Source organism: Pseudomonas sp. PvP027, assembly GCF_017833005.1.
In the GTDB taxonomy this organism is placed as follows: Bacteria; Pseudomonadota; Gammaproteobacteria; order Pseudomonadales; family Pseudomonadaceae; genus Aquipseudomonas; species Aquipseudomonas congelans.
In genome coordinates, this window is sequence record NZ_JAFIBK010000001.1 from 4,039,249 (window position 1) to 4,153,675 (window position 114,427).

Here is a 114,427-nt window from a genome sequence, read left to right on the forward strand (position 1 = left end):
GATCATCACGGGCTTGTGCAAGTGGTGGTTGGTCTTGTCCATGGTCAGGGTAAAGCCCGACGGCGCTGCGAACGTTTGTCCGGCCATGGCTTCACGGACCTTGTCCACATCGGTGGATTTGGCTTTCTCGACCGCCTGCGCCCACATGTGAATGCCGACGTACGTGGCTTCCATCGGGTCGTTGGTCACGGCCTTGTCAGCGCCTGGCAGGTTTTTCTTTTTGGCGTAGGCCGTCCAGTCAGCCACGAACTTCTTGTTGACCGGGTTTTCCACCGACTGGAAGTAGTTCCAAGCGGCCAGATGGCCGACCAGTGGCTTGGTGTCGATGCCGCGCAATTCTTCTTCGCCTACCGAGAAGGCCACAACCGGTACGTCGGTAGCGTTCAGGCCCTGGTTGGCCAGTTCCTTGTAGAACGGCACGTTGGAATCGCCGTTGACGGTGGAGATAACGGCCGTTTTGCCACCGGCGGAGAACTTCTTGATGTTGGCCACGATGGTTTGATAATCGGAGTGACCGAACGGGGTGTAGACCTCTTCGATATCGGTATCTTTCACGCCTTTGGAATGCAGGAACGCGCGCAGAATCTTGTTGGTGGTGCGCGGGTAGACATAGTCGGTGCCGAGCAGGAAGAAGCGTTTGGCCGAACCGCCATCTTCACTCATGACATATTCGACGGCAGGGATGGCCTGCTGGTTAGGCGCGGCGCCGGTGTAGAAAACATTGGGCGACATCTCTTCGCCTTCGTACTGCACCGGATAGAACAGCAGGCCGTTGAGTTCTTCGAAGACCGGCAGAACCGATTTGCGCGACACCGATGTCCAGCAGCCGAACACCACGGCGACCTTGTCCTGGGTCAGCAACTGGCGGCCTTTTTCCGCGAACAGCGGCCAGTTGGACGCAGGGTCGACGACGACCGGCTCCAGCATCTTGCCGTTGACGCCGCCTTTGGCGTTGATCTCGTCAATGGTCATCAAAGCCATATCCTTGAGCGACGTCTCGGAGATGGCCATGGTGCCGGACAACGAATGCAGAATGCCGACCTTGATGGTCTCGGCAGCCTGAACGGTCCAGGTCAGTCCCATGGCGGCGATCGATGCGGACAGGGTAAAGGCTTTGATCAGGCTGCGACGCTTCATTGACTGGCTCCCTTAGTACATTGTTTGAGGTTTGGCGGCGGTACATTTCGTTGCGCTCTCAAGCTTTAGCAAGGTCTGGGCCAATATAGGAACGTCGCAAAATGGAACGAATGTGTCGCGGTTCGGGGGCGGTGTGCACCAAGGTGGAACCCGGCTTTGCCCCGCGTGCGCTCCGGGCTCTGCAATGGTGCAAGGCTGCTTTGCAGGAGCGCCGGCCAGGAATGGCCGGCTTTCCGGATCAGCCGCGTGCGGGTTTCAGACCCAGAGTTCCTGTTCTCCGGTATAGAGATCGTAGGTCTGATCGACCAGTTGTTCGGGCGCATCGAACCAGGCAAACAGCTGTCCGTTGATCCGTTTGGTCGCACCCAGTTGCACGCACGTGCCCGGTGGGATTGCCACGTGATCGCCAAGAAAGCCGGTGAACATGTTCTTTTTGGGCACCGCCGGCGCAAAGATAAAGAACACCGGGTGGTTTTCGGCATTGGCGTTGCGACTCACGAACCCGTCCTGGCTCCATCTGGAGGCGTTGGCTCGCGACACCGATGCAGACTGCACGCCATTGTCGGTAAATACCGAACCCACTTCGCGCTCAAGGCACGCCACCCCGTCGCTGGATACATAGGTGGCGCGAAATGCGGTGCCTTCCCACGCATTAAGCTTATGGAACTGACGCAGGAACTTGCGTGTCGTGGCATTGCGCACGCCGCTTCGCAGCAGCGGATTGATCTCCGTTGAACCGCCTTCCACGTAGGCGGTGATTTCGGAAAATTTTTCTGCGTTGGACGTCTCGGCCAGCACCAGGTAGTCGGTCTCGAAACTCAATCGTTCGGTGCTACTGGCTTCCTCCAGAGAGGCTGGCCAGAGAGTGGTCAGGCTGGTCAGCCGGGATTGGGCATTGTGGATTGCCTTCTGGCTAATGCGCGGTATCTGTTTACCGACGACTTTCCAGGCTCCACTCGTGCTGCGCAGGGCAAACTCCTGCTCGTGCACCAGTTGCGTTGTATCCATCGGGTTCACCCGATAAAGGCGTGAGTGACCGAACATGTTGGCCCGCCGGCTTATGAAGCAGGTCTGGCCCTCCGCCTCGATGGCGACAAAGCGCTTGGGGTCCATGGCGACGATCACTTTCGAGTCAGCGAAACGCGGGGCCCTGGAGTGCGACAGGAGGTAGCCGATCTGTACCTGTCCGTCACGGCCTATTCTGCGTATCAGGTGCGGACGTCTTGCCGTTTTTGCCGCATGGACTGTAGGTTTCAGGGCCAGCGCCAAGTGGCCGACCAAGGCGATGGCAAGATAGCTGATGGCGCTCAGAAACTCCTCGGCGGCGCCTTCCAGGTCGTTTTCATCGATTTTCGAAAAAGCGCTCCAGGTTTTGTAAAGTCCAGCGCCCAGCGAGACAGGCATCATGATCGGGCCAGGCAGAAACAGAATCGCAATGCTCGCGATCAGATCGAATCCCCGACCCGATTGCCCTGTACCGGTGGTCAGGCTCATCTGCCGTTTGGCTTCGTTGATCAGATGGTTGATCTTGGTCTCATGATTTTCCTCGTAAATGTCTTTGCTCTGGCTGACAAACACGACCGGGCGCAGCAGCCTTGACGGGATCGGTAGCAGCGTCAGTTGGGTGAATACTTCGGGCAGACGCCAATGCTTCGCTTCCTTTTCGTACTGCATGGCATGCAGCGTCTCAAGACGCCTGGAAACCGGTATTTGCTGAATCAGATACTGCTGGAAGGGTGCCTCTTCCAGAAAGCTGGTGGTCAGGTGATACATGCTGTTGAACCAGCGGAAAACGACACCGTCGGCAGCATCCAGCGTGCACAGCACCAGCGGCCCCTTCTCGAATGTTCCGGCTGGAGCAATCAGCATCACGTTGGTCATCTTGAATTGGTTGACGCTGAAAAAACGGACTTCAATGGCTTGCTCGTTTATGGTTCGCCGTCCTTGAAGTCCTGGCGAATCCAGCACAGCCTTGATCCACTCGCGGCCGGGGTGTGCAAAAGCCTGTTGTTCGATCTCCAGCAGCGCCATCTTCATCTGAGCTCGCAACATGGCTTTTTCTGACCGCTTGAGCTGCTGTGCATACGCCGAGGTTTTCAGGTGCAGGTCAAGGTAATCACTGAGGTATCGGGGATCTTCCAGCGTGGCAATCAGCTCCGTTACGGCCTGCTTGTCCAAGTGCGCAAGGGAGACGCCTTCAGCGTCGACAGCGCGTAGAAGCACGGCATCCTTGGCCTTGGTGTGCAGGGCTTGGGTATGTGCCAGTTGCCTGAGCGAAACGTTCTCGGTCCTGGTTTCTGGCAATACAGGCGCGCCGGGAATATCGAGCACTTCGATGCCCGTCCTGTAGGTCAGTGAAATATTGATCTGTTGCGCTGTTGCAGCGATGGATAGCCGGTTCAGCAGTTGAGCCAGTTGCTGGTCGATAAAGCGCGTCGGATAGGTGCGGCTGTCATTTTCCGCCTGGCCGAAGTGCTCCTTGCTGGCTTTGCGCATGTTCACCACCTGCTCGCCAAACCGCTGTGCCTGGCGATGCCATGCCTGACGCTGCGTCAGCGTCATGGTTTTCCACCAATCGGGCATCTGGTTTTGCACCAGATCGCTGTCGAACCCGTCGAGTCGCCAGTGGTTGTCGAAGTAGATCCTGGGTTTCAGCAAATTCGCTATCGTTTTCTCGAAACAGACCGCGTCCATCTTCTGAGAGCGGGCCAGCTGTACAGTCTTAGCGAAGACCGACTGCTGCGCGACAACCTGCCGGGCAAGCAGCAGGCTGAGAAAATTGCCGTCCATCAGGGTGTATTGCCATTGCAAGACAGGGGTGGGGTTGGTGGGGCTTGCCTGCCCGGCGGTGACGCCGTCGCCCAAACGTCCTCGGTACTCGGGTTCAGTCACTCGCTGAACAAGCGCGTCGTTCAACTGTTGCAATGAGGCAAATGCTTCCAGCCCGTCATGGGGCGTAAACAGCAGGACATCTTCCAGCTCTTCCAGCTCTGGCTGGACCGGCGCATCACGAAGACGCCGGGCAATGGCAAACGCGCCGTAAAGTGACAGCGGGGGGCCGTCGCCGTCTTGTGCCGACAGGCTGTAAACACTGTGCGCCTGTAAGTCTGCGAGACCCTCGGTCGCATTTGTGGCACAGGGCTCAAGGGCGGCCGAAAGCAGGCTGTAGTGCCCGGTCGTCATCTTTCCCAAGGCGATCAGCACTGCACATTCGGATGTCAGGCACTCGATCTGCTCTGCGACAAACCGGCTGCTCCGGGTTTCGCCATCAAGCGTCGCAGTGCTCCAGTAGTCTGCAAGATTTCGTATGTAGCACTGCTCCAGTTGCTCGCTGACCTGGGTAAAGAACGTTACGGTCGCTGCCCGCCCCAGCGGCTGAATGGCTGGTGGCTTGACGTCAGGTTGTTGTGTGTCAGGCGTTGGGGAGGGCGTGTCAAGAGGCGGGTGTAGAGCGACTACATCATTGTCGATCCATTGCAAATGGCCGGTGAAGTATTCGATCAGGCCAGGGATCAGTGGAACCCTGTGTATGTTGCTCCCGTGATCGAATTCGACCTCGCCGTCTCGGTAGGTCAGCCAGGTCGTTTCGACATCCAGCTTGGGTTTGAGGGGGTGAAGCAGTGTACGGGCCAGTTCTTGGGTCGTCTTGCTGAAGTCGGGTGGATAGGTATCGCTGGTGAGCGAGGCGTTTAGAGCCTGGGTTGATGCGGTGAGCGGTAAGGTCATGGTGCCGATTCGTCTGCATGATGGATGATCCGCTCGAGGCGTATGCCGGGCGGTTCATTTCATATAGTCAGGCTTGAAGGCACGCGGGTATCAGCCAGCGCAGTTCGAGGACTGCAGCATCGGCTGCCTGACCGGTAGGAAGTATCGGAAACGCGCGAGATTGAGCTAAGGGCGAGGCCTGAAACCGGGTATGAGGAGGAATTCATCACAACGCCACTCAGTGGTTTCAGGCCCCGCAGGGAGCAATCTAAGCTGTTGCCGCTGTTTTGGCAAAGCGCGAAAGCACTATTCGATCAAGCGCCCGGATAATCAGCATCGGACCTAGGTGCCAGGCGTGTCGCCGCGACAGTATCGCTCAAGGCATCAGCTCCCGGTTCTGCCCGTGAAAACTACTCAGTGCTGATGTTCCGGAGCCTGTTTTTGCACCACGACCTGCACCTCGACATCCCCCGCCTTTTCGAAATGCAGAGTCATTGGAAAGCGCTGGCCGACGACCAGCTTGGAACGGTCCTTGATGTCCAGCAGCATCACGTGCCAGGCCATTGGGGCAAAAGCCACCTTCGCGCCAGCCGGTATGTCGACCGCCTGAACGTGCTGCATCTTCATCAGCCCGTCGGCATGTACATGCTCATGCAACTGCGCCTGCCCGGCGATGGGCGTGTCGACGCTAATCAGGAGGTCGGCGCTGTCACCCTTGTTCTCGATGGTGAAATATGCAGCCACTGCCGGTGCGTTGGGCGGTAGCTCCATCGACCACGGATGGCCAATCAGCAATGCCCCTGCCTTGTACTCATGGGCGTTGACGAAGCAGGCTGGCAGCAGCAATGCGGCCAGTAGCAATGCTTTTTTGAGCATGGTGAGATTCTCCGGGGGATTCGATGTAAGGAGTGAAAGGTAGCTCAACTGGAAGTCCGAAACACTTGGGCAAACTTGTGAGTGCAGATGAGTGAGCCCGTTTCGTACAGTCGTTCTCCTCATGCAGTCATAAGGTGATCGTGATGAATGAAAGGGCACAGTCACATCGTTTGCGCCTTGGGCGATTCTCCGGTGCTGGTCAGATTTATTTGGTCACCGCAAAAACATTCCAGAGAAATCCTGTTTTTTCCGATTGGCGCATGGGACGTCTGCTGGTTGATGAACTTCGACACGTTCAGGAGCAGCAACTGGCCGATTCATTAGCCTGGGTCGTAATGCCCGACCATATTCACTGGCTGCTGCAGTTGAACAGCCACTCACTATCCAGCGTGGTACAGCGCGTTAAATCGAAAAGCGCGATCGCCATAAACAGAGCCAGAGGTTGCAGCGGACCTTTTTGGCAAAGCGGATTCCATGACGCCAGCATCCGCACTGAGGAAAGCCTTTTGGATTTCGCCCGTTATATTGTTGCCAATCCTGTTCGAGCCAACCTGGTCAAAAGCGTGCGTGATTATCCCTTATGGGACGCAATTTGGCTTTGAAAAACCGGCCTCTTCGTGAGCAAGCTCACTCCCACAGGTTCGAGGTGTTTCAGGCTATGTGGATAACTCCCTCAGGGCTGGGGTATTTCAAGCCATACAGATGTTCTGCAGCATCGATGACCTTGTGGGAGCGAGCTTGCTCGCGAAGGCGTATTAACGGATCAACAGATTTTCAGCGGCTGCGCGGGCCTCTTCGTGAGCAAGCTCACTCCCACGGGGCGGGGGTGTTTCAGGCCATGTGAAACACTCCCACAGGGCTGGGGTGTTTCAAGCCATGTGGACGGGGCCGGGGTGTTTTAAGGAGGACTAAAGACGGCTCATTCACTCTAGCCCCAACGCCTCCAGCACTTCCTCCACTGCCCAGAACAGCCGGTCCACGTCAGGCAACTGCGGGCGTTTGAGGATCAGGACGGGCAGGCTGCGCTCGCGGGCGACGTCGAGTTTGGGTTCGGTGGAGCTGCTGCCGCTGTTTTTGCTGATCAGCACATCGATGCGGCGCTGTTCGAACAACTGGCGTTCGTCTTCCAGCATGAACGGGCCGCGTGCGCCGATCACTTCGCAGCGTTCGTTGCCGGGGTAGTCGTCCAGTGCCCGGAGTGTCCAGAACTGGTGCGGCGGAATTTCGTCCAGATGCTGCAAGGGCTCGCGACCCAGCGTGAACAGCGGGCGCTTGAAGGGGCGCAGGGCAGTGGCCAGTTCTGACCAGTCAGCCACTTCGCGCCAGTCATCACCCGGACCTGCCTGCCACGCGGTGCGGCGCAAGGCCCAGCAGGGAATACCCGCCAGCCTGGCTGCATGCGCTGCGTTGTGGCTGATCTGCGCGGCATAGGGATGGGTGGCATCCAGCAGCAAGTCGACGCCCTGTTCGCCCATGTACTGCGCCATCCCTTCGGCGCCGCCATATCCGCCGACCTTCAATTGGCAGGCCAGATCCGACGGCACCCTGCCCACGCCCGCCAGGCTGTAGATGTGCTCAGGCCCGAGCCTGCGCGCAATGGCCAGTGCCTCGGTAATGCCGCCCAGCAGCAGGATGCGTTTCATGTCGCTTCTCTCTGTGAGTCAACGCCGGCCTGACCCACCAGCCCGCCCTGACGATCGATTGCGAAAACCTCCACCTGAACGCTTGCAGGTACGATGCTGCGCGCGAAATTCAGCGCGTGGCGGCACACTTCGTCGCCCAGTGGCACACCTGCCGCCGCGCTCATCGCCAGCGCTTGCTGACTGGTGTTGGCTTCAAGGATCCGTTGTTGCAGGCCTGCATCCGCGCCGACATCCGCAGCCCAGTGCGCCAGTTGCGGCAAGTCGATGCTGGAATGGCGGCTGTGCAGGTCCATGTGGCCGGCGGCCAGCTTGCTGATCTTGCCGAAGCCGCCGCACACGCTCAACTTATCCACAGGCACCTTGCGCAAATGCTTGAGCACGGCACCGACGAAGTCGCCCATCTCGATCAGGGCGATATCGGGGATTTTATAGACGCGGCGCATGGTATCTTCGCTGGCGTTGCCGGTGCAGGCGGCGATATGCCGATAACCGTTGGTGGTAGCGACATCGATACCCTGATGAATCGAGGCGATATAGGCCGCACAGGAGAACGGCCGGACAATCCCGCTGGTGCCGAGAATCGACAGGCCGCCGAGAATGCCCAGGCGCGGGTTCATGGTCTTGAGCGCCAGCGCCTCGCCGCCCTCGACGCCGATCGTGACTTCAAATCCGCCGCTGTAGCCTTGCTCTTCGGCCAGTTGCAGCAAATGCTCGGTCATCATGCGCCTTGGCACCGGGTTGATGGCCGGCTCACCGACTGCCAGCACCAGCCCGGGGCGTGTCACGGTGCCGACACCGGAGCCCGCCACGAAGCGCACGCCCGCTGCCGCCTGCAGCCTGACGCGGGCAAACACCAGCGCGCCGTGGGTGACATCCGGATCGTCGCCGGCATCCTTGAGCGTTGCCGCTTCCGCGAAGTTATCCACAAGCCGGCAGAATTCCAGACGCATCTGCACCTGTTTACCCTTGGGCAAGACAATGTCCACCGCATCGCTGACCTGCCCGCAGAGCAACAGCCGCGCCGCCGCGAGGCTGGTCGCGGTCGCACAGCTGCCAGTGGTCAGGCCACTGCGCAATGGCGCAGGCTGTTCGGCGGTTTCTTCGCGCATCAGGGTTTGACTACGTCCAGCAGGGTGATCGGCAGAGCCTGACGCCACGTGTCGAATTCGCCAAGGGGCTGCGCGTGGGCGACGTGGATACGGGTCAGCTCGCCGCCGTGTCGTTCGCGCCAGGCCATCAAGGCGGCTTCGCTTTGCAGGGTTACCGCATTGGCGACCAGTCGGCCGCCCGGGCGCAGTTGTTCCCAGCAGGTTTCCAGCACGCCGACACGCGTCACGCCACCGCCGATGAAAATCGCATCAGGGCGTTCCAGACCGCTCAATGCCTGAGGCGCGCTGCCCCGCACCAGTTGCATGCCGGGCACGCCGAGTGCGTCGCGGTTGAATTCGATCAGTTGCTGGCGGCCTTCGTCGGCTTCGATGGCCATCGCCCGGCAGGTCGGGTGCGCGCGCATCCATTCGATGCCGATGGAGCCGCAGCCCGCGCCGACATCCCACAACAGTTCACCGGGCAGCGGCGCAAGGCGGGCGAGGGTGATGGCGCGCACGTCGCGCTTGGTGAGCTGGCCGTCATGTTCGAACGCGCTGTCCGGCAGACCTGAGATGGGGCTCAGACGGATGGCGCTGGCGTCGGCGCGACAATCGATGGCAACCAGGTTCAGCGCGGCAATCTCGGGGTTGCCCCATTCGCTGGCCAGGCCTTCTACGCGCCGCTCGGCTTCGCCACCCAGATGTTCCAGGACGGTCATGCGGCTTGGACCAAAGCCGCGCTCGCGCAACAAACCGGCAATCACGGCGGGGCTGCTGCCGTCGTTGCTCAACACCAGCAGGCGCATGCCAGGGTGGAAGTGCGCGTTCAGCGCGGCCACCGGCCGGGCAACCACCGACAGGGTGACCACATCCTGCAGTGGCCAGCCGAGACGGGCTGCGGCCAGAGAGTAAGAGGAGGGCGCGGGCAGAATGCGCATTTCGTCAATGCTGACCACGCGTGCAAGGCTGGCGCCGACGCCGAACATCATCGGATCGCCGCTGGCCAGCACGCAGATCTCGGCACCCCGCTGCTCGAGCACAGGGTTCAACGAGAAAGGACTCGGCCACGCACGTCGCTCGGCGCGAATGCACGGTGGCAGCAACGCCAGCTGGCGCGGGCCGCCGAACACCTGATCAGCGTGCAGCAGAGCGTGTCTGGCGTTCTTGCCGAGCCCCTTGTAACCGTCTTCTCCGATTCCCACGACTGTCAGCCACGGCGACATGTACCTACCTCAATCCGAACTTCCGACAGAGCGCCTTTTCATGCCTGCGGACAAAGCAGGCATAATACCGCGCCCGACGGGGTACAAGTGCTCTAATCAACGTCCGTTTCCAGCCAGTTCACACCGGGTGACCCATTGAACGAGCCGCAGTCCGCTCGCACATCCTCTGCAACGCTACGCCCCTCGGCCTGCCCGGGGTTGCTGCGTATCGTCCCGGCACTGGACGGCGGGATTTGCCGGATCAAGCTGGCGGGCGGGGTGATCACCAGCGTGCAGGCCATGGCCGTCGCCAAGGCTGCGCGGACCTATGCACAGGGCGTTATCGAAGCCACCAACCGCGGCAATCTGCAGATTCGCGGCATTGGTGCCGATCATGACGGGCTGATTGGCACCTTGATGGCGGCAGGGCTCGGCCCCGCCAACCCGGCCAGCGACGATGTGCGCAACCTGATGCTCAGCCCGACGGCCGGGCTGGATCCGCAGATGCTCTTCGATGCCCGGCCGCTGGCGGCGCAGATCCTCGACGCGCTGGAACATCACCCGCGTTTTCACGAGCTGTCCCCCAAGTTCGCCTTGTCGCTGGATGCTGGCGAAGCGCTGGTCATGCTCGAACACCCGCACGACGTGTGGCTGTCGGCGCTGAAACTCGATGACGAAGTGCTGCTGGCGTTCGGGCTGGCCGGCTGCCCGGCCAATGATCGACCGCTGGGCGCTGTCCCTGTGGCCGAGGGGAGGATGCTGGTTATCGCCCTGCTGGAGCTGTTTCTCGACCTGGCCCGTCCCGAGCAGACCCGGATGCGGCACCTGCTGGCCGAGGTATCCACCGCCGATATGCTGCGCGAGCTGTCGACGCGATCCGGCTGCACAGTGCGGACCGACAAGGCGATCACCGATTGGCAGCGTCCGGCCATTCAGGGCACTCGGCATATCGGTGTTTATCCACAGGCCCAGCCTGAGCAGGTGGCGGTGGGCGCGGCAGTACCCTTGGGGCGTCTCGATGCGGCGATGCTTTCCAGCGTGGCGCAACTGGCGGCAGATCAGGGCGACGGCACGCTGCGTCTGACGCCCTGGCAAAGCCTGTTGCTGCCCAACGTGCCGGTCGAGCGCGCGGCAGCCGTGCTGGACTCGTTACAGGCATCGGGCTTCGTGTGTTCGATCGAGCGACCTCTGGCGCAGATGCTCGCCTGTACCGGTTCTGCCGGGTGCGCCAAGGGGCTGGCCGATACCAAGGCCGACGCCCTGCAACTGGCTGCCGGATTGGCTAACAGCCAGGCGGTTCACTTGAGCGGCTGCACGCGTTCCTGCGCCGCCGCCCACGTAGCGCCAGTGACCTTGCTGGCGGTCGCGCCGGGCCGTTACGATCTTTATTTTCGCGATGCAGCGCATGCCGGTTTCGGCGTGCTGCGCGCGCGCAACCTTACTATTGAAGCAGTCGGCGCGCAGTTGAACGCCGGCTCACGGAGCAACATGCATGATTGATTACATCCGCGATGGTCAGGAGATATATCGCAACTCTTTCTCGATCATTCGCGCTGAAGCGCGTCTTGACACGATCCCTGCCGACCTGGAAAAACTCGCCGTGCGCGTGATCCATGCCTGCGGGATGGTCGAAGTCATCGAAGACCTGCGCTTCTCGCCGGGTGCCGGCACCGCCGGGCGCAATGCTCTGGCCGCCGGAGCGCCGATCCTGTGTGATGCGCGCATGGTTTCCGAAGGCATCACCCGCACCCGGCTGCCCGCCAATAACCCGATCATCTGCACCTTGCATGATGAAGGCGTGCGGGAAATGGCCCTGGAGCTGGGCAATACGCGCTCCGCGGTGGCGCTTGAACTGTGGCGTCCGCACCTGGAAGGCAGCGTGGTGGTCATCGGCAACGCGCCGACCGCGCTGTTCTATCTGTTGGAAATGCTTGATGCCGGTGCACCGAAGCCTGCACTGATTCTCGGCTTTCCGGTCGGCTTTGTCGGGGCCGCCGAGTCCAAGGCGATGCTTGCCGCCGATAGCCGCGGCGTGCCGTTCGTGATCATGCAGGGCCGTCGTGGCGGCAGCGCCATGGCCGTGGCCGCTGTCAATGCACTGGCCACGGAGATCGAATGATGCAGGCACGCGGTCGATTGATTGGCCTGGGCGTCGGTCCCGGCGACCCGGAGCTGATCACTGTCAAGGCCTTGCGCCTGCTGCGCGAGTCGCCGGTGGTGGCGTATTTCGTGGCCAAGGGCAAAAAGGGCAACGCATTCGGCATCATCGAAGCGCATCTGCAGGACGTTCAGACCTTGATGCCGCTGGTCTACCCGGTCACCACCGAGGCATTGCCGGCAACACTGTCCTACGAAAAGCTCATCAGCGACTTTTACGACGAATCCAGCCGGCACATTGCCGCGCACCTGGACGCCGGACGCGATGTGGCGGTGATCTGCGAAGGCGATCCGTTTTTCTATGGCTCCTACATGTACCTTCACGATCGTCTGGCCGAGCACTACGACGCTGAAGTGATTCCGGGCGTGTGTTCGATGCTCGGCGGTGCTTCGGTGCTGGGCGCGCCGCTGGTGTATCGCAATCAGAGCCTGTCGGTGCTGTCCGGTGTGCTGTCCCACGATGACCTGAAACGCAAGCTGGCCGACGCCGACGCGGCGGTGATCATGAAACTGGGGCGCAATTTCCACAAAGTCCGCGAGGTGCTGACCGAACTGGGTATGGCCGGGCGCGCGCTGTATGTCGAGCGCGCCACGATGAGCAATCAGAAAATTGTCCCGCTGGACCAGGTCGACCCGATGTCGTCGCCCTATTTTTCGCTGATTATCGTGCCTGGCGACAGGTGGCAAGGCTGATGACCTCCATGACTCCGGCCATCGTCATCCTCGGCAATGGCAGCCTTGCTACCGCGCGACGTATTCAACAGCTGTTTCCCGGTGCGCTGATTCATGGCCTGGCCGAGCGTGTGCAGGGTGCCGACCGCACTTACAGCGAGTTTGGCGCGACGCTGCGCCAGTTGTATCAACAGAACACGCCGATCATCGCCCTTTGTGCAGCAGGTATCGTGATCCGCACGCTGGCCGCCGTACTGCTGGAGAAGGGCGCCGAACCGCCGGTACTCGCCGTGGCCGAAGACGGCAGCGCCGTAGTGCCGCTGCTCGGCGGTCTTGGCGGGGTGAATGTTCTGGCGCGCAGCATCGCCAGCGGGCTTGGCGTTGCGCCGGCGATCACCACCAGCGGCGAGCTGCGTTTCGGCACCTGCCTGCTCAACCCGCCAAGCGGCTATGCGCTGGGCGATCTGGAGCTGGGCAAGCGTTTCGTTTCCGACCTGCTGTCCGGCGAGCCCGTGCGCATCGAGGGCGAAGCCCCGTGGCTGGCTCAGGCGCAACTGCCCGAAGACCCACAGGCGGCGCTGGCCATTCATGTCGGCAGTACCCTGCGCGAGCCGTCGCCCCATGAATTGCTGATTTACCCGCGTAACGTGCTGGTGGCGGTGACTGACCTCAGCGACGAACTGGCCGAGCGCGTGCGCTCGGCCCTGCGCGAGGCACGTATCGCCGGGCAGTCCCTGGCGTGCCTGTTGGCTGCCGAGGAGCAGATGGCCAATCCGCACCTGCACAAGGCGGCGGCGGAACTGGACGTTGCGCTGCGATTTGCCAGTGCCGCTGCGGCCAGCGAGATGGCCATGAAAGCTGTGCCGCAGTTGTTGCCACCGCTCTGCGTCGACGCCCACACAGCGATTGCTGTCGCGCTGCAGCCGCTGGATGTGCAGAGCATCGGCCGCGGGCGTGGCCGACTTGCAGTCATTGGCCTGGGCCCTGGCGCAGCAGACTTGATGGTGCCTGCGGTCAAGGCCGAACTGGCACGTGCCAATGATGTGCTGGGCTATGAAACCTATGTGCGCATGGCGGGGCCGTTTCGTGCCGATCAGGTACTGCACTGCACCGATAATCGTGAAGAAATGCAGCGTGCGCGGCATGCCTTCGAACTCGCAGCTCAAGGCCGCTCGGTAGTCGTGGTTTCATCCGGTGATCCGGGAGTCTTCGCCATGGCTTCAGCGGTGCTTGAAGCGTTGCATGAGTCGGATAACCCACACTGGCATGCGGTCGAGCTGGAGATTCTGCCCGGTGTCTCGGCCTCTCTGGCCACCGCGGCCCAGGCAGGTGCGCCGCTGGGGCATGATTTCTGTGTGCTGTCGCTGTCCGACAACCTCAAGCCCTGGGACATCATCGAAAAGCGCCTGGATCTCGCCTGTCAGGCCGATCTGGCGCTAGCTTTCTACAACCCCATCTCCCGCTCCCGACCCTGGCAACTGGGGCGCGCGCTGGAGATCGTGCGCCAGCATCGCATCCCCGCAACCCCTGTGACGCTGGGGCGTGATATCGGCCGCCCCGGTCAGACATTGCGGGTTATCACGCTGGGCGAATTGACACCGGAGCAGGTGGACATGCGCACCATGGTGTTGATCGGCTCTTCCCTGACGTGCACCTTTCCCCGCAACGAAGGTGGCCGTTGGGTGTACACGCCGCGTTGGTATGGCAACAAGCCTACAGCGTAAACACAAACGCTCGTCATATCGGTTGCTAACAATCGTGGGAAAGCACTGATGTGGGGCTGAAACTTCAAGTAGGTGAGCCCGTATTTCGGCTCACATGCTTGAGCGAATCGGCTCTCATCAATCTACGTAGCCTGTAGTCCGATTGCAGAAACCTCCCGGGAATGTTCGCTCACCCGCGGTAAACCGGGAGGCAGATGGCGGGCGCGAATTTCGCGCTGCGTATCGAGTTCGGCAGCCAGGCGCCCGAAAGCCATCAGAGAGCAAACGGGAAGCACCGAAAAACTGCCTGATTTATTTCGCTAGTCTCGATTCAGTCCATCAGGACTCATGAATTAAAGGACTAATGAAATGACACAGGAAATTACGATGAACACCACTGACAACCTCGATTACATTGCTTCTTGCGAGCTGGCCGAATGCCCCGAGTCGCTTCAGGCAGCTGACGAGACTGACGCAGGCTCCGGCAATGAAGGTGCTGTGGTCGCAGGCAGTCTGTTGGCCTTTGCTGCCGGTATGTCGGCGCAGAGCAAGCAGGACGTGATGAATTCCTTTCTGTTTGCCACCCTTGTGGCCAACAAGGCATTCAGCTCTGAAACCCAGGGCGATCAGTGGTATGACAAATTCAACGAAGTGCTTTCGAAGCTGGGCTGGCTTTCCACCCAATGGAACTACGCTCGTTATCGTGCTGCCAATCAGCGTTTCACCATGGACGAAGTGGGTCTGGAAATCCTCGGTTCGGCCATCGCAGCTGCCGCGTTACCTGGGCCTGCATCGCTGCTGATGCTCAAGGTGGCTGGAGATGCAATCGCCGCGTTGAAAGCCAAAAAAGAACCCCTGCGCCTGTTCGAGAACCAGACCAAGTCACACCGTGGCGGTAGCTTCCGTATCGCATCCTGTATCGAATCCGAGGACAGCATCGTCAGTCTGGCCATGGCAGCGGTCAGTTTTCAGGCTGACAGTGACGTCACCAACGTACTGTTCTGGGAGTGGCAGGACACCAGTGTCCAGACCTGGAAGGGCGAGGACAGCCTGTTGCTCAATACGGCTCTGTATGCGCGCCATCGCGACATGATCCAGCAACGTCTGGACGACAACGCCAGGCGTGCGATTGCAGAATTCGAAATCTGACCGCAGTGATGGCGGAGGCAGGGATTGCCTCCGCTTTCGGGATAAAAGGAATTTCCCCATGAAGCAGGAAATGGATGCCGCAGTCGTCAATGCGGGCTGTTTAATGTTTTTCCCCGAGCCGCAGCGGGTCTCCCTGAAAAACGATGTGCTGGACTCGATGCTGTATGTGCAGTTGGCGGCATCGAAGCAACATTCGAAGTTTGCCGAACCCGAAAAATGGAATGAAACCCGTCTCGCCGCAGCACAGCGTTTCGGCTGGTTGCCGAGTGCCAACGAACATGTCAGTCAGCCCTTGCCGCCAGAGTCTGTTGAAACGGTATGGAGTTGCATGGCGCGCGCGCTTGCACCGTTGGTATCAGCCGAGACGCTAGTGCGTGCAGAGACGTTCATGCGCAAGGTGAGCACTCGGTCTACCGCGAACGATGCGCTTGATCTGCTTCGCAGTCAGGCCATACAGAGCGGTTTGAATCACGCGGGAAAGTTGCAGGTCAGCGTGCTTCTGCAACTGGCGTTCGTCGACACTCGGCAGAACCTGAAACTGGCGCAGTTTCAGTTCGCCACACGTCAGCCGCTGTCAGCCGGGTTTCTTTTCGAGGTCATCGAGCCAAAGAGTATCTACGGCAACATCGCTGTGAATGTCTACGCAATGCAACTGTTCGAGCAGGTCTATGCGCAGTTTCGTGATGGCATCGACACCGCGCTGTCGAGCAAGCGCGCGGGCCTGATCATGCCGCTTGGGGGCAGTCCTGATGTCTGATCCGGATAAAGCTCTGCTGACGGAAGCCAGCCTGCTGTCCTTCGCCCGCAATGTCGAACCTGATGTGCGCCAGGACATAATCGATTGTCTGCACCATGCGCGACTGGTCGCTGATGATCACCATTCGTCCAGGACCAACTGGCGTGCATGGCTGGATGCTTACCAGCGTTCGATTACCGCCACCGGCGGTTCGCGGAGCGCCGGGATCAACGATGCCCGATTGAGAATCCACAGTTTCAGGGACATCGGAAAACTGCAGCTCCCCGTGGTCGATAACGCTGCCGAGCTTCGCCAGCTATACCGCAGCTCGCTCGACAGGTTACTGAGCAGTGAGCATGCGGCGAATTTTTTCGGCAGCTGGTTCACGTCCGGACGTTCTGAAAGCTTCCAGCTCATGCCCTGTGCAATGCGCAACAAGGACGAAGTGTCGATCCTTCTGTGCAGCCTGCAGATGACGACCCTGGCGCTGCGCCCCGCGCAGTATTTCTGGCAAATATTGGGCGGCGAAATGCAGGTGCATGCCGTCAGTACGGTATTCCGATTCAGTCGCCAGAGCTTCGAGCCGTTTCGCCAGACTGTGCAGGACGCCCTGGCTGATCGTGCCGCAGCCGAAATCATCAGTCTTTAGCAATCTGGAAAAGCCCATGGAAGGGAGTAACGCAAATGAATGCAGACACAGACAACGCAGCGTATTTAGGCAACATCCCCAGTATGGTCGCGTTTCTGCCCGGGCTTGCGAGCGAGGAGCGCACGGATATTCAGAACCTGCTTCTGGATGCGCAGCTGTTCGCCGGCAGGCAGTTTGATTTCAAGACCCAGTGGGGCAGCTGGATGCATTACTACCGCAGCCGTCTCGAGACGCGCGGCATACAGCAAAAGGGCGTGGTTCTGGGCGACTCGCTGGTGGTAAGCAGTGTCGACGATTTGTTGCAGGCAACGTTCAAGGTCAGTCATCCGGCAGATCGCAAGCTTCTTGGCGGCCTGGTGCAGCGCGCCGTCGCTGCAATGGGCGTGAACCAGGCAGCAGAAGCCTACTTTCAGAACGGCTTCGATGAGGGACGTCTGGGCAGTTTTCAGGTCGTGCCCTGCGAAAACTATGAGCCTGGCCGCATGCTCCTGTTGCTTTGCAGCCTGCACCTGAGCGTTGACGACCATGCGCCAGGAACACGAAGGCTGCTGTTTCACTTCAAGGGCGGCAGTTACATCTTTGACAGCACGACGTATGCAACCCACCGTGACGAGGTGATGCGTTATCTGGACGGCAGGGCGCAGGGGCTGGTGCGCTCTGCAAGTATCTGAACCCTGTCAGGGCAGCAGGTAGCCCCTGATGCCGGTGAAGATGATTTGCGCGGCCAGCGCACAGACGAACAACCCCATCAAACGGCTGACAATCTGCAAACCCTGATCGCCGAGGATTCTTTCGATACGGTTGGAGAGGTAAAGCACGACGCCGACGGTCAGGCTGGCCAGCGCAATACTCAGAATGGCGGTGAGTTTGTCGTCCCAGTGGGGCTGACTGACGCCCATGACCAGCAGTGCCCCTATCGTGCCGGGGCCGACGGTAAGCGGAATGGTCAGAGGAACAATGGTCACATCCTGCTGGATATTATCGGTCTGCACTGCCGACTTGCCTTGGGCCATGCCCAGCGCCGATATGAACAGCACACTGCCGGCACCAATCCTGAATGCATCCACCGTGATGCCGAACACATCGAAAATCACGCGTCCGAACAGATAGAGCAACACGCTGGAAACCAGAGTCGCCAGAGCCACCTTCCAGGCCAGGCGCCGTTGTTCCTTGCGCGAGTAACCGCGTGTCAGGCTGATGAAACAGGAAAGAACGAAAAACGGGCTGTAAAGCACCAGCATTTTCAGATAGACGCTGAACAACACGTGAAGCATGGCTTCGACTCACAACGGCAGGTGAATGGCATCGCCAGTCTATCAGGCCACAGGCCTTTCCCGTCGCTGTCAGTTTTGCCGATAGTGCTCGCCGTCCGACGTCAGCCCGCGGGCCTTGTCACGGTGCGCTACCCAGTGCTCCACCAGTTCGCGCAACTGGGACAGTTCGATGGGCTTGGCCATGTGGCCGTCCATGCCGGCCTGGCGCGCGCGGTCCTTGTGCTCGGTGAGAATATGCGCGGTCAGTGCAACGACCGGTGTACGCACGCGCTGGTTACCGACTTCCCAGGCGCGCAATTGCTCGGTGGCCGAGAAGCCGTCGAGTATCGGCATCTCGCAATCCATCAGCACCAGGTCATAGCGCTGCGCCTTCATGGCGCGTAACGCTTCTTCGCCATTGCTCGCGGTATCGGGGTTGAGGTTGAGCTTGCCGAGCATGCCGCGGATGACCTTGGTCGAAATGCTGTTGTCTTCGGCCACCAGAATCCGGAAGTCGCCGGGGACGCTGACCGGCGGAGTCACGACCGGGCCGGTCTTGTTCGACACGACACCCTTGTTCAACTGGGTCAGTTCATCTGCCAGCGTGGTCTTGAGCGTGTAGCCTGCTACCGGTTTGGCCAGAATGCGCTTGATACCGGAATTGCGCGCGATGATCTTGCTGGGCGCATTGCTGATGCCCGTCAGCATGATCAACAGAATGTCGTGATTCAGGCTAGGGTCTTCCTTGATCTTGGCCGCGAGCTGCATGCCGGTCATGCCCGGCATGTTCTGATCGAGCAGGACCACATCGAAATAGTCGCGCAGATGCGCCTTGGTCCTGAGCAGGGCCAGTGCCTCCTTGCCGGACGCCACTGCGCTGACATTCAGGCCCCAGGCGCTGCATTGCTGGACCAGCACTTTGCGGCACGTGTCGTTGTCGTCGACCACCAGTACCCTGGCATCTTTCAGCGGGCTGTCCAGATCGATGGTCGGCTGTTCAAGCAGCTTTGCGTCCAGCGGCAGGTTCAGCCACAGCGTATTGCCTTGCGCGCCGGTGTTCTGAATGCCGAATTCGCCATCCATCAGTACGATCAACTGACGAGCGATCACCAGCCCGAGGTGGCCGCCGAGCCGGCTGCTGGCCAGAAAGTTACGGCTGTGCAGTTCGGCGTGCAGCAGCTCTTCACGCTCTTCGTCGGAAAGCGATTCGCCGCTGTCCTGAACCGAAATGCGCAACCGCGTGTTGCCGCTTTTCGAGGACTCAAGGGCGACGGCCAGAAGAATTTCACCTTCGTCGGTCTTCTTCAGGGCATTTTCCAGCAGGCTCAGCAGTGTCTGGCGCAGACGGGTCGGGTCACCGTTGATGACACGTGGCACCTGAGGCTGGATCTGGCTGATCAGCTCGACCTGTTGCTGCTCGGCCTTGGCGCGGAAGATATTCAGGCAGTCCTCGACCAGCGCGCCGATGTCGAACTGCACGTCGTCGAGTTCGATCTGTCCTGACTCGAGCTTGGTGATGTCGAGAATTTCGTTGATCAGCGTCAGCAGTTCGTTACCGGCACTGTGAATGGTCTGCACGTAGTCGCGCTGTTTGACCGACAGCGGGGTGCCGAGCAGCAGTTCGGTCATGCCCAGCACGCCGTTCATCGGCGTGCGAATCTCGTGGCTGATCTTGGCCAGGAACTCGGCCTTGGCGTTGATTTCGGCGGTGCTGGCCGCCTGATCGCGGCTGATGCTGAAACGGTCTTCGGTGATGCTGCGATGCCGCTCGCTGAGCGCCAGGCTCATCAGCAGACCGCTGATGCAGAACACGCTGAGCAGCGCCAGTATCAGCCATTGTGGCGGCACCAGGCTCAGCCACAGCAGGCCAGGCAGAACCACCATATAGCCGATATTGAAGGTAATCATCCCGAGGACAAACAGGCGCGCCGAACGATAGCCCTTCTGCCAGTGCCACATCGACACCGCCAGAATGCTCAATGTCGTCAACGAAACCAGGCCGAAGGTCAGGATATTGATTGGCAGCTTTTCGTCGAACAGCACCAGCAAGGCGCCGATCCCCATGAGCACCGCGTTGCCGAGCAACAGACGATCGAGCTTGCGGGCATTGCGATGCACGAAGAAACAGTAGGTGTAGATCAGGCCTGCGACAGCGGCCAGCAGCAGTGCCAGGTGCGCACTGGGTGTCTGAGCGATATTCCACGGGTCGATCGGGCGCAGCAGGTTGAGGAGCAACAGGGCACTGAGCCCGAGTAACGATTCGCAGGCGGCCAGCCACAGATTGCTGCGCGAACGTGTGTGTCCGTAACGCGTCAGGTTCTGCACGATCAGCATGGACAGCGCGCCAAACAGCAGCCCGAACAACAACGGCTGAGTCTCGTTGGCGGCGCTTTCGATGGCCGGTTCAAGGGTGATGCTGGGGCGCATTTTCTGCGCGGAGACCAGCCTCAGATAGATATCCAGCGACGCCGAGCTTTGCGGAACCGGCAGCAGGAAATCGTTGGACGGCAGTCGCTGATCTTCAATCGGCACGTCATTGCCCGTGCGTACATGATCGATCTGTCGATCGCCGTCCATGACATACATGTCGGCGCTGGAAAGGTCCGGGGCGAAGACACGCAGCAGTTGTTCGTGCTGAGTCGGTTGCATATGGTAATGCAGCCACACGGCACCGTCGCGATCCGCCGCTGTGACACGTTCCAGTTCAATGGGACTGAATTGGTTCTGGTAGCGCGCCGAGCGGATTTCATCCAGCGTCAGATGGGCCTTTTCATCGAGCAGCGTCGACCAGCCTGCACCATGCTCGGCCTGCGCTGAAAGCATGAACAGCAGAGTCAGCAGTCCGACGGTTGAGGCTATGGCAATCCTGAGCCCGCGCACAATGAAATCCCTTCGTGAGTGAATGCCTGGTAAAACCGCGAATACCGGACCAACCGGCCAGCCTCTGGTTGAAGAGGCTGGTCCGATCGATTACTCCTGGTCTTCGCCACGCTCACGGGCAATGGCACGGTAGCCAATGTCCTTGCGGTAGAAACACCCTTGCCAGTCGACTTTTGCGGCCAGCGCGTAGGCATTTTCCTGCGCTTTGCCTACGGTGTCACCCAGCGCTGTGGCACACAGTACACGACCACCGCTGGTCACCACACGCTCATCCTGCAAGGCCGTGCCTGCATGGAATATCTTGCCTTCGAGCTGTGCAGCGGCGTCCAGACCCTCGATGACTGCGCCTTTGGCGTAGTCGCCAGGATAGCCTCCGGCGGCCATCACGATACCCAGGCTCGGGCGCGGGTCCCACTGTGCTTCAATCTTGTCCAGCGCTTGCGCCAGTGCAGCTTCGACCAGCAGTACCAGGCTCGATTGCAGACGCAGCATGACCGGCTGGGTTTCCGGGTCGCCGAAGCGGCAATTGAACTCGATGACTTTCGGGTTGCCCGCTTTATCGATCATCAGACCAGCATAGAGGAAGCCGGTGTAAACGTTGCCTTCATCGGCCATGCCCCTGACGGTCGGCCAGATAACCAGGTCCATGACCCGTTGATGAACCTCGGCGGTAACCACCGGGGCAGGGGAGTAGGCCCCCATGCCGCCGGTGTTCGGACCGCTGTCGCCGTCGCCGACGCGCTTGTGGTCCTGGCTGGTGGCCATGGGCAATACATTCTTGCCGTCGACCATGACAATGAAACTGGCTTCTTCGCCATCGAGGAACTCTTCGATGACTACGCGTGAACCGGCATCGCCAAAGGCGTTGCCAGCCAGCATGTCACGTACCGCGTCTTCGGCTTCTGCCAGGGTCATGGCGACGATCACGCCCTTGCCTGCGGCCAGGCCGTCTGCCTTGATGACAATCGGCGCGCCTTTTTCACGCAGATAGGCCAGGGCAGGCTCGATCTCGGTGAAGTTCTGGTAGTCGGCAGTAGGGATCTTGTGACGCGCCAGGAAGTCCTTGGTAAACGCCTTGGAGCCTTCGAGCTGCGCAGCGCCGGCGGTCGGGCCGAAGCAGTCCAGGCCACGGCTGCGAAACAGGTCGACGACACCTGCAACCAACGGTACTTCAGGGCCGACGATGGTCAGCGCAACGTTCTTTTCAGCGAAATCCGCCAGTTGCTCCAGTGCCAGAACGTCGATGGCCACGTTTTCGCATTTGGCCTCGATCGCCGTGCCCGCATTGCCCGGTGCGACAAACACCTTCTGCACGCGTGGGTCCTGAGCGACTTTCCATGCCAGAGCGTGTTCACGACCGCCGCTGCCAATGATCAAAACATTCATTTCAAAAACCTCGATGACGCTGATTCTGGAGTACGCGGTGTGCCTGAGGCGACCCGACCCGCAGTACGAGGTCGCACTGGCGCAGCAGACACCTGCGACAGTGCGGCCGACTTTCTGATTAGTGCCGGAAGTGACGCATGCCGGTAAACACCATCGCGATGCCGGCTTCGTCTGCCGCGGCAATCACTTCGTTGTCACGCATCGAACCGCCAGGCTGGATGACGGCAGTGATGCCGACCTTGGCTGCGTTGTCGATGCCGTCACGGAACGGGAAGAAGGCATCGGAGGCCATGACCGCGCCCTGAACCTGCAGTCCGGCATGCTCAGCCTTGATGGCGGCGATACGCGCCGAGTTCACGCGGCTCATCTGGCCTGCACCGACGCCGACGGTCTGGCGGTTGCGGGCGTAGACGATGGCGTTGGACTTGACGTACTTGGCGACTTTCCAGGCGAAGATCAGGTCATGCATTTCCTGTTCGGTCGGCGCACGCTGAGTGACGACCTTGAGGTCGGCTTCGGTGATCATGCCGATGTCACGGCTCTGGACCAGCAGGCCGCCATTGACGCGTTTGTAGTCCCAGGCAGGCAGGCGCTCGCTCCACTGACCGCTGGTCAGCAGGCGCACGTTGGCTTTGCTCGCGACGATGGCGCGGGCCTCGGCGCTGACGCTCGGGGCGATGATCACTTCGACGAACTGGCGCTCGACGATGGCCTTGGCGGTTGCAGCGTCCAGCTCGCGGTTGAAGGCGATGATGCCGCCAAATGCCGACTCGGAGTCGGTGGCGTAGGCCAGTTCGTAAGCCTGGCGAATGCCGCCTTCATCGTCCGGGCAGACCGCGACACCGCACGGGTTGGCGTGCTTGACGATCACGCAGGCCGGTTTGACGAAGCTCTTGACGCATTCCAGCGCGGCATCGGTATCGGCCACGTTGTTGAACGACAATTCCTTGCCTTGCAACTGGGTGGCGGTGGCGATGCCAACCTCGTCAGGTTTTGCTTCGACGTAGAACGCCGCACTCTGGTGCGGGTTCTCGCCGTAGCGCATTTCCTGAGCCTTGACGAACTGGGTGTTGAAGGTGCGCGGGAACTGGCTGCGGCCTTCGGTGCTCAGGGTTTCGGCGGTCTGGTCGACGCCGCCCAGGTAGTTGGCGATCATGCCGTCGTAGGCGGCGGTGTGCTCGAACGCCTTGAGCATCAGGTCGAAACGCTGGGCATAGGTCAGGCCGCCTGCCTTGAGGCTTTCCAGTACCTGGCCGTAGTCGCCGGCATTGACCACGATGGCGACGTCCTTGTGGTTCTTCGCCGCAGACCGGACCATGGTCGGGCCGCCGATATCGATGTTTTCGATGGCGGTGGGCAGGTCGCAGCCCGGCTTGGAAACAGTGGCCTCAAACGGGTACAGATTGACCGCAACCAGGTCGATCGGCTTGATGCCGTGCTCGGTCATGATGGCGTCGTCTATGCCGCGACGACCCAGAATCCCGCCATGGATCATGGGGTGCAGGGTTTTGACCCGGCCATCCATCATTTCAGCGAAGCCGGTGTAGTCGGCCACTTCGACTGCCGCGACGCCGTTGTCCTTGAGCAGCTTGAACGTACCGCCAGTGGAAAGAATCTCGACGCCCAGCGCTTCAAGCTCGCGGGCAAACTCAAGGATTCCTGTCTTGTCGGATACGCTGATCAGGGCGCGGCGGATCGGCAGGCGGGTAGTCTGGTCGGTCATCTCGATTTCCATCAAAAGCAAAAGAAGTCAGCAAAAAAAAGCGACCGCGGTGCAAGGTCGCCTTTTCTGTTTTGAATGCTTTAAAGCAGATCGTACTGTTTGAGTTTCTTGCGCAGCGTGCCGCGATTCAGTCCCAGCAGCTCGGAGGCCTTCGTCTGGTTACCCTTGACGTAGTTCATCACGCTTTCCAGAAGCGGAGCCTCGACTTCCGACAACACCAGGTTGTAGACGTCAGTGACGGATGCGCCTTCGAGGTGGGCGAAATAATTGTGCAGCGCCTTCTCGACACTTCCGCGCAGGGTCTGACCCTCTTCGCTCGGCGTGTTGAGGTGCTGTTTCAAATTGACGTTGTCGCTCACGGGTGTTGTTCCACTCACTAAAGTCTCGGTCATCATCGTCATGCGGCCACCTCTTTATCATTCTCGTTATCCGGGCCCTTGCAGCCTTGGCTGAAGAACTCCCGAACGTTGGCGCACTGTGCTTCCGTATCTTCCAAACGATTGAAGTGGGCGCGAAACTCTCTGGCGCCCGGCAGGGTTGCGAGATACCAACTGACGTGTTTGCGTGCAATGCGCACGCCCATCACGTCTCCATAGAAAACGTGGAGCGCTGCCAGATGCTCAAGCAGAATGCGTTCCACTTCACTCGACTGCGGTGCCGGGAGTGTCTCTCCGGTACGCAGGAAGTGTTCTATCTCGCGAAAAATCCAGGGACGCCCCTGTGCGGCCCTGCCAATCAGTAATCCGTCTGCACCGGTGGCCTTCAGCACATGCCGGGCCTTTTCCGGTGAATCGATGTCGCCATTGGCAAAGACCGGGATCGACACGGCCTGTTTGATCTGGGCAATGGTGTCGTACTCGGCCTCGCCGGTGTACAGGTCGGCACGGGTTCGCCCGTGCACCGCCAGTGCCTGAATGCCTGCCTGCTCGGCGATTTTCGCCACTGTCAGGCCATTTCGGTTGTCGCGATCCCATCCGGTGCGGATCTTCAGCGTGACCGGTACATCGACTGCAGCCACGACAGCCTGCAGGATGTCGTTGACCAGTTGCTCATCCTTCAACAGCGCCGAGCCTGCTGCCTTGTTACAGACTTTCTTGGCCGGGCAACCCATGTTGATGTCGATGATCTGGGCGCCCAGTTCGACATTGGCACGTGCCGCGTCTGCCAGCATCTGCGGATCTCCACCGGCGATCTGTACCGAGCGGGGCTCGGGATCACCTTCGTGGATCATGCGCAGACGCGATTTGCGGCTGTTCCACAGGCTCATGTCACTGGTGACCATCTCCGAAACCACCAGACCGGCACCGAGTCTTCGGCACAGCTGACGGAAAGGCTGGTCGGTGACGCCCGCCATCGGGGCGAGGATCAAGCCGTTGTGCACTGTATATGGGCCGATGCGTACTGCCGACATAGCCTTACCTGTTGTGGAGGCCAAATCATCCGCAGGCCGTGTAAAAACCGTTTCACCCGGTCTGCAACGGCTCATTCCGCCAGCCGCATGCGCCACCGCCAGATCGAACCGAGAGTTTGAAAAAGGGTTGGCATGATACCCGCTCTCGATGACTGGATAAAGGCTGAATTGGATAAAATCTGAACAGCTCTTGCCGATGCTCGACAAGGCCGGTCAGAGGGTATTTTGTCGCAAAATTTCTGCGATCATGCAGCGTTCTTTGATGAGAAAAGGGTGTAAAGAAGCAGTCTCGGCATATGCAAGAGCCGCGGACGAGTCATTCCGGCGAGCGGAAGTTGAGGCTGTAGTTCACGGCCTTCGCGCCTGGATCAAGGATATCCAGCGCGATGTGGATCGGCGTCTGGGGTGGCATCTCTTCCTTGCCGGCCATTTCACCGCTCAGGTATTCACTGGGCTTGAACCGACGGCTGGCGATCAACTGACCGCCGGTATCGGAAAAACGCAGCTCCAGCAGGGGAAACGGCTGGGAAAACGAGGCGCGGTTGTAGATGATCGCATCTACCACCAGAGCCCCTTGAAACTCGGGGTGGCTGCGCACAACCAGATTGCTGCTCTTGAGCTGGGAAATGTCGACCTTGCTCGGCACCTTGCAGCCAACCTGCGGGCAAATCTGCTGAAACAACGGGCGGTACTGGTCCTGGCGTGCCAGCTGATCGAAGTGGTACCAGACGTACTGTCCTGCCAGACCCGCCAGCGCCAGCACGATCAACAGGCCCCAGGCGAGGCGTCGGCCCCAGCGTGGTTTGGGCCGTTGCCAGTCGAGCTGCAGAGGGTCGTCAGTCAGGTCGAGAAGTGTCTGGTCACGCACTGCCGGTTCGTTGCGGCTGCGCTTGCCCCGCGGTTCAGGCTCCGGCTCATGGTCGTTGTCTTCATCATCATCGTCATCCACCGCAGACCAGCGCTCGACCTTCTCGGCAGACGGGGCTTTGCGCTGGATGATGACCGGCATTGGAGGCTCGTCATCGTCCAGATCCTTGTCCAGTGACAGCGACGGCTCGGTGCGTTTGTGGTCCTCCAGCGGTTCCGGAGATTCTGGAGAGTCGGTATCCGGGATAACCTCGGCATGCAGTTCCGGCAGTCGCTCGACATCGTCGTTGTGCAACGTATCGACCCATGCCGCTTCGTCGCTCTGCCGACTGTCACGCTTCGCTGTCAGGCTCACACCGTCGTTGCCGATATCGCTGACAGGGCGGGCAAAGGTGTCAGGCCTGCGGGTCTCGCGTTGTTCGAGGCGAGCCAGTTCTTCGTCCAGATTGAGATTATCCAGATCCAGCTCGCTGACTTGCCAGGGGTCGTCTTCTTCGGGCGCCTTTTCCGGCTCCGGCCTCAGCTCAGGCTCGGGCGTCGGCAGGGCCTCCGGTTCGGGCAGGGCTGCGAGCACCGGCGAGGCGGGCAGGGCCTCTTTTGCGGAGTCATCACTGGCGCGTTGCTCGAGCAACTGCCGCGCTGCGTTGAACACCTGCAGGCAGGCACCGCATCGCACCACCCCACGGGCCACGCTCAGTTGAGCGTGACTGACTCTGAAACTGGTCTGGCAGTGCGGGCACTGGGTGACGAAACTGTCGGTCATGCGGCTGTCCGGTTGAAGCGGCGGTTAACGGCGGCGACCCGTGATGCGTACCCAGCCATCTCGGTTTACGATCGGGTCCAGATCAAAACTGTCAGCGTAAGCTGCCGCGACTTCTTCACCCTGTTCGGCCAGGATGCCTGACAGTGCCAGGCGTCCGCCGGTCCTGATCAGGGAAGCCAGTTGCGGCGCCAGGGAAACCAGCGGGCCAGCCAGAATGTTGGCGACCAGCACGTCGGCCTGCTGGTGTGGCAGATCCTCGGGCAGGTACAGCGGGAAGCGTTCGGCGGCGATATTGTTGCGTCCGGCATTGTCACGAGAGGCTTCCAGTGCCTGCACGTCGATATCGGTACCAACGGCCTGTTCGGCACCCAGCAGCAGTGCGGCGATGGCCAGAATGCCCGAGCCGCAGCCGAAATCAAGCACGTTGCAGCCTTCGAGGTCCTGGCCATCCAGCCACTCGAGGCACAGCGCGGTGGTCGGGTGGGTCCCGGTGCCGAACGCCAGGCCCGGGTCGAGCAACAGGTTCACGGCGTCCGGTTGCGGCGCAGCATGCCAGCTCGGAACGATCCACAGGCGCTTGCCGAAACACATCGGCTGGAAGTTATCCATCCAGCTGCGTTCCCAGTCCTGATCTTCGATGACTTCGGCGCTGTGCTCGGGCAATTCTTCGCCGGTCAGCAGGCTCAGGTGCGCCAGGGCCATCTCGGCATTGGTGTCGGCTTCGAACAACGCCAGCAGGTGGGTGTGTGCCCACAGCGGGGTGGTATTGAGTTCGGGCTCGAAAATCGGCTGGTCTTCGGCGTCCATGAATGTCACGGACACGGCGCCGACTTCAAGAAGGGCGTCTTCGTAGGTTTCGGCTTGTTCCGGGCTGATGGCGAGACGGACTTGCAGCCAAGGCATGGCGGATTACCTTCGATTTGGAAATAAGTGCGGCTAGTAAGGCCAGTGCGGCCGCAGGAAGCGGGCAAGTTTACTGCTATGCGCTGCAAACAACAAAGCCGCATCACTGCGGCTTTGTCGTTGTGAAGCAGACTGGCTTATTGATTGGCCAGTTTGTGCTCCAGATAGTGGATGTTGACTCCGCCTTCGCAGAAGCCTTCATCACGGGTCAGATCGCGGTGCAGCGGGATATTGGTCTTGATCCCGTCGACCACGATTTCGTCCAGGGCATTGCGCATGCGTGCCATGGCTTCTTCGCGGGTCGCGCCCCAGGTGATCACTTTACCGATCAGCGAGTCATAGTTGGACGGAACCTTGTAGCCGCTGTACAGGTGCGAATCGACCCGTACACCGTTGCCGCCCGGTGCGTGGAAGTGCTTGACCAGGCCAGGGCTTGGCACGAAGGTCTTAGGGTCTTCGGCGTTGATCCGACATTCCAGCGCATGGCCCTTGATGACCACGTCATCCTGGGTGTACGACAGTTTGTTGCCGGCGGCGATGCTGAGCATCTCCTTGACGATGTCGATGCCAGTGACCATTTCCGAAACCGGATGCTCCACCTGAACACGGGTGTTCATTTCGATGAAGTAGAAACGACCGTTCTCGTACAGGAACTCGAAAGTACCCGCACCGCGGTAGCCGATATCGATACATGCCTTGACGCAGGCAGCCAGAACATCCTCGCGCGCCTTTTCGTCGATGAACGGTGCCGGCGCTTCTTCCAGAACCTTCTGGTGACGGCGCTGCAGCGAGCAGTCACGATCGCCCAGATGGATGGCCTGGCCCTGGCCGTCGGAAATGACCTGCACTTCCACGTGACGTGGGTTGGTCAGGTATTTTTCCAGGTAGACCATCGGGTTGCTGAACCAGGCAGCTGCTTCGGCGCGGGTCTGGGACGCGGCTTCGATCAGGTCTTCTTCGCGATGAACCACACGCATGCCGCGACCACCACCGCCACCGGCGGCCTTGATGATCACCGGGTAACCGACTTCACGACCAATGCGCAGAGCGATGGCTTCGTCTTCCGGCAGCGGACCGTCGGAACCGGGAACGGTCGGCACGTTGGCCAGCTTCATGGCGTCCTTGGCGGAAACCTTGTCACCCATCAGGCGAATGGTGTCTGCCTTGGGACCGATGAAAGCGAAGCCCGATTTTTCGACCTGTTCGGCGAAGTCGGCGTTCTCGGCGAGAAACCCGTAGCCCGGGTGAATCGCCGTCGCGCCGGTCACTTCGGCAGCCGAAATGATCGCCGGAATGTTCAGGTAGGACAGATTGGCCGGTGCCGGACCGATGCAGACGGTTTCGTCTGCCAGGCCCAGGTGCATCAGCTCGCGATCTGCAGTGGAGTGTACAGCGACGGTCTTGATGCCCAGTTCTTTACAGGCACGCAAGATGCGCAAGGCAATTTCGCCGCGGTTGGCGATCAGAACTTTTTCCAACATCGCAGGCTCTCCCCGGGTCAAACGATTGTGAACAGCGGCTGGTCAAACTCAACCGGCTGACCGTTTTCTACCAGGATGGATTCGATCACACCGCTGGCTTCTGCCTGGATGTGGTTCATCATTTTCATCGCTTCGACGATGCAGATGGTGTCGCCTTTCTTGACGGTCTGGCCGACTTCGACGAATGCAGGCGAAGTAGGCGCCGGGGTACGGTAGAACGTACCGACCATTGGCGACTTGACCACAAAGCCGTTCAGTTTCGGAGCCGATGGCACTTCTGCTGCGGCCGCAACAGGTGCTGCTGCCTGAGCCGGAGCGGCTGCAGGCGCAGCAACCGGAGCAGGTGCGTAGTAAGGCTGTGCCGGAGTCTTGCTGTGACGGCTGATCCGTACGGATTCTTCGCCTTCACGGATTTCCAGTTCGTCAATACCGGACTCTTCCAGCAATTCGATCAGTTTCTTGACTTTGCGAATATCCATCAATCATCAACTCCCAAGGTTCTGTAAGGGCAATTTGTCGACCGGCTCAAGCCATATGGTCAGCTTCAGGCTGGACTCGTCATGGCTTGGCACTGGCGGCCAGTTGTTCCAGGGCGGCCTCCAGGGCCAGTCGGTAACCGCTGGCGCCAAGGCCGTAGATCACTCCTACAGCGACATCTGAAAAGTAGGAGTGATGGCGGAAAGGTTCGCGTTTGTGCACGTTTGATAAATGCACTTCGATGAATGGGATGCTCACTCCCATCAGCGCGTCACGTATTGCAACGCTGGTGTGCGTAAAAGCGGCCGGATTGATCAAGATAAAGTCCACACCCTCACCGCGAGCGGCGTGAATGCGGTCGATCAGTTCGTACTCGGCGTTGCTTTGCAGATACATCAGATGGTGACCGGCATCGCGGGCCCGCTGCTCCAGATCCTGATTGATCTGAGGCAGAGTAATCGTGCCGTAGACCCCGGGTTCCCGAGTGCCCAGCAGGTTCAGGTTGGGTCCGTGGAGGACCAGGATAGTCGCCATTGCGTGTTCCTTTTATTGTCTGCGAGCGGTTTACGCCCGGCGACTATGCCGGAAGGGCAATGGACTGTCCAGTTAACAACAGTAGCCAGCACAATGAGCGATATTCGCGCAAAGTTTATGACTCAGGTCTCAGTTCTGGTCACTTGAGCTGTTCAGACGCTCGATCAGGCCTGCTGCGTCGATTTCGCCGACGACCCTGGCAGTTTGCAGTTCTTCGCCGTTTTTATCGAAGAAAAGTAGCGCTGGTGGACCAAACAGCTTGTACCGGTCGAGCAGGGCGCGCTGCTCTGCGTTGCTGTCGGTGATGTCGAAACGTACCCGTTGGTAACCCGACAGGCGGGCAACCACAGCCGGGTCAGGCAAGACTTCGTGTTCGATGACCTTGCAACTGATGCACCAGTCGGCATACCAGTCGAGTACCAGCGGTTTGCCCTCGCTCCGGGCTTCCTGCATCAAACGGTCCAGTTCGGCGGAGCTGGTGATCGTCTGCCACTGTGACTCCGACGTTGCCTGTGCTCCGTTATTCGCCGTGGCGTACTCGCGACCCAGCGGGCGCATTGGGTCGGTCTGTCCGGACAGCGCGCCGTACCAGCACGCCAGTGCATAGACCAGCAGTGCCAGCCCCAGCAACTGGGCGAGTTTCTGCCGTGTGGTTTTGACGTTGAATTCCAGTGCGCCGAGAAACAGTGCGACACCAGCCGATAACAGACCCACCAGCAACAGCGTGACCTGACCTGGCAGCACGCGGCTCAGCAGGCCGATTGCCAGTCCCAGTAGCAGCACGCCGATGGCGTTTTTGACCGTCACCAGCCAAGGGCCGCTTTTCGGCAGCCATGTCGCACCACCGGTGGCGATCAGCAACAGCGGCGCGCCCATGCCCAGCCCCAGCGCAAACAGTTTCAGAGCGCCGCCGAGCGCATCGCCGCTGGCGCTGATATACAACAGCGCGCCGGCCAGAGGCGCTGATACACAAGGTGATACCAGCAGGCTGGAGACCACGCCCAGCACTGCTGCACCCCACAAGGAACCACCTTCGGTCTTGCCGGCGACACGGTCCAGGCGAGAGCTGATCGATTGCGGCAGGCGCAGTTCGAAAGCGCCGAACATGGCTATGGCGAAGATCACGAAGAATGCCGAGAACGGCACCAGCACCCAGGCCGATTGCAATCGCGCCTGCAGGTTAAGGCCTGCACCGAACATCCCCATCAGCGCGCCCAGCAGGGCAAAGCACGCCGCCATTGGCAGTACGTAAGCGAGGGACAGGCTCAGCCCGCGCAACCCGCCAACCTGACCGCGCAGTACCACGCCGGACAGAATCGGCAGCATCGGCAGTACACAAGGGGTGAAGGTCAGGCCTACGCCGGCGAGAAAAAACAGCGCCAGCTCTTTCCAGCTCCAGGCTGCTGTGGCAGGTGCGCCGGCAGAGGCCTGGTCAGCGGGGCTGGCAGACACATCACCAATGCTCAAACGCTCGGTTTCAGGTGGATAGCACAAGCCCTTGTCGGCGCAGCCCTGATACGTCACAGCGAGGGTGAAGGGACGCTGTTCACCGGGTTTGCGTGGCAGGTCGATATCGAGAATGCCGTGATAGACCTCGACATCGCCAAAGTACTCGTCGTGTTTCTGCTCGCCCTTGGGCAGTTGCGCTTCGCCAAGGCCGATGTCGGCAGGCTCAGTACGGAACTGGAAGCGGTGGCGATACAGGTAGTAGCCGTCGGTGGCGACCAGCCTCAGCTTGATCGACTCCGGTGTCGTCTCGATCAGGCTCAACTGAAAGGCCTGACGTACAGGCAGGAAGTCCTTGCTGTTATCCAGCGAGCCACCGCCCAGGGTGGATGAAGGACGGCTATCCAGCAAACCTGCACCGGAGGCGGGCAGGGCCAGGATCAACAACAAAAGGCATAAAAAACGGCGCATGGCAGTCTCGAATATCGAAAGTCCGCGCATGATAACGGAGTGCCCGACGGCGTGCCGAGCGCAGGTTGTAAGAGTGGGTTTCAGCAGGCCCGCGGTCGTGCCGAAATTATTTTCTGCCCGAGGAAAAGCTGCCACCAGCCTCCTGTTCGTAGAAATCCGGGATCTTGTATTTATACGTGTCCAGCCAGCGTTGCAGACTGAGGTCGCGCTCTGCTGCGGTATTGACCTGCGGTGTCGGCGATGCCGCCTTGCCGCTGGCCTGAAGCTGCAGCCAGGTCTCGGTCTGTCCGGTTTCAGAAGACGAAGTTTCGCCCTTGTCTGCCCAGGCATCTCCTGCGCTCAATAGCAGTACACACCCGGTAAGTATGATGCGCTTCATGGCTGTACCTCTTGGGACTGACGTTCATTTTGCCCTGTCAGGCTCGCGATAGGCCGTGCAGATGCTCGCGGAGCGGCAAGGGGCTTTCTCAATTGCTCGGCACGTGCCTGTGCATCGGTCACCTGTTCAGGCGTCAGCCCGGCCCGCGATGCCAGTTCTGCGGCCTGGGTCCAGTTGTTCTGATAGATCAGCAGCGTGGCCAGGTTCAGCGCCGCCAGCGAGTCTGATTGTTTGAGCTCCATGGCCGTCAGGAACTGAAAGCGTGCCTGCTCCAGTTTCAGTTGGTTGAGGTAGACGACGCCCAGGTCGTTGCGGATCTTTTCATCCGTCGGTTGCAGCTTGCTGGCCATAAGCAGGTGTTGCTGTGCCAGCGCGTTGTCACCACGTGCTGCGGCCAGTTGCCCGAGGCCATGTTCGCCCTCGGCTGCCCGGCAGGTACCCAGCAGGCTGCGGTACAGCGGTTCTGCCTCGTTGCTGCCCAGAAGTCGCAACACCCGGGCCTTGCGCAGGCGAACCTCGCCCAGGCTGTCGGGCAAGCTTTCCAGGTTGGCAAGGCTGGCATGCAGGCGGCCTTCATCGGCCATGTTCTGAGCCAGATTCAGGGAGAACTCCTGATCCGAGGTCAGCTTGGGACACTGCCCCGGCTGAGCCGTAGCCTGCGTCCAGAGGGAGCGACCATCACTGGCGCATCCGCCCAGCAACAGCAGCCCGAGTAGTACGATCACTGGTTTCATTGCAATGCGTCCTTTCGTGCACAAGTAACACCGGGTCAACTGCCCAGTGCGCGGCTTATTGCCATAAATCCTGGCCCCGCCAGCACAATCAGCAGGGCGGGGAACAGAAACACCATCATGACCACCGACATCTTTGCCGACAGTTTGGAAATGTATTCCTGCAAGCGAGTCAGGCGTCGGTCATCGATCAGTTGCTTGAGGGTGAGCAGGGACTTCAATGCGCCGCCGCCCTGATGAATCAGTTGATTGAGGATCACACAGGTGTCGCTCAGCTCGTCGACGTCCAGCAGAGCAGCGGTTTTTCTCAGTTCTTCACCCAGCTCCAGGCCGGAATCGACGCGCATCAGCACCACGCGGATTTCCTCGGACAGCACCGGCAGCAGGTCTTTACCTTCGTTGCTGAGCACCCGAAGCGCCTGCTCGACCGCCATGCCGGACTCGAACAGGATGCGCAGCAATGGGATAAAGGTGGAGATTTCCACCACCACTTGTTTCTGACGGCGCCGAGCCACGGCCGCCAGAATCCGCTTGGGCAGCAGATAGCCGGCGCCCAGGGCAAAGATCGGTGCAATGAGCGGTTGCTGGATACCTTTGAAAAACAACAGTTGGCCCAGGATAACCATGGCCATCAGACCGACCGGAACGCCGACCTGGCAGGCCGCGAACAACGAACGTTTGCTGGCGCGCCGCCAGCCGATGCGGTTGAGCAGCATCTGGGTTTCCGAGTCCAGGCTGATGCTGCGTTGACCGATGCGGGTGTCGCCGAGCAAGCGCAACAGGCTGCCGATGCGACTTTCGCGGATTACCTGGCCCCTCAAGCGTCTGGCCACCAGACGTTCATTGCGACGCTGACGCGCTATGCCTGACAACAGCAGAAATGCGGCAGCGGCAAGCATCATGGCGGCGAATAACAGTTCCATCTCAAATGCTCCTCAACATGCGCCACAACACCACGCACCCCGTGACCTGCAGGGCGAAGGCCACGCTCAGCATGATCTTGCCGCTTTCGTCGTCCCACATATGCAGCAGATAGCTGGGGTTCACCGCCAGAAAGTAACCGGCCATGCTGATCGGCAGCAGGGCCAGCACTACTGCAGTCATACGGGTTTCGCCGGTCATTGCGCGCAATTGGCGACCGGCCTGTTCCCGATCACGAATCAGCTTGATCAGGTTTTCCATCAGTTCGCTGGCATTGCCGCCATAGCGGTGATTGACCCGCAAGCCGATGGCGAACAGGTGAAACTCGTCGCGCTCATACAGTTCGGCAAAGTCCCTCGCCGCATCCGGCAGGCTGACGCCCAGTTGTACGTTACGCTCGATCCGGCTCATGCCGTCCTTGAGCGGCTGGTCGGTGGCGTCGATGCCATGCAGTACCGCGTCGGCCAGGGTTCTGCCGGACTTGAGGCTGCGCACGGTATGGTCGAGCAATTGCGGCAGTTGCTGGATCATGCGGCGCACGCGCACCTCATAGCGCCACGACACGAACACACGCAGTGTCAGAGGCACCGCCAGCAGCACGCTGAGCGCACCGACGACTCCGGCCGTTGCGTAGCCGATCAGTATCAGCAGCGCATACAGCGACAAGGCCAGGCCCATGCGTTTGGTCGGCTGTCCCAGCCCGGCGCGCAAAAAGGCCCTGTCCAGGTAGCTCCAACCGGTCTTTTCGGCCACGGGCTGCACTTGCCCGGCCATCAGCCGCTGCCGGACCCGTTCACTGGCCCCCTGATTGAGCGCCAGGTAGAACATGCGAATGGACGCAATAAACAGCAGCAAGGAGATCAGGCCCAGTACCAGAGACGCACTCATGCCGACTCCTTGAGCATGTCAGTAGCCGGGCCGCAGCTTGTCGCCAGCGGCGTGGGCCGCTTCGCGCATGAAGCCGACCCCGGTGCGACGATCAACGCGAAACAGGGTATTGGTGACATAGATGTCATCGCGAATGCCGACCACTTCCACCACTTCACTGACACAGCGGCGCCCGTCAGGCAGGCGCGTCAGCTGGATAATCACATCCAGTGCCGCGCAGACCATCTGGCGCAGGGTCTTTTCCGGGATCAGCCGCCCGGTCAGGCCCACCAGCGTTTCCAGGCGCAGCAGGGCATCCTGTGCATTGTTGGCGTGCACGGTGCTCATCGAGCCGTCATGGCCGGTGTTCATTGCGGTCAATACGTCCAGCACTTCGACGCCCCGAATCTCGCCGAGGATAATGCGGTCCGGGCGCATCCGCAGCGAGTTGCGGATCAGGTCGCTGGCGCGCACCTCGCCATGCCCTTCGGCGTTGGGCGGGCGGGTTTCCAGGCGCACCACATGCGGGTGACTGAGCTGCAGCTCGGCTACGTCCTCGATGGTCACCAGACGCTGATTACTGTCGATCAACTGGCTCAGCACGTTGAGCATGGTGGTCTTGCCCGTGCCGGTGCCGCCACTGACCAGAATGTTGCAGCGTTTGCCGACGGCTTCCTGAAAGAACTCGAAAATCGACTGGTCGATGGTCTGCATCGCCACCAGGTCCGCGCTCTTGAGCATGTCCTTGCGAAATTTCCGGATCGACAGGCAAGGGCCGTCCAGCGCGATGGGCGGAATGATCGCGTTGACCCGGCTGCCATCGGGCAGACGCGCGTCGACCATGGGTGAGGACTCGTCCAGGCGGCGCCCGAGTGGTGCCAGGATGCGTTGCATCACGCGCTCGACATGGTGCGAGTCGATAAAGCGCAGGTCAGTGTGATGCAGCACGCCATCGCGCTCGACAAATACCTTGCCTGGCCCGTTGACCAGAATTTCCGTCACCGAGGTGTCGCGCAGCAGCACTTCCAGCGGACCGAAGCCGGTCAGTTCGTCGACCAGTTCTTCAGCCAGGCGCTCCATTTCGTAACGCGAAATGGCCAGCCGCAGCCGTGCGACGTATTCGGCCACCTTGTCGATGACGAATTGCGCCAGGGCCGGTCGTGAGCCTTCCAGCAGGCTTTTGCCGCTTTCTTCCATGCCGTCGATGATGTAACGGTGCAGCACCAGTTTCAGGCCTTGCCCGTCGTCAGGCTTGCCTTGTGTACGCGATGAGACGCCAAACAGTTTCTCCGCCATTACCGGTTCCCCCTCAGTCGAGCGAGCCAGCCCTGATCGGGCTTCTCGCGAGCCTCGGTATGCCGTGCCAGGTGCTCGCCAAGCCGCCGCAGCCCGGAGCACAGTGCATCGCGTGACGCCAGTTCGAACAGCGTCACGCCCTGATTCTTGGCGTTGAGGCGCAGCTCCGGTGCAAGCGGCAGTACTGCCAGCACCGGCAGACCGAAGGTTTTGCTTACGGTTTCGGAATTGGGCGCGACCGAGCGCTGGTAGCGATCGACCAGCAGGCCGGCGTGCTGCATTTTCATGCCTTTTTCGCGCCAGTTGTTGAGCACTGTCAGGTTGCGTCTACAGCCCAATACGCTCTGGTCGGTGTACCAGAGCAACTGATCGCAATGGCTGACCAGCGAGCGCAAGGCTTCGCTGTCTGGCTGACCCACCAGGTTCACGACCACATGCTGAAAATGCTGGCGCAGTGCGCTGAGCAGCATATAAAGCTCGGCGGCACTGGACTGTTCCAGATGATCGTCGGCTTCGCTGTAGGCCAGAATGCGCAGGCCGCTTTCGCTGGTGGTGAATGCGCTGTCGATCAGCGTTGCATCGAGCCTGCGCAAGTGGCGCAGGGCGTCACCGAAGCTGAACGTTGATTCAAGACCGAGCATCAACAGGCTGTCGCCGCGTGGCAGGCCGAGGTCCAGTAGCAGCGTGCGCTGCCCGCTCTTGTGCACGACCATCGCCAGGTGCGTCGCGATCAAGGCCCCGTCGTCATCACTTTGTACGCCGTACAGCACCGACAGGCCGCTCATGTTCGGGTTGGGCGTCACGGCGGGCAGGCGCTTGCTCAGGCGTCTGACCAGACCGGCGACCTCACTGGAACGAGACCCGTAGGCAACGAAGTCCCTGGCCCCGGCGCGCATGGCGTTGAGCACCAGCTGGTTATCCATGCCATCGCCGAGCGCAACGATGGCCAGCATCGGCTTGGCTTCCAGCGCACTTTCGATCAGGGCGCTCTGGGTCATCAAATGCTCACGGTCCAGGCCGACGAACACCACGCTGGCGAACGTCACGTCCACCAGCGCCAGTAGGTCGTCGAGGCTGCCCGTACCGGCACTGACCACTTGGCCCAGCGAGCCCAGAGCACTTTGCAGCCACTCCAGGTCGGTGTTGTTACGGGTGATTGCCAGGAAGGTCTGGCTCAGGCTCTGGCTCATTTGGATAACCCGTCGCGGCGGTCGAAATCGCCGTTTTCCAGAAAATATAGGCGCGGGAAACTCGGGTCATAGGTGCGCAGTGCCTCACCGGGCAGCGACGGCAGTCGGGCGTTGGCGGCCAGTGGCTGGACGAGGTGCGGTGTGACGATCATCAGCAGTTCGCGCTCGTCGCGCTGGATCTGCGAGCTGCGGAAAAATGCACCGAGAATCGGGATGTCGCCCAGGCCAGGAAACTTGTCCACCGAGCCGCTGTTGCTGGAACTGATCAGGCCGCTGACCACGAAGCTCTCGCCGTCGGCAAGCGCAATGCTGGTATCGGTACGGCGAATGTTGAGTGCTGGCACGGTGGTCCCGGCGATGGTGATACCGGCCGAGAAATCCAGCTCGCTGACTTCCGGTGCGACCTTCAGCAGAATCCGGTCGCGGCCCACGACAGTCGGGGTCAGGGTCAGGCGCACGCCGAACTCCTTGTACTCGATGGAGATACCGTTGCCCTCACCATTGGGCACCGGCACCGGGAATTCGCCGCCGGCCAGAAAGCTCGCGCTTTGCCCGTTGAGGGCGACCAGGCTGGGGCGTGCCAGGGTGTAGGCGTAGCCACTGTTTTCCATGGCATTGATCATGCCCAGCACCTTGCTGCTGCCACCGCCCCAGACAATATTGAAATTGCTGTTGTTCAGCGGAATGCTCGGTCTTGTGCCGCTGACGGTGCCGGGCGTGACGTTGACACCCGGCACCGTGCCGGGCGCGCCGAACAGAAAGTTGTTCGAGCCCTTGCCGAAGATCGAGGTACTGGCTTCCTTGAGTTTGGTGCGGCTGACTTCGATAAAGCGGATGTCCGTCTGCACCTGGCTGGGTAACTGCGCATCGGCAGACGGCGCGGTGACACTCTCGACCATGGCTGTCGTCGCCCGGCCGCGCACGAAGACCATGCTCTGGCGCGGCGCACTTGCGCAGGCCGTCCAGACCATCAGGCTGGTCGTCCCCTGCGCCACGCCGGTCAACAGAAAACCGTCGGTGCCGTTGACGTGCACATCGGCGATTTTCGGATCACCCACGGCGATGCGGGTAATGGGCACCGCAGAGCGCACCTCCTGTTGAATGCCCTGGTCGATTTCCACGGCCGCCGGCATCGCGGCAAGGCCTGCACAACTGCCGGGAGCGGCCCACGCGGCGGGCGCACACAGTGCCGCGGTGACTAACGCCAGCAAACGGGGTTTTATAACTGGCACGGAACAACAGCTCATCAAATGCAATCCTTGCTCAATCAGGGAGTTTGTTGCGTGATCTGGTTACCGCGTATGACCTCGACAGCGCGAGACGTACGCGGAGTTGCGCCTGCTGTTGGCGCGCTGGCCGGGCCGAGGCTCAACTGTCTGAAAACGACCAGTTGGCGGTTGGCCGAATCGAGTCGCTCTGCCGCGTCAGAGCCGCCGGCTTCGTTTGCCCAGTAATTTTGCAGGTTACCCTCGTCGGCGCTGCGCACGGCCAGACGCAGGACACCGGTTTGCGACGCCAGCATCAGACGCGCCACCAGGGCTTGCGGCACCGCGACCGTGACGGTTCGCGCGTTGATCCGCTGCTGCTCCTGCTTGAGGCGTTCGTCAGCATTGATGTCCTGCACCGGCTTGCCGTTGTGGTCCGGACCGAGCAGCCCGCCAACGCCGAGAATCCGCAGGGCGGGAACCACGACCTGGCTCGACCGATTCGGATTGCTCGCGTCTTCAGGCAGGTAAAGTAGTACATCCACGTAGTCGCCGGGGCTGAGTTGCCCGGAGGCGCCCGTCACCTCATCGACCTGCAGCGCCAGGGCCCGCTCGTGTGGCCGAATCATTCGCGCCAGTGTGCCGCCTGCTTCGAAATTGCTCTCCGTAAGCCAGCTTCCGGCGGTCAGCGTTCGCCAGCTGCTGCGGCCGACGATTTTATCGATGGCTTCAAAGCTCCCGGGCGGGGCGACCTTAAGGCGCTCGATGGTCAGGTCATCGGCCGTGATTGCGGTGTAGGCAGGGATATCCCTGGCCAATACCACGACGTTGTGACGCAGAGCGTCCTCGACGGGAGGCGTCGGCGGCGTCTGGATCGCTGTTTCGGTGGTGACAGGTTCGCTGGGCGGAATGACAACTGTAGGTGCCTCGGCTGGTTTGCTGACGGCGATCCCCAGATACCCGGCAATTAACGCCCCCAACAAAAACAGGACAGCAAGCACCAGGGTAATGCGACTGCTCATGGCAACTGTTCCCTTTGTCATCGCAGGACAACTTCAACACACGCGGTGCGGCAATTTCACCATCGAGTAATAGAGGACAAGGTCAAATGTCCGTTATGTGAAGGTAGCTCATGGCAATCAAAGCGCCATTCTGCTTTGGTATAAAAATGCTTTCGGATGAATGGCATAGCCGTTTCGGCAGTCTTTGTAACGGGTTGGCAAGACCTATAACTTTCCGGTTAATGCTTTGTTGAGATTGTGGGTTTTTTGATTGAAGGCAATGCTGATATTGCGAGGGATACATGCGCACGAAGGTTTATTGGCGCCACTGAAGGCGCAAGGAGAAATGAGATGTTCCTTACCCAGTTTTATGTCAGCGTCTACACGCGTATTCAGTCTTTTTTTAAGGACAAGGAGGCAGCATCGGCGATCGAGTACGCAGTGATCGTAGCTATGGTGGCGTTGGTGCTGTTTGCGTTCGTGACACCCTTGGGGGACGCTATCAAAGGAAAATTCAATGAAATTGTCACTGGATTGGGTGGTACGACGGTAAGTTAGTTGATTAATATGCTTTGAGTTTATTCCTGTTGAGATAACCACATGGCTGTCCACCCCATCCGCCAACAACTGCTTCTGGTTGATGACGAAGAGGACGCAAACGAGGAATTGGCAGAACTGCTCGAAAGTGAGGGGTTCTGCTGCTTCACGGCGTCTTCCGTCAAGATGGCCTTGCACCAGTTGACCCTCCATCCGGATATCGCGCTGGTGATCACTGACCTGCGGATGCCGGAGGAAAGCGGCATCCAGTTGATTCGTCACCTGCGCGATCACACCTCACGCCAGCATTTGCCCGTCATCGTCACCTCCGGCCATGCCGACATGGATGACGTCAGCGATCTGCTGCGCCTCCACGTGCTCGACCTGTTCCGCAAGCCGATCTATCACGTCCGCTTGCTGGAAACCCTCAACAACCTGTTTCCCGAGCCGAAGATCTTTCAGGTTCAGTGACGACAGGCTCGCGCCGTATAGCATGCTCACGCTGGAGCATGGGCACCAAGTTAAAGGGCTATCGTTCCTCCCGCTCCAGCGTGGGAATGCCTTTCGTGGCGCTCTGCGTCACACCAGTCTGTGCTCACTCCACCACGCTGAATTCAACCCGCGCAGTCTGGCCGCTCTCGTCCAGCACGCTTAACTGATAACGCCCCGGTTTGCTCAGGGTGGGAGTGAAATCCTGTCTGGTGTCGGTTTCTGCCAAAGGTTTGCCATCGATAAACCACCAGCGGTGGCCGCTGCCGCCGAGTGCCGAGAGCGTGAGGCGTAAAGCCTGACGACTGGCGGCAGGCAGGCGCAGGTTGTCGCCTTCGCGGACACCGACAATGCTCAGTGGGGGCGCCAGGTTCAGGTTCTGCGGCGGGCAATCCGGGTCAGCAGGCGGCAGGCGTGCGTCGCGTCGTTCTGCTCTGGGCAGCCAGGGCTCAAGAGGCGCAGGCCACAGCGCGATCTCCTGCGCTCGGGCGTCCGGGCAATTGGCCGCGACGCGCAGCCCCTTGGCATTGACCCAGATATGCTCCTGCAAACCCAGCCCAAGCGGTTGGTCGGCCGCTTGCAGGGTTGGCGGTGTGGTGCCGTCCAGCGTCCATGCGAAGCGTTGGCGACGGCAATTCGGATCGTTTTTGCTCATCGGTTGACCGAGCGGCCAGCAGATGGCGGCCACACCGACGTTCTGCGGCACGGGCTGGACGGGTGCGGCGATGCCGCGCTGACTGTCGCGATTGACCAGCACATCGTGGACCTGAAGCATCAGTGGCGCTGCCGAAGCCAGCCCGAACTGCCCTGGCACCGGTGTGCCATCCGGCCGGCCGATCCAGACCCCGACCAGGAAGCGCGGCCCGACGCCAATCGCCCAGGCATCGCGGAACCCATAGCTGGTGCCGGTTTTCCAGGCCAGTTGCGGACGTTGTACCAATTCGGCGCGCGGGTCGATGTCCGGGCGCGACTGGCCACTGAGAATGCGTCGAATGATCCACGCAGCGCCCGGTGACATCATCCGCCGCTCACGCAGTCGGTCCTGCGGTTGCAGTCGAACATCGGCACTGCGCCCGCCGCGCGCGAAGGCGCTGTAGCCTGTCACCAGATCCTCTAACCGACTGCCCGCGCCACCAAGAATCAGCGCCAGACTGGGCTCGGCCAGCGGCGGCAGGGTCAGGGGTACGCCGCCATTGCGCAGTTCGGCGGCGAAGCGTTTCGGCCCGTAGACCTCCAGCAATTGCACGGCAGGCAGGTTGAGGGACATCGACAGCGCCGAACTGGCCGCCACCGGTCCGCCGAAACCGCTCGAAAAGTTGCCCGGTCGATAATCGCCATAGCGGCGCGGCACATCCTGCATCAGGGACTCTGAATGGATCAGTCCGGCGTCCATGGCCATGCCGTACAGAAACGGCTTGAGTGTCGAGCCCGGCGAGCGCAGGGCGGTGACCATGTCCACATGGCCGAAACGCTTCGCATCGTTGATGTCCACCGAGCCAACGTACGCGCGCACGGCCATGTTTTCCGCCTCGACCACCAGAATCGCTGCCGACGTCCGCTCCGGGAGGCGTGCGCGCCAGCCCATCAGCAGGTCTTCCATACGCCGTTGCAGTGCGGCGTCCAGCGTGGTGCGGATCAATGGCGGGCTGTTGGCGCGATTCAGGCGTCGGGCCAGCAGCGGCGCAAGGCTCGGTTCCTGTCGCGGCGCCAGCCACAAGGGCTCTTCCAGTGCTTCGTTCACGCTTGCTTGCGGCCACACCTGAAACTCGGCCAGACGTCTCAACACCTTGTCGCGAGCCTGTTGCGCCCTTTGCGGGTGACGGTCGGGACGCAGGCGGCTTGGCGCCTGTGGCAGCACCGCCAGCAATGCTGCCTCGGCGCGGGTCAGGTTTTGCGGTGATTTGCCCAGATAAGCCCAACTGGCGGCTGCGACGCCTTGCAGTGTGCCGCCGAACGGGGCGCGATTGAGGTACAGACCGAGGATCTGATCCTTGGACAGGTGCCACTCTAGCTGCAGCGTGCGCCACAGCTGACGAAACTTGCCGGATAGCGTACGTGAGTGTGGATCGAGCAATCGTGCCACCTGCATCGACAGCGTGCTGCCGCCCGAGACTACGCGGGCATCGCTGAGGTTTTGCCAGGTGGCGCGTAGCAACGCCAGCGGATTCACCCCGGGATGTCTGTAGAACCAGCGGTCTTCGTAGGTCAGCAGGGCTTCGAGGTAGTAGGGCGAGACCTGTTCGTTGCTGACCGGATAGCGCCACACGCCATTGGCATCGGCAAAGCGCCATAGCGGCGTGCCGTCCTCGGCCAGTACAACGCGAGCCAGATCATCCCTGGGCAGTGGCAGCGGCCAGAGTCGGTCGGCCAGCCAGAGGAGAGCGATCAGCAGCATGATTGCGCCTGCCAGCCACTTGAATGTTCGCGGCAGGCGCAGAAGAAATTCAGGTTTCAACGCAAAGAGCCTTTATGATCCACGGAACCTGACACGCATTGCGACAGCCAAAGCGGACAGACCATTTTCTTCACGACTCCAATCAGGACGTACATATGCAGGTAGAAGGCTTTTTTGAATGGCTCGGGCAGGCCATCGGCGCGATCATTCGCTTCTTTGTCGACGGTCTGGCGTGGTTGTTCAACGGGTTTACCCATGCTGGGGGGAATTTTGTCGATGGCCTGTCTCGCACGCTGGGCATGGACACCTCGCTGATCAGCATCATCGCACTGGTCATCGGCCTGATGCTGCTGTATTCGGCGGTCCGCGCCTTCATGCGTGCCTCGATCATCCTCGGCATCATCTGGCTGGCGCTGGGCCTCTGGTTGCTGAGCTGGATCATTCATTGATGCGTTGAAACGCTGACCCGCCGCCATCGTGGGTGAGCGGAGCGACGCTTTCGCGAGCAAGCTCGCTCCTACTGGAGCTGCGGTGTGTCGGGGCAGTTGTGTATGGTGCCTCGATCGTTTCTGTGACGCACATCTGAGACACTTTTTGCTTTTGTAGGAGCGAACTTGTTCGCGAAGGCTCTGGTACGGGCGATACATCTTCAGCGGATGTACCGGCCCTTTCGCGAACAATGCGGATCGCCGCCCCGGTCGCTCCTACTGGAGCTGTGGTGTGTCGGTCCGTTTGCGAGCAAGCGTGCCCTCACTGTCACGCATTCCAGTCAGTAATCGATCATTTCCCCTTCACCACCATCTGCGCAGGCGCTTCGCCCAAGGCTTGCCAGTTCGGGCGGTACATGGATTCGACCTGCGGTGGCGGGACGCGGTAGGTGCCCGGGGTGACGGCTCGCGCCAGGTAGAGCAGATGCACGGTGCTGCTGCCCTCGATGTCCAGCGCGGCCACATAACGGTCGCCCCGATATTCCTGATGCTTGATCCCGGCGTTTTCCATCGACTCGCGGATGGTTTTTACCTCCTCGCTGGCGTCTTCCAGACTCGCCGCGCTCTGCGCCAGGTTCTGATTTTCCAGCTCCAGGCCCGCAGGCAGCAGGTCCACCACCAGTGCATCCGGCACGCGCTGTTTGGCACCGATCTCCAGGTGCACCAGCACCAGTTGCCCGGTTTTCAACGCGCCGATGTTCAGTGGCGCGCCGTTCAGGTTCAGGTACTCGCGGCGAATGCTCAGGTTCTCGCCACCCGCGGCAGGCGCCTGGGTTGGATAACCGGAGACGGTCAGTTGCTGGTAGAGCACTTCGCTGCTCTGGTTGTGCACCGAAAGCGGCGAGGCCAGCAGCGAACCGTCCAGCTTGAGGCCCGGCTGTCTGTTGCTCAGCTCGCGGGTTTCAGTGCCACTGGCGATGCTGGCGGTCCAGTCCTTTTCCGGTTTGCCCAGCAGGTTACGGCCAGCCATGAACAGTGAGTTGCTTTCCTGCGTGGACAGGTAACGATTGGCCGCCACCTCATCCGCCAAGGCGAACAGGCGCTCATCACGCTTGTCTTTGGCGAGGTCGTTTTCTTCCAGCAATGCCAGTATCAACGCCTGATCACGCAGCGAGCTGCCGTAGTCAGCCAGCCATTCATTCTTGCGGCTGACCGCCAGACCCGCCATCAGGGCCTGGTCGGCGCGGGGTTTGTCGCCCATTTTCTCCAGCGCGACTGCCAGTTGCACCAGCGGCAGGCCGGAGCGCGCATCACTGCGTCGGTCGAACAGGCTGCGCAAGGCCGCGAGCGGGGCCTGCTGACTGCGCGACAGCACCAGCCCGGCATAGGCTTGCACGGCGAAGCGCGTATGTTCGGCGTTCTGGCTGTAATTGACCTGAATCTGACCGGCATCCTGCAAATACCGCAGCAGGCGTTCGCTGGCTTTCTTCAGCGCATCCGGGGGCACGGCAAAGCCCTGATCGCGAGCGCGCAGCAGGAAGTCGGTGACATATGCCGTCAGCCAGTATTCCTCGTCGCTGTCCGAGCCCCACAGGCCAAAACTGCCGTTGTAACGTTGCATGCCCAGCAGCCGCTCGATGCCGATCTCGACCTTGCGCTTGCGTTCGGCATCCGTTTCGCCGGTCAGGCCCAGGCGCTTGAGGGTTGCGGCATCGGCATACAGCGACGGGTACAGGCCGCTGGCGGTCTGTTCCAGACAGCCGTAAGGGTAGGCTTTCAGTGCGCGAATCTGTTCGCCAAGGTTCAAGGGCGGACGGCTCGACAATGACAGCAGTGCCTCACGACCGGCCGGCTCGAACGCTTCCAGCGCGCCTTCCGGCAGGCTCCAGGCCTGCTCATTGAGGGTGGCGCGGTAATGCTTGAGCATCGCCGGGTAGGCAGGGCGCACACCGACGGTCCATTCACGGGTGAAGGCCGGCAGGTTTTCGCCCGGCAGGTCCAGACCTTCGACCCGCACCTTGATCTTGCCCTGACCAAGGCCGCCTTGCGCCAGTACCGGAACTTTCAGGGTGACACGCTGGCCCTCCTTGAGTTGCAGGGGCTTGCGCTGGCCGCCGCCCGGGATGCTCAACTGGCCCTCAGCGCTGATGTTCACGTCCAGCTTCTGTGCCTTGCCCGACAGGTTGGAGACGTCCAGCGCCACGCTGGTCTGGTCGCCACCCGCGAGAAAGCGCGGCGTCGACAGTTCGGCGATGATTGGCGCGGCAACTACGGTTTTCGCCTCGGCCATGCCGTAGCGGTCGTCGGTCCAGGCTTGGGCCATGATTCGCAGCTCGCCGTTGAAGTCCGGTATATCGACGCTGACCTCACCTTCACCGGCGTCATTGAGCGTCACCGGCGCACTTTGCAACGCCACGATGGTAACGCTGGTGTCCGGACGTTTACCGCCCTTCGCCAGCGCATCGCCACCGAACGCCATGCTTGCCATTCGCCCCTGACCGGCTTCGATCAGCTGACCGTAGATGTCCAGTTGGTCTGCTCCGTACTGCTTGCGGCCAAACAGGCTGGCAAACGGATCGGGCGTTGCGTAACTCGTAATGTTGAGGATGCCGACGTCCACCGCCGACACCAGCACATGGACCTGCTTGGGTACGCTACCGTCAGCATTTTTGGCGGCGACCTTGAGCGTCAATGGTTGTCTGGGGCGCATTTTCTCCGGTGCAGTGACCGTCAGCGCCAGCTTGCGCTGCGCCCGGTCCAGCGGCAGGTGCAGCACGCCCACGGCGCGCTTGGGTGTGACATTGGCCTTGCGTTCACCGGGGCGTATCACCAGAGCGGTGACGTACAGGTCGTGGCGCGCCCATTTTTTGTCCAGCGGGATGTCATACGATTTGCCTTCGGCAGGCACATCGATTTCCTGCCACCACAGCGGGCCTTCACTGGACTCGATGAGCAGATAACCCTTGCCCGCAGCCGGCGGGGTGACAGTGACTTTCGCGGTGTCGCCATCGTTGTAGGCTGGTTTGTCCAGCGCCAGCTTGACCTGATCGGGCCTGACTGCGCCGCCGTCAGTGTTGTCCTGCCAGCGATAACCGGCCCAGAAGCGCAAGCTGCTGACCATCCCGGTGGACGGATCTTCGACCTCGACACGGTAAGGACCCCATTCGACCGGGAAGCTGATCCTGGCGGTGGCGTCCTTGGTGATGCTGACGGTTTCTTCGTTCAGGTTGAGGAATTTCTCGTTGAAGTGGTAACTCCAGCCATCATTGGCCGAGTAGTTCCAGTAGTAATCGCGGCGCTCGCGGACCAGCCGGACTTTCACATTGTCAGCGGCCAGCTTGTTGCCCGCCGCGTCCGCCATGACGATTTCAAAATCGGCCGGGCCGTCGCCGTTGGTCTGCGCCTCGCCCTTGGCCTCGTCGTCGTAGTCGTCACTGCTTGTGCTGCTGCCGAACAGTGCGCGCACGCCGGGCAGGTGCTCGGCAGGCCAGATGGGCTGCACCAGACGACGGGTGATCGGACGCCCGCCGGACTCTTGCAGGCTGGCTTGCAGAATCAGTTGCAGTGGCGATTTGGCCTGCGCCCATGCGCTCTGCACGGCGATCGTGGAATGACCTTCGGCATCGAGGGTGACGGGCTCAAGCTCCAGATCATGCTTGAGGTCTTCTTCGGTGATCGAACCGAACTGATAACCCGGCAGCTTCGGCACCGCCTCGCGCAGTGGACGGACATAGACCTGACCGGTCAGCGTATTGCCCGAAGCAGGGGCGCCATACAGGTAACGGCCGGTGATATCGAATTGCGGGTTGTCAGCAGGCGCCACCGGCGTGTCGCTGCCCTTGAGCTCCAGAGCCAGACGCTCGGGCAGGAAGTCCTCGACCTTGAACTCGTAGAGTTGCGGCTTACCGTCGCCCAGGTCGAACACCAGTTGCCAGCGTCCGGTGGGCGCTTCATCGGCAAGCGGCAATTGATACTGGTAGAACCCGTTGCTGTCGGCTTCCCAGACGAATTTGCGGCTGACCTGATCATCGGGACGGCGCACTTCGACGGTGATGGGCTGCGGCTTGACGCTGTTGCCGTCGCTGTCGCGCAGCAGGCCGTTGAGCAGCACGGTTTCGCCGGGACGATACAGGTCGCGTGGGCCAAAGATAAAGAACTGCAGCGGGTGAGCCTGCGGGCCGGAGATATCGAACTCGGCCAGGTCCAGCGCCGAGCTGTTGAGGCGCAGCATGCTGGTCTGTTCGTCTTTGTGCGCCAGTACTACGGCAGCCTTGGCGGGCAATGGCAGTTGCGCGTGGCCGTCGCTGTCGGTCTTGGCCTGGGCTACGACCTTGCCGTTGTCGTCATACACATCGACGCTGACATCACTCAAGGCCTTGCCACCCTCGAGCGCTTGAGTGAAGACATCCAGACGGTTGCTGTAACGGTGCACCGACAGGCCGATGTCACTGAGCGTCAACAGAGTGGCCGGCTGTGAGTAGCTGTAGGTGCCCGAGGCGCGCATCACCGCCAGATAAACCCCTGGCTGTTGCAGGGGTTTGATACCGGCAATCGGCAGCAGCAGGGTTTCACGGGTATTGCGCGCGGGCTTGAGGTCGAAGCGGCCGCTGTAGACCAGATCGGCCATGGGCAGAAGTTCTTCGGAGCTGTAGCTGGACAGGCTGGACGCGCCGTCCCACTGGGCGAGGAAGTTCGGCATCGAATCGGGTTTGATCCTGAAGAACTCGACATCCACCTTGTCGACGTTCAGCGCGATCACCGGCAAGCCCTCGGCCAGACGGGTCGGCAGCAGGCTGCCGCGGCTGGCAAAACCGACAGAGGCCTGCAGGTCGCGGGTTTCCAGGCGGCTGATGTATTCGGCCGCAAGTTTGGCCTTGTTGACGGCCAGCAGCCCGGCATCGACGGTCAGGACCAGTTTGCGCTGCGGCTCCAGATGGCGCAGGCGCAATTCCGTGAGGTTGTCCGACAGTTCCCAGGCGCCGTCGACCTTGCCGTTCTTGCTGTCCACCAGATGAAGTTTTTCGTCGAATTTCTGCTCGGGGTCGAGCGGGGCAGAGAAGCTCACCGACAGGGTGCTTGCGCCGTCGACTTGGATTTCCGACACGTCGATGACCGTCAGTTCGCGGCCTGCGTAGCGCTTGCTCAGCGCGGCGAGGTCTAAAGCGGGTTTGGGCTTTGTATCGGTAACCGTTGCCTGGGTCGTGGATGCCGCGGCGGGCGCAGGTTTATCCGTGGAAGAAGAATCACAGGCGCTCAGCAGCGCAAGCGCGCAGGCCAGAAACAATCCTTTGTTTAACATGGGGGCACTCATCGGCAACGGTAGAGAGGGTGCGACTATATAACAGTCGTGATGACAAGTATTACTGTCAGATTGAACAGTAAGGTCACATATCGAACGGACTGACTATCGTGCCATTGCGCGTTGGCATTCAGCGGGTGGCGCAGAGCGTCACGAAATGCATTCCCAGGCTGGAGCGTGTGGAACGATAACGCTGCAGCTTTCGAGGCATGAGTAGCGCCCCCCCGGACGTATCGAAACGCTGGGACACCCCGCGTTTGATCTGGCTACAATGCCCGCCTTGCCGGGAGTTCTCATGTCTACGTTGCTCACTGACTGGCGTCATCGCTCAACCCATCGTCGTGTCTGGGCGCTGGCGACGCCGATGATTCTGTCGAATATTTCCGTGCCGCTGGTGGCGTTGGTCGACAGTGCGGTGATCGGTCATTTGCCCCACGCACATCAGCTGGGCGCCGTGGCGGTGGGTGCGACGCTATATACCTTCCTCGCCTGGGCCATGGGCTTTTTGCGCATGGGCACCACCGGGTTTGCCGCGCAGGCGGCAGGGCGCAGTGACAGCGCTGCGTTGCGCCGGATTCTGCTGCAGGGGCTGCTGCTGGCCGTCGGGCTGGCGTTATTGCTGGGTGTTATCGCCTTGCCGTTCAGCCATCTGGCGCTGACGATGATGCAGCCGTCTGCCGATCTGCAGCAAATGACCCTGGATTTCTTCCATACCCGACTGTTCGGCCTGCCTGCGGCGCTGGCCAGTTACGCGCTGGTCGGCTGGTTTCTGGGCGCGCAGAACGCTCGGGCGCCACTGGCGATTCTGCTGGTGACCAATGCGGTCAACATCGTGCTCAATCTGTGGTTCGTCATGGGGCTGGACTGGGGTGTGGTCGGTTCGGCGCGTGCTTCGGTACTCGCGGAGTGGACTGGTGTGGTGCTCGGTCTGCTGCTGGCGCGCAATACATTGCGCGCCTGGCCAGGCCGGATCGTCTGTTCGGCCTTGCGGCTATGGAGCAACTGGCGGCCCTTGCTGGCAGTCAATCGAGACATCTTTCTGCGCACGCTGGCGCTGCAATCGGTGATGTTCCTGATCACGGTGCAGGGCGCTCGCCTGGGGGACGCGACGGTTGCCGCCAATGCCTTGCTGCTCAACGGCCTGCTGTTGACTGCTCATGCTCTGGATGGGCTGGCGCATGCGGTCGAGGCGCTGTGCGGCCATGCCATCGGCGCGCGGGACAGGGATACGTTGCGTCGCTCCCTGGTGGTTGCGGGTGGCTGGTCACTGATTGCCAGCGTAGCGTTTGCGCTGTTTTTTCTGGTGGCTGGGCATGGCTTCGTCAGCCTGCAGACCGATATCCCGGAAGTGCGCGCCACTGCGATGACCTATCTGCCGTATCTGGCGCTGATGCCATTGGTGGCCGTCTGGAGCTACTTGCTGGACGGCCTGTTCATCGGCGCTACCCGTGCGCGAGAAATGCGTAACGCGATGCTGCTCAGCGCAGCGGGTATCGCGCCGTTGGCCTATCTGGCTTCCAGCCACGGCAATCACGCTTTATGGCTGACGTTTTTGGCCTTTACCCTGCTGCGCGGCCTGAGCCTCGGTTTCATTGCCTGGCGGTTGACGCGCAGTGACGGTTGGTTCGCTCACTGAGGCTTCGACCCGGTCTTGTTCTTTTCAGACAGCGTTTGCGGCGTGTGTTTGACGAACATGTCCACCTCGTCGACCACGGGTGCCAGACCGCTCAGCAATCTGGCGAATGCGCCGACCAGCGTGCCGTGGTTGGTGCGTGAGAAATACAGGTCGCGCACCGGCACGCCGGCTTCACGCAACGCCCTGGCCAGGCCGCCTGTGTTGCGCTTGGGGTTGACCAGCGAGTCGGTGTGCGAGGCCATCAGCAATGCCGGTGGTGCGTCGGACGTAACGTGGTTGATGGGTTGCGAATCCGGCGGTGAATTCGGGAAGAAGAACACCGGCTTCACGTCCGGGTTCTCGATGGGCAGGAAGTCGTAAGGCCCGGCCAGGCCGATCCAGCCGCTGAGGATGGAGGGCGACAAGCCTTCGCGAGCCAGCCAGCGCGAGTCGAGCGCGAGCATTGCGGCGTTGTAGGCACCTGCACTGTGGCCCATCACGTACAGACGGCCCGGGTCGCCACCGTAGGTGTTTGCATGCTTGTGCGCCCAGGCCAGCGCCTTGGCCGAATCTTCCAGAAAGCTTGGGTAACGTACCTGCGGATACAGCCTGTAGTCGGCGATAACCACCACCATGCCTCGCGCGGCGAGCGCTTCGCCGACGAACGCATAATCGGCTTTCGAGCCGCTGTTCCAGCTGCCGCCATAGAAAAATACCACCACCGGTGCCTTGGCCGGTTTCGCCTTGGGTGTGTAGACATCCAGCGTATTGCGTGGGTCCGGCCCGTAGGCCAGGTTGTAGACATGATCGACAGGGCCGCTGGGGTTCAACGTATTGAGCAGCTTCAAAGGCGAGCAACCAGACAGGGCTGCCAGTACGGCACCGGTCATCAGTGTCAGGAAAATCACTCGGATCATAGAGAGAGGGCTCTGGAAGGTGAGTCGGATATGCCTGAGACCGTCACGCTTCGCCCCAGTGCCGCACAGTTGCTGCTACGTCATTCAAGGACGTGCGGATCACTCGGTGAGCCATCCACTTTGCTGGCAAAGCTGATACGTGGGCTGCTTAGTGTGATACCACTGTCGTCGATCTGTACCATGCTCGCCCCGGCATCGACGGTCAGTGTGCTGCCTTCAGCAAGGTCTACCCGGGTCCCGTCCGCCAGTTGCAGTTGCCGGTCCGGACCGGTTATCGCCTGCCAGTCGAGGTGCATCTCAACGTTATCGGCAGGTGCGTGATCACTCCTGTGGTCGCCGTCGTCTGCCAGCGCTGCCAGGCAGCCGGCGATCTGCGGCGGGTGTTTGTCGTCTTCGCTAAAGCTCACCACCACTGACATGCCACCCCGACATTCGAAGTCCAGCCCCGCAGCCAAGTGCAGCCAACAGCCAGCGTCAGGACTCTCCGGGCGTTGCCACTCCCATTCCAGACGAACGTGCACCCGGCCTGCCGCATCGGTCCTTGCCGGTTCGCCGTCACTACCGATGATCCAGCCACGCTGCAGTGACGCAATGGCGGGGCGCGGTGCCGGGGCAGGTGTTCTGAATCCGGTTTCCCAGGGGACAGCCTCGAACAGGTTCGAGTAGCGGTCCGATGCACGCTCGTCTCCTTTGGCGACGTCAAAGCGGTGTCGGACGTCGGTGATCAGCCACATGTGGTTCCAGTCCTTCCGGGGATGGCCGGCCAGCGGCAGCAGTTGCCCGCAGGTCACGAACGGCAGGGTGCTTTGCCCCGTCGCGCATTGGCCTGCCCGGCTGCCCGGGAGGGCCACTTCAGGTTCGGTGACAGCAAACCGCGTGACGCCAGGCTGCCGTGCAAACTGACGCCAGTGTGCGACGGGGCTGCGTGCAAAGCCGTGCAGGTTGGCGCCAAATACCAGCTCGTGGCGGCGGCTCGAGTGGACGAAATGGTAGTGAATGCCTTCTTCCGCGCACAGCCGCTGCACCAGTTGCAGGTCGGATTCCTGGTACTGCACGCAGTTTTCGCGCTCGATGCATTCTGTTTGCAGGTCAAAGCGGAAGCAGTTCTTCAACCCATGTTCTTCCAGCACCTGGGCGATGATCCGGGGTGCGGTCATGTGCTGAAAAATACGTGAGTGGTGGCGCAGCCCGAGGCAGGCCAGTCGAGGTCCCATCAGCAGCGTGTAGCAGGCCGGGCCGGGGTGGTAGTGCGTGCGGGTCGCGCCGTGAATCTGACCGTGGAAGCCTTGCCCTTGAGAACTCTGCCCTTGAAATCCTGGCTCGCTACCGAGGCCCAGCCAGGCAGGTTTGTACATCAGGTGAGTGAGGTCCAGATCGAAGCCGTCGCCGAGGATTTCCAGCTCGATGGCATACGGCTGGCTGATCGCTTCGGTTGCGCTGAACGATATGACGTTGAAACGGCGCTGCAGGCGGGCAATCTCCAGATGAAGGAGCGGCGCGCTGGCGGGGTCGGGCATGGAGGGTTTCTCTACCGGGAATGCGACCGCGGATTCTCGCGCAGAAGTCGTGCAGGGTAGAGGTCTGCAGGTAGAACAGGACGTTGCCTACAACAGGTGTTGGTGGGGGATTACATTGAGTGGGGTGGGCTGCATGAGAGCGGAGCACGGGAGCGATGGCTACGGACACCTATCGTTCCTCACGCTCCGCGTGGGAATGCCGTTCGTGACGCTCTGCGTCACACATTGCAGCAATTAAAGCCTGGGCTTCATTCACGCGCTGTCTCGCCAGACTGAAGATTTGCAACGCAGAGCGTCACGAACTGCATGCCAACGCGGAGCATTGGCACGATAAGCAGTCAGATTTGGCTCCGCGCAAGGATCAGGACGACAGGTACGACGAGCGGGTCAGCCCCAGGCGCAAGGCATCAAGGAAATAGGTGCGCTCACGTGGGGTGATCTTGGCGCTGGCGACCTTGTCCCGGTAATGGGTCATCAGTTCTTCCGGCGACAGGTGCACGTAGCGCAGCATGTCTTCGATGGTGTCGTGGGTTTCGATGCCTGCGTGGTAAACGCTGCCGTCCGGGTTCTGGTAGATGTTCACCGAGTCGGTATCACCGAACAGGTTATGCATGTCGCCGAGAATTTCCTGGTAGGCACCCACCAGGAAGATCCCCAGCAGATAGTCTTCGCCTTCGTTCAGCGAATGCACCGGCATGCTGGTCTCGATGCTCTGCTCATCGACGTACTGCTTGATCTTGCCGTCCGAATCGCAGGTCAGGTCCTGAAGCACGGCGCGGCGCACCGGTTCTTCGTTCAGGCGGTGCAGGGGCAGAATCGGCAGCACCTGGCCGATGGCCCAGGTGTCCGGCAGGCTCTGGAACACCGAGAAGTTGCAGATGTACTTGTCGGCCAGCTTGTCGTTGAGCTCGTCCAGCACCTGACGATGGGAGCGTTGACGGGCTTTCAGCGAGTTATACAGGCGGCGGCAGACGGCGAAGTAGCATTGCTCGCCCAGTGCCTTTTCCGCCAGGCTGATCTTGCCATCGGCGTACTGGGCCGCGATGTCGCTCATGTAGTGCGTGGCGCGCCAGTAGGTTTCGGTGACCATCTCGATGTCGGTCGGACCCAGCAGGTCGACCAGCCATTGCACGGTTTCCGGCAGGCTGGCCTTGTCGGCGATTTCCGGGACTTCGTCGTTGTGCTTTTCGACGTCGGTCACCTGAACCACCAGCATGGCGTGGTGGGCCGTCAGCGAGCGGCCGCTTTCCGAGAAGATATGCGGGTGCGGCAGGCTTTGCGCATCGCAGAATTCCTTGAGCATGCCGACCACGACGCCTGCGTAGTCGTCCATGTCATAGTTGATCGAGCTGGCGTTGCGCGAGTGCGTACCGTCGTAATCGACCCCCAGACCACCACCGACATCGATGTAATCCACGGGCAGGCCAAGCTTGCGCAGTTCGCCGTAGTAACGGATCGCTTCCTTGAAGCCGTGCTGATAGTCGGCCAGGTTGGCGATCTGCGAGCCCATGTGGAAGTGCAGCAGGCGGATACCCTGATCCAGGCCGGCCTTGCGGAAACGCTCGACCACCGACAGCAATTGCGCAGCCGACAGGCCGAACTTGGATTTCTCGCCGCCGGTATCCGCCCATTTGCTCGATGCCAGGGAGGACAGGCGAACGCGCAAGCCTACCTGGGGGGCGACCTTCAGCTCCGCGGCTTCTTCGATCACCAGTTCGACTTCGGACTCTTTCTCGATGACGATGAACACGTTGTGACCCAGCTTCTGGCCCATCAGCGCCAGACGGATGAACTCACGGTCCTTGTAACCGTTGCAGACGATGGTGCCGCCTTTGGGCGCCAATGCCAGTACGGCCATCAGCTCAGGCTTGGAGCCCGCTTCCAGGCCGATGGAGACGTTCTGCGTGGCGATGATGTTTTCCACCACCGCTTCCTGCTGGTTGACCTTGATCGGGTACAGCGCGGTGTACTTGCTCTGGTATTCCAAGCGGGCGATGTTGCTGTCGAATGCGCCGGTCAGCTGGCGCACGCGGTCTTGCAGGATATCGGGGAAGCGCACCAGCAACGGCAGCGACAGGCCGCTCTTGCGCAGGTTGTCGACCTGCTCGTAAAGGTCGATGGGCGAGCTGTCGGGCCCGTTGGGACGGACTTCAACGCGTCCCGCTTCGTTGATTGCAAAATAACCCGCGCCCCAATGGCGAATGCCATAAACGCTGCGGCTGTCCGCAACGGTCCATTGGCTGCCATCGTCTTTGCGTGTGCGTCGTACGGACATCGAAGTCCCCTATAAAGAAGTCGTAGCGCCAGCCAGTAGCCGGCTGGGCGCATTGTAATGAGTGGAAATGACGATTTGATTCGCGGGTTCAGCCGCCGGACTTTTTAGCCTTGAAGCCTTTTTTGATCAGCTCTGCCAATAGCAGTTCTACGTGATCGCCCTGAATCTCGATCACGCCCTCCTTGAGCGATCCCCCTGTGCCGCAGCGTTGCTTGAGGGCCTTGGCCAGCTCTTTGAGCGGCTCTTCGGCCAACGGGACGCCGCTGATGGTAGTGACTGTCTTGCCGCCACGGCCCTTGCTTTCACGACGTACGCGAGCAATGCCGTCCCCCTCGGGGATGGCCGTCTGTTTGCAGGTGCACTCGGCAACGGGTTGACGACAATCGGGGCAGTGGCGCCCGGCGTCGGTTGAAAATACCAGGCCACCCAGGGCGGCGAGAGAAGCGGCTTTTTTAGCCACGCAAACATCCTCTTGTTGAGGACTGAAGATGGGTCGTGCTCCTACGAGCCATCGACCGCGAAGCCCCACTCTGGCAGGGGCAGCGCTACTGAAACGGCAGGGCCGGTCCAGTTTGAAAAGGTCGCGCAGTGTAACGGCAAACCGGCCGATTGCTAAGGGGCTGGATGCGCCAATTTCTGAACACTCGCTTACTGGTCGTTCTCTATCTGTTTGAGGTAGCGTTTCAGCGCCGCCAGGGAGTCTGGGCACCAGGGATTATGCTCAGCCTGTTGCAGAACTTCGGCAATGGGCATGAAGCGTGCCTCCAGTACCTCTTCAGGTTGCAGTTTCAAAGGTCCGTCCCATACGGCTGAAAACACTGCGCACCAGAGCCGGTTGCCCGGCTGATCGAAGAAAAACTGCTCGTGGGCCTGCAGCGGTACGCCACTGACCCCAAGCTCTTCTTCCAGCTCGCGCGCGGCAGACGCTGCATAGCTTTCATCCGCCTGGACCATTCCGCCTGCGGCTACATCCCAGTAGCCGGGATAGATCGCCTTGCTTAATGTGCGTCGGTGCACGCACAGCTCACCCTGGCTGTTGAACAGCAGAATATAAGTGCCGCGTCCGATCAGCCCGCGTTCACGCAAGTCGGCGCGGACCAGTGAGCCGAGCAGGCGATCCTGTTCGTCGACCCAGGCGATCTGCTCGGCATCCGAGGCGGCGCGGTGCGCGGCCTCGTTGGCAGGGATGGACATCAGCCCTGATTCAGCAACTGGCGCAGGTCAATGACTGCGGCGTTGGCACGCGAGATGTAGTTGGCCATGACCAGCGAGTGGTTGGCGAACACGCCGAACGGGCTGCCGTTGAGAATCATCGGGCTCCACATTGGCTCTTGCGAGGCTTCCAGCTCACGAATGATCTGGCGCACGCTGACCGTAGCGTTCTTTTTCGCCAGTACATCGGCAAAATCGACCTCGATGGCGCGCAGCAGGTGCGACAGCGCCCAGGCCTGACCGCGCGCTTCGTAGAATACATTGTCGATTTCCAGCCATGGCGTTTCGACGATTTCCTCATCTACCTGCGGCACTTCACCGGGCTTGACCGAGACAGCGGCTTCGGTTTTCAGTGTGCTGTTGAGCTTGACCCGGCCAACGCTGGCTGACAGGCGTTGCGACAGCGAACCCAGGCGGGTGCCGACATCGCCCAGCCAGTTGTTCAGGTTGTCGGCGCGGGCATAAAACAGTGCGCTCTTCTGGTTTGGATCGGACAGGCGTGCCTGGTAGCGGCTCAAGGAGTTGATCCCCTCGGCGTACTGCGACTCGCTGGAAGGCAGGATCCAGCTGCGATTGTTGAAGTTGAACAATGGCTCGGCACGTGCCAGATCGCCATCTTCAGCCGATTGCGACTGGGAACGGGCGAAGTCCTTGCGCAGTGCACGACTCAGGTCACGCACTTGAACCAGCACGCCGTATTCCCAGCTCGGGATGTTGTCCAGCCACAGGCCCGGCGGCATGCGGTCGTTGGACAGGTATCCACCGGGCTTGTTAAGCAACGTGCCCGCCACGGTCTTGAGGGTTTCAACCGTCGTGTAGCCGATGACCATCTGCTTGCCTTCGCGCTCGGCGGCGGCTTGCGCATTCTGTTGTACCGGGAACAGGGCAGGCTCCTTGCTCCAGTACCAGCCGACCAACAAGGCCACCAGCAGGTAGATCAAGATCAGGGCGCCCAGCGCGCGACTATAGAACAGGTTACCCAGGTAACCGCGGCGTTTGGTCGATGAAGTGTCTGCGGTGCGCGCACCCGCGCTGCCTGCGCGGTTCTTCCAATCCAGCATGGTAGGGTCCTTTCGATCTTGAGTTGAATGCTTCACGAGGCGTTCGACCGCAACCTTACCTCAAGGTGCGGCTGACAGACATTATCTTGAGATTTGAACTGTAACGATCATAGGCGCAGTCTATGCGTCGATTGATTTTGCATACTGGCTATGCGCCATCAAATTGTTGTCAAATAAGTGACTTACGACACTGTTCTGTTGTAACGGAGGTGCTAGCATAGCGCCATCAGCCGTATCGCTCAGCAAAACCACAGTAGTCTGAATATGACCGAGCCCGAAGACCCTAGCCGAGATCGCCTGAAGCATCACTTTGCCCAACGGGTCATTCACCAGGCACGCCAGATTCTGGAGACGTGGCAGCGTCTGCAGAAGGCCGAATGGTCGGTCGTCGATATGGCCGAGCTCAAGGAGTCCACGCAGCGTCTTTCGCGCTTTGCCGAGCGCTTCGAGCAGGCTGAACACAGCGCTCTTGCTCAGGAGATCAGCGAGGCGCTCGACGCGGTTGAAGCCAATCGCGGTCGCCTCAACAGCCGTGTCATCACTGATCTCAATCGCCTGATGCAGCGCCTTTCCCGAACCGGGCTGCGGCACGGCGATCGTTTTGAGCAAACCGCGCTGCCACCGTTGCGCAAGCCCGTCTATGTGGCGCTTCAGGACCACGAGCGTGCCGAGCGTCTGGCCAAGCAACTGGAATTTTTCGGGCTGGCGGCGCTGTCGCTGCACAATGTCGCCGAGTTTCAGCGGGCGATGGCACAGCGGCACCCGGCAGCGATTGTCATGGATGTCGATTTCAGCGGGTCCGGCAAGGGGCTTGAACTGGCCTCCCAGGCTCAGGAAGGGCTGGAGCAGAAGCTGCCGCTGTTGTTTTTCAGCCTCAATGAAACCGATACGCCCACGCGTCTGGCCGCAGTCAGGGCCGGTGGCGAAGAGTTTCTGACCGGCGCTCTGGAAGCGTCGAGTCTGCTGGAAAAAATCGAAGTCCTGACCTGCGTGGCTCAATACGAGCCCTATAAAGTGCTGATCATCGACGACTCCCGCGCGCAGGCGCTGCACACAGAGCGTGTTCTGAACGCTGCCGGAATCGTTACGCGGGTGTTGCTCGACCCGATTCAGGCGATGTCCGAACTGGCCGAGTTTCAGCCCGACCTGATCATTCTCGACATGTACATGCCGGGTTGTACCGGCACGGAGCTGGCCAAGGTCATCCGCCATAACGACCGTTATGTCAGCGTGCCGATCATTTATCTGTCGGCCGAAGACGATCAGGACAAGCAGCTCGATGCCATGAGCGAGGGCGGCGACGACTTCCTGACCAAGCCGATCAAACCCCGTCATTTGATCACCACCGTGCGCAACCGTGCTGCCAGGGCTCGTAACCTCAAGGCCCGCATGGTCCGCGACAGCCTGACCGGGCTTTACAATCACACGCATATCTTGCAATTGCTGGAAGATTGCAGCTTTCGTTCGCGACGTGAAGGTAAGCCGCTTTGCTTTGCCATGCTCGATATCGACCACTTCAAGAGGGTCAACGACAGCCACGGTCACCCGATGGGGGACCGTGTCATCAAGAGCCTGGCGCTGTTTCTCAAGCAGCGCCTGCGCAAGACCGATTTCATCGGTCGTTACGGCGGTGAGGAATTTGCCATCGTCATGCCGGACACCGACATCCAGAGCGCCCACAAGGTGCTGGATGACATCCGCCATCGTTTTGCTGAGATCCATTACCCGGCGCAGCCCGCCGATCTGTTCTGCACCTTCAGTGCCGGGGTGGTTTCTCTCGGCGCCAATGACGACAGCCTGAGCCTCGCCTCCCAAGCGGATACAGCGTTGTACCGCGCCAAACACGCGGGCCGCAATCGAGTGCATTCGGTGCTGGACGATGTGCCTTATCACGTTGTGTTGAACGAGATCGAAGCCTGATTCCTGTTCAGCCCTGACTTTCGATCAGTCTTTGCAGCTCCGCCGATTTGCCCGGTGAAAAAGCCAGTGCCAGTTGTGTGCGGTTATGCATGTGAGTCAGGCGCAGCACTTGCGACACATAGAGCTTCACAGTGTTTTCAGTAATGCCCAGTTCGCAGGCGATCTGGTAATTGGTCAGCCCGGTGCTGACCAGGCGCGCCACGTCCAGCTGGCGAGGTGATAACTTGGCCAGTGCCACCGGCATCTGCCCCTCGCGTTCCGCACTGTCACGCGTTCTCCGCTCGGGTTGAGGCCTGTTCTGTACGCTGTCCAGATTCTGATAAAGGTCGTCGATGGAGGCGGCCAGGAACTGGAGCTTCTCGTTGAGCAGGCCCAGTTGCTGGCGGTTTTTCTGCCGCTCGTTCAGCGCCTGGACTTGCAACTGCACACCTTCGAGCAATTCTGCAAGATCAACCGGCTTCTGGTAGTAATCGGCGATGCCGGCCCGAAGGGCCTTGATGACGTCTTTTTTCTCGGCCTGGCCGGTCAGCATGATGGCCTCGAACAGGTGCGTCTTGCCGCCAGTCATCTTCATCGCTTCGACCATCTCGATCCCGTTCATGCCGGGCATTTCCAGATCGCAAAGCACGATACCGATGGTGCTGTCGGCGCTGAAACGCTCAATGGCCTCAAGGCTCGAATAGCAACGCACACACTCATAGCCGCTGCTCTCCAGAAATTCGCAGAGTTCTTCAACAATAGGGGGTTGGTCATCGACCACCAGAACTTTGGTGAACGGGTAGTTATCCACAGGCAACTCCATGCTGTTAGGGGCCGTCGACGGCGCCCCGATCCATTCAGCAAAACATGACTTGGCGTATTCGATCAGTGTGGTATCGGTGACAGTACTTCATCGCCATGACTTAACCGTAGTCGTACTTTCTGACTATGTACATAGCATTAGAATTTTCCCGCGCCGTTATTCGACTAGTGGAGCAGTGCCGTGCTCAGGAGTAAACCTGCGAATAGAAAAGGTGAGAAGGGATGTTTGTCTGGCGCTGCGGGATTCATATACCGGTAGCGTTGCGCGGCCCATTGCCGTGCCTGAGGCCAGGCACTCTTTCCGACGATAAGCCAGACCGCCATGGCAACGCCGGCGCCAATAAACGTACACAACAGATACGCACTGTTCGAGGCCAGCGCCAACGCCGTCATCAGTTTGACGTCTCCGGCACCCAGCTTGCCGAGTGCATAACCGGGCAATGTCAGCGCCAGGGCCAAGGTTGCGGCCAACAAGGCCTCCAGCGCAGGTGAGCCGAGCCAGGTCATACCGGTGAACGCCAGGTAGGTCATGGCCAGGGCCGCTGCGCCGAGTGTCAGTTCGTTGGAAATCTGCTTGCAACGCGCATCCTGTTCGGCGCAAATTGCAAACCAGATCAGTAGGAAAAATAATTTCATCGCGCCGAAGACATCCTGTTATCGGGAAAGAATCTATGCTGTGTTGATGTAATAAATGTCAGGGTAGACGTTGATATGAGAACCGTTCCGAAACTTACCTTGCCCCGCCGTCAACAGGGGGCTGCCGCTATTGAATTCTCAGCGGTGTTCGTTATTTTCTTTGCGGTGTTCTACGGCATGGTGAGTTATAGCCTGCCTTTGCTCATGGTCCAGTCATTCAATGCCGCTGCCAGTGAAGCGGTGCGCAGAAGTGTGGCCCTCAGTCCGACCGTTACTGGTTATAACGATCTGTTGAAGAGTCAGGCCCGGAGTGTGGTCATGAACCAGCTGTCGTGGATACCCCCTGCGCTGGGGTTCAATGTCAGCCATACCAGCGTGACCTATAGCGCAGGCATTCTGACAGTGACCATTCAGTACCCCAAGACCCGACTCGCTCAGGTCCTGCCCTTGTTGACCCTGCCTGGCATTGGCGAGGTCCCGCGTTTGCCGAGCAACCTGACGGCACAAGCGAGTCTGCAACTTGTCCCTTGAAAAGAATCGTTTGAGCCGTTGGCTGGGCCGTGGTGAAGCAACACAAGTGCCGCAGCCTTTGCCTGTATCGAGCGAGCCCGGTCCGATCGGTGCGGACCTCTATCTGCTGCTGGATGACCAGGGTGGCATCCAAAGCATCAGCCCGCACTTGCTCGCCCGCCTGGACATCGCAGCGCCACTCCCGGCTGCCCAGCGGTTGATGAGCCTGTTGCTGCCCAACAGCGCACTGGTCATCGAAGGTGTGCCGCGTGACTGGCTGGGGCACATGCTCGACCTCGACTTCAAGGGCTCCGACGCGCATACCTTGCACGCCCGAGGCTGGGTGCAGGCACATGGCAAGGGCTGGCTCCTGCAATTGCTGGATATCAGCGACCTGATGGAGGAAGCCAGTGCCGCGCGCAGCCGCCAGCAGTGTCTGCGGTTTGCCGGGCAGATGGCCGAGCGTGTGCGTGGGTGCAGCGTGGACCGCCTGACTGCCGTGGTGAGCGAGCAGCTGGAGGAACTCGCGCAGCTATGGCGCATCCCCTGTGTAGCGCTGGTATTGCCGGAAGTCGGTGGGGTTGGCTGGCGTGTTTATTGTCAGTACAGCGCCCATACGGCGCCCGAGTTGTGGCAGGTCGGGCAGCGACTGGGCAGCGCACTGGGTCGATTCAACGTCGACGCTACGCAGCAACTGAGGTTTGGCGGCGGTGTCGAGGAGGGGGCGCTGCAAACTGTTTTCGGCAACGCTGACGGTTTTCTGATTCCCCACAGTCGCGATAACGTTGCCAAGGCCTGGCTGATGTTCGGGTTTTATAATGCGCAGCAGCAGGCTCCGGACCTTGGCGAGCGCGAGTGGCTCAACCTGTGCTCCGCTCTGGCCGGACCGGTGCTTTTTCGCCTGTCCGAGCAACACAACCGTCACCATGTCGAACGCCTGGCGGTGCTTCAGGACCTGCTGGGCACCGGGTGGTGGGAATTGGTGCCTGATCGTGACGAGGTTCTGCTGGCTCCGCAGCTGGCTCGCAGTCTGCGCCTGGGCGACCGGGTCGAAAGCCTGTCGCGTCAGGACTGGCTGGCGCTGATTCATCCCGCCGATCGACAGGAACTGTCCAGTCGTCTCGCGCAGTTGCGCGACAAAGGCACACCGCTGTTGCTCTGCGTGCGCCTGGCGCAAAACGATCCCGCCCAGGAAACCCTCTGGTTTCGTATCCAGGGTCAGGCATTGATCAGTGGTCAGGTTCAGCGTGTGCTGGGGTTCATGCTGGACGTCAGCGATATCAAGAATCAGGAAACCGAGGCCGCCGCCGCCCATGCCCGGCTGGATAACCTGATTGCCAGTTCGCCAGCCGTGATTTACGTGCAGCGTTACGATCACGGCAATCTGGAGCCAACCTTCTTCAGTGACAGCCTTACGCCTTTGCTGGGCTGGACGCTGGCCGATTGTGTGGAGGGGCAACTGGCGGGATACATCCATCCCGAAGACCACGACATCTGGTTCGAGCGTAACCGCCAACTGCTGCGCGAAGGCTTCGTCAGCCGTCGTTTCAGATTGCGCAACAGGAACGGCCAATATCACTGGCTGCTGGATGAGGCGCGATTGCTGCGTGACGACCTCGGCATGCCGGTGGAGGCGGTGGGGCTGTGGCTGGACGTGACCGAGGCCACCCTGGCTGCCGAGCATATTCGACGCAGCGAGGAGCGTTACCGCATTCTGGTAGAAGATTCGCCGGCGATGATCTGCCGTTACACGCCGGATCTGGTGTTGAGTTTCGGTAACCGTCCACTGGCCAACTATATGGAGTGCACGCCCGAGCAACTGACCGGGATCAACCTGGGAGACTGGCTGTCGGACGAGCAGCGCGAGGCGTTCATCAAGCGTATCGGCCAACTGACTCTGGAAGCACCGGTGAGTACCGAAGAAATCTGTATCGAGCTGCCGGGGCGCGAGTATGCCTGGTGGATATGGGCCGACCGAGGGGTATTCGACGAGCACGGCAAGTTGGTCGAAGTACAGGCGGTGGGTCGTGACAACACCGATGTGCGCCGCTCGCGCATGCAGTTGAATCAGAGCGCGAAGATGGCAACGCTTGGCGAGATGTCCACCGGTCTGGCCCACGAGATCAATCAGCCTCTCAACGTCATGCGCATGGCCGTGGTCAACGTTCTCAAGCGTCTGGGCCGGGGTGATGTGGACATCGAGTACCTCACTGAAAAGCTCAATCGCATCGACGCCCAGGTGCAGCGTGCTGCCCGGGTAGTCGACCATATGCGGGTATTCGGTCGCCGCTCTGAGGTAGAAGAGCAGTTGTTCGATCCTACCCAGGCGGTGGAAGGCACGATCTCGATGCTGGCTGAAGGCATGAAGGGCAAGGGCGTGCAGCTGCGGGTCGGCGCGATGATCGACGCTGTGCGCGTTCGTGGCCATGTCGATCAGCTTGAACAGGTGCTGATCAACCTGATGGTCAACGCCCGTGATGCACTGTTGTCGCGCCGGGAAAAGGACCGGGATTTCGAGCCGTGGATCAGTGTGGAGGCCGAACGCGATGAAAATATCATCCGCCTGGCGGTTCAGGACAATGGCGGGGGCATTGATCCGCGGTTGCTGGAGCGCATTTTCGAGCCGTTTTTCACTACCAAACCGGTGGGAGTCGGCACAGGGCTGGGCCTGTCGGTCAGTTATGGCATCGTCGACCAGATGGGCGGCCAGCTCAGTGTCGCCAACGTCGGCGAGGGAGCTCGATTCCAGATCGAGCTGCCGATCTTCAACGCCGATCAGACCGGCAGCTAAATCACCAGCGTCGCCTGACCCAGGTTGCAGCTCAGGTTGGTGCCGACGTCGGTGGCCCCCATGCTCACGCCCAGCGATTCGAACAAGGGGTCGACGACCGACGTCAGCAAGCGTGTCAGGGTGTCGTCGACAATCGCATCCAGCGCCAGGGTCAGGCTGTTCAGCGTGCCGGCCGCACCGGTGATGACGTTACCCAGCACATTACTGGTCGCCGGTTTATACACATTCACTTTTACGCTTGAAGCCGTGCCGTTGAGCAAGGTGCTCGGTTTGGTGTGTGCAACGCGTGTCAGGTAAAACGGAGCGGTGTTGATTTCCGGCAGGTTGGGCGAGCTGAACGTCGTGCTGGTTACCGCCGAGCTGCCCAGTGCCGACTGGCTGACGTTTTCGAAGGTAAGGCCGATACCGCCACCCCCGAAAGGCTTGCGGGCGGTGCAGTTACCCAGCAGCCCGGCGATTTTCTGACAGGTCATGGTGCCGATATCGATGATCGGCAGGGGCAGGGCGGTGATGGCCGCCGGATCAGTGCTGGCGGGGAAGGCAGATGGACTCTCGATCGAGCCTATCTTGGCGCTGAGCAGCGCTGCGTCGGTCTTGACGTTGAGGGTTTTGCTGGCGTTGCTGGTGCAGGTAAAACCGGTGACGTAGCTGTCGGCGCTGGCCATTGACAGGCTCATGTCGATCCTCGGACCTGCGCTTGACGAGCTGTCGGTCAGAAATTTGAAGTCGGTCACCATGCAACTGGTGAGCCCCAGCGCACAGGTGGCCGAGGTCCCCAGCCCGGCGAGGTTCAGGCCCAATGCGCTGTTGAGAATCGGCGTGAGGCTGCCGATCACTGAACCTGCGGTATTGGCCAGCGAGGTTATCGTACCGAGCACCGGCAGGTTGATCGACACCAGCGCGCGCATTTGTGCCGTGCGCACGTAAATCCGGTTGGCACCGTTTCGCGGGTCGAGCGGGTCGATCTTGCTCGGGTCGCCGATCGCCGACAGCTGAGGCGGCTCGATCACCTGAATGCGTGTGGTGACCTGCGCCAGCCCGGCGACATTGATCTGGGTCGCGGTCAGAATGCCGGTCTTTTCGTTGGCCAGTTGCGCGAGGCCCTGCACCAGATCCATCAGGCGCAGATTGGTATTCAGCGCGGCGAGGTCCGCGCCGCTCTGCACTGACAGCAGATCACCCAGCAGCACCGTGGTCGCTCCAGAGGCCAGCTTCAAGGCTTGCAGGCCCTGAATGGCGGCGGTACCGCCCAGCGTTGCGTTGGGGCTGATGACATTGATTGCGCTCTGCAGCAGCTGACTGACCGAGACCGACGTGTTGAGTACATCGTTGTAGCCAACCGCCGTGATGCTGAGGTCGGTTTTCAGCCTGTTCAGGTAGCTCAGCAGGCTCAGGTTGGTGTCTGCAATGCCTTGCCAGTTGGCAACACTCAGGTTCAGCGTGCCGCCGAGCAGGCTGCCGACCACCGGGTTGAGGAGCGCGGCGCCGGTACTGTCCACAGTGACTCCGGCACTGCGGATGGTCAGCGCCGCCAGCGGCGCGGCACTGGCGGCCACGGCGGTGGCGCTGATCGTCACATTGGGTGGGGAGGGCGTCTTTTCGAACAGTGCGCCAATGCCGGCTGCAATGCTGCGCGGCACCGGATGAGCCGCGACCACCTGAATAGCCAGCGCCTGCGTCGAGTCGGCGACAAATACGCGAGGCCCCGCGACGTCCACGGTGAGTGTTCCGCAGCGAGTCACCAGGGTGCGCCCATCGGTATTCGGGGTGAAACCGTTGCGCGTGGCGCTCTGATTGGCGAAATCGGGCGCCGTGGCTGCCGTGCCGCTGCACTTGCCTCTACGGCCCGCCGCTTCCAGAGCGGCAATGTCCGCAACCCGCTGCAACGAGCGTTTTTCCAGATACAGCCTGCCGCTGTCGATAACGGTCAGCGTGCACAGCAGCGCCAGGCCCATGGTCAGCGCGGCCATCAGGCCGATCGCGCCGCGTTGCCGGGAGGGCATCGCCGTATAACCATCCAGTGGAGACATCAACACTCCTTCGATCACGCCGTCGTACACTCATTTGTCCCTGGGGAGTGTAGTCAACGCCTTGAAAGAGCACTGGCAAGGTGCCAGATTTGAGAAGTGTCGCACCCGTGATGTGCGGGCGCGATCGGTTCTGTCGATCAATACTGGTAACGCAGCACCCCGTGCGACAGGGCACGAACGGCAAAGATGCCCAGCAAGGCCGTCATGGCTGGCACGACGAGCCACCAGACGCGCACCGACATGGCCGGCAAGGGGACATTGCGTTGAATGAACGCCAGGCTGGCGGCGCAGACACAGAACGCCAGGAGCATGCCGGCGAGAATGTCGGTGGGCCAATGGACACCCAGGTAAACCCTCGACAGGGCGATTGCCAGGGCCGGAATACCGGCGACCAGCATCCAGGTCAGGCGCAGCCGCACGGGCTGACCGCGTCCGGCCAGTACGGCCAGGGTCATGAACAGCGCAAAGGCTGCCGAGCTGTGGCCGCTGGGCATGCTGTACGTCGTCAGCGGTTCCAACAGCACCTCCGGTCGAGCGCGGGCGAAAAACGTTTTCAGGATGCCGTTAGCGATCGCGGTGCCCAGTGTGGCGGTCAGGGCAAAGGCTGCGTGGCGCCATTGCCTGGCAACCGCCAACACGATGATCAGCAGGCTGGCGGCCAGCAACTGCGCCCTGAAATCGCCAATGCTGGTGACGAAGACCACGATGTGCTGCGTGGCTTCACTACGGTGTTCCTGGATGAGCGTCATCAGGCCGTTGTCGAAGTCGGCCAGCAACGGGAAGCCGAAGAACAGCGCCGCGACCAACATCAGGCTGAGCGCGGAAATCAGTCGGGTTGCGTAGCGTTTCTGGCGAATACTGCTCTGGATGCTCAGCCCGAACAGGACGGCCAGCCCGCCGCCGACCACGGCCGCCTCGGGCCAGAACCCTTCCGGCAGTGGCAGGCGAATGGCCGCGCCTGCCGCCCAGCCCGGCATCAGGTAGGCAATCGACCAGCCTGCCGCCGCCAGCACGCTGACGGCCACGAAGCGCGGCAGCGGCATGTCGCACATACCAGCGATCATCGGCAGCATCGGGCGCAACGGACCGATGAAGCGGCCCACCAGCAAGCTGGCAATGCCGTAACGGTGAAAGTATTTTTCCGCACCTTCCATCCACTCCGGGTGCGTGCGCAAGCCGGGCAACTGACGGATATTCTGATGAAAGCGCCGGCCTATGAAATACGACACCGCGTCACCCAGCAGCCCGCCGAGAAAACCCAGCAACAGCACTTCGCTCAACGGCAGTATGCCGCTGCCGGCCAAGGCGGCGATGGCAAACATGATGACCGTGCCTGGCACGACGATCCCGACGATCGCAACGCATTCAATGAAGGCCACCAAAAAGATCGCGACAGCCACCCAAGAAGGGTTTGCGGTCAGCCAGCCGGTCATTCCATTGAGCAGATCGCCCATCGGTCAGTTTCCTTGATCGAGAAATAAGTAGTCGCGGCCTTCGACCTGACCACGTCTGAGAGGGTTCCGTGTGCAGAATCGGGCGTAACCGGCATCCACGAAGCGGTACATCAGGTGTTCATCGCGCCCGGCAGGGATACCCAGGCGGGTGGTCTGGATAATACGTTCGGGTGTCTGGCCGACATCCTCGACCAGCAGTCTCTGCGGGTCGAAGCGCTTGGCGTCCCACACCGGGACTTTCAGGCCGAGCGCCTTGCACAGCAACGTCTGGCCAGCGCAGAGTCGCTGCGCAGGGCGCATCGCGCCGCTGGCGTCGGGGTTGTTCAGTTGCATCTGCGCCAGCGCGTTTTCGTCGCTGATCGCGTCGGTCCAGGGAAACGCCGATTTGATCAGCACGGCGTTACCTGGCCCCTCAGCGCTGAAATTCAACGAATCGCCGCCACGCGCGTAGTACATATAGATGTGGCCACCGTCGAGAAACAGCGCCTTGCGTTTCTCGGTGTAACCCAGCGAGGCATGGCTGCCTTTTTCGGCGCAGTAGTACGCTTCGGTTTCGATGATCCGGGCGGCCAGCCACAGGTCGCCTACCTTGTGGCGGATCACCTTGCCCAGCAGATCGCGCGCCAGCAACTGGGCATCGCGATGAAAGAAGTGGTCGGGGAGGGCTGTGGGCATATTCAGACGGGTACATTGAGAAAGAGCCCGATAATAACAAGCGCAACTTTAATTGCAGCTGAATGTGTCTGTATTAGGCGCTTTGTTGTTTCTGAACGTGACCGAATCATGACAAGCCGTTAAGCCCATGCGTGATGCCTGCCTGCGCATGGCCGTCGGCAACGCCTGCCACGGTGACGAAAAATCTGCGCACTGATATCGACCATCCGCCTGTCTGCGCTGTCGTTCGTGCGGCACGACAGCTATAATCAGCCGCTTTCCTCTTTGCCAAGACCTCTGAGACCAATGACTGAGTCCGTTCTTGACTACATGACCCGCCTGGGTCGCGCCGCCCGCGAAGCTTCGCGAGTGATCGGTCGTGCCAGCACTGCGCAGAAGAACCGCGCCCTGCAGGCCACCGCCGCCGCTCTGGACGAAGCCCGCGCCGAGCTGTCTGCCGCCAACGCGCTGGACCTGGCCAATGGTCAGGCGAACGGCCTGGAGCCGGCCATGCTCGAGCGTCTGGCCCTGACCCCCGCACGTATCGACGGCATGATCGTCGGGTTGCGTCAGGTTGCAGCGCTGGCAGACCCGGTCGGTGCGATCCGCGACATGAGTTATCGGCCTTCGGGTATTCAGGTCGGCAAGATGCGCGTGCCGCTGGGTGTTGTCGGCATCATCTACGAGTCACGTCCGAACGTGACCATCGATGCTGCCAGTCTGTGTCTCAAGTCCGGAAACGCAACCATCCTGCGCGGTGGTTCCGAAGCCATTCATTCCAATCGCGCCATTGCGGCCTGCATCGAGCGCGGTCTTGCCGAGGCCGGGCTGCCCGCTGCTGTTGTACAAGTGGTTGAAACCACCGACCGTGCAGCGGTTGGCGCGCTGATCACCATGCCCGAGTATGTGGACGTCATCGTTCCGCGTGGCGGCAAGGGTTTGATCGAGCGCGTCAGTCGCGACGCGCGAGTGCCGGTCATCAAGCATCTGGACGGCATCTGCCATGTCTATGTCAGCGCCCACGCCGATCTGGCCAAGGCGCAGAAGATCGCTTTCAACGCCAAGACCTACCGTTACGGGATCTGCGGCGCGATGGAAACCCTGCTGGTCGATCAGACCATTGCCGCCGACTTCTTGCCGTCGATGGCCGCGCAGTTTCGCGAGAAGGGCGTCGAGTTGCGCGGTTGCGAGCGCACCCGTGACCTGATCGATGTGATCCCTGCCACCGAGGAAGACTGGCACACCGAGTACCTGGCGGCGATTCTGTCGATTCGTGTCGTGTCCGGGCTGGATGAAGCCATCGAGCACATCAACCATTACGGCTCGCATCACAGCGACGCCATCGTTTCGGACCATCAAGGTCAGGTGCGCCGGTTCATGGCCGAGGTCGATTCCAGTTCGGTCATGGTCAATGCGCCGACCTGCTTCGCTGACGGGTTCGAGTACGGCCTGGGTGCCGAGATCGGCATTTCTACTGATAAGCTGCACGCCCGCGGTCCTGTCGGCCTTGAAGGACTGACCTGCGAGAAGTACATCGTGATCGGTGACGGCCAATTGCGCGGACAAGCCTGACTTGAATAGCCCCATGACCGCGCTGCCCAGACGTATCGGCATGCTTGGGGGCACGTTCGACCCGGTTCATATCGGTCATTTGCGCGGTGCGCTCGAAGTGGCCGAACTGCTGGAACTCGATGAGTTGCGCCTGACGCCCAGCGCCAGGCCTCCGCATCGTGACATGCCGAGCGTCACCGCCGAGGACCGTCTGGCGATGGTTCAGAGCGCCGTTGCGGGAGTGTCGCCCCTGACGGTGGATGACCGTGAACTGAAACGTGACAAACCGTCGTACACCCTCGACACACTGGAATCGATGCGCGCCGAACTGGCGCCTCGGGACCAGTTGTTCCTGTTGCTGGGTTGGGATGCCTTTTGCGGGCTGCCGACCTGGCACAGATGGGAAGAACTGCTGGAGCACTGCCATATCGTGGTGCTGCAGCGCCCGGACGCGGACAGCGAGTCGCCGGATGCCATGCGCAATCTGCTGGCGGCCCGCGCAGTCAGCGATCCCAAGGCCCTGAAAGGGCCGGGTGGACAGATTACATTCGTCTGGCAGACGCCGTTAGCGGTGTCTGCCACCCAGATCCGTCAACTGCTGGCCAGCGGTAAGTCGGTACGTTTTCTGGTGCCAGACGCGGTACTGGCCTATATCGATGCGCGCGGGCTTTACCGTGCGCCGAACACTGATGGGTCGTCCTGAAACTGCTTTGATCGACAAGCGTCTGGACGGTCCCACACATACGAGCTGAATGAGTTTTATATGACAAAGCAAAAAATGAGCAGTGAAGAAGTCATCAATGTTGCGATTGCAGCCCTTGAAGAGGTCAAGGGTGCCGACATCCTGACCATCGACGTGCGCGACAAGACCAGCATCGCCGACTACATGCTGATCTGCACCGGTACGTCCAACCGTCAGTTGAACGCACTGGTCGATAACGTCCGTGACAAGGTCAAGGCTGCCGGCCTGAAGTCTCTGAGCGAAGAAGGCAAGGGCGACAGCGACTGGGTCCTGCTGGACCTGGGTGATGTGATCGTCCATGTGATGACCGCTGCGGCACGCCAGTTCTATGACCTTGAGCGCTTGTGGCAGGGTGCCGAACAAAGCCGTGCTGCCAGCGCTGCGCACCACACACCAGGCAACGAATAAGGTTTTGATGTGCGTCTGCGTCTGATCGCTGTGGGTTCGCGCATGCCCAAGTGGGTGGAAGAAGGTTGGCACGAATATGCCAAGCGGATGCCCTCCGAGCTTGCGCTCGAACTGGTGGAAATCCCGCTCAATACCCGAGGCAAAAACGCCGATGTCGCGCGCTTTATCCGTCAGGAAGGCGAGGCGATGCTGGCGAAAGTGCAGCCGGGCGAGCGGATTGTCACGCTGGAAGTGCATGGCAAACCGTGGAGCACCGAACAGTTGGCGGTCGAGCTCGATCGCTGGCGTCTCGATGCGCGCACGGTCAACCTGATGGTCGGCGGCCCCGAGGGGCTGGCGCCTGAAGTCTGTGCTCGCAGTGAACAACGCTGGTCTCTGTCGCCGCTGACCCTGCCGCACCCGTTGGTGCGCATCCTGATCGGCGAGCAGATGTATCGCGCCTGGACGGTCCTGTCCGGGCACCCTTATCACAAGTAGCATCGTTTTTACTGTGAATACGGCCTAAATGTCTCAACCGATCCGCCTCAAAGACCACGAAAAGGACGCACGCCTGGTGCGCGGCAGGGTCGTGTTCGGTGCTGTGGCGGTGGTGTTGCTGGTCTGCGTGCTGATTGCCCGGTTGTATTACCTGCAGGTCATCCAGTACGAGTATCACTCCACGCTCTCGGAAAACAACCGCGTTCACGTTCAGCCGATTCCGCCCAGCCGTGGGCTGATCTACGACCGCAATGGCGTTGTGGTTGCCGATAACCGACCCAGTTTCAGTCTGAGCATGACCCGTGAACGCGCAGGCGAGTGGTCCAGCGTGCTCGACACCATTGTCGAGATTTTGCAGCTCACCCCCGATGACCGCATCATCTTCGAAAAGCGCATGAAGCAGGGGCGTCGGCCGTTCGAGCCGGTGCCCATCCTGTTCGAGCTGAGCGAAGAACAGATCGCCCTGATCGCCGTCAACCAGTTCCGCCTGCCGGGCGTCGAGGTGGTTGCGCAACTGGTCAGGCACTACCCGCAAGGGCCGCACTTTGCCCACTCGGTCGGCTACATGGGGCGGATCAACGAGAAAGAGCTCAAGAGCCTCGACCCGATCAATTACAGCGGCACGCACCATATCGGCAAGACCGGTATCGAGCGCTTTTACGAGCCCGAGCTGCATGGTCAGGTCGGCTACGAAGAGGTCGAGACCAACGCCCGTGGTCGCGTGCTGCGTGTGCTCAAGCGTACCGACCCGATCCCTGGCAAGGACATCGTCCTGAGCCTGGACATCAAACTTCAGGAAGCCGCCGAAGCTGCACTGGGCGGGCGTCGCGGTGCGGTTGTCGCACTGGACCCGGCCACCGGCGAAGTGCTGGCGATGGTCAGTGCGCCGAGCTTCGATCCGAATCTGTTTGTCACCGGCATCAGCTTCAAGGCCTACGCCGAACTGCGCGATTCCATCGACCGGCCGCTGTTCAACCGCATTCTGCGCGGGTTGTACCCGCCTGGCTCGACCATCAAGCCTGCGGTGGCGATTGCCGGGCTGGATACCGGTGCGGTGACGCCTGGCTCGCGGGTATTCGATCCAGGCTATTACCAACTGCCCAATTACGACCACAAGTACCGCAACTGGAACCGCACCGGCGATGGCTGGGTCGATCTGGATACGGCGATCATGCGTTCAAATGACACGTACTTCTACGATCTGGCACACAAGGTGGGCATTGATCGACTGGCTACCTACATGAACAAGTTCGGTATCGGGCAGAAGGTCTCGCTGGACATGTTCGAAGAGTCTCCCGGCCTCATGCCTTCCCGTGAGTGGAAGCGCGCCACGCGCCGTCAGGCCTGGTTCCCTGGCGAGACGCTGATCCTCGGCATCGGTCAGGGCTACATGCAGGCAACGCCGTTGCAACTGGCCCAGGCGACCGCGCTGGTGGCCAACAAGGGTGTGTGGAACCGTCCGCATCTGGCCCGAACCATCGAAGGCAAGGCGCCTGTGGATGAAAACCCGATGCCGGACATCGTGCTGCGCGACCCGGCCAACTGGGGACGCGTCAACCACGGCATGCAGGAAGTGATGCACGGCGCGCGCGGTACGGCGCGCAAGGCCGCCATTGGCGCGCAGTACCGGATTGCCGGCAAAAGCGGTACGGCCCAGGTCGTGGCCATCAAGCAGGGCGAGAAATACGACCGCACCAAGGTACAGGAGCGTCACCGCGACCATGCCTTGTTCGTCGGCTTCGCCCCGGCCGACAACCCGAAAATCGTTGTTGCAGTGATGGTCGAGAACGGCGAGTCCGGTTCCGGCGTCGCTGCCCCCGTCGTGCGTCAGGTCCTGGACGCCTGGCTGCTCGACGAAAACGGCCATCTCAAACCCGAGTACGCCGGTTCCCTGAATCTGGAGGCTGCGGCCCGTGAAGAGTAATTTCGACCGCATCCTGTCCAGTGAAGACGTGATGCGTCGCCGCGCCACGTTTCTGCAGCGCATTCATATCGACGGTCCATTGCTGATCCTGCTGCTGACGCTGGCGGCGGGCAGCCTGTTCGTGCTGTATTCGGCCAGCGGCAAGAACTGGGATCTGCTGATCAAGCAGGCCAGTTCGTTCGGCATCGGTCTGGTGGCAATGGTGGTGATCGCCCAGCTGGAACCGCGCTTCATGGCGCGCTGGGTGCCGGTGCTGTATGTCATCGGCGTGCTGCTGCTGGTGGTGGTGGATGTCATGGGCCATAACGCCATGGGGGCGACGCGCTGGATCAACATTCCCGGGGTGATCCGCTTCCAGCCTTCGGAGTTTCTCAAGATCATCATGCCGGCGACCATCGCCTGGTATCTGTCCAAGCGCACGCTGCCCCCGCATTTGAAGCATGTGGCGGTCAGTCTTGCCCTGGTGGGTGTGCCGTTCATTCTTATCGTGCGCCAGCCCGACCTGGGGACGTCACTGCTGATTCTGGCATCGGGTGCCTTCGTGCTGTTCATGGCCGGTTTGCGCTGGCGCTGGATCATCAGCGTACTGGCGGCGGCCGTACCGGCAGCGGTGGCCATGTGGTTCTTCTTCATGCACGACTACCAGAAGCAGCGCGTACTGACGTTTCTGGACCCCGAAAGCGATCCGCTGGGGACCGGCTGGAACATCATTCAGTCAAAGGCTGCCATCGGTTCGGGCGGCGTGTTCGGCAAAGGCTGGTTGCTCGGCACCCAGTCGCACCTCGACTTTCTGCCGGAAAGCCATACCGACTTCATCATTGCAGTATTGGGTGAAGAGTTTGGCCTGGTAGGCATCTGTGCGCTGCTGATCATTTATATGCTGCTGATCGGCCGCGGGCTTGTGATCACTGCACAGGCGCAGACATTATTCGGCAAACTGCTGGCCGGTGCGTTGACCATGACGTTTTTTGTTTACGTTTTCGTCAACATCGGTATGGTCAGTGGCCTGCTGCCAGTGGTGGGGGTGCCGTTGCCCTTCATTAGCTACGGCGGAACTTCGCTCGTGACCCTACTGTCAGCGTTTGGGGTTTTGATGTCGATCCATACACATCGTAAATGGATCGCTCAAGTTTGATTAAGGTGAACTATTCAATGCAAGTAATGCGTAACTGGGCTCGATATGCTCCGGTGGTCGGTCTGGTGGGCATCCTTGGATCGGTGCAAGAGGCACTGGCTGGCGACTATGAAGGTTCGCCCCAGGTGGCGGAATTCGTCGGTGAGCTGACCCGCGATCACGGTTTTGCCGGTGAGCAGTTGATGGGCCTGTTCCGCGAGGTCGAGCGCAAGCAGGCCATCCTCGATGCCATTTCCCGCCCGGCCGAGCGCGTCAAGCAGTGGAAAGAGTATCGCCCGATGTTCATCACCGATACGCGCATCGCTCGCGGTGTCGACTTCTGGCGTCAGCATGAGGCCGCCTTGGCGCGTGCCGAGCAGGAGTATGGCGTGCCGGCGCAGATCATCGTGTCGATCATTGGCGTAGAGACCTTCTTCGGCCGCAACACCGGTAACTATCGGGTGATCGACGCCTTGTCGACGTTGGGCTTCGATTACCCGCCACGCGCCCAGTTCTTCCGCAAGGAATTGCGCGAGTTTCTACTGCTGGCGCGCGAGCAACAGGTCGATCCCCTTACGCTAAAGGGTTCGTACGCCGGCGCAATGGGGCTGCCGCAGTTCATGCCGAGCAGTTTCCGCGCCTACGCAGTAGATTTCGACGGCGACGGTCATATCAACATCTGGACCGACCCGGACGATGCCATCGGCAGTGTCGCCAGCTATTTCAAACGTCATGGCTGGGTGGCCGGTCAGCCGGTGGTCAGCCGTGCCACGGCACGTGGCGACCGGGTTGACGAGGGGTTGAGCCCTGCGCTTGATCCGGTAATGTCGGTCGGGGAGTTGCGACAGCTGGGCTGGGCGAGTCATGATGCGCTGCGCGACGATATGCCGGTGACGGCGTTTCGTCTGGAAGGCGACAATGGTCCTGAATACTGGCTGGGTTTGAACAATTTTTATGCAATCACTCGTTATAACCGCAGTGTGATGTACGCCATGGCCGTATATCAGCTGTCTGAATCGTTGGTTCAAGCTCGAGGCGTCAAGTAATGCGGGCATCGCCGATTCTTCAATCATTCAAGCTTCTGGCGCTGACCGGCCTGGCAGTGCTAGTCGCCAGTTGCTCGTCGCCATCGCGCACGACAACTTCACCGTCGCCCAAGGGCGGCGCCGTGGTGCGCTCGATGCCGGGGCTGGACATCAACCGGGCCCACAAGGACGGCGCGCCGTGGTGGGATGTGGATGTCTCGCGCATCCCTGATGCAACGCCGACCCTGCACACCGGGGCCTACAAGGCCAACCCGTACACCGTGCTGGGCAAGACCTATTTCCCGATGAGCGATTCCAGGCGTTACGTCGCTTCGGGCACCGCTTCCTGGTACGGCACCAAGTTTCATGGTCAGAACACTGCCAACGGCGAGGTGTATGACCTGTACGGCATGAGTGCCGCACACAAGACCCTGCCGCTGCCCAGCTACGTCAAGGTGACCAACCTGGACAACAATCGCACAGTGATCCTGCGCGTCAATGATCGCGGGCCGTTCTATTCCGACCGCATCATCGACCTGTCCTACGCGGCCGCCAAAAAGCTCGGTTATGCCGAAACCGGTACTGCACGGGTCAAGGTCGAAGGCATCGATCCGCAGGAATGGTGGGCGCAACGGGGGCGTCCGGCGCCGCTGATGCTCAATCAGCCGCAGGTCGTTGCGCAGGCGACACCGCCCGCGCTGTCCACTTCCACCGGCACCGTCGAGCAGTACACACCGCCTCCTCAGCAGCACGCAGCACCCGTCGTGCCGTTGCAGGTTGACGCAAAAAAAAACGCTTCAGGACAAGCCGCTGGGCTGTTTCTCCAGGTGGGAGCCTTCGCCAACCCGGACGCTGCGGAACTCCTGAGGTCGAAATTGAGCGGGATGGTTCGAGCGCCGGTGTTCGTCAGCTCGATAGCGCGCAATCAGCAAACGCTCTATCGAGTGCGGATGGGACCGATCGACACGCAGGGTGAAGCCCAGCAGCTGCAAAACAGCGTCAGGTCGGCCAATCTGGGCCAGCCGAGCGTAGTGACATCGGATCAGTAAGTTTTTTCGACAATCGTTCTCCGGCAACAACGGAGAACGGTATGCAGTCGCAGGCGGCGCAGATTTGCTTTCAGGGCAAGCGTTGCAGGTAACTGCCCACAAGGTCGTGTGTCGAACAGGCGACTTTGTCAGCCAGGGTTACAGCCTGGCGCCACGAGCCGTACCGAGGCGTTTTCGCTTCGCCGGTCTGTTCAGTTTTGCCCGCAAGGGCATGTTTGCCCATTAGGATTCTCGAGAGACGGATGAACATCACCACCTTTGCAAAACGTTTGTGCCTGCTTGTTCCACTGATTATCACCCCGACGGTATGGGCGGCAGAGCAGATGACGCCTGCTGCACCACAGCTGGCGGCCAAGTCCTACGTGCTGATGGATGCCACCAGCGGCAACGTCCTGGTCGAGAATAACGGTGATCAGCGTCTGGCTCCTGCCAGTCTGACCAAGTTGATGACCGCCTACATCGCGACCCTGGAAATCCGCCGCGGCCAGATCGGTGAAAACGATCCGGTGACGATCAGTGAAAACGCCTGGCGCACGGGCGGTTCGCGGATGTTCATCAAGGTCGGCAGCCAGGTCACGGTCAGCGACCTGCTGCACGGCATCATCATTCAGTCGGGTAACGACGCCAGTGTCGCGATTTCCGAGCACATCGCCGGCAGTGAAGACGCCTTCGCCGACATGATGAACAAGACTGCCGGCGACCTGGGCATGACCAACAGCCACTTCATGAACCCGACCGGTCTGCCGAACCCGGAGCACTACTCGTCGGCTCACGACATGGCGATCCTGGCGCGCGCAATCATTCACGAAGACCCGGCTCACTATGCGATCTACTCGCAGAAGGAGTTCTTCTGGAACGGCATCAAGCAGCCTAACCGCAACCTGCTGCTGTGGCGCGACAAGACCGTCGACGGTCTGAAAACCGGTCACACCGATGAAGCCGGCTACTGCATGGTGTCGTCGGCAGTACGTGACGGCATGCGTTTGATCGCCGTGGTGTTCGGCACCAACAGCGAACAGGCTCGCGCAGCTGAAACCCAGAAGCTGCTGACCTATGGCTTCCGTTTCTTCGAAACCCAGAACTTCTATCAGAAGGGCACCGAGCTGGCTCAGGCCACGGTCTGGAAGGGCACCGAGCGTCAGGTCAAGGCCGGTCTGGCTGAAGATCTGAGCATGACCATGCCTAAGGGCGACATGAAGAAACTGTCCGCCAGCATGACCATGAACCCGCAACTGGTTGCGCCAATCGCCAAGGGCGACGTGATCGGCAAGGTCGAGGTCAAGAAAGACGATCAGGTGGTTCACACCGCCAATCTGATTGCTCTCGATGCGGTTGAGGAGGGTGGTATTTTCCGCCGCGTGTGGGATAGCATCCGCCTGTTCTTCTACGGCTTGTTCAACTGATCCAGTAACCAATGCCGACCTTCTCGCGGCCTGCTCATGATCTGAGCGGGCCGCGTGTCCGTCGTCACGGCTTGTGAGACCTTTACTGCCATGACCGATACCGACATCAAGTCGCACAAAATCGAATTTCCCTGCAATGACTATCCGATCAAAGTGATCGGTGATACCAGTGTGGGCTTTACGGACGCCGTGATGGAAGTGCTTGAAAAGCATGCCACGGTCGACCTCAAGACGCTCGCCGAGCGTCAGAGCAGCAACGGCAAATACACCACTGTGCAGCTGCACATTGTTGCCACCGGCGAAGATCAGTTGCGCGATATCAATAGTGCCTTGCGTGCTACGGGTTTCGTGCACATGGTGCTCTGATGGCGGGTACGCTGGGCTTTCGTGATCTGGGCCTGATCGATTACGAAACTGCCTGGCATGCCATGAAGCGCTTTACCGACGAGCGTGGCCGCGAGGCTGCCGATGAAGTCTGGCTGGTCCAGCATCCGCCGGTCTTCACCCAGGGACAGTCCGGCAAGGCCGAGCATTTGCTGCTGCCGGGTAATATTCCTGTCGTACAGGTCGATCGTGGCGGCCAAGTGACTTATCATGGCCCGGGCCAACTGGTGGCTTACCTGATGCTGGATGTCAGGCGCCTTGGTTTCGGCGTTCGCGATCTGGTCACCCGGATCGAGAACACCCTCATTGCCTTGCTCGCCGACTACGGCGTCAAGGCTGCAGCCAAGGCTGATGCCCCTGGCGTATACGTTGACGGCGCGAAAATAGCGTCGCTCGGTCTGCGCATTCGCAACGGCTGCTCGTTTCATGGTCTGGCGTTGAACGTCGACATGGACCTTGAGCCGTTCCGCCGCATCAACCCTTGCGGATACGCCGGGCTGGCCATGACCCAACTGAGCGATCAGGCAGGGCAGATAGAATTTTCCGAGGTAAGTGCCCGACTGCGTGCGCAGCTCGTCAACCACCTCGACTACGCTGAGCAGGCGACCCTTACGGGCGGAATAAACCATTATGACTGACACCGTGCAAACCCTGATCCCGACGCTGGATGTTTCCGAGCGAGTGGCCCGTCCGAAAGTCGAAGCGGGCGTCAAGCTTCGCGGAGCGGAAAAGGTTGCGCGCATCCCGGTCAAGATCATCCCGACGGTAGATCTGCCGAAGAAGCCCGACTGGATTCGCGTGCGTATCCCGGTTTCTCCGGAAGTCGACCGTATCAAGCAATTGCTGCGCAAGCACAAGCTGCACAGCGTCTGTGAAGAGGCGTCCTGCCCCAACCTGGGCGAATGCTTTTCCGGTGGTACTGCAACGTTCATGATCATGGGCGACATCTGCACCCGTCGTTGCCCGTTCTGTGATGTGGGCCACGGTCGTCCGAAGCCGCTCGACGTCAACGAACCGAAGAGCCTCGCCATCGCGATTGCCGACCTGCGCCTGAAGTACGTGGTTATCACCTCGGTGGACCGTGACGACTTGCGTGACGGCGGTGCTCAGCACTTCGCCGACTGCATCCGCGAAATCCGCCTGCTGTCGCCGGGCGTACAGCTCGAGACGCTGGTACCGGATTACCGTGGCCGTATGGACGTTGCGCTGGAAATCACCGCCGCCGAGCCGCCGGATGTGTTCAACCACAACCTGGAAACCGTGCCGCGTCTTTACAAGGCTGCGCGTCCGGGATCGGACTACCAGTGGTCGCTGACCCTGCTGCAGCGCTTCAAGCAGATGGTCCCGCATGTGCCGACCAAGTCCGGGCTGATGCTCGGGCTGGGCGAGACCGACGAAGAAGTCATCGAAGTCATGCAGCGCATGCGCGAACACGACATCGACATGCTGACCCTGGGCCAATACCTGCAGCCTTCGCGCAATCACTTGCCAGTGCAGCGCTTTGTCCATCCGGACACCTTTGCCTGGTTCGCCGAGGAAGGCTACAAGATGGGCTTCAAGAACGTCGCGTCCGGGCCGCTGGTGCGCTCTTCGTACCACGCCGACGAGCAGGCCAAGATCGCCAAGGCGATGCTCTGACAACACGCCGCAAAAACAAGAAGGGCCAGGTAGCGATACCTGGCCCTTCTTTTTGCGGTTGATTATCGTGCCGCTACTCTTCGCCATATCGTGGGTCGAGATTGGACGCGGAGCGTCCGGAAATGCATTCCCACGCTGGAGCGTGAGGAACGATAGGCTTCCCTAAGAACACTATCGTGCCGACGCTCCGCGTTGGCATGCCGTTCTGGACGCTCTGCGTCCTCCCGATTACTGCCCGACAGGCTTGCGCAGGTTCTCCAGCAATTCATGCGTCGGGTAACCATCGGCTGGCCAACCGAATGACTGCTGCGCACTGCGGATGGCCTTGCGCGTATTGGCGCCGATAATGCCGTCTGGCGCGCCTGCGTCGTACTGGCGTGCCGAGAGCAGGGTTTGCAGCTCAATGCGCTCTGAGCGGCTCAGCGGCAGGTCTCCGCGAGGCCAGCTGCCCACTACATAGCCCGCGCCCTTGAATCGATCGGAAAGCAGGCTGATCGCCAACGCGTAGGAGGTCGAGTTGTTGTACTTGAGGATCGCGCGGAAGTTGTCCAGCACCAGAAAGGCTGGCCCGCGATAGCCGGCTGGCAACAGCAAGGCGGCTTGTTGCTGGCTGGCGGCGACCGGAATGGCTGAGCCGTCCGGTTGTTTCAGGCCCAGTTGCTGCCATTCGGCGAGACTCTTGCGGGTCGTCGAGTCGGCCAGCGAGTAATCGAATCCCGAGCCGAGCACCACTTCAAAGCCCCAGGGCTGACCACGCTGCCAGCCGGAGCTCTGCAGGTAATGCGCAGTGGATGCCAGGGCATCGGCAGGGGTGTTCCAGATGTCACGTCGGCCATCGCCGTCAAAATCCACGGCATGGGTGTTGTAGGTGGTCGGGATGAACTGCGTCTGGCCCATCGCACCGGCCCAAGAACCCAGCATTTTGTCCGGCGTTATGTCGCCATGCTGGATGATTTCCAGCGCGGCGAGCAACTGGCTCTGCGCAAAGCCGGGACGACGGCCTTCATAGGCCAGCGTTGCCAGTGAGCGAATGACGGATTGGGTACCCTGGAACGATCCGAAATTACTTTCCATGCCCCATACCGCGACCAGCGCCTGGCGATCGACGCCGTACTGCTGCTCGATCTTCTGCAGGTCGTCGGCATACTGCGAAAGCAGCGCCTGACCCTTGCGTACGCGTGCGGCAGAGATGGCACCGTCAAGGTATTCCCAGACCGGGCGGCTGAATTCAGGCTGGCTGCGGTCGGCCTTGACCACGCTCATGTCGGGGGTGACGCCGGCAAATGCCAGATCGAATACGTCCGCACGGATGCCTGCTTTCAATGCCTGGGCACGAAAGCCGGCCTGCCATTCGCTGAAGCTGACGGCGGGCTGAATCGTGAGGTTGTCGTCAACGACCAGTGCTGGCGTAGGCGCTACGGCAGGAGCGTTTGTCTGCACCTTGCTGGATTGAAGAGGCGTGGCATCGGCTGCAGTGGGTTTTTCTGCGCAGGCTACCAGGGCAACAAGACTGGAGGCAGCGATGAGTTGGCGCAGCTGCGGGCGATGGGTAAAACGAGAAGGCATGCTTGAGTCCAAGGGTATTACCGTTAGGTGCAGACCATAACACGGCTAAGCGGTTGAAAGCGCCCCGGAAATGTTGCTCGATATCAGGCTGCCATAAAGCAGGAAGCCTCCCAGCTTTTAGACTGGAAGGCTTCGCGGCGGTAGCTGCCTTTGCCCTTGGCGGGTTGTTCCTGACGACTGCGGAACAAGGGCTGGGCGATGATTGATTTGGCCTTGTTCGGCCGCTTTGGCTTGCTCATGGCGGGTGCTCCTGATGGGTGTTGTAAAACGCTGCAAATCATCGTGCAGAACGGCGCGTGTGTCTAATAGTCGTGTGCTATGACGCTGAGCGCCTAATTGGCCGAGTGACTGAAGACCTGTGGGAGCGAGCTTGCTCGCGAAGGGGCCGTTACAGGCTCCTCGCTTTGATTATCGTCGGCATGCAGTTCGTGACGCTCCGCGTCACAAGAGGACGCAGAGCGTCCTGAAGGGCATTACCACGCAGAGCGTGGGAACGAGACTTAATCAAAAATCAAACTGATGCAGTAGCGCCATCATGATGACTGCAAGGGTGGCAGCTCCCATGACTGTCGCCCAATTTGCTGCTGGGGTTTCCGCAAACCAGGAGCCTTTTACAGGGTATTTGCCAAGCGTCAGGAGTTTTACGATAGGCCATCCGACCGGGTAGAAAATGGCACGAGCGACGACTTCAAACAGGCCAGTAGGTATGTCGCACATGGGGCCTACTCCGCAGGTAGCGCCAATCGTTGCCCTGCCATCAGCAGCGCCAGCCGACTCAGGCTGCTCCATGGCGAGCCGGCGGCCTGGCCTTTGATCTGTGCGTCAATGCGTTGCGCATCCATGAGCAGCTGGCTCCAGCGTTTTGCCGTGTGGCGTTGCAGGGCTTTGCTCATCAATGGCTTGCGCTTGTCCCAGATCGGCGGGCGTGTAGAGCTGAATACCTTATCCAGCGGCACGCCCTGGCTGAACTGTTGTGACATGTTGGCCAGGGCGCGCAGTTCGCGGGTCAATGCCCAGAGGATCACCGGCGTTTCGACCCCTTCGCCACGCAGCCCTTCGAGCATGCGCAGGGCATGGGCAGCTTCGCCATTCAGGACGGCATCGGTCAGGCCAAATACGTCGAAGCGCGCACTGTCGGCTACGGCCGCCTGCACGGTCTCGACGGTGATCTGGCCTTCTTCGGCCATCAGTTTGAGCTTTTCAATTTCCTGCGCGGCGGCCAGCAGGTTGCCTTCGACCCGGGCAGCGATCAGTTCGACGGCGTCCTGAGTCGCCGCCAGCCCCGCCTGCGACAGGCGCTGGCGAATCCATTGCGGCAATTGGCCGATGTCCACCGGCCAGATTTGTACGAACTGGGTTTGCGCACCCTCGACCAGTGCCTTGCCCCATTTGGTTTTCTGCGCACTGCCATCGAGCTTGGGCAGGCTGATCAGCAGCAGGGTGTCTTCAGCGGGTCTGGCGCAATATTCCATGAGCGCCGCAGCACCCTTGTCGCCGGGCTTGCCGGAGGGCAGACGCAATTCAAGAAGGCGGCGTTCGGCAAACAGCGACATGCTGGCGCCCGCCTGGAGCAATGTGCCCCAGTCGAAGCTGGCGTCGGCGCTGAATACCTGCCGCTCATCGAAGCCTTGCTGGCGTGCGGCCGCGCGAATGGCGTCAGCCGCTTCCTGGCAGAGCAGCGGATCGTCACCGCTGATCACATAGACGGGCGCAAGCGTGCCTTGCAAGTGCTTGCCGAGTTGGGCGGGGGCGAGTTTCATGAGTCAGAGGATGTCGGGGCCGGAAAGCCGGCCCCGAACACTTATCTGGCTGGAACTTCGACAGGCGACTGCTGAGGCGTCTCGTCGCGGATTCGCTGAGCAGCCTCGAGTGCGTCGGCTTCGGCCTTGGCAACTGCGTCCGCCTTGGTCTGCAGTTCGTCCAGACGCGAAGGGGTCAGTTGCTGCAAGCGAGCCATCAGTTTCTGGATCAGGTCGTTGCGCATTTCCTGGCGAACCTGGGAGGCTTCCTGGTCGGAACCGGTCAGGTTGTTGCCGTCATGTACGTAGGAACGGTCTGCGGTAACTTTATCGCCAAGCAGGAAGCGATCCTTGTCGCCGTGCACTTCATAAGTCAGGGTGGTGGTCAGCTGGTATTCAGCCGAGCGCCCAGAGCCCGAGTAACTGATGGCGCGCTGAGTTTCGGCCTCGTTGGTCAGCATCAGCTTGTAAGGCGCGCCGGTGTAGACCTTGACGCCTGAGCTGGTCAGCAAGCGAGTGAGTTGTGTAACGGTTTCACCATAGGCGTCGCGGGCACTGACATCCAGCTCCTTGATCGCCAGCTCGGTGGTACCGGTGCCACGCAGCTGGAAGCCACAGGCACTCAACAGAACAGCCAGGCCCATCACCAGCAAATTGCGTTTGATCATCTTGATGCTCCCCTTGAATCCGTTTGGGCCGCCAGTGCGTGCCCTGGAAATATGTTCGGCGCCCTGCGTTTGCCGGGCGCCCGATCCAATCAGCTTGCGACGATGTTGACCAGCTTGCCAGGCACGACAATCACCTTGCGAATGGTCAGGCCATCAGTGAAGCGCAATACGTTCTCGTTGACGCGGGCGGCCGCTTCGACCTCTTCGCGGCTGGCGCTGGCAGGCATCTCGATGTGACCGCGCAGCTTGCCGTTGACCTGAATCACCAGTTGCAGACTGTCCTGTACCAGCGCGTTTGCATCGAATGCAGGCCAGCCGGCGTCGATCACCGGCTCATTGTGGCCCAGTTGCTTCCACAGTTCGTGGCTGATGTGCGGCGTGATCGGAGCCAGCAGCAGGGCGACGGTTTCCACGCCTTCCTGCATCAGTGCGCGATCCTGCGGTGTGTCCTGCGGGGCCTTTTCCAGAACGTTCATCAGCGTCATCACTTGCGCGACAGCGGTGTTGAATTTCTGGTTCTGGCCGATATCCTGGCTCGCCTGTCTGATCGCCTGATGAATTGCGCGGCGGATGGCTTTCTGCTCATCGGACAATGCCGCAACGTCCAGGCCGGTCGACGGGCCTTGGGCCACATGCGCCTGAGCCAGACGCCATACGCGACGCAGGAAACGATGCGAACCTTCGACGCCCGAGTCGGACCATTCCAGGCTCATGTCGGGCGGGGAGGCGAACATCATGAACAGGCGGCAGGTGTCTGCGCCGTACTGGTCGATCATGGTCTGCGGGTCGATGCCGTTCTTCTTCGACTTCGACATCTTTTCAGTGCCGCCGATTTCCACCGGCAGGCCATCGCTGGTCAGTGTGGCGCTGATCACCTTTGCCTTGGCGTCTCTTTCGAGGGTCACGTCGGCCGGGTTGATCCAGGTCTTCTTGCCGCTGGTTTCCATGCGGAAGTAGGTTTCGGCGTTGACCATGCCCTGGGTGAGCAGATTCTTGAACGGTTCGTTCGAGGTCACCAGGCCTTCGTCGCGCATCAGCTTGTGGAAGAAGCGGGCGTAGAGCAGGTGCAGGATCGCGTGTTCGATACCGCCGATGTACTGATCCACTGGCAGCCAGTGGTTGGCAGCGTTCGGCTCGACTAGACCACCCTCGTAATGCGGGGAGGCATAGCGCGCGTAGTACCACGAGGACTCGACGAAGGTGTCCATGGTGTCGGTTTCACGCTTGGCCGGTGCGCCGCATTTCGGGCAGCTGCATTCGTAGAACTCGGGCATGCGCGCCAATGGCGAGCCAGCGCCGTCGGGCACGACGTCTTCCGGCAGGACAACCGGCAACTGGTCTTCCGGGACCGGCACGTCGCCGCAGGTGTCGCAATGCACGATAGGGATCGGGCAGCCCCAGTAGCGCTGGCGGCTGATGCCCCAGTCGCGCAGGCGGAACTGGGTACGTGACTGGCCCAGGGATTTCTTGACCAGCGCGGCTTCAATGGCGTCGAACGCGTCCTGGAAGGTCAGGCCGGTGAATTCGCCGGAATTGATCAGCTCGCCATGCTCGCCGAAGGCCGGCTGCCACGGGGCAGGCGTTTGGTCGCCGGCGCTGGTGCGTACCACGGGCTTGATCGGCAGACCGTACTGGGTGGCAAACTCGAAATCACGTTCATCGTGCGCCGGTACGGCCATGACCGCGCCGTCGCCGTAGTGCATCAGTACGTAGTTGGCGACCCACACCGGCAGTTTCTCGCCAGTCAGTGGATGCTCGACGAACAACGAGGTCGCCTGGCCTTTCTTTTCCTGCGTGGCAACGTCGGCTTCGGCAACGCTGCCGCCCTTGCATTCATCGATGAACGCTTGCAGTGCGGGGTTGCCTTGCGCGGCCAGGGTCGCCAGCGGGTGTTCTGCCGCCACTGCGACGTAGGTCGCACCCATCAGGGTGTCAGGGCGGGTGGTGAAGACTTTCAGGGAACCGGCTTCGCCGATCGAGGCCTGGTCGTACGGAAACTGCACTTCCATGCCGCGCGAACGGCCGATCCAGTTGCGCTGCATGGTCTTGACCTGTTCAGGCCAACCCGGCAGTTCGTCGAGGCTTTCCAGCAGCTCATCGGCGTACGCGGTGATCTTGAAGTAGTACATCGGGATTTCGCGCTTTTCGATCAGCGCGCCGGAACGCCAGCCGCGGCCGTCGATGACCTGCTCGTTGGCCAGTACGGTCTGGTCGATCGGGTCCCAGTTCACGGTGCCGTTCTTGCGGTAGATCACACCCTTTTCGAACAGGCGAGTGAACAGCCATTGTTCCCAGCGATAGTAATCAGGCTTGCAGGTGGTGACTTCGCGCGACCAGTCAACCGCCAGACCCAGGCTCTTGAGCTGGGTCTTCATGTAGTCGATGTTTTCGTAGGTCCACTTGGCCGGCGCGACGTTGTTGTCGATGGCGGCGTTTTCAGCCGGCATGCCAAAAGCGTCCCAGCCCAGTGGCTGCAGAACATTCTTGCCCAGCATGCGCTGATAGCGGGAGATCACGTCACCAATGGTGTAGTTGCGCACATGACCCATGTGCAGCTTGCCGCTCGGGTAAGGAAACATCGACAGGCAATAGAAAGTGTCCTTGCCTGGCTGTTCGCTGACTTCAAAAGACTTTTGCTCATCCCAGAACGTTTGGGCGGCGGCTTCGATTTCACGGGGCTGATAGAGTTCGTGCATGGCTACTTTTTACTAAGGATTAGTGACCCTTGACCCCTTCATTGCTTCGCCGAGTCAGGTCGGCACCGCGTGGCGGACAAATGCAACTGTCTGTGCGGTGCGTTCGGGCTCAAGAGCGCGGAAGTGGAATTACAGGAAGCGCAGTAGCATACATGAGGGCCGTCTATCGAGGGAAACCCTGATTGCTCCAGTTGCGGGCTCAACGCCCGGCTGACAACCTCATCTGGCCGCTGGTCGTTGTTCCATACCGTTTTTTGCAGCAGCGCTAAGCTCAAACGCGAGGGTGATGACGATCTTCGATGAGGTGAGCGGATGACAGAGTTGCAGCATGTTGTAAGCCTGACCAGGCTGTATGAGCGTCTGATCGACCGTCTCGGTCTTGCACTCGAGACGGCGAGTACCTCGGTCCGGCTCCGAAACGAATTGCCTGCCGAGCTTGAGCTCAAGGGGTTGAGCCGTGCCGAGTTCCAGTTGATCGAAGCCTATCTCGAAAAAGGTAACGGGGACGCAGGCGCGGCTGTCGTAGACACGTCTGCAAGCAGCTGCCTGGTTGCTGCAGAACACGGCAGGTCGCCCCGTACGTCAGCCACCATTGTGTGGCTGAAAGACCGGCGACGAGCCAAGGCGTCAGTGCGGCTGGGCCGTAACACTTAGGCATTTGCCTGCCTTCACGCGCAGACCAAGGGCCTGGCTGTCTCGGGCTTCCTGCTTCGGGCATTGTCGCGCATGTGCAAACATTCTAGGCTGCGGGCACTTATGGAGATGTCCCGATGCCCTTGCGCTACTTGCTCAAAACCCTCCTTTTGCCGCCCGGTATTCTATTCGTCCTGCTGATCCTGGGTTGGTGGTTGCGTCGCTCCCGTCCGCGTCTGGCTACTGCTTTCTTTGCTGTCGGCCTCGGCGGATTGTGGCTGATGAGCCTGCCGGTCGTCGTAGAGTTTGCCGCTCGTAAACTGGAACAGATCCCGCCCTTGCCACAACAGCAATGGGCGACGCTGGCGCAGCAGGCGGACGCCATTGTGGTGCTGGGTAACGGGCGCGAGCGCAACTCTCCGACCTGGGGCACAGACACGCCCACCGGTCTTGGGCTGGAGCGCCTGCGTCTGGCGGCTCGATTGGCGAAAGAATCCGGACTGCCGATACTGACCTCTGGCGGCCTGCATTTTGACCAGCCGCCCAGCGAGGCGGCGATCATGGCGCAGTCACTGCAGGACGATTTTGCTGTGACGGTGCGCTGGCAGGAAGGGCTGAGCCGCACCACGTGGGAGAACGCGACCATGAGCGCCGCGATTCTGCAGCCGCAAGGTATCAAGCGCGTTGTGCTGGTGACTCAGGCCTGGCATATGCCGCGGGCACGCTGGAGCTTCGAGCAGGCGGGTTTCACGGTGGTGGGTGCGCCGGTCGGCTTTCTGGGTGTCGACAACGCCCGGCCTTTTGCTGGCTGGCTGCCTGAAAGTCGCGTGTTCACGCAAAGCGGCATGCTGCTCAATGAAGCCGCAGGCTTGCTGGTTTATCCGTGGGTCTATCGGAAGGGGCAATGATCATCCGAAGAAGTGAGCATCTGAAGCCGATTCCACCTGCAGGCAGATGAAACCGGCTTCGTGCAGTCAGACGGTCTTGGAAATCCGTGCCGCCATCAACGCCCAGCCAAACACCAGCAGGCAGACAATTGCCAGCGGCCACGAGCGCCAGTGCAGATAAGGCGTGAGTTCATGCATTGGCACTACTTCGCCGTACAGCACGCCGCGTTCGAACTGAGGAATCTGCTCGGTGATTTTGCCAAACGGGTCGATCAGCGCGGTCACGCCATTGTTGGTTGCCCGGATCATCCAGCGGCCCGCTTCAAGAGCGCGCATCTGGGCCATCTGCAAGTGTTGCAGAGGGCCGATCGAGGTGCCGAACCAAGTGTCGTTGCTGACCGTCAACAGCAGGTCGCTTTGCGCCGACAGGCCTGCAGCGAACTCTGGATACACCACTTCGTAGCAGATGAACGGCGCGATGTGGTAACCCTTGGCCTGCAATAACGCCTGATCGTTCGGCCCGCGGGCGAAGTCCGACATCGGCAGGTCGAAGAAGGAAATCAGCCCGCGCAGCAGGTCCTGCAGCGGCACGTATTCACCGAACGGCACCAGCTTCTGCTTGTAGTAGGTGCCGTCACCCTGGCCTGCAACTGTGATGCCGTTGTAATAACGATACTCACCGCGCCCGGTCGGTTCGCGCACCGGTACGCCAGTGATCAGCGCCGCGCCGCGGTCCGAAGCGAACTTGCCCATCATCGACAGGTAGCCTTCTGCGCTTTCCTTGAGCACCGGTACGGCGGTTTCCGGCCAGACGATCAGGTCTGCCTGCTGCGAGCGGAAGGTCATGTCGCGGTACAGCGCCAACTGATCGTTGAGCTTTTGCGGGTCCCACTTCATGCTTTGTTCGACGTTGCCCTGCATCGCCGCCACTTTCAATGGCGCGCCGGACGGCGATGTCCAGGCGTGCCCCTTGAGGGCCAGGCCTGTCACCCACGGGGCCAGCAACAGCACCACGCCCATGGCCAGAAACGATTTGCGTGCACGCAGGCGGTGCAGGTTGCACAACAGTGCAGCAGTCAGCGCCAGCGAGAACGAAATCAGCCATACGCCGCCGACAGGGGCGAGCCCGGCCAGTGGACCGTCGAGCTGACTGTAGCCGGAATAGAGCCACGGGAAACCGGTGAGAAACCAGCCGCGAAACGCCTCCTGCCACAGCCATAGCGCTGCGAAGGCCAGCGCGTCGGCCAGCGGTGCTTCATTGCGACGCAGCCAGCGCGCCCACACACAGGCGGGCAGGGCGAAGAACAGGGCAATGGCGGCGATGAACAACAACATCAACAGCCCGGCCAGCAGCACGGACGCGCCGCCGTAGGTGTGAATGCTGACGTAGATCCAGCTGGTGCCGGCGCCGTACAGACCGAAGCCGTAGCACCAGCCACGGGCCAGTGCCTGGCGCGGGTTCAGTTCGCGCAGGCCCAGATAGAACATCGCCACTGCCACCAGCACCAGAGGCCAGAGGTCAAAAGGCGCCAGGGCCAGGGTCGTGAGCCCGCCAGCCGCCAGGGCCAGCAGGTTACCGGGCCAGCCGGGGCGGGTTATCCAGCGCATGTAGATTCCTTAAAGCAGCATCGAGTGTTTACGGACGTGAAATGGGCGTCACGCGCAGCAAATGAATGCGACGGCTGTCAGCGCTCAGGATGCGGAAACGATAGGCACCGATTTCAGTGATTTCGTTGCGCTTGGGCAGATGGCCGAAAGCATTCATCACCAGACCGCCCACGGTGTCGAACTCGTCGTCCGAGAACGTGCTGTCGAAGAATTCGTTGAAATTCTCGACCGGCGTAAGGGCCTTGACCAGGAAGTCTCCGCTGGGCAGCGGTTTGATGTAGCTGTCTTCCTCGACGTCATGCTCGTCTTCGATATCGCCGACGATCTGTTCCAGCACGTCTTCAATGGTCACCAGGCCTGCCACACCGCCGTATTCGTCAATGACGATGGCCATGTGGTTGTGGTTGGCGCGAAATTCGCGCAGCAGCACATTGAGACGCTTGGATTCGGGCACGAAAGTGGCCGGACGCAGCAGCTTCTTGACGTCATCGCTGTCGCCGTCGGCCTTGAGGATCAGCGGCAGCAGATCCTTGGCCAGCAGCACACCGAGCACGTCATCGTGGCTCTCGCCGATCACCGGATAGCGCGAGTGCGCAGCATCGATGACCGCAGGCAGAAACTCACGGGGTGTCTGGGTCGCCTTGATGCTGATCATCTGCGAGCGCGGCACCATGATGTCGCGTACTTGCAGGTCAGCCACTTGAATGGCGCCCTCGACGATGGCCAGCGCTTCGCTGTCCAGCAGTTTGTTCTGGTGGGCTTCGCGCAGCAGCTCAAGCAGCTCCTGGCGGTTTTTCGGCTCATGGACAAAGGCCTGGGTCAGTTTACCCAACCATGACTTTTGCCCGTTGCTCGATCGGTCTTCGCTCATAGCCCTTACTCGTGGTCCTTGCTTGGTGTGTCTGAATGTGGATGGTCGGCACTTTCGTCGTCGGCGTAAGGATCGGGATAGCCCAGCTCCTCAAGCAACGTTCGTTCCAGTGCTTCCATTTCGTCGGCTTCTTCATCGTCTATATGGTCGTAACCCAACAAATGAAGGCAACCATGAATGACCATGTGCGCCCAGTGCGCGTCGACGGACTTGCCCTGTTCAACGGCTTCACGGTTGACGACCGGAACGCATATGACCAGATCGCCCAGCAACGGGATGTCCAGCATGTCGTCCGGAACGTCTGCCGGGAATGAAAGCACGTTTGTTGCGTAATTTTTGTGTCGCCAGGTGTGATTGAGCTCACGCCCTTCGCTTTCGTCAACCAGGCGGATGGTCAGCTCGGAGTCGGCGCTGCGCTGACGCAAGCCCATTTCGCACCAGAGGCGGAATTGGGCTTCGTCAGGGGCGCTTGTCTCGCTTGCGACCTGAAGGTCCAGCTCAAGCATCGCGGTGGTTGTCCCGTGAGTAACTGTTGTTGCCCGACGGACCATCACTGAGGCGGTCGTCGAAGCGCTCGTAGGCTTCGACAATGCGCTGCACCAGCGGGTGGCGAACCACATCCTTGGGTTTGAAGTGCGTAAAGCTGATGCCCGGCACATCCTTGAGCACATCGATGACATGGGTCAGCCCGGAGCGAGTGCCTTTGGGCAGGTCGACCTGGGTGATGTCGCCGGTGATCACGGCAGTGGAGCCGAAGCCGATACGGGTCAGGAACATCTTCATCTGCTCGACGGTGGTGTTCTGACTTTCGTCGAGAATGATGAAGCTGTTATTAAGGGTGCGTCCGCGCATGTAAGCCAGCGGTGCCACTTCAATGACCTGCTTCTCGATCAGCTTGGCGACGTATTCGAAACCGAGCATCTCGTACAGCGCGTCGTACAGCGGGCGCAGGTACGGGTCGATCTTCTGCGCCAGATCACCGGGCAGGAAGCCCAGCTTCTCGCCAGCCTCGACTGCCGGGCGCACCAGCAGGATGCGTCGAATCTGCTCGCGCTCCAGGGCATCCACCGCACAGGCCACCGCCAGATAGGTCTTGCCGGTACCCGCCGGGCCGATGCCGAAGTTGATGTCGTTGCTGAGGACTTCCTTGACGTAACGCTGCTGGTTCAGGCCGCGCGGGCGAATCATGCCCTTTTTGGTGCGCAGCGAGACGCCGACTTCGGCGGCAGGGTGATTGTCCAGGCCGTCCACCCCCGATTCCTGAAGGAACAGGTGGACCATGTCCGGCGTCAGCTCGGTACCTTTGGTTTCCCGGTACAGGCGGCGCAGAAGGTTCTCGGCGGAGTGGGTTTGAGTGGTCGCGCCAATAAGCTCGAATTGATTGCCGCGATTGCGGATCTCGATGTCCAGGCGTTGCTCGATCAGGCGCAAGTGCTCGTCGAGTTGCCCGCACAAGTTGGCGAAACGATGGGCCTCGAAAGGCTCGAGGGTGAAGCGATGAGGTTCTATGGGTGCGTTCAAGGTCGTTTAATGGCCGTCCGGCGGCAATTGAGATGTATTGAAGAATACCCCTAGCGCTGGTTGTGCGAAAGCTTTGCCTTGTTAAAGGCCGCGCCAGGGATTCACCGTGCTCAATGGTAGGGACCGCGCAGAAACGAATTCATTCGGCGATTCGTTTCTGCGGCGACACTCAAGCTTTACTGTAGCAGCGAGCCGCGCAACGAGTGAGGCTGCGCATCATCGATGTGTACGTCGGCAAACTGCCCGATCAGTTTGGGGTTGGCGCAGCGAAAATTGACGATCCGGTTGTTCTCGGTGCGGCCCTGCAGTTCGCCTGGGTCTTTCTTCGAGTAGTCGGTTACCAGAATGCGCTGGATGCTGCCCACCATCTGCCGGCTGATCTCGAAACCCTGCTGGTTCAAGCGATGTTGCAGTGCGGCCAGTCGCTCTTTCTTCAGGGCCTCCGGCGTGTCGTCCTTGAGGTCCGCGGCGGGCGTGCCCGGACGTGGGCTGTAGACGAACGAGAACGAGAAGTCGAAACCCACGTCTTCGATCAGCTTCATGGTGTTGTCGAAATCCTTTTCGGTCTCGCCGGGGAAGCCGACGATGAAGTCGGAGCTGATACTGATGCCCGGCACTGCAGCCCTGAGCTTGCGCAAGCGGGACTTGTATTCCAGCGTGGTGTGGTTGCGCTTCATCGCCGCCAGGATGCGGTCGGAGCCCGATTGCACAGGCAGATGCAGGTGCTTGACCAGCTCCGGCACTTCCGCATGGGCCTGGATCAGGCTGTCGGAAAATTCCAGCGGGTGCGAGGTGGTGTAGCGAATGCGGTCAATGCCGTCGACGGCGGCGACCACGCGGATCAGGTCGGCCAGGTCTGCAACGCGCCCGTCGTGGGTGGTGCCGCGATAACCGTTGACGTTCTGCCCCAGCAGGGTGACTTCACGCACGCCGTTTTCGGCCAAGTGAATGACCTCGCTCAGCACGTCGTCGAACGGACGACTGACTTCCTCGCCACGGGTGTAGGGCACCACGCAGAATGTGCAGTATTTGCTGCAGCCTTCCATCACCGACACATAAGCGCTCGGGCCATCGACGCGCGGCTCGGGCAAGTGGTCGAATTTTTCGATTTCCGGGAACGAGACATCGACCTGCGGCAAGCGGGTCACGCGTGCAGCGTCGATCATTTCCGGCAGGCGGTGCAGGGTCTGCGGGCCGAACACCACGTCCACATAGGGTGCGCGGTCACGAATGGCTGCGCCTTCCTGGCTGGCCACGCAGCCGCCGACGGCGATGACCATTTCCGGATTGGCCAGCTTCAGCTCACGCCAGCGGCCGAGCTGGGAATAGACCCGGTCCTGGGCGCGCTCACGAATCGAGCAGGTATTGAGCAGGATCACGTCGGCGTCTTCCGCGCGAGCGGTGACTTCCAGGGCCTGATGTTCGCCCAGCAGGTCGACCATGCGCGAGCTGTCGTACTCGTTCATCTGGCAACCGTGGGTTTCGATATAAAGCTTTTTGGCCATGCGTGATGATCAACCGTGTCAGTGAACCGCGCATTATAAGGATGAAGGGCTCGGGTTCCTAGCGTCGGCTGTCCGACGGGGCGGGCGGACATGCTATAGTCCGTGCCCCTTTTTCATCTCTGATCGTTACCCGCCCGTTATGACCAAACGCGAAGCTCCAATCTACAAGGTGATTTTCCTCAACCAGGGACAGGTGTTCGAGATGTACGCCAAGCAGATCTACCAAAGTGATCTGTGGGGCTTTCTGGAAGTTGAAGAATTCGTCTTCGGCGAGCGCACGACCGTTGTGGTGGACCCGAGCGAAGAGAAGCTCAAGGCCCAGTTCGAAGGTGTGGTACGCAGTTTTGTGCCGATGCATTCGATTGTGCGCATCGATGAAGTCGAACGCATGGGCACGCCAAAGATCAGCGAAGCGCGCGGCACCAGCAATGTGATGCCGTTCCCCATGCCGATGCCGGAAAAGTAAGCGTTGAAAGTCTGAATCGCGATTGCCCTGAGAGATTTCTGATCAGGGCAACGGAGAGAACGGACTGCGCCCTTCGGCGGTCTGCAGTTCAAGCAGGTATTTGCGGAAAATCTGCCCGAGTACCTGAGTGGCCACTTCGAGCTCGTCACGCTGCATCTTCGCCGAAACTTCGTCGGCAGCGTCCAGCGCCTCTTCCGAACCGTTGACCGCAGCCATTTTCAGCACGATGTACGCCTGAATGTTGTTGGCCTGCACACCCTCGCCACGGCTGAACATCAAGCCCAGCTGATATTGCGCCTGGGCATGGCCCTGCAGCGAAGCCTGCTCGAAATAACTCAGCGCCTGCGGCAAATCGCGAGGTGCATTTTTGCCCTCGTAATAGAACTCACCCAACTCGTACTGCGCCTGCGCGTCCCCACCCTTGGCGGCCTGCTGGCAGGCTTCAAGCGCTGCAGGCAGGTTTTCTGGCTGGGTATTGAGGGTGCAACGACCCATCGCCGGGACTAACAACGAGTTGCCGCCGGCAGTTGCCAGCAGGGGATAGACAAGCAACAGGCAGCCCAATACAAGGGTGCGGCCGGTGCGGTTCATGGGAGTCGACTTACCTCTGAAAAAGGTGCGGGCATGCCCGACCAGCTAAACGTGCTGGCTGCGCATTATGAAATAAGCAGAGCCAACCTTACAAAGTCTTTACGGATTTTCTGCTGCACGGCCTGAAAACATCCTTTTTTACGGGCGGATCACCTGAAAGAGGGGTGTCGTCAGCGTGTATGTGCAGCGTTCGCATTGCATTGTAGAAGCAAAATACATACTTAACGTTCAGTTTCATTCGCAGTCATCACTCGCGCCGGTTCACTGACACCCTGCGCGAGTGATGCCTGGCGAGCTTATTTCAACGCAGCGAATGCCTTTTCTGCGGCATCCAGGGTCAGTTTCAGCTCGGCATCGCCATGGGCGATGGAGGTGAAACCCGCTTCGAAGGCACTCGGTGCGAGGTACACGCCGCCTTCCAGCATCAGGTGGAAGAAACGTTTGAAGCGCTCCGAGTCACTGGTCATCACGTCTTCGAACGTGACGATTTCCTTGGCTTCACTGAAGTACAGGCCGAACATTCCGCCGGCCTGGGTCGTCACGAACGGGATACCTGCGGCATCGGCGCGCTGTTGCAGACCTTCGAGCAGGCGGCGGGTGTAGTCGCTCAGTTCATCGTGAAAGCCGGGACGGCTGATCAGGCGCAGGGTGGTCAGGCCGGCGGCCATCGCCAGCGGGTTGCCCGACAGCGTGCCGGCCTGATAGACCGGGCCGAGCGGTGCGATGTGCGACATGATCTCGCGTTTGCCGCCAAAGCAGCCGACCGGCATACCGCCGCCGATGATCTTGCCGAAGGTGCTCAGGTCGGGCGTTACGCCGTAGTAGGCCTGCGCGCCGCCGAGGGCTACGCGAAAACCGGTCATCACTTCATCGAAAATCAGCACCACGCCGTGCTCGTCGCACAGATCACGCAGCCCTTGCAGGTAGCCAGGCGCAGGCGGCACGCAGTTCATGTTGCCGGCCACCGGTTCGACGATGATGCACGCCACTTCCTGACCCACTTCGGCCAGCAGGTCACGCACGGCGTCGAGGTTGTTGAAGGGCACGGTCAGGGTGTGTTTCGCGAACGCTGCAGGTACGCCAGGCGAGCTCGGCACGCCCAGGGTCAGTGCGCCGGAGCCGGCTTTGACCAGCAGGCTGTCGGAGTGACCGTGGTAGCAGCCTTCGAACTTGAGGATGCTGTCGCGGCCGGTGAAGCCACGTGCCAGGCGGATCGCACTCATGGTTGCTTCAGTGCCCGAGCTGACCATGCGGACCATTTCCATGGACGGCACCAGTTCGCAGACCAGGTCGGCCATTTCGGTTTCCATGGCCGTCGGTGCACCGTAGGACAGGCCGTGTTCCAGCTGGCTGCGCACGGCATCGAGCACGTCCGGGTGGCTATGGCCAAGAATCATCGGCCCCCACGAGCCGACGTAATCCACATAACGCTTGTCGTCTTCGTCAGTCACGTAGGCGCCCGCAGCGTGCTTGAAGAACAGCGGCGTGCCACCCACGCTCTTGAAGGCGCGAACCGGCGAGTTGACGCCGCCGGGGATGTGTTTTTGGGCGTTGGCGAACAGTGTTTCGGAACGGGACATGATCGGGTCTCTGCTTTGAAACGGGGAATTCGTGTCTACGCTGGGGTCAGCCGAGGCGGGCAGCTTCAGGGTAGGCTGCTTTATTGGGTGGCGTGAGCCAGAGAAGGCGCAGGAACACGCACTATATCAAATGAAGCACGGCTGAGAATGAGGAACCACGTACTTGTGGGAGCTAGATTGCTCGCGAAGGGGGCAATGCAGGCCCCGAAAATAGCGGGTCTAAACCATCGCCTTCGCGAGCAAGCGAAGCGTCGCCCGGCTCGCGCCCACAGTGATTGCGCTCTACAGCAGCGCCGTGAATGCACGTGCCCGGCGCGTCACTTCCTGGGTATTTTCAGCGCCGAACAGGCCGTGCACCACGGCGAGCAGATCGGCCCCATGCTCGACCAGTTGCGGTGCGTTCTCCAGGGTAATCCCGCCAATCACCGCAATCGGCAGGTGGACCCTGGCACGTACCTGAGCGATCAGGTCCAGCGGCACTGCCGGGGCACCGGGCTTGGTCAGGGAATTGAAGAACCTGCCAAATGCAACGTAGGTCGCGCCGTCAGCCTTGGCTTGCTCGGCCAATTCCAAGCGGCCATGACAGGTGGCACCGACAATCGCCTTGTGCCCCAGCAGAGCGCGGGCATCGGGCAGCGAGCCGTCGGACTGTCCCAGGTGCACGCCCACCCCCAGGCGTGCAGCCAGCTCAGCGTCATCGTTGATGATCAGCCGGGTCTTGTAGCGTTCGCAGAGCTTGAGCAGTTCGGTCGCTTCGCGCAGACGGCGGGACTCATCGCTGTTCTTGTCGCGGTATTGCAGCAGCGTCACGCCGCCGTCCAGCGCAGCTTCGACGTACGAAAGAAATTTCCCGGACAGCAACTGGCTGTCGGTGATGGCATACAGGCCACGCAGCTTCATGAATCGACCCTCATGGCGATGTATTACGAACAAAAATCCAGCGGCAGCCGACGTGGCACGAATTGCCCCCGGCCCAGCTGTTCGGCATCCCTCAGGGTGCGCCAGGTGTAGTCGAGTGCCGACTTCACCGCACTGACCAGTTCTTGCCCCTGAGCGATGCGCCCGGCCAGCGCGCTTGCCAGGGTACAGCCAGAGCCGTGATAGCTGCCGGGCAGACGTTCGCAGACGAAGGTGTGGGTCTGGCCACCACGCAGGTACAGACGGTTATGGATTTGCTGTTCATCACCATGACCGCCAGTGATCAGCAGATATTCACAAAACGGCAGTAGTTTGTCAGCGCATTCATCCGCAGTACCTTCGGGAAGTTCGGCAAGGATGCGGGCTTCCGGGAGGTTCGGGGTGGCGATGGTGGACAGTGGCAGCAGGCGTTCGCGCATGGCGTAGCCGACCTCGTCCTTGCCCAGTCTGCCGCCGCCGCCAGCGCGCAACACCGGATCACAGACCATGGGCAAATGCGGGTGAGCCAGAAGCAGATCGACTACGGTATCGACCATTTCCAGTGAGCCCAGCATGCCCAGCTTGACGGCTGCTACGCTCGAATCATTGAGGACTGCATTGGCTTGCGCCATCACCCATTCGCGATCCAGTACACGGAAATCACTGACATTGACGGTGTCTTGCACCGTAAGCGCGGTAATGACCGGAGCGGCATGGCAGCCTTGGGCGAGCAGGGCTTCTATATCGGCCTGCATGCCGGCACCGCCACTGGGGTCGTGGCCGGACAGGCAAAGGACTACGGGGCGGGAGCTATAGATATTCATGGTGCGCGAGCTTATCACTAAACCTTTCGCGGGCCGCTCGGGGTGCCGGTTTTTTCTTGCGGATCGAGGTCAGTCGGCGACAACGGCAGGCTCGACAAAACCTTAAAAAGTACTCATGTTTGCTCTGCAGTCACCGATATAGAGCTATTGCCTTGATTTTGATCACGATACTGTCTTTAAGTTATTAGCGGCTATGCTTGGTTAGCAAGGCGGACGAATCACGGTCAGGATTCTTACTGATGTCTGCCGGTACATGTGCACGTTCAATGGTCTGTTTGAATCATTAGCCTGTTTCAAGGATAGAAATTTGCGGGACGTCGTAATCAATGGATGGATTGAACGCGACGACCTACCTTGGGGCTTCAATGCGCTATCTGCTGATCATTCTGGCTCTTTGGCTGCCGTTGCAGAGTCATGCCGTCGAGCTCGATGAAAACACTCGTTTTCTGCCGTTGGGCCGTGCCATTCAGGTATTCGAAGACCCGACCGGCGAGGCGACCATCGAAAGCGTCAGCGCTGCGGCTCACGCCGGTGCCTTTCAGCCCGTGCCTGCCGGGACCTTCAACGCCGGGTATTCGCGTTCCGCCTTCTGGCTGAAAGTCGAGCTGACCTATCGCCCGACCGATGCCAGCATCCATAACGACTGGCTGCTGGAACTGGCCTATCCGCCAATGGACCACATTGACTTCTACGGCCCGGATGCCGACGGGCAGCCCACTCGCGCCTGGCATACCGGCGATATGTTGCCGTTCTCCAGCCGTCAGTTCGCCCAGAACAACTACCTCTTCCAGTTGGACCTGCCGCCTGGCCAGACGCGAACCCTGTACATGCGTATTCGCAGCGAAGGCGCCGTTCAGGCACCGCTCTACCTCTGGTCCACCCATGCCTATCTGGATGCGCAGCCCTCCAAGGTTTACGTCTTCGGTCTGATCTACGGCGTGCTGCTGGGCATGCTGGTCTACAACCTGTTTATCTACCTCAGCGTTCGTGAGGTGGATTACCTGTATTACCTGCTGTACGTCGCCTCGTTCGGGCTTTACCAGATGTCGATCAACGGGGTTGCCATCGAATACCTGTGGCCCGACAGCCCCTGGTGGGCGAATGCGTCGACCCCCTTCCTGATATCGCTGGCGACGTTATTCGCGTGCCAGTTTTCGCGCAGCTTTCTGGGCACGGCACAACTGAGCCGCTGGCTGGACCGGCTGCTGCTGGCGGTCATCGGCGCTGCCGTACTGGTCATGGGCATGGCCTTGTTCCTCAGCTACGGGCCGGCCCTGCGCGGCGCGGCTCAGCTGGTCATGGCGGGCGCCGTGACGATCTACCTGGCGGGTATCGTTGCGGTCATCAAAGGTGAGCGGGTCGGGCGCTACTTTGTGCTCGCATGGTCAGTGTTCATGGTCAGCGGACTGATCTTCGGCTTGATGCTGCTCGGCTATCTGCCCAATACCTTCCTGACCATGTACGCCTCGCACATCGGCACGGTGCTGGAAATGGCGTTCCTGTCGATGGCGCTGGCCGACCGTATCAACCACGCCCGCAGGCAGCAGGCGCAAACCTTGCTGGCTGCCGGTCAGGATCTGGAGCGTCTCAACCAGCAACTGGCCAACAGTAATCGGCTGAAGGACGAGTTCCTCGCCACGCTCACTCATGAACTGCGCACGCCGATGAACGGGGTGATCGGATCGCTGGAGGTCATGCAGACGCTGGACATGGACGACGAAGTCGAGATGTATCAGCAAACCGCTGCCAGTTCGGCGCGCGACATGATGAGCATGATCAACGGCATCCTGACCCTCACTGAGTTGCAGGCCGGTGTGCTGTACGCCGACTGCGAGTCGTTTGCGCCCAAGGATCTGGCCGACAGGCTGGCGGAGCGCTTCAGCGGCGCGGCTCATGCCAAAGGCCTGATATTGACGCTCGATCTGGACGATAAACTGCCGCCGAGCCTTCGCGGCGACGCGAGCAAGCTCTACCAGTGCATCGAGTGTCTGGTGGACAACGCCATCAAGTTCACCCGAAAAGGCGCAGTGCAGGTGCGTTTCAGTGGTCATCCGCAGGACCTGGAGCGCCTGTACCTGCGGGTCGAAGTAATGGACAGCGGTATCGGCTTCAGCCGCCTGGACGAAGCCCGGCTTTATCAGCATTTCTTTCAGGTCGACGGCTCCATGACCCGCGAATACGGCGGGCTGGGCATCGGCCTGGCGATCTGCCGGAAACTGGTCGAGTTGCAGGGCGGCGAATTGAGTCATCGTTCCGAGCCAGGCAAGGGCAGCTGTTTTACGCTGAGCGTCCCGATGCTGATGGTCGTGCCGGGCGCAGTGCGCAGAGCGCCTGAACTCAAGGCTCAATGGGGTATATAAGCCGCCTTATAGCGTCATCAGCTGAAAGCTCCGACAGTTAGGCGGCTACGGCACTTTTGCGAGGGCCGGGGGCGTGATTCACTGTGTGCACGTTGCGTGTACTCAGGCAGGAGATGACTCATGAACCTGAATCAATTCGCCGAAACCCACGAAGTCACCAATCAACCGCCGCCGCTCGACGGGGCAAACCTCTACCGTATCGACGTGCCGCTTCAGGAGTGGAGCAGACGATTCGGTGCGGGCTGGGCGCAGCCGCGCATCGACGCCTATGGTGCGCTGGCAGGGGGGCCGCTGATGGCGGCCGGCTTTCTGGCCAATCAGCACAAGCCCGAGTTTGTCAGCCATGACCGCTACGGGCACCGCATCGATCTGGTCGAATTCCACCCGGCGTATCACCAGTTGATGAGCACGGCCATCGAGCACGGCATTCCATCTTTGCCATGGACCGATCCGCAGCCCGGTGCGCAGGTGGCACGCGCGGCCATGAGTTATCTGCATACCCAGGCAGAGCCAGGCAGCGGCTGTCCGCTGACCATGACCTTCGCTAGCGTTCCTGCGCTCAGGCTGCAGCCGGACCTGGCTGAAATCTGGCTGCCCAAGGTGCTGTCGACTGAGTACGATCCACGCAACGCAGGCATTGCACACAAGCGTGGCGCGACCATCGGCATGGCCATGACCGAGAAGCAGGGCGGCACCGACGTGCGTGCCAATACCACTCGTGCGTTCCCGGTGGGCGCAGGTGGTCCCGGCCAGGCCTACGAGCTGGTCGGGCACAAATGGTTCTGCTCGGCACCCATGTGCGATGCATTCCTGACCCTGGCGCAGACCGACAAGGGCCTCAGCTGTTTTCTGCTGCCGCGCCACCGGCCGGACGACACCCGTAACGAGTTCTACATTCAGCGCCTGAAAAACAAGCTCGGCAATTGGTCCAACGCATCCAGCGAGGTCGAGTTTCGCGGCGCGCTGGCATGGATGATCGGTGAGGAAGGGCGCGGCGTGCCGGCCATCATCGAAATGGTCGCCATGACCCGTTTCGACTGCATGATCGGCTCCAGTGCCCTGATGCGTCAGGCGCTGACTCAGGCTACCCACCATTGCGCGCACCGTGCGGTCAGTGGCCGGTTGCTGGCCGAACAGGCGTTGATGCAGAACGTGCTGGCTGACCTGGCGCTGGAAAGCGAGGCCGCGCTGGCCCTGACCCTTCGGATGGGGCGCGCGCTTGACCACCTGGATGATGATCACGAAAAGCGTTTTGTGCGTCTGGTCACGGCAGTGGGCAAGTACTGGATCTGCAAGCGCGCCCCGGCCATGATCAACGAAGCCGCCGAGTGCCTGGGCGGCGCCGGTTATGTCGAGGACAGCATTCTGCCCCGCTTGTACCGCGAGGCGCCGGTCAACTCGACATGGGAAGGCTCTGGCAACGTGCAATGCCTGGATGTGCTGCGAACCCTGTCCAAAGAGCCCGGCGCGCTTGATGCGCTGTTCGACGAATTGGGCGACGGGCATGGCGACCGGCATCTGGCGGCGCACATCGGCAAGCTCAAGGCCGCGTTTCAGGACACCGGCGACCTTCAGTACCGCGCCCGCCAACTGACCGAAGACATCGCCATCGCCTTGCAGGGCAAGTTGCTGCTGGAAGCGGGTAACGCGGCGGTCAGTGACGGCTTCATTGCTGGTCGGCTGGTGTCCGGCGGGCGGGTGTATGGCGCATTGCCCAGAGGCGTTGACGTCGAAACATTGCTGCAAAGGTCCTCGCCGCAGGTGGCATGAGCACGCGAACCCGTTACGATGCACGTCTGCAAGATCAGACAGGACATGAATCGTGACCCAAGCCTTTGTTGTTGTCGACACCGCCGAGCAGGCTGTAGAGCGGCTCGCCGAGCTGCATGAACGCGCCACCAGCGCGTTGAGTCAGGCGCTCAAGCGCTACCTGAAAGACCGCGTCGAACCCACTGCCGAAGAGCGAGCGCAATTCAGCTACCCGGAACTGCGCCTGGTCTACAAATGCCAGGGCGAAGTGCCGGTGACCACGCGCGCCTACGCCAAGGTGCAGCTGCCGGGCACTTACAGCGTCACCGTCACGCAGCCCAAAGCCTTCAAAAAGTACCTGCTCGAACAACTTGTCCCGCTGATGAACGATTTCACCGTGACGGTCGAAGTCGGCATGAGCGAGCAGAGCATTCCTTATCCTTACGTGGTCGAGCAGGGCGACGAACTGGCCGGCACCGGCGTCACCGCTGCGGCGCTGGCACGGGTGTTCCCGAGCACCGACCTGTCGGCTGCCACCGATGGTATTGCCGATGGTCTCTATGACTGGGCCAACGTCGACCCGCTGCCACTGGCGCTGTTCGACGCTGCGCGGGTGGATTTCTCGCTGCGCCGTCTGGTGCATTACACCGGCAGCGACTGGCGCCATGTGCAGCCGTGGATTCTACTGACCAACTACCATCGCTATGTCGACCAGTTCATTCTGCATGGCCTGGAAAAGCTCCGCGAAGACCCGCGTTTCGTGCGCATGGTCCTGCCGGGTAACGTGGTCGTCGACAAGAGCATGGGCCAGGACGAAGCTCAGGCCATCGTCGCCAGCGTGGTCTGGCACCGCTATCAGATGCCGGCCTACCACCTGATCGCCGAAGACGGTCACGGCGTGACGCTGGTCAACATCGGCGTCGGCCCGTCCAACGCCAAGAACATCACGGATCACCTCGCGGTGCTGCGTCCGCATTGCTGGCTGATGATCGGTCACTGCGGCGGCCTGCGTCAGTCGCAGACCATCGGCGATTACGTACTGGCCCATGCCTACATGCGTCGCGACGGTATTCTCGACCGTGTACTGCCGCCGCACATCCCGATTCCGGCCTTGGCCGAAGTGCAGCTGGCCTTGCAGGAGTCGGCTGCGCAGATTACCGGCGAGCGCGGCGAAGAGCTCAAAAAGCGCCTGCGCACCGGTACGGTATTGACCTATGACGACCGTAACTGGGAATTGCGTTGGGCTCAGGAACGTCCGCTGATCAACCTGTCGCGTGCCGTGGCGGTCGACATGGAAAGTGGCACCATCGCCGCTCAGGGTTATCGCCTGCGTGTGCCTTACGGCACGTTGCTGTGCGTATCCGACAAGCCGTTGCACAGCGAAATCAAGCTGCCGGGTTCGGCGAATGCGTTCTATGAGCGTGCGGTCAGCCAGCACTTGAAGATCGGCATCGCCGCGCTGGACCTGATGCGTACCCAACTGAACTCGTTGCACTCGCGCAAACTGCGCAGCTTCGACGAGCCGCCATTCCGTTGATGGCATGCCGTTAATAGATTGGTATTTGCACGAAGGGCCACTAAAGTGGCCCTTTCTGTTTTCCGATTGTCGAATTCTCATGTCCCGCACCCAACGCCCCGTTTCCCGCCGTCCTGCTTCCAAACCGGCAGGCGCTGCCCGGCGTGTCGCCAAGGCGCCACCGGCCGAGCCGAAGCTGATCCTGTTCAACAAGCCTTTCGACGTGCTGACCCAGTTCAGCGATGAGGAAGGGCGGGCCACGCTCAAGGACTTCATCAAGATCCCCGGCATCTATCCGGCCGGACGCCTGGATCGCGACAGCGAAGGTTTGCTGCTATTGACCAATGACGGCCAGTTGCAGGCGCGCATTGCCGATCCGAAACACAAACTGGCCAAGACCTACTGGGTGCAGGTCGAAGGCGAGCCGAGCGATGAGCAGTTGCAGCAGTTGCGCGACGGTGTCCAGCTCAACGACGGACCGACCTTGCCCGCCGAAGCGCGGCAGCTCGATGAACCGCAACTCTGGCCGCGCAACCCGCCCGTGCGCTTTCGCAAGAGTGTGCCGACAAGCTGGCTGGAACTGGTGATCAAGGAAGGGCGCAATCGGCAGGTGCGGCGCATGACCGCTGCCGTCGGCTTGCCGACTCTGCGGCTGGTGCGGGTCAGGATTGGCGACTGGACACTGGATGGCCTGGATCAGGGCCAGTACAGGGAAGTCGCCGCAAAACTGTAATGCCGGTGCTGGTTCAGTTGCGCAGGTGAGTCAGCGGCATTTCGGTGCTGGCCAGCACTTGATTGAGGACAAAGCTCGATTTGACGCTGGTCACGCCCTCGATCCGGGTCAGATGGCCCAGCAGCAGTTTCTGATAGTGATCCATGTCCGGCACCACCACTTTCAGCTGATAGTCCGCGTCCATGCCGGTCACCAGGCTGCATTCCAGTACCTGAGGCAGGTTGCGGATCTGCTGCTCAAAGTTCTCGAAACGCTCGGGCGTGTGCCGGTCCATGCCGATCAGCACGTAGGCGGTCAGGTTCAGCCCCAGTTTTTTGCGATCCAGCAGGGCAACCTGGCGCACGATGTAACCGTCGTCTTCCAGTTGCTTGACCCGACGCGAGCAAGGCGAAGGCGACAGACCAATGCGTTCGGCCAATTCCTGGTTGGATATCCGTGCGTCCCGTTGCAATTCAGCCAAAATGCTCAGGTCGTATCTGTCGAGCTTGCTCACGATGCACCCCATTATCAATTCAATTGCGCTGGATTATTCATCTGAAGTCAAAAATTGCGCAAGTAATGTTTTAATCCGCAATATTAGCAATCCTCTGCCTTAGCCTCAGGCCTATTCTTTTAAACAGAATCACTGCCCGGACACAGCGTCCAGCGCGACCCGCCGAATCAGGCCAGTCGCGGCCTCCCACCCGACAGGGTGTGTCAGGCCCCCGGGCTACATACTGTCCAGAAGACGGCATGAGGTGAGCCAGCGTCAAAAGCGTTGCGCCAGGACGAAGTATCTCAAGGGGGCCATCTGGTCCCCTTTTCTTTGTCTGCTGATAAAGTGCGCAGAACGGCGCTACGCTTAAACAGTCTTAATGACGTCAACCCGCGCTCTAGTGAGGAAAGCATGAAATCTGGCATCTGGCAGTTTGCGGGTGTAAGTCTGTTGTGTCTGAGCATCAGTGCTCAGGCACTGGCCGACGAACGTGATGATTCACCGCGCAATCAGCTTTACGGCAGCCCCGGCGAAAACGGGCAGCAGCGTCAGCAGCAACAACAGCGTGCTCAAGAGCAGAATAATCAGCAGCGCCAGATCCAACAGCAGCAAAACCAGCAGCGCCAGGTCGAGCGTGAGCAGCAACAGCAGATCTATCAGCAGCAGAACAACCAGCAACGTCAGATTCAGGAACAGCAGAATCAGCAGCGTCAGGTCGAGCGTCAGCAACAGCAGCAGATCCAGCAACAGCAGATTCAGCAGCGCAACGTCGAGCGCCAGCAGCAACAGCAGATCGAGCAGCAACAGCGCGATCAGCAGCGCCAGATTCAGCAGCAGCAAAACCAGCAGCGTCAGCAGTTGCGCCAGGCTCAGGACAACCTGCCGATCCAGAGCGGTCCGAAAGAGGCATGGCAAACCCAGCCACCGCGACAGGGCTATTACCAGGACATCCCACGGGGCAACAACCGCAACTGGCAGGCCGGTAACGGCCGTCCGAATGACCACTGGGAAGGACGTCCGGACGGGCGCGGCAATGGCTGGGGCCCCGGCCCGCAATATCGACCTGGCTACGCGATAGATCGCGTACCGGGCGGTTATTCGCGCATTCCTTACCGCGGCCAGGACTATTTCTATTCGCAAGGCTACTGGTATCGCCCGCAGGGCCCGCGTTATGTCGTGGTGACGCCGCCCTATGGCGTGCGCGTGCGCAGCCTGCCGTCGTATTCGAGAGAAGTGTGGATCGGCAGCAGCCTGCTGTTTCTGGCTGCCGGGACCTATTACGCCTACCAGCCGGACAGCCAGGACTATGTAGTGGTCAATCCGCCGCAGAACGAAGCCGTGTATCAGGCTCCGCCGGCTGAACAACAAGGTAATGGCTACGATCCGGTGGCCTACCCTGCCAACGGGCAGAGCCCGCAGCAGGTCGAGCTGGATAAATACCAGTGCTACCGCTGGGCTGCGGAGCAAAGCGGTTTCGACCCGGCGAATGTCACCGGTCAGCCACCGCCTGACGTGGTCGACCTGTATCGTCGCTCGATGGGCGCGTGTCTTGCCGGGCGAGGCTACAGCGTCAACTGACGCCGATCAGGCACTGGCCTGCTTGACGACTTCCTGAGGGTCGGCGTGTACCAGCACTTCGGCCTTCGGGAATTGCTTGTGAATGGCGTCAGCCACCTGATCACAAATGGTATGGGCGGCCGACAGCGTCAGGCTGCCCGGCAGCTCCAGGTGCAACTGTACAAACCAGTGATTGCCGGAGATTCGTGTACGCAGATCATGCGCCCCGAGCACGCCCGGCACGTCGCACGCCAGTGCCAGCATTTGCGTGCTGACATCGGCGGGCAATTCCGCATCCATCAGCACCGATATCGTTTCGCGGGCGATTTGAAAGGCGCTCCACAAGATATACAGCGCGATGCCCAGGCCAAAATACGCGTCCAGCTGCTGCCAGCCGAAATACGCCAGCGTCAGCGCCATCAGAATGCTGGCATTCAGCAGCAGGTCTGAGCGGTAGTGCAGCGAATCAGCGCGGATCGCTGCCGAGCCGGTCGCCTTGATCACCCGGTATTGCAGGGTGAGCAACGCGATCGTTAGCGCGATGGAAATCACCATCACGACCATGCCCAGCAGCGGCGCGCCCAGCGGCTCGGGGTTCTGAATGCGTTCGACCGCCTGGACGGCAATCAGCACACCACTGACGGTGATGAACAACGCCTGTGCCATGCCCGACAGCGCTTCCGCCTTGCCGTGGCCGTAGCGATGATCGTCATCGGCAGGCCGCAATGCGTAATGCACCGCCAGCAGATTGAGAAACGAGGCTGCGCCATCGAGCAGCGAGTCGGTGAGACCGGCCAGCAGGCTCACCGAGCCGCTCAGCCACCAGGCAACTCCCTTGGCCAGGATCAGCGTCGTGGCAACCGCCAGCGAGGCCCGCGTCGCTAGACGCAGCAGTCGGGAATGTTCGGCAGTGGTGCTCATGACGCTTCCTTGAACGGGATCGATATCAGGCGGCCGGGACCAGACCCAGTGCTGCCAGTTGCTCGACGCTGCCTTTGTGCTGGATCAGGCGTGGGTCGTTCAACGGCAGGGAACGGCCCAGCTCGGTTTCAATGATGGCTTGCAGCTTGGTGTTGTCGACGCTGCCGTCAGCCTTGAGCGCTTTTTGCAGCTTTTGCGGATCGATCTGCGCGTGCTCGCCGGGCCCGTAGTAGATCGCGCCGGTGGCGAAGTCCACGGCAAACGCAATCACGCCTGGAACGATATAGAACAGCAGCGCGAAAGCATCCAGCGCCGCAATGGCCGGGTCAACCTTGCCATCGATCTGACCACGACGATCAGGATAGAAAATACTGCCGCAGGCCGAAATCTGAGTCAGCAACGTGGCGACCAGAACGCCACCGATCAAGCGAGAAGGAATGCGCATGGAAAGCTCCTGAGATGAAGAGGGCAACTATACAAGGCAATGACTGCAAGGCTAAGACTATTGAGTGATGGCGTGGTTCGGCGCTCATGGAGTTAACCGAAATGGGACGTGCAGCGCCCCGAACTGCAGAATCGCAGGGGCGTGAGTTTGCTCATGAAGGGGCCGCAGCGGGCGCTGAAGATCTATCGACGCAGAGATCGGCTGACCGCTGGACGAAAACAGCTTCCGCGCCGATGCCCCTTACCGACCACGATTAACATCTGGTTTACTGTGCCGCACGATAATTACAAAAACTCAGGAGTCATGTATGCAACCGATTCGTCTCGGTCTGGTGGGCTACGGCAAGATTGCGCAGGATCAACACGTTCCGGCGATCCACGCCAACCCCGCATTTGAGCTGGTGGCCGTGGCTACGCAAGGCCAGCCGTGCGCCGGGGTAGAGAATTTCAAATCTCTGGGCGAACTGCTTGCGAGCGGGCTGCAGGTTGACGCGATTGCGTTCTGTACGCCCCCGCAAGGTCGGTTTGCACTGGTACAAGAGGCATTGGCGGCCGGCAAACACGTGCTGGTCGAGAAACCGCCGTGCGCGACGCTGGGTGAGGCGATGGCGTTGGTAGCGCAAGTGTCGGAGCAGGGCGTCAGCGGTCTGTTCGCCTGGCATTCGCGTTACGCGCAGGGTATCGAAGCGGCGCGCGAGTGGTTATCCACCCGCACCCTGCAGAGCGTTCAGATCGACTGGAAAGAAGACGTGCGCAAATGGCACCCCGGTCAGGCGTGGATCTGGCAGCCCGGTGGTCTTGGCGTGTTCGATCCGGGCATCAATGCCCTGTCGATCGTGACGCATCTGCTGCCACTGCCATTGTTCGTCGAGTCAGCCGAGCTGCGCGTGCCGAGCAATTGTCAGTCGCCTATCGCTGCGTCCATCAAGATGTCCGACATGCGCCATCTCGATATCCGCGCCGAGTTCGATTTCGATCATGGTCACGACGAACTGTGGAGCATCGAGATTCGCTGCGCCGAAGGCATTTTGCGCCTGGACAACGGTGGTGCGGTGTTGAGTATCGATGGCGTACGTCAGGCTGTTTCGGAGGAGGGCGAGTACGCAGCGGTGTATCGACACTTCCAACAGCTGATCGGCGATAAAGCCAGTGACCTGGACCTGCAGCCGTTGCGGCTGGTCGCGGACAGTTTTTTCGTGGGCAGCCGGGCATCCGTTGAACCGTTCTACGACTAACAGCCTCTCAGGTACAGGTGGGGGCAAACGCGCTGCGCGCCCCCGCATACGTCAGCCTGACAAGAGAGCAGAAATTGGACACAAAACAGCCTTGGCCTTCCAGTGAGCAGGAGTTGGTAGAAGTACGACGGTTCAATAAAACCCTCGCGCGTATGCCACGTTTCCAGATTCGCAATCGCGTCACGCCCCGGCTGATTCAGGCGCTGTTGCGTGCGGCGCAGATCGGCAGCGCCTTGAAACCGGGAAGGCATGACCTTCGCATCGAGAAAAGAACGGTCAGCTCGGATAACGTACCGGTGCCCGTGCGCATCATCCGACCCAAAGGCAAACCCAGGGGCGTGGTGTTCGATATCCACGGCGGCGGATGGGTGATCGGCAACGCCCAGATGAACGATGATCTCAACGTCGCCATGGTCAACGCCTGCGACGTGGCCATTGTTTCGGTCGATTATCGACTTGCTGTGACAACCCCCATCGAGGGCCTGATGGAGGATTGCTTTTCTGCCGCCTGCTGGCTGTTGGGGAAAGACTGCGAGGAGTTTGCCGGCCTGCCGGTTATCGTGGTCGGCGAATCCGCCGGCGGGCATCTTGCCGCAGCCACCCTCTTGAAATTGAAAAGCCGGCCCGATCTGCTCGAGCGGATAGTGGGCACGGTCCTGTACTACGGCGTCTACGACCTGACGGGGACCAACAGCGTACGTACCGCGGGGCCCGAGACGCTGGTGCTGGACGGTCCGGGCATGGTCGGCGCCATGCGCGTGCTCACCCCCGATCGAAGCGACGATAAACGCCGCGAGCCGCCACTGTCGCCGCTGTATGGCGATTTGACCGGTCTTCCGCCCGCGCTGATGTTCGTCGGAGAGATCGATCCGCTGCTGGATGACACCCTGCAAATGGCCGAGCGCTGGGCCAACTCGGCAGAAGTCGAAATGCACCTCATGCCCGAGTCACCGCACGGCTTCATCCACTTCCCGACCACGTTGGCGCGCAAGGCGCTGGCGCGCAGTCGTGAATGGATCAACGAGCGGATCGATGCGCAGGGTTGAGCTCGCCGCTCAACCTATCTCCGCAACCCACTTCGACACCGGATCGCCGCTGCTCAAGCCCGGCTGCACAAGACCGTCGATCATGAATGTCGGCGAGACGTGTATGCCGTTCTGGCGAGCGTATTTGGCGTGCCATTTCACGGCCTGCTCAAGCTCGGGATTAGCGAATGCCTTCGCCAGCTCTACGCCGCTGTAACGCTCGATGCGCGCAATGATGTCGTTGGGCGTCGCGTCCATGTTCGGGCCGGTGGCGTGATGTTCGAACTCGAATTCCTCACGATGCGACGCAACCGCCGTCATGACGGCCTTGGCGCTTTGCTTGCCGTCTTCAAGGGTCGCAGCCGCCAGAATGCAGCGCACGATGACACCCGAAAACATGTGCCAGGGCTGCGATTGCAGGCGAATTTTGACCGTGACCCTGTCTTCTCCGGCCTGAGCCAGCAGCTCATCGAGTTTGAAGAAGGCCTTCACCGAAAAGGGGCAGGTTGGCTCAAGGAAGACTTCGAACAGACGAGGCCCGTGGCCCCAGGAAAGTGCGTCTGAATGCATGTCGTGTTGCTCCCGTCGATGGTTATGCAGAAGGTGCGCCGCGCATAGTCACGAGAAGCATCTCCCGGACACCTCTCGTTCCTCACGCAGAGCACTGGCACGATAAGCAAGGCGCGCCGGGCTGATTACGCTGCGCCGCGCGCCACGAAAAGTATTTCCCGGACACCTATCGTTCCTCACGCTCCGCGTGGGAATGCAGTTCGTGACGCTCCGCGTCACACATTGCAGCGTTGACGCCTGAACTGCGGATCATGCGGGTTTGAGAGCCGGTTCGGTCATGAGTTCGATTTTCAGGCCAGCAACCCGGTAATCCAGCGGACCTGTTGCGCAACGTCCTGCAGCTTCTCTTCGCTCACGGCTTGCTGCGCGCGTTCGAAGTTGCGCAGTGTCTTGTGTTTCTTGCCCAGCAGACGCTGCCACTTGAGCAGAAACGCCGGGCTGCGCGCCTGCATCTGCAGCGGGCCGAAATACAGCTCCTCAGCCGTGTACTTAACGGGGCCTGTGCGTTCGGCAACGATGATTTCGTAGTCGAAACGGTTTTCCCGCAGCACCTCTTCGCTGACGATGCGGTAGTCATGCTCCATCAGCCAGAGACGCAACGGCTGCTCGCCGCCGTTGGGTTGCAGGATCAAGCGTTCCTGACCGCTCAGCCGCGCCTTGCCCGTTTCAAGGATGTCGCGAATCGTCTCGCCGCCCATGCCGCAGAGACTGATCGCCGTGATCGCGTCTTCTGCTTCGATCGCCGCCAGACCATCTGCCAGGCGCACGCTGACCTGATCCTCCAGATCGTTCTCGCGCACAGTACGCTCGGCTGCGCAGAACGGCGTCAACGCTACCTCACCAGCCACCGCCGTCGTAATCAAGTTACGGTTCAGTAGCGCCACCGGCAGATAGCCGTGATCCGAGCCGATATCAGCCAGCCGCGCACCGTATGGCACATGCGTCGCCACGCGCTCAAGGCGCATGGACAATCTCTGTTCGTTCAACGGCAACCCCTTTCACCCCAAGCGCCCGACAGCATGGCCGGGTCCGGGCGCGATTCTGTAGAGCAACGCGGCGCATTTCAACTTTCCGCGACAAAGCCCACGGCTCGACCCCCACCTGTCGCTCGCGTAGGCTTGGCGTTTTCCATCCTTTGCAAAGCAGAGAACCCATGGCAAACGCAGACATCACCTTCACCCCCGATCCAGATCCGGAGTCCATCTCCTCGGACGTCGCCGACTTCAACGGCGTGCTGGTCAGCACCCAGATCCCGACCCGCCCCGACGGCAGCCTGGAACTGGGCGGTATCACCGAGCAGAGCGAATGCACCCTGCGAGCCCTGAAAGACGCCCTCGAACGCGCCGGCAGCTCGATGGACCGGGTTATGCACCTGACCATCTACCTGACCGACATGGCCGATCGCGCTGCCTTCAACGAAGTGTACAAACGCTTCTTCAAAAAACCGTGGCCCGTGCGCGCAGCGGTGGGCGTAGCGGCGTTGGCGGTTGAGGGGATGCGGGTTGAAGTGACGGCGATGGCGGCGAGGGCGAGCTGATTGGCTGGGCGTGGCGATATTCATGCCGCATTTGACCCTCCATGCGCTCATATATGAAGTGCAGTTGGGTCAAGCGCGTGTAAGAAGGGTAAAAAATATCAATAAGCCACTATTGTTATGGCGCTGACTGCCGATACAGCCGTCATCGTTTTAATCATAGGGACTTGAGATATGTCGTTTCATACGCTTCGCACCTTGGCAGCCGTGACTTTGCTCGCCTGCCTGACACTCACCGGCTGCGCCCACGTTCAACCTCCTGTACCTCTCGATCAGCAATTCTGGAATGCCAAAGAACCGACTATCGGTGTGGCGATTACTGTAGTGCCACAACCTGTTCTGGCACTCACCGGCAATCAGGGACTTCTGGATCTGGCCATTAATACCGGCGTCAACAGCAAGCTCAGCGGCAATGTCGAGAAATGGCAGGTACGCGACCTCAATACCTTGCCCGATGTCATCGTCGCCAAACTGCAGGCCAAGGGCTACAAGGTCAAACGAATCAATGAGCCAGTGGACCTCAAGGTCTACAAGGAAGTGAGTTTCCGCGAAGGCTACACGGTTCGCGATTTCACACCGATCAAGGCGACTTATGGCGTCGATCGTCTGCTGCTGGTCAACGTCCAGGTAACCGGAGCCACGCGTAGTTATTACAGCGTAGTACCCACCAGCGTGCCTATGGCGCAGGTAGGCGGACAAGGCATGCTTGTCGATCTATCTGACAACAAGCTGCTGTGGTTCAAACCCTTTACCGTGGTACAGGCTGCTCAAGGCGAATGGGACGAGCCGACGTACGCCAATTTGACCAACGCGTTCTACCAGACCATGGACATGAGCCGTCAGCAAATGATCACCGCGTTCGAACAATGACGCGTCTGCTGATTACGATTACCGCCCATGTCCTGCTGATGCTGGCCGGTTGCGCGCAGAAGCCCGTTCCGCAGGCCGGTTTCAAGTCGCAGGACGCGGTTTCCTATGTCCAGGCCCATGGGGTCAAAGTGGACATGCAACTGCCGCAGGCATTCGTAGGTGCCAGCACTGTGGTCGACGCCGAAGCCGCGCAAAAGGCTGCATCGTCCAGCCATAATCTGATTGCGAGTTCGGGTAATACTGCCGGACTCGCCGGTCTGCTGGTTGCTAGCCTGATCAACACTCAGATGGGCAGCGGCAGCTTGCAACGGGATGCTGAAAAAGCCGCAGTCAGGGAGTCGCTACCACTGGCCAGCCTGCTTGCCGGTGTGCCTTTGCAGGAGCGTCTGCAACAGCGCTTCCAGCGAGCATCGCAGGCGGCTGGTATCAAACAGGGTATCGGGGATATCAGTGCGCGCCTGGTTATAGAGCCCAAGCTGATGCTCACACCCGATCGCGGCAGTTTCGTGCTGATCAATCAGGTACAGGTGCAGGATATTGCCGGTTCAGCGTTATATCGCATGCGCATCGAGGTCAGTAGTCAGCCCATTCGGCGCTGCGGCAAACAATGCATCGACGACGGCACTCTTGATCTGGCGCAAGTCACAGCAGTACTTGACGAGTGCATTGAAGAGTCGATGCGCGTGCTTGCCGCTGACCTGATGCTGCCTGCACCGCCAGAGGCAGCCCAAGAGACCTTGCGCTATGTACTGAACGGGCAACGCGTGGTCGAGCGTGGCTATCAATTGGCTAACACCGGGAATTATTGGCGTTATCGTGATCTGTACGGCGCGGTCAAGTCAGTACCCGTGCCCTTCGAGGACGCGTTGACGCAAGCGCAATTGCAAACGGTGTACGGGCGCTAGAAACTCATTCAGATATTCCCGGCAGCCCCTGACTGAATGCTGCCGGCTATTTGATGCGTTTTTATCCCCTTCATTGTTGCTCAGCACTGCAGGCTGGGTCTGTTAGCAATGCCATCTGCATAGGACTGTGTGCATCGCGGTACTGCTGGCGACCGCCGTTCTATCGAAAGACTCCCCCCTGATTCCCCAACACCACCCCGGTATACTCCCCCGCATCTCTCCGGGAGCCCCCATGACCTCTTTACCCATCGATGCCGTCCTGCCGGCCTTACGCCAGGCCTTGTCCGCACGCCATGAAGCCGTACTCGAAGCCCCTCCCGGCG

General features: G+C 60.6%; 101 protein-coding genes (2 of these 101 running past the window's edge). 42 read left to right on the forward strand and 59 right to left on the reverse strand.

Translation table 11 applies throughout. From position 1 onward, the window contains the following. From urtA to JOE33_RS17445, 3 genes are all read right to left on the reverse strand, one after another. Positions 1-1,137: the 5' portion of an urea ABC transporter substrate-binding protein gene (urtA, locus tag JOE33_RS17435; RefSeq protein ID WP_003317017.1), read on the reverse strand. Its footprint begins 129 nt before the window's first position; 1,137 of the gene's 1,266 nt are visible here — the first part of the coding sequence; the start codon lies at positions 1,135-1,137; its stop codon lies off the left edge, out of view. Positions 1,138-1,392: 255 nt separating this feature from the next. Next, positions 1,393-4,863 carry a DUF6543 domain-containing protein gene (locus JOE33_RS17440; protein WP_187624893.1) on the reverse strand — a complete coding sequence of 1,157 codons (3,471 nt, stop codon included), beginning with the start codon at positions 4,861-4,863 and terminating at the stop codon, positions 1,393-1,395. Positions 4,864-5,256: 393 nt separating this feature from the next. After that, positions 5,257-5,718, reverse strand: a complete 462-nt coding sequence (locus tag JOE33_RS17445; RefSeq protein ID WP_187624894.1) for a copper chaperone PCu(A)C — start codon at positions 5,716-5,718, stop codon at positions 5,257-5,259. A 143-nt stretch (positions 5,719-5,861) separates the two neighbouring features. Here JOE33_RS17445 and JOE33_RS17450 point away from each other — a divergent pair, with 143 nt between their 5' ends. Further along, complete coding sequence (locus JOE33_RS17450; RefSeq protein ID WP_010437521.1) at positions 5,862-6,320, forward strand: transposase; 459 nt, start codon at positions 5,862-5,864, stop codon at positions 6,318-6,320. Between the two features lie 321 nt (positions 6,321-6,641). Here the strand turns inward: JOE33_RS17450 and JOE33_RS17455 are convergent, their stop codons facing one another. From JOE33_RS17455 to cbiE, 3 genes are read right to left on the reverse strand one after another with little or no spacing between them, the layout of a single operon-like run. Further along, positions 6,642-7,361, reverse strand: a complete 720-nt coding sequence (locus JOE33_RS17455; protein ID WP_010427350.1) for a cobalt-precorrin-6A reductase — start codon at positions 7,359-7,361, stop codon at positions 6,642-6,644. Then, positions 7,358-8,470, reverse strand: coding sequence for a cobalt-precorrin-5B (C(1))-methyltransferase (locus JOE33_RS17460; RefSeq protein ID WP_096101787.1), 1,113 nt, complete (start codon positions 8,468-8,470; stop codon positions 7,358-7,360). Before JOE33_RS17460 ends, JOE33_RS17455 begins: the two co-directional genes overlap by 4 nt. Further along, a complete protein-coding gene (gene cbiE / locus JOE33_RS17465; protein WP_187624895.1) occupies positions 8,470-9,672 on the reverse strand; it encodes a precorrin-6y C5,15-methyltransferase (decarboxylating) subunit CbiE in 1,203 nt (400 codons plus the stop codon). Before cbiE ends, JOE33_RS17460 begins: the two co-directional genes overlap by 1 nt. 135 nt (positions 9,673-9,807) lie before the next feature. On the opposite strand from cbiE, the gene cobG reads away from it, so the two are divergent. From cobG to JOE33_RS17505, 8 genes are all read left to right on the forward strand, one after another. Next, the gene (gene cobG / locus JOE33_RS17470) at positions 9,808-11,151 is read left to right on the forward strand and encodes a precorrin-3B synthase (protein WP_122694753.1); all 1,344 of its coding nucleotides are present in this window, start codon (positions 9,808-9,810) and stop codon (positions 11,149-11,151) included. After that, positions 11,144-11,770 carry a precorrin-8X methylmutase gene (locus tag JOE33_RS17475; protein ID WP_003368856.1) on the forward strand — a complete coding sequence of 209 codons (627 nt, stop codon included), beginning with the start codon at positions 11,144-11,146 and terminating at the stop codon, positions 11,768-11,770. The genes cobG and JOE33_RS17475 overlap by 8 nt, the downstream gene beginning before the upstream one ends. Next, the gene (locus JOE33_RS17480; RefSeq protein WP_010427340.1) at positions 11,770-12,501 is read left to right on the forward strand and encodes a precorrin-2 C(20)-methyltransferase; all 732 of its coding nucleotides are present in this window, start codon (positions 11,770-11,772) and stop codon (positions 12,499-12,501) included. The genes JOE33_RS17475 and JOE33_RS17480 overlap by 1 nt, the downstream gene beginning before the upstream one ends. Further along, entirely contained in the window at positions 12,501-14,204 is a 1,704-nt protein-coding gene (gene cobJ, locus JOE33_RS17485; RefSeq protein WP_122530043.1) for a precorrin-3B C(17)-methyltransferase, read from the forward strand. Before JOE33_RS17480 ends, cobJ begins: the two co-directional genes overlap by 1 nt. Before the next feature lie 348 nt (positions 14,205-14,552). Further along, positions 14,553-15,332, forward strand: a complete 780-nt coding sequence (locus tag JOE33_RS17490; protein WP_025990796.1) for a hypothetical protein — start codon at positions 14,553-14,555, stop codon at positions 15,330-15,332. Positions 15,333-15,390: 58 nt separating this feature from the next. Then, entirely contained in the window at positions 15,391-16,089 is a 699-nt protein-coding gene (locus JOE33_RS17495) for a hypothetical protein (protein WP_032615624.1), read from the forward strand. Continuing rightward, positions 16,082-16,717, forward strand: coding sequence for a hypothetical protein (locus JOE33_RS17500; RefSeq protein ID WP_187624896.1), 636 nt, complete (start codon positions 16,082-16,084; stop codon positions 16,715-16,717). Before JOE33_RS17495 ends, JOE33_RS17500 begins: the two co-directional genes overlap by 8 nt. A 35-nt stretch (positions 16,718-16,752) precedes the next feature. Then, complete coding sequence (locus tag JOE33_RS17505; RefSeq protein ID WP_096139332.1) at positions 16,753-17,388, forward strand: hypothetical protein; 636 nt, start codon at positions 16,753-16,755, stop codon at positions 17,386-17,388. Positions 17,389-17,394: 6 nt separating this feature from the next. On the opposite strand, the gene JOE33_RS17510 is transcribed toward JOE33_RS17505, so the two are convergent. From JOE33_RS17510 to cpaB, 20 genes are all read right to left on the reverse strand, one after another. Beyond that, complete coding sequence (locus tag JOE33_RS17510; RefSeq protein ID WP_010427328.1) at positions 17,395-17,991, reverse strand: MarC family protein; 597 nt, start codon at positions 17,989-17,991, stop codon at positions 17,395-17,397. A 69-nt stretch (positions 17,992-18,060) separates the two neighbouring features. Then, a complete protein-coding gene (gene retS, locus JOE33_RS17515) occupies positions 18,061-20,850 on the reverse strand; it encodes a hybrid sensor histidine kinase/response regulator RetS (protein WP_054993282.1) in 2,790 nt (929 codons plus the stop codon). Positions 20,851-20,940: 90 nt separating this feature from the next. Next, a complete protein-coding gene (gene purD, locus JOE33_RS17520; protein WP_010427323.1) occupies positions 20,941-22,236 on the reverse strand; it encodes a phosphoribosylamine--glycine ligase in 1,296 nt (431 codons plus the stop codon). 118 nt (positions 22,237-22,354) lie between these two features. After that, a complete protein-coding gene (gene purH / locus JOE33_RS17525) occupies positions 22,355-23,959 on the reverse strand; it encodes a bifunctional phosphoribosylaminoimidazolecarboxamide formyltransferase/IMP cyclohydrolase (RefSeq protein ID WP_032615621.1) in 1,605 nt (534 codons plus the stop codon). An 80-nt stretch (positions 23,960-24,039) separates the two neighbouring features. Beyond that, positions 24,040-24,360, reverse strand: a complete 321-nt coding sequence (gene fis / locus JOE33_RS17530) for a DNA-binding transcriptional regulator Fis (protein WP_002555375.1) — start codon at positions 24,358-24,360, stop codon at positions 24,040-24,042. After that, entirely contained in the window at positions 24,357-25,370 is a 1,014-nt protein-coding gene (dusB, locus tag JOE33_RS17535; protein WP_010427319.1) for a tRNA dihydrouridine synthase DusB, read from the reverse strand. The genes fis and dusB overlap by 4 nt, the downstream gene beginning before the upstream one ends. Positions 25,371-25,686: 316 nt before the next feature. Continuing rightward, positions 25,687-27,000, reverse strand: a complete 1,314-nt coding sequence (locus tag JOE33_RS17540) for a DUF3426 domain-containing protein (RefSeq protein WP_187624897.1) — start codon at positions 26,998-27,000, stop codon at positions 25,687-25,689. Between the two features lie 24 nt (positions 27,001-27,024). Next, complete coding sequence (prmA, locus tag JOE33_RS17545) at positions 27,025-27,903, reverse strand: 50S ribosomal protein L11 methyltransferase (RefSeq protein WP_122579448.1); 879 nt, start codon at positions 27,901-27,903, stop codon at positions 27,025-27,027. Positions 27,904-28,040: 137 nt separating this feature from the next. Further along, positions 28,041-29,384, reverse strand: a complete 1,344-nt coding sequence (gene accC, locus JOE33_RS17550; protein ID WP_004412001.1) for an acetyl-CoA carboxylase biotin carboxylase subunit — start codon at positions 29,382-29,384, stop codon at positions 28,041-28,043. A 17-nt stretch (positions 29,385-29,401) separates the two neighbouring features. Further along, entirely contained in the window at positions 29,402-29,863 is a 462-nt protein-coding gene (gene accB / locus JOE33_RS17555) for an acetyl-CoA carboxylase biotin carboxyl carrier protein (RefSeq protein ID WP_209924103.1), read from the reverse strand. 79 nt (positions 29,864-29,942) lie between these two features. Beyond that, positions 29,943-30,395, reverse strand: a complete 453-nt coding sequence (aroQ, locus tag JOE33_RS17560) for a type II 3-dehydroquinate dehydratase (protein ID WP_209924104.1) — start codon at positions 30,393-30,395, stop codon at positions 29,943-29,945. Positions 30,396-30,524: 129 nt separating this feature from the next. Next, on the reverse strand, positions 30,525-32,312 hold the full coding sequence (locus JOE33_RS17565) for a protein-disulfide reductase DsbD (protein ID WP_025990795.1): 1,788 nt from the start codon (positions 32,310-32,312) through the stop codon (positions 30,525-30,527). A gap of 106 nt (positions 32,313-32,418) precedes the next feature. Beyond that, entirely contained in the window at positions 32,419-32,691 is a 273-nt protein-coding gene (locus tag JOE33_RS17570) for a DUF3613 domain-containing protein (protein ID WP_010427307.1), read from the reverse strand. Continuing rightward, positions 32,688-33,425: a hypothetical protein gene (locus JOE33_RS17575; RefSeq protein ID WP_096139328.1), complete on the reverse strand. Its 738-nt coding sequence runs from the start codon at positions 33,423-33,425 to the stop codon at positions 32,688-32,690. The genes JOE33_RS17570 and JOE33_RS17575 overlap by 4 nt, the downstream gene beginning before the upstream one ends. A 35-nt stretch (positions 33,426-33,460) precedes the next feature. Further along, a complete protein-coding gene (locus JOE33_RS17580) occupies positions 33,461-34,345 on the reverse strand; it encodes a type II secretion system F family protein (protein WP_096101686.1) in 885 nt (294 codons plus the stop codon). A gap of 1 nt (position 34,346) precedes the next feature. Continuing rightward, positions 34,347-35,231 carry a type II secretion system F family protein gene (locus JOE33_RS17585; protein WP_003419403.1) on the reverse strand — a complete coding sequence of 295 codons (885 nt, stop codon included), beginning with the start codon at positions 35,229-35,231 and terminating at the stop codon, positions 34,347-34,349. Between the two features lie 18 nt (positions 35,232-35,249). Beyond that, the gene (locus tag JOE33_RS17590; RefSeq protein ID WP_003313926.1) at positions 35,250-36,506 is read right to left on the reverse strand and encodes a CpaF family protein; all 1,257 of its coding nucleotides are present in this window, start codon (positions 36,504-36,506) and stop codon (positions 35,250-35,252) included. Then, a complete protein-coding gene (locus JOE33_RS17595; protein WP_187624898.1) occupies positions 36,506-37,696 on the reverse strand; it encodes a pilus assembly protein in 1,191 nt (396 codons plus the stop codon). The genes JOE33_RS17590 and JOE33_RS17595 overlap by 1 nt, the downstream gene beginning before the upstream one ends. Then, positions 37,693-38,943: a type II and III secretion system protein family protein gene (locus JOE33_RS17600; protein ID WP_054993277.1), complete on the reverse strand. Its 1,251-nt coding sequence runs from the start codon at positions 38,941-38,943 to the stop codon at positions 37,693-37,695. Before JOE33_RS17600 ends, JOE33_RS17595 begins: the two co-directional genes overlap by 4 nt. A gap of 20 nt (positions 38,944-38,963) precedes the next feature. Next, entirely contained in the window at positions 38,964-39,923 is a 960-nt protein-coding gene (cpaB, locus tag JOE33_RS17605; RefSeq protein WP_054993276.1) for a Flp pilus assembly protein CpaB, read from the reverse strand. A gap of 330 nt (positions 39,924-40,253) precedes the next feature. Between cpaB and JOE33_RS17610 the strand changes: the two genes are divergently transcribed. Both JOE33_RS17610 and JOE33_RS17615 read left to right on the forward strand, forming a co-directional pair. Then, positions 40,254-40,460, forward strand: a complete 207-nt coding sequence (locus tag JOE33_RS17610) for a Flp family type IVb pilin (RefSeq protein ID WP_032615612.1) — start codon at positions 40,254-40,256, stop codon at positions 40,458-40,460. Between the two features lie 42 nt (positions 40,461-40,502). Continuing rightward, positions 40,503-40,910, forward strand: coding sequence for a response regulator (locus JOE33_RS17615; protein ID WP_032615610.1), 408 nt, complete (start codon positions 40,503-40,505; stop codon positions 40,908-40,910). A gap of 124 nt (positions 40,911-41,034) precedes the next feature. Here the strand turns inward: JOE33_RS17615 and pbpC are convergent, their stop codons facing one another. Beyond that, a complete protein-coding gene (gene pbpC, locus JOE33_RS17620; RefSeq protein WP_187624899.1) occupies positions 41,035-43,383 on the reverse strand; it encodes a peptidoglycan glycosyltransferase PbpC in 2,349 nt (782 codons plus the stop codon). Positions 43,384-43,478: 95 nt separating this feature from the next. On the opposite strand from pbpC, the gene JOE33_RS17625 reads away from it, so the two are divergent. After that, positions 43,479-43,772, forward strand: a complete 294-nt coding sequence (locus JOE33_RS17625; RefSeq protein WP_003307908.1) for a hypothetical protein — start codon at positions 43,479-43,481, stop codon at positions 43,770-43,772. 331 nt (positions 43,773-44,103) lie between these two features. Here the strand turns inward: JOE33_RS17625 and JOE33_RS17630 are convergent, their stop codons facing one another. Then, positions 44,104-49,050, reverse strand: coding sequence for an alpha-2-macroglobulin (locus JOE33_RS17630; RefSeq protein ID WP_187624900.1), 4,947 nt, complete (start codon positions 49,048-49,050; stop codon positions 44,104-44,106). Between the two features lie 295 nt (positions 49,051-49,345). On the opposite strand from JOE33_RS17630, the gene JOE33_RS17635 reads away from it, so the two are divergent. Continuing rightward, positions 49,346-50,686, forward strand: a complete 1,341-nt coding sequence (locus tag JOE33_RS17635) for an MATE family efflux transporter (RefSeq protein ID WP_187624901.1) — start codon at positions 49,346-49,348, stop codon at positions 50,684-50,686. Here JOE33_RS17635 and JOE33_RS17640 read toward each other — a convergent pair. The 6 genes from JOE33_RS17640 to JOE33_RS17665 all read right to left on the reverse strand — a co-directional run bounded on the left by JOE33_RS17640 (position 50,680) and on the right by JOE33_RS17665 (position 57,647). Next, on the reverse strand, positions 50,680-51,582 hold the full coding sequence (locus tag JOE33_RS17640) for an alpha/beta hydrolase (RefSeq protein WP_054993273.1): 903 nt from the start codon (positions 51,580-51,582) through the stop codon (positions 50,680-50,682). The two genes, JOE33_RS17635 and JOE33_RS17640, sit on opposite strands and share 7 nt — an antisense overlap. Positions 51,583-51,662: 80 nt before the next feature. Beyond that, entirely contained in the window at positions 51,663-53,099 is a 1,437-nt protein-coding gene (locus JOE33_RS17645; protein WP_122530054.1) for a contractile injection system protein, VgrG/Pvc8 family, read from the reverse strand. Between the two features lie 361 nt (positions 53,100-53,460). Then, positions 53,461-55,374: an arginine decarboxylase gene (gene speA, locus JOE33_RS17650; protein ID WP_010427280.1), complete on the reverse strand. Its 1,914-nt coding sequence runs from the start codon at positions 55,372-55,374 to the stop codon at positions 53,461-53,463. Positions 55,375-55,462: 88 nt separating this feature from the next. Then, complete coding sequence (locus JOE33_RS17655) at positions 55,463-55,834, reverse strand: translation initiation factor Sui1 (protein ID WP_003313912.1); 372 nt, start codon at positions 55,832-55,834, stop codon at positions 55,463-55,465. Positions 55,835-56,022: 188 nt separating this feature from the next. Continuing rightward, positions 56,023-56,568, reverse strand: coding sequence for an NUDIX hydrolase (locus tag JOE33_RS17660; RefSeq protein WP_054993271.1), 546 nt, complete (start codon positions 56,566-56,568; stop codon positions 56,023-56,025). Next, complete coding sequence (locus JOE33_RS17665; RefSeq protein ID WP_010427276.1) at positions 56,568-57,647, reverse strand: DUF2333 family protein; 1,080 nt, start codon at positions 57,645-57,647, stop codon at positions 56,568-56,570. Before JOE33_RS17665 ends, JOE33_RS17660 begins: the two co-directional genes overlap by 1 nt. 264 nt (positions 57,648-57,911) lie before the next feature. Here JOE33_RS17665 and JOE33_RS17670 point away from each other — a divergent pair, with 264 nt between their 5' ends. Then, positions 57,912-59,567, forward strand: coding sequence for a PleD family two-component system response regulator (locus tag JOE33_RS17670; protein ID WP_122530055.1), 1,656 nt, complete (start codon positions 57,912-57,914; stop codon positions 59,565-59,567). 7 nt (positions 59,568-59,574) lie between these two features. Here the strand turns inward: JOE33_RS17670 and JOE33_RS17675 are convergent, their stop codons facing one another. Together JOE33_RS17675 and JOE33_RS17680 are read right to left on the reverse strand one after the other, a co-directional pair. After that, positions 59,575-60,357 (reverse strand): response regulator transcription factor, encoded by a 783-nt coding sequence (locus JOE33_RS17675; protein ID WP_010427272.1) that lies wholly within the window; start codon positions 60,355-60,357, stop codon positions 59,575-59,577. A gap of 176 nt (positions 60,358-60,533) precedes the next feature. Continuing rightward, positions 60,534-61,004, reverse strand: coding sequence for an A24 family peptidase (locus JOE33_RS17680; protein ID WP_010427270.1), 471 nt, complete (start codon positions 61,002-61,004; stop codon positions 60,534-60,536). A gap of 75 nt (positions 61,005-61,079) precedes the next feature. On the opposite strand from JOE33_RS17680, the gene JOE33_RS17685 reads away from it, so the two are divergent. Together JOE33_RS17685 and JOE33_RS17690 are read left to right on the forward strand one after the other, a co-directional pair. Continuing rightward, the gene (locus JOE33_RS17685) at positions 61,080-61,535 is read left to right on the forward strand and encodes a TadE/TadG family type IV pilus assembly protein (protein WP_025990794.1); all 456 of its coding nucleotides are present in this window, start codon (positions 61,080-61,082) and stop codon (positions 61,533-61,535) included. After that, the gene (locus JOE33_RS17690; RefSeq protein ID WP_163023388.1) at positions 61,525-64,305 is read left to right on the forward strand and encodes a PAS domain-containing sensor histidine kinase; all 2,781 of its coding nucleotides are present in this window, start codon (positions 61,525-61,527) and stop codon (positions 64,303-64,305) included. The genes JOE33_RS17685 and JOE33_RS17690 overlap by 11 nt, the downstream gene beginning before the upstream one ends. On the opposite strand, the gene JOE33_RS17695 is transcribed toward JOE33_RS17690, so the two are convergent. From JOE33_RS17695 to JOE33_RS17705, 3 genes are all read right to left on the reverse strand, one after another. Next, complete coding sequence (locus JOE33_RS17695) at positions 64,302-66,335, reverse strand: TadG family pilus assembly protein (RefSeq protein WP_032615587.1); 2,034 nt, start codon at positions 66,333-66,335, stop codon at positions 64,302-64,304. The two genes, JOE33_RS17690 and JOE33_RS17695, sit on opposite strands and share 4 nt — an antisense overlap. A 137-nt stretch (positions 66,336-66,472) precedes the next feature. Continuing rightward, positions 66,473-67,789, reverse strand: a complete 1,317-nt coding sequence (locus tag JOE33_RS17700; RefSeq protein ID WP_032615586.1) for a bifunctional DedA family/phosphatase PAP2 family protein — start codon at positions 67,787-67,789, stop codon at positions 66,473-66,475. 3 nt (positions 67,790-67,792) lie between these two features. Beyond that, positions 67,793-68,464, reverse strand: a complete 672-nt coding sequence (locus tag JOE33_RS17705; RefSeq protein WP_054993267.1) for a DNA-3-methyladenine glycosylase — start codon at positions 68,462-68,464, stop codon at positions 67,793-67,795. 285 nt (positions 68,465-68,749) lie between these two features. On the opposite strand from JOE33_RS17705, the gene JOE33_RS17710 reads away from it, so the two are divergent. The 12 genes from JOE33_RS17710 (at position 68,750) to lipA (ending at position 80,158) form a co-directional block, all read left to right on the forward strand. Beyond that, entirely contained in the window at positions 68,750-70,015 is a 1,266-nt protein-coding gene (locus JOE33_RS17710; protein ID WP_032615582.1) for a glutamate-5-semialdehyde dehydrogenase, read from the forward strand. A gap of 22 nt (positions 70,016-70,037) precedes the next feature. Beyond that, positions 70,038-70,697: a nicotinate-nucleotide adenylyltransferase gene (nadD, locus tag JOE33_RS17715; RefSeq protein ID WP_162091518.1), complete on the forward strand. Its 660-nt coding sequence runs from the start codon at positions 70,038-70,040 to the stop codon at positions 70,695-70,697. Between the two features lie 60 nt (positions 70,698-70,757). Continuing rightward, a complete protein-coding gene (gene rsfS, locus JOE33_RS17720) occupies positions 70,758-71,144 on the forward strand; it encodes a ribosome silencing factor (RefSeq protein ID WP_002555337.1) in 387 nt (128 codons plus the stop codon). 9 nt (positions 71,145-71,153) lie between these two features. Continuing rightward, positions 71,154-71,621 (forward strand): 23S rRNA (pseudouridine(1915)-N(3))-methyltransferase RlmH, encoded by a 468-nt coding sequence (gene rlmH / locus JOE33_RS17725; protein WP_002555336.1) that lies wholly within the window; start codon positions 71,154-71,156, stop codon positions 71,619-71,621. A 28-nt stretch (positions 71,622-71,649) separates the two neighbouring features. Next, complete coding sequence (mrdA, locus tag JOE33_RS17730; protein WP_003399770.1) at positions 71,650-73,545, forward strand: penicillin-binding protein 2; 1,896 nt, start codon at positions 71,650-71,652, stop codon at positions 73,543-73,545. A 31-nt stretch (positions 73,546-73,576) separates the two neighbouring features. After that, positions 73,577-74,680 carry a rod shape-determining protein RodA gene (gene rodA, locus JOE33_RS17735; protein ID WP_003368803.1) on the forward strand — a complete coding sequence of 368 codons (1,104 nt, stop codon included), beginning with the start codon at positions 73,577-73,579 and terminating at the stop codon, positions 74,678-74,680. A gap of 17 nt (positions 74,681-74,697) precedes the next feature. Beyond that, positions 74,698-75,705, forward strand: coding sequence for a lytic murein transglycosylase B (mltB, locus tag JOE33_RS17740; RefSeq protein WP_122579456.1), 1,008 nt, complete (start codon positions 74,698-74,700; stop codon positions 75,703-75,705). Then, positions 75,705-76,733, forward strand: coding sequence for a septal ring lytic transglycosylase RlpA family protein (locus tag JOE33_RS17745; protein WP_010427251.1), 1,029 nt, complete (start codon positions 75,705-75,707; stop codon positions 76,731-76,733). The genes mltB and JOE33_RS17745 overlap by 1 nt, the downstream gene beginning before the upstream one ends. A 242-nt stretch (positions 76,734-76,975) precedes the next feature. Further along, complete coding sequence (locus tag JOE33_RS17750; RefSeq protein WP_002555330.1) at positions 76,976-78,136, forward strand: D-alanyl-D-alanine carboxypeptidase family protein; 1,161 nt, start codon at positions 76,976-76,978, stop codon at positions 78,134-78,136. A 90-nt stretch (positions 78,137-78,226) separates the two neighbouring features. Further along, positions 78,227-78,502, forward strand: coding sequence for a DUF493 domain-containing protein (locus JOE33_RS17755; RefSeq protein ID WP_010427247.1), 276 nt, complete (start codon positions 78,227-78,229; stop codon positions 78,500-78,502). Further along, positions 78,502-79,158 (forward strand): lipoyl(octanoyl) transferase LipB, encoded by a 657-nt coding sequence (lipB, locus tag JOE33_RS17760; protein WP_010427244.1) that lies wholly within the window; start codon positions 78,502-78,504, stop codon positions 79,156-79,158. The genes JOE33_RS17755 and lipB overlap by 1 nt, the downstream gene beginning before the upstream one ends. Beyond that, the gene (lipA, locus tag JOE33_RS17765) at positions 79,151-80,158 is read left to right on the forward strand and encodes a lipoyl synthase (RefSeq protein ID WP_002555327.1); all 1,008 of its coding nucleotides are present in this window, start codon (positions 79,151-79,153) and stop codon (positions 80,156-80,158) included. The genes lipB and lipA overlap by 8 nt, the downstream gene beginning before the upstream one ends. A 228-nt stretch (positions 80,159-80,386) precedes the next feature. On the opposite strand, the gene JOE33_RS17770 is transcribed toward lipA, so the two are convergent. The 6 genes from JOE33_RS17770 to leuS form a co-directional block, all read right to left on the reverse strand. Then, positions 80,387-81,724: a lytic murein transglycosylase gene (locus JOE33_RS17770; protein WP_003421065.1), complete on the reverse strand. Its 1,338-nt coding sequence runs from the start codon at positions 81,722-81,724 to the stop codon at positions 80,387-80,389. An 83-nt stretch (positions 81,725-81,807) separates the two neighbouring features. Next, positions 81,808-81,963 carry an alternative ribosome rescue factor ArfA gene (arfA, locus tag JOE33_RS17775; protein WP_002555325.1) on the reverse strand — a complete coding sequence of 52 codons (156 nt, stop codon included), beginning with the start codon at positions 81,961-81,963 and terminating at the stop codon, positions 81,808-81,810. 265 nt (positions 81,964-82,228) lie between these two features. Next, positions 82,229-82,441, reverse strand: a complete 213-nt coding sequence (locus JOE33_RS17780; RefSeq protein ID WP_187624902.1) for a hypothetical protein — start codon at positions 82,439-82,441, stop codon at positions 82,229-82,231. A gap of 5 nt (positions 82,442-82,446) precedes the next feature. Continuing rightward, a complete protein-coding gene (gene holA, locus JOE33_RS17785) occupies positions 82,447-83,484 on the reverse strand; it encodes a DNA polymerase III subunit delta (protein WP_187624903.1) in 1,038 nt (345 codons plus the stop codon). A 41-nt stretch (positions 83,485-83,525) separates the two neighbouring features. Further along, complete coding sequence (gene lptE / locus JOE33_RS17790) at positions 83,526-84,131, reverse strand: LPS assembly lipoprotein LptE (protein ID WP_010427237.1); 606 nt, start codon at positions 84,129-84,131, stop codon at positions 83,526-83,528. An 89-nt stretch (positions 84,132-84,220) separates the two neighbouring features. Next, positions 84,221-86,827, reverse strand: coding sequence for a leucine--tRNA ligase (gene leuS, locus JOE33_RS17795; protein ID WP_187624904.1), 2,607 nt, complete (start codon positions 86,825-86,827; stop codon positions 84,221-84,223). A 312-nt stretch (positions 86,828-87,139) separates the two neighbouring features. Here leuS and JOE33_RS17800 point away from each other — a divergent pair, with 312 nt between their 5' ends. Beyond that, positions 87,140-87,481 carry a hypothetical protein gene (locus JOE33_RS17800; RefSeq protein ID WP_187624905.1) on the forward strand — a complete coding sequence of 114 codons (342 nt, stop codon included), beginning with the start codon at positions 87,140-87,142 and terminating at the stop codon, positions 87,479-87,481. A gap of 116 nt (positions 87,482-87,597) precedes the next feature. Next, on the forward strand, positions 87,598-88,368 hold the full coding sequence (locus JOE33_RS17805) for a YdcF family protein (protein WP_010427231.1): 771 nt from the start codon (positions 87,598-87,600) through the stop codon (positions 88,366-88,368). A gap of 66 nt (positions 88,369-88,434) precedes the next feature. Here JOE33_RS17805 and lnt read toward each other — a convergent pair whose 3' ends face one another. From lnt to miaB, 5 genes are all read right to left on the reverse strand, one after another. Then, a complete protein-coding gene (gene lnt, locus JOE33_RS17810; RefSeq protein WP_209924105.1) occupies positions 88,435-89,955 on the reverse strand; it encodes an apolipoprotein N-acyltransferase in 1,521 nt (506 codons plus the stop codon). 28 nt (positions 89,956-89,983) lie between these two features. Beyond that, positions 89,984-90,826 (reverse strand): HlyC/CorC family transporter, encoded by an 843-nt coding sequence (locus JOE33_RS17815; RefSeq protein ID WP_003368790.1) that lies wholly within the window; start codon positions 90,824-90,826, stop codon positions 89,984-89,986. 5 nt (positions 90,827-90,831) lie between these two features. Next, a complete protein-coding gene (gene ybeY, locus JOE33_RS17820) occupies positions 90,832-91,332 on the reverse strand; it encodes an rRNA maturation RNase YbeY (RefSeq protein ID WP_010427228.1) in 501 nt (166 codons plus the stop codon). Then, positions 91,325-92,347 carry a PhoH family protein gene (locus JOE33_RS17825; RefSeq protein WP_010427226.1) on the reverse strand — a complete coding sequence of 341 codons (1,023 nt, stop codon included), beginning with the start codon at positions 92,345-92,347 and terminating at the stop codon, positions 91,325-91,327. The genes ybeY and JOE33_RS17825 overlap by 8 nt, the downstream gene beginning before the upstream one ends. Before the next feature lie 176 nt (positions 92,348-92,523). Continuing rightward, positions 92,524-93,852 (reverse strand): tRNA (N6-isopentenyl adenosine(37)-C2)-methylthiotransferase MiaB, encoded by a 1,329-nt coding sequence (gene miaB, locus JOE33_RS17830; RefSeq protein ID WP_010427225.1) that lies wholly within the window; start codon positions 93,850-93,852, stop codon positions 92,524-92,526. Between the two features lie 139 nt (positions 93,853-93,991). Here miaB and JOE33_RS17835 point away from each other — a divergent pair, with 139 nt between their 5' ends. Then, positions 93,992-94,318: a DUF1820 family protein gene (locus JOE33_RS17835; RefSeq protein ID WP_003313868.1), complete on the forward strand. Its 327-nt coding sequence runs from the start codon at positions 93,992-93,994 to the stop codon at positions 94,316-94,318. A 42-nt stretch (positions 94,319-94,360) separates the two neighbouring features. Here the strand turns inward: JOE33_RS17835 and JOE33_RS17840 are convergent, their stop codons facing one another. The 4 genes from JOE33_RS17840 to JOE33_RS17855 all read right to left on the reverse strand — a co-directional run bounded on the left by JOE33_RS17840 (position 94,361) and on the right by JOE33_RS17855 (position 98,210). Continuing rightward, positions 94,361-94,909 (reverse strand): tetratricopeptide repeat protein, encoded by a 549-nt coding sequence (locus JOE33_RS17840; protein ID WP_032615565.1) that lies wholly within the window; start codon positions 94,907-94,909, stop codon positions 94,361-94,363. A gap of 296 nt (positions 94,910-95,205) precedes the next feature. After that, positions 95,206-96,489 carry a glutamate-1-semialdehyde 2,1-aminomutase gene (gene hemL / locus JOE33_RS17845; RefSeq protein ID WP_032615563.1) on the reverse strand — a complete coding sequence of 428 codons (1,284 nt, stop codon included), beginning with the start codon at positions 96,487-96,489 and terminating at the stop codon, positions 95,206-95,208. A 282-nt stretch (positions 96,490-96,771) separates the two neighbouring features. Then, positions 96,772-97,389, reverse strand: a complete 618-nt coding sequence (thiE, locus tag JOE33_RS17850; protein ID WP_032615560.1) for a thiamine phosphate synthase — start codon at positions 97,387-97,389, stop codon at positions 96,772-96,774. 23 nt (positions 97,390-97,412) lie between these two features. Further along, positions 97,413-98,210 (reverse strand): hydroxymethylpyrimidine/phosphomethylpyrimidine kinase, encoded by a 798-nt coding sequence (locus JOE33_RS17855; protein ID WP_010427216.1) that lies wholly within the window; start codon positions 98,208-98,210, stop codon positions 97,413-97,415. A 365-nt stretch (positions 98,211-98,575) separates the two neighbouring features. On the opposite strand from JOE33_RS17855, the gene JOE33_RS17860 reads away from it, so the two are divergent. From JOE33_RS17860 to JOE33_RS17875, 4 genes are all read left to right on the forward strand, one after another. Beyond that, positions 98,576-100,570 carry a 7TM diverse intracellular signaling domain-containing protein gene (locus JOE33_RS17860; RefSeq protein WP_054993691.1) on the forward strand — a complete coding sequence of 665 codons (1,995 nt, stop codon included), beginning with the start codon at positions 98,576-98,578 and terminating at the stop codon, positions 100,568-100,570. A gap of 120 nt (positions 100,571-100,690) precedes the next feature. Beyond that, positions 100,691-102,340, forward strand: coding sequence for an acyl-CoA dehydrogenase family protein (locus JOE33_RS17865; RefSeq protein WP_054993692.1), 1,650 nt, complete (start codon positions 100,691-100,693; stop codon positions 102,338-102,340). A gap of 52 nt (positions 102,341-102,392) precedes the next feature. After that, entirely contained in the window at positions 102,393-103,856 is a 1,464-nt protein-coding gene (gene amn / locus JOE33_RS17870; RefSeq protein WP_010427210.1) for an AMP nucleosidase, read from the forward strand. A 79-nt stretch (positions 103,857-103,935) separates the two neighbouring features. Then, positions 103,936-104,568: a pseudouridine synthase gene (locus tag JOE33_RS17875; RefSeq protein WP_010427208.1), complete on the forward strand. Its 633-nt coding sequence runs from the start codon at positions 103,936-103,938 to the stop codon at positions 104,566-104,568. 13 nt (positions 104,569-104,581) lie between these two features. Here the strand turns inward: JOE33_RS17875 and JOE33_RS17880 are convergent, their stop codons facing one another. After that, entirely contained in the window at positions 104,582-105,073 is a 492-nt protein-coding gene (locus JOE33_RS17880) for an Lrp/AsnC family transcriptional regulator (RefSeq protein WP_003419292.1), read from the reverse strand. A gap of 381 nt (positions 105,074-105,454) precedes the next feature. On the opposite strand from JOE33_RS17880, the gene JOE33_RS25845 reads away from it, so the two are divergent. Next, complete coding sequence (locus JOE33_RS25845; protein WP_074595001.1) at positions 105,455-106,621, forward strand: DUF6515 family protein; 1,167 nt, start codon at positions 105,455-105,457, stop codon at positions 106,619-106,621. 6 nt (positions 106,622-106,627) lie between these two features. On the opposite strand, the gene JOE33_RS17895 is transcribed toward JOE33_RS25845, so the two are convergent. Beyond that, positions 106,628-107,521, reverse strand: coding sequence for a cation diffusion facilitator family transporter (locus tag JOE33_RS17895; RefSeq protein ID WP_187624906.1), 894 nt, complete (start codon positions 107,519-107,521; stop codon positions 106,628-106,630). A 25-nt stretch (positions 107,522-107,546) separates the two neighbouring features. Next, a complete protein-coding gene (locus tag JOE33_RS17900; protein ID WP_003340868.1) occupies positions 107,547-107,966 on the reverse strand; it encodes a hypothetical protein in 420 nt (139 codons plus the stop codon). 307 nt (positions 107,967-108,273) lie between these two features. Here JOE33_RS17900 and JOE33_RS17905 point away from each other — a divergent pair, with 307 nt between their 5' ends. After that, positions 108,274-109,200: a Gfo/Idh/MocA family oxidoreductase gene (locus tag JOE33_RS17905; RefSeq protein ID WP_122530059.1), complete on the forward strand. Its 927-nt coding sequence runs from the start codon at positions 108,274-108,276 to the stop codon at positions 109,198-109,200. A 74-nt stretch (positions 109,201-109,274) separates the two neighbouring features. Further along, positions 109,275-110,246, forward strand: coding sequence for an alpha/beta hydrolase (locus tag JOE33_RS17910; protein ID WP_187624907.1), 972 nt, complete (start codon positions 109,275-109,277; stop codon positions 110,244-110,246). Between the two features lie 9 nt (positions 110,247-110,255). On the opposite strand, the gene JOE33_RS17915 is transcribed toward JOE33_RS17910, so the two are convergent. Continuing rightward, on the reverse strand, positions 110,256-110,795 hold the full coding sequence (locus JOE33_RS17915) for a thioredoxin domain-containing protein (protein WP_010427198.1): 540 nt from the start codon (positions 110,793-110,795) through the stop codon (positions 110,256-110,258). A 290-nt stretch (positions 110,796-111,085) separates the two neighbouring features. Next, positions 111,086-111,781: a tRNA (adenine(22)-N(1))-methyltransferase TrmK gene (locus JOE33_RS17920; RefSeq protein ID WP_280922022.1), complete on the reverse strand. Its 696-nt coding sequence runs from the start codon at positions 111,779-111,781 to the stop codon at positions 111,086-111,088. Positions 111,782-111,948: 167 nt separating this feature from the next. On the opposite strand from JOE33_RS17920, the gene JOE33_RS17925 reads away from it, so the two are divergent. From JOE33_RS17925 to hrpB, 4 genes are all read left to right on the forward strand, one after another. Then, positions 111,949-112,332 carry a RidA family protein gene (locus tag JOE33_RS17925; RefSeq protein ID WP_054993139.1) on the forward strand — a complete coding sequence of 128 codons (384 nt, stop codon included), beginning with the start codon at positions 111,949-111,951 and terminating at the stop codon, positions 112,330-112,332. 171 nt (positions 112,333-112,503) lie between these two features. After that, positions 112,504-113,199, forward strand: coding sequence for a hypothetical protein (locus tag JOE33_RS17930; RefSeq protein WP_010426641.1), 696 nt, complete (start codon positions 112,504-112,506; stop codon positions 113,197-113,199). After that, complete coding sequence (locus JOE33_RS17935; RefSeq protein ID WP_010426643.1) at positions 113,196-114,104, forward strand: hypothetical protein; 909 nt, start codon at positions 113,196-113,198, stop codon at positions 114,102-114,104. The genes JOE33_RS17930 and JOE33_RS17935 overlap by 4 nt, the downstream gene beginning before the upstream one ends. Positions 114,105-114,336: 232 nt before the next feature. Then, positions 114,337-114,427, forward strand: partial view of an ATP-dependent helicase HrpB gene (gene hrpB / locus JOE33_RS17940; protein ID WP_187624909.1) — the 5' portion only. 2,444 nt of this gene lie beyond the right edge of the window; 91 of the gene's 2,535 nt are visible here — the first part of the coding sequence; it begins with the start codon at positions 114,337-114,339; its stop codon lies beyond the right edge, outside the window.

What these genes read in the sequence shown, in the direction of transcription:
- aroQ (WP_209924104.1), bottom strand. Translation starts at nt 30,395, where the DNA reads ATGGCGACTATCCTGGTCCTCCACGGACCCAACCTGAACCTGCTGGGC.
- lipB (WP_010427244.1), top strand. Translation starts at nt 78,502, where the DNA reads ATGGCGGGTACGCTGGGCTTTCGTGATCTGGGCCTGATCGATTACGAA.
- JOE33_RS17685 (WP_025990794.1), top strand. Translation starts at nt 61,080, where the DNA reads ATGAGAACCGTTCCGAAACTTACCTTGCCCCGCCGTCAACAGGGGGCT.
- JOE33_RS17575 (WP_096139328.1), bottom strand. Translation starts at nt 33,425, where the DNA reads ATGAAACCAGTGATCGTACTACTCGGGCTGCTGTTGCTGGGCGGATGC.
- JOE33_RS17455 (WP_010427350.1), bottom strand. Translation starts at nt 7,361, where the DNA reads ATGAAACGCATCCTGCTGCTGGGCGGCATTACCGAGGCACTGGCCATT.
- JOE33_RS17580 (WP_096101686.1), bottom strand. Translation starts at nt 34,345, where the DNA reads ATGGAACTGTTATTCGCCGCCATGATGCTTGCCGCTGCCGCATTTCTG.
- JOE33_RS17925 (WP_054993139.1), top strand. Translation starts at nt 111,949, where the DNA reads ATGGCAAACGCAGACATCACCTTCACCCCCGATCCAGATCCGGAGTCC.
- JOE33_RS17905 (WP_122530059.1), top strand. Translation starts at nt 108,274, where the DNA reads ATGCAACCGATTCGTCTCGGTCTGGTGGGCTACGGCAAGATTGCGCAG.
- miaB (WP_010427225.1), bottom strand. Translation starts at nt 93,852, where the DNA reads ATGGCCAAAAAGCTTTATATCGAAACCCACGGTTGCCAGATGAACGAG.
- speA (WP_010427280.1), bottom strand. Translation starts at nt 55,374, where the DNA reads ATGTCCGTACGACGCACACGCAAAGACGATGGCAGCCAATGGACCGTT.
- JOE33_RS17480 (WP_010427340.1), top strand. Translation starts at nt 11,770, where the DNA reads ATGCAGGCACGCGGTCGATTGATTGGCCTGGGCGTCGGTCCCGGCGAC.
- JOE33_RS17615 (WP_032615610.1), top strand. Translation starts at nt 40,503, where the DNA reads ATGGCTGTCCACCCCATCCGCCAACAACTGCTTCTGGTTGATGACGAA.
- hemL (WP_032615563.1), bottom strand. Translation starts at nt 96,489, where the DNA reads ATGTCCCGTTCCGAAACACTGTTCGCCAACGCCCAAAAACACATCCCC.
- JOE33_RS17880 (WP_003419292.1), bottom strand. Translation starts at nt 105,073, where the DNA reads ATGGGGTGCATCGTGAGCAAGCTCGACAGATACGACCTGAGCATTTTG.
- JOE33_RS17495 (WP_032615624.1), top strand. Translation starts at nt 15,391, where the DNA reads ATGAAGCAGGAAATGGATGCCGCAGTCGTCAATGCGGGCTGTTTAATG.
- JOE33_RS17695 (WP_032615587.1), bottom strand. Translation starts at nt 66,335, where the DNA reads ATGTCTCCACTGGATGGTTATACGGCGATGCCCTCCCGGCAACGCGGC.
- JOE33_RS17590 (WP_003313926.1), bottom strand. Translation starts at nt 36,506, where the DNA reads ATGGCGGAGAAACTGTTTGGCGTCTCATCGCGTACACAAGGCAAGCCT.
- JOE33_RS17780 (WP_187624902.1), bottom strand. Translation starts at nt 82,441, where the DNA reads ATGTGCGACATACCTACTGGCCTGTTTGAAGTCGTCGCTCGTGCCATT.
- JOE33_RS17895 (WP_187624906.1), bottom strand. Translation starts at nt 107,521, where the DNA reads ATGAGCACCACTGCCGAACATTCCCGACTGCTGCGTCTAGCGACGCGG.
- cobJ (WP_122530043.1), top strand. Translation starts at nt 12,501, where the DNA reads ATGACCTCCATGACTCCGGCCATCGTCATCCTCGGCAATGGCAGCCTT.
- JOE33_RS17900 (WP_003340868.1), bottom strand. Translation starts at nt 107,966, where the DNA reads ATGCGCATTCCTTCTCGCTTGATCGGTGGCGTTCTGGTCGCCACGTTG.
- ybeY (WP_010427228.1), bottom strand. Translation starts at nt 91,332, where the DNA reads ATGCTTGAGCTGGACCTTCAGGTCGCAAGCGAGACAAGCGCCCCTGAC.
- JOE33_RS17490 (WP_025990796.1), top strand. Translation starts at nt 14,553, where the DNA reads ATGACACAGGAAATTACGATGAACACCACTGACAACCTCGATTACATT.
- lptE (WP_010427237.1), bottom strand. Translation starts at nt 84,131, where the DNA reads ATGATCAAACGCAATTTGCTGGTGATGGGCCTGGCTGTTCTGTTGAGT.
- JOE33_RS17915 (WP_010427198.1), bottom strand. Translation starts at nt 110,795, where the DNA reads ATGCATTCAGACGCACTTTCCTGGGGCCACGGGCCTCGTCTGTTCGAA.
- JOE33_RS17805 (WP_010427231.1), top strand. Translation starts at nt 87,598, where the DNA reads ATGCCCTTGCGCTACTTGCTCAAAACCCTCCTTTTGCCGCCCGGTATT.
- JOE33_RS17705 (WP_054993267.1), bottom strand. Translation starts at nt 68,464, where the DNA reads ATGCCCACAGCCCTCCCCGACCACTTCTTTCATCGCGATGCCCAGTTG.
- JOE33_RS17570 (WP_010427307.1), bottom strand. Translation starts at nt 32,691, where the DNA reads ATGAAGCGCATCATACTTACCGGGTGTGTACTGCTATTGAGCGCAGGA.
- JOE33_RS17860 (WP_054993691.1), top strand. Translation starts at nt 98,576, where the DNA reads ATGCGCTATCTGCTGATCATTCTGGCTCTTTGGCTGCCGTTGCAGAGT.
- JOE33_RS17440 (WP_187624893.1), bottom strand. Translation starts at nt 4,863, where the DNA reads ATGACCTTACCGCTCACCGCATCAACCCAGGCTCTAAACGCCTCGCTC.
- JOE33_RS17510 (WP_010427328.1), bottom strand. Translation starts at nt 17,991, where the DNA reads ATGCTTCACGTGTTGTTCAGCGTCTATCTGAAAATGCTGGTGCTTTAC.
- fis (WP_002555375.1), bottom strand. Translation starts at nt 24,360, where the DNA reads ATGACGATGATGACCGAGACTTTAGTGAGTGGAACAACACCCGTGAGC.
- JOE33_RS17585 (WP_003419403.1), bottom strand. Translation starts at nt 35,231, where the DNA reads ATGAGTGCGTCTCTGGTACTGGGCCTGATCTCCTTGCTGCTGTTTATT.
- JOE33_RS17460 (WP_096101787.1), bottom strand. Translation starts at nt 8,470, where the DNA reads ATGCGCGAAGAAACCGCCGAACAGCCTGCGCCATTGCGCAGTGGCCTG.
- purH (WP_032615621.1), bottom strand. Translation starts at nt 23,959, where the DNA reads ATGACCGACCAGACTACCCGCCTGCCGATCCGCCGCGCCCTGATCAGC.
- JOE33_RS17505 (WP_096139332.1), top strand. Translation starts at nt 16,753, where the DNA reads ATGAATGCAGACACAGACAACGCAGCGTATTTAGGCAACATCCCCAGT.
- JOE33_RS17750 (WP_002555330.1), top strand. Translation starts at nt 76,976, where the DNA reads ATGAACATCACCACCTTTGCAAAACGTTTGTGCCTGCTTGTTCCACTG.
- mltB (WP_122579456.1), top strand. Translation starts at nt 74,698, where the DNA reads ATGCAAGTAATGCGTAACTGGGCTCGATATGCTCCGGTGGTCGGTCTG.
- JOE33_RS17640 (WP_054993273.1), bottom strand. Translation starts at nt 51,582, where the DNA reads ATGATCCGAGTGATTTTCCTGACACTGATGACCGGTGCCGTACTGGCA.
- lipA (WP_002555327.1), top strand. Translation starts at nt 79,151, where the DNA reads ATGACTGACACCGTGCAAACCCTGATCCCGACGCTGGATGTTTCCGAG.
- JOE33_RS17610 (WP_032615612.1), top strand. Translation starts at nt 40,254, where the DNA reads ATGTTCCTTACCCAGTTTTATGTCAGCGTCTACACGCGTATTCAGTCT.
- JOE33_RS17445 (WP_187624894.1), bottom strand. Translation starts at nt 5,718, where the DNA reads ATGCTCAAAAAAGCATTGCTACTGGCCGCATTGCTGCTGCCAGCCTGC.
- JOE33_RS17500 (WP_187624896.1), top strand. Translation starts at nt 16,082, where the DNA reads ATGTCTGATCCGGATAAAGCTCTGCTGACGGAAGCCAGCCTGCTGTCC.
- JOE33_RS17745 (WP_010427251.1), top strand. Translation starts at nt 75,705, where the DNA reads ATGCGGGCATCGCCGATTCTTCAATCATTCAAGCTTCTGGCGCTGACC.
- rsfS (WP_002555337.1), top strand. Translation starts at nt 70,758, where the DNA reads ATGACAAAGCAAAAAATGAGCAGTGAAGAAGTCATCAATGTTGCGATT.
- JOE33_RS17835 (WP_003313868.1), top strand. Translation starts at nt 93,992, where the DNA reads ATGACCAAACGCGAAGCTCCAATCTACAAGGTGATTTTCCTCAACCAG.
- JOE33_RS17635 (WP_187624901.1), top strand. Translation starts at nt 49,346, where the DNA reads ATGTCTACGTTGCTCACTGACTGGCGTCATCGCTCAACCCATCGTCGT.
- JOE33_RS17600 (WP_054993277.1), bottom strand. Translation starts at nt 38,943, where the DNA reads ATGAGCTGTTGTTCCGTGCCAGTTATAAAACCCCGTTTGCTGGCGTTA.
- JOE33_RS17475 (WP_003368856.1), top strand. Translation starts at nt 11,144, where the DNA reads ATGATTGATTACATCCGCGATGGTCAGGAGATATATCGCAACTCTTTC.
- JOE33_RS17755 (WP_010427247.1), top strand. Translation starts at nt 78,227, where the DNA reads ATGACCGATACCGACATCAAGTCGCACAAAATCGAATTTCCCTGCAAT.
- JOE33_RS17935 (WP_010426643.1), top strand. Translation starts at nt 113,196, where the DNA reads ATGACGCGTCTGCTGATTACGATTACCGCCCATGTCCTGCTGATGCTG.
- thiE (WP_032615560.1), bottom strand. Translation starts at nt 97,389, where the DNA reads ATGAAGCTGCGTGGCCTGTATGCCATCACCGACAGCCAGTTGCTGTCC.
- JOE33_RS17565 (WP_025990795.1), bottom strand. Translation starts at nt 32,312, where the DNA reads ATGCGCCGTTTTTTATGCCTTTTGTTGTTGATCCTGGCCCTGCCCGCC.
- JOE33_RS17625 (WP_003307908.1), top strand. Translation starts at nt 43,479, where the DNA reads ATGCAGGTAGAAGGCTTTTTTGAATGGCTCGGGCAGGCCATCGGCGCG.
- JOE33_RS17630 (WP_187624900.1), bottom strand. Translation starts at nt 49,050, where the DNA reads ATGTTAAACAAAGGATTGTTTCTGGCCTGCGCGCTTGCGCTGCTGAGC.
- JOE33_RS17645 (WP_122530054.1), bottom strand. Translation starts at nt 53,099, where the DNA reads ATGCCCGACCCCGCCAGCGCGCCGCTCCTTCATCTGGAGATTGCCCGC.
- accC (WP_004412001.1), bottom strand. Translation starts at nt 29,384, where the DNA reads ATGTTGGAAAAAGTTCTGATCGCCAACCGCGGCGAAATTGCCTTGCGC.
- cpaB (WP_054993276.1), bottom strand. Translation starts at nt 39,923, where the DNA reads ATGAGCAGTCGCATTACCCTGGTGCTTGCTGTCCTGTTTTTGTTGGGG.
- JOE33_RS17680 (WP_010427270.1), bottom strand. Translation starts at nt 61,004, where the DNA reads ATGAAATTATTTTTCCTACTGATCTGGTTTGCAATTTGCGCCGAACAG.
- arfA (WP_002555325.1), bottom strand. Translation starts at nt 81,963, where the DNA reads ATGAGCAAGCCAAAGCGGCCGAACAAGGCCAAATCAATCATCGCCCAG.
- JOE33_RS17770 (WP_003421065.1), bottom strand. Translation starts at nt 81,724, where the DNA reads ATGCCTTCTCGTTTTACCCATCGCCCGCAGCTGCGCCAACTCATCGCT.
- JOE33_RS17855 (WP_010427216.1), bottom strand. Translation starts at nt 98,210, where the DNA reads ATGAATATCTATAGCTCCCGCCCCGTAGTCCTTTGCCTGTCCGGCCAC.
- JOE33_RS17815 (WP_003368790.1), bottom strand. Translation starts at nt 90,826, where the DNA reads ATGAGCGAAGACCGATCGAGCAACGGGCAAAAGTCATGGTTGGGTAAA.
- accB (WP_209924103.1), bottom strand. Translation starts at nt 29,863, where the DNA reads ATGGATATTCGCAAAGTCAAGAAACTGATCGAATTGCTGGAAGAGTCC.
- JOE33_RS17865 (WP_054993692.1), top strand. Translation starts at nt 100,691, where the DNA reads ATGAACCTGAATCAATTCGCCGAAACCCACGAAGTCACCAATCAACCG.
- mrdA (WP_003399770.1), top strand. Translation starts at nt 71,650, where the DNA reads ATGTCTCAACCGATCCGCCTCAAAGACCACGAAAAGGACGCACGCCTG.
- purD (WP_010427323.1), bottom strand. Translation starts at nt 22,236, where the DNA reads ATGAATGTTTTGATCATTGGCAGCGGCGGTCGTGAACACGCTCTGGCA.
- JOE33_RS17800 (WP_187624905.1), top strand. Translation starts at nt 87,140, where the DNA reads ATGACAGAGTTGCAGCATGTTGTAAGCCTGACCAGGCTGTATGAGCGT.
- rodA (WP_003368803.1), top strand. Translation starts at nt 73,577, where the DNA reads ATGCGTCGCCGCGCCACGTTTCTGCAGCGCATTCATATCGACGGTCCA.
- JOE33_RS17450 (WP_010437521.1), top strand. Translation starts at nt 5,862, where the DNA reads ATGAATGAAAGGGCACAGTCACATCGTTTGCGCCTTGGGCGATTCTCC.
- prmA (WP_122579448.1), bottom strand. Translation starts at nt 27,903, where the DNA reads ATGCCTTGGCTGCAAGTCCGTCTCGCCATCAGCCCGGAACAAGCCGAA.
- JOE33_RS17700 (WP_032615586.1), bottom strand. Translation starts at nt 67,789, where the DNA reads ATGGGCGATCTGCTCAATGGAATGACCGGCTGGCTGACCGCAAACCCT.
- JOE33_RS17660 (WP_054993271.1), bottom strand. Translation starts at nt 56,568, where the DNA reads ATGTCCATCCCTGCCAACGAGGCCGCGCACCGCGCCGCCTCGGATGCC.
- JOE33_RS17670 (WP_122530055.1), top strand. Translation starts at nt 57,912, where the DNA reads ATGACCGAGCCCGAAGACCCTAGCCGAGATCGCCTGAAGCATCACTTT.
- JOE33_RS17540 (WP_187624897.1), bottom strand. Translation starts at nt 27,000, where the DNA reads ATGACCGACAGTTTCGTCACCCAGTGCCCGCACTGCCAGACCAGTTTC.
- lnt (WP_209924105.1), bottom strand. Translation starts at nt 89,955, where the DNA reads ATGCGCTGGATAACCCGCCCCGGCTGGCCCGGTAACCTGCTGGCCCTG.
- cbiE (WP_187624895.1), bottom strand. Translation starts at nt 9,672, where the DNA reads ATGTCGCCGTGGCTGACAGTCGTGGGAATCGGAGAAGACGGTTACAAG.
- JOE33_RS17665 (WP_010427276.1), bottom strand. Translation starts at nt 57,647, where the DNA reads ATGCTGGATTGGAAGAACCGCGCAGGCAGCGCGGGTGCGCGCACCGCA.
- JOE33_RS17875 (WP_010427208.1), top strand. Translation starts at nt 103,936, where the DNA reads ATGTCCCGCACCCAACGCCCCGTTTCCCGCCGTCCTGCTTCCAAACCG.
- JOE33_RS17595 (WP_187624898.1), bottom strand. Translation starts at nt 37,696, where the DNA reads ATGAGCCAGAGCCTGAGCCAGACCTTCCTGGCAATCACCCGTAACAAC.
- leuS (WP_187624904.1), bottom strand. Translation starts at nt 86,827, where the DNA reads ATGCACGAACTCTATCAGCCCCGTGAAATCGAAGCCGCCGCCCAAACG.
- JOE33_RS17710 (WP_032615582.1), top strand. Translation starts at nt 68,750, where the DNA reads ATGACTGAGTCCGTTCTTGACTACATGACCCGCCTGGGTCGCGCCGCC.
- dusB (WP_010427319.1), bottom strand. Translation starts at nt 25,370, where the DNA reads ATGTCGGCAGTACGCATCGGCCCATATACAGTGCACAACGGCTTGATC.
- JOE33_RS17840 (WP_032615565.1), bottom strand. Translation starts at nt 94,909, where the DNA reads ATGAACCGCACCGGCCGCACCCTTGTATTGGGCTGCCTGTTGCTTGTC.
- JOE33_RS17930 (WP_010426641.1), top strand. Translation starts at nt 112,504, where the DNA reads ATGTCGTTTCATACGCTTCGCACCTTGGCAGCCGTGACTTTGCTCGCC.
- holA (WP_187624903.1), bottom strand. Translation starts at nt 83,484, where the DNA reads ATGAAACTCGCCCCCGCCCAACTCGGCAAGCACTTGCAAGGCACGCTT.
- JOE33_RS25845 (WP_074595001.1), top strand. Translation starts at nt 105,455, where the DNA reads ATGAAATCTGGCATCTGGCAGTTTGCGGGTGTAAGTCTGTTGTGTCTG.